This is a genomic window from Acetitomaculum ruminis DSM 5522, from assembly GCF_900112085.1.
Classification (GTDB): Bacteria; Bacillota; Clostridia; order Lachnospirales; family Lachnospiraceae; genus Acetitomaculum; species Acetitomaculum ruminis.
Genome location: NZ_FOJY01000010.1, coordinates 1 through 115,343, shown reverse-complemented (window position 1 = coordinate 115,343; position 115,343 = coordinate 1). Strand labels below are relative to the sequence as shown.

At 34.1% G+C, this 115,343-nt stretch carries 94 protein-coding genes, 1 pseudogene and 1 other annotated feature (1 of these 96 running past the window's edge); of the genes and pseudogenes, 25 read left to right on the top strand and 70 right to left on the bottom strand.

Going from position 1 to position 115,343, the window contains the following annotated elements; genetic code table 11:
* The 4 genes from BM153_RS08155 to BM153_RS08140 all read left to right on the top strand — a co-directional run.
* A protein-coding gene (locus BM153_RS08155) for an L-lactate dehydrogenase (protein ID WP_092872568.1) crosses the window boundary here: on the top strand, positions 1–61 show its 3' portion. Its footprint begins 887 nt before the window's first position; only the last 61 of its 948 coding nucleotides appear in the window; the start codon falls outside the window, past its left edge; its stop codon occupies positions 59–61.
* 106 nt (positions 62–167) lie between these two features.
* The gene (locus BM153_RS08150; protein ID WP_242949097.1) at positions 168–1,226 is read left to right on the top strand and encodes an ABC transporter substrate-binding protein; all 1,059 of its coding nucleotides are present in this window, start codon (positions 168–170) and stop codon (positions 1,224–1,226) included.
* Between the two features lie 43 nt (positions 1,227–1,269).
* Positions 1,270–2,154, top strand: coding sequence for an ABC transporter permease (locus BM153_RS08145; RefSeq protein ID WP_092872566.1), 885 nt, complete (start codon positions 1,270–1,272; stop codon positions 2,152–2,154).
* Between the two features lie 11 nt (positions 2,155–2,165).
* Positions 2,166–2,963 carry an ABC transporter ATP-binding protein gene (locus BM153_RS08140; protein ID WP_092872564.1) on the top strand — a complete coding sequence of 266 codons (798 nt, stop codon included), beginning with the start codon at positions 2,166–2,168 and terminating at the stop codon, positions 2,961–2,963.
* Between the two features lie 69 nt (positions 2,964–3,032).
* On the opposite strand, the gene BM153_RS08135 is transcribed toward BM153_RS08140, so the two are convergent.
* On the bottom strand, positions 3,033–5,582 hold the full coding sequence (locus tag BM153_RS08135; RefSeq protein ID WP_242949096.1) for a glycoside hydrolase family 3 protein: 2,550 nt from the start codon (positions 5,580–5,582) through the stop codon (positions 3,033–3,035).
* 291 nt (positions 5,583–5,873) lie between these two features.
* Here BM153_RS08135 and BM153_RS08130 point away from each other — a divergent pair, with 291 nt between their 5' ends.
* The 10 genes from BM153_RS08130 to trpD all read left to right on the top strand — a co-directional run bounded on the left by BM153_RS08130 (position 5,874) and on the right by trpD (position 14,667).
* Positions 5,874–6,146, top strand: a complete 273-nt coding sequence (locus tag BM153_RS08130) for a PqqD family protein (RefSeq protein WP_092872562.1) — start codon at positions 5,874–5,876, stop codon at positions 6,144–6,146.
* A gap of 93 nt (positions 6,147–6,239) precedes the next feature.
* Positions 6,240–6,926 carry a response regulator transcription factor gene (locus tag BM153_RS08125; protein WP_092872560.1) on the top strand — a complete coding sequence of 229 codons (687 nt, stop codon included), beginning with the start codon at positions 6,240–6,242 and terminating at the stop codon, positions 6,924–6,926.
* Between the two features lie 6 nt (positions 6,927–6,932).
* Entirely contained in the window at positions 6,933–7,742 is an 810-nt protein-coding gene (locus BM153_RS08120; protein WP_092872558.1) for a sensor histidine kinase, read from the top strand.
* A gap of 129 nt (positions 7,743–7,871) precedes the next feature.
* Positions 7,872–8,197: a binding site (T-box leader), on the top strand.
* A 48-nt stretch (positions 8,198–8,245) separates the two neighbouring features.
* Positions 8,246–9,649 carry an anthranilate synthase component I gene (trpE, locus tag BM153_RS08110; protein WP_092872554.1) on the top strand — a complete coding sequence of 468 codons (1,404 nt, stop codon included), beginning with the start codon at positions 8,246–8,248 and terminating at the stop codon, positions 9,647–9,649.
* Positions 9,646–10,215 carry an anthranilate synthase component II gene (locus BM153_RS08105; RefSeq protein WP_092872552.1) on the top strand — a complete coding sequence of 190 codons (570 nt, stop codon included), beginning with the start codon at positions 9,646–9,648 and terminating at the stop codon, positions 10,213–10,215. Before trpE ends, BM153_RS08105 begins: the two co-directional genes overlap by 4 nt.
* A 20-nt stretch (positions 10,216–10,235) precedes the next feature.
* Positions 10,236–11,027 carry an indole-3-glycerol phosphate synthase TrpC gene (gene trpC / locus BM153_RS08100; RefSeq protein WP_092872550.1) on the top strand — a complete coding sequence of 264 codons (792 nt, stop codon included), beginning with the start codon at positions 10,236–10,238 and terminating at the stop codon, positions 11,025–11,027.
* Between the two features lie 2 nt (positions 11,028–11,029).
* Positions 11,030–11,632 carry a phosphoribosylanthranilate isomerase gene (locus BM153_RS08095; RefSeq protein WP_092872548.1) on the top strand — a complete coding sequence of 201 codons (603 nt, stop codon included), beginning with the start codon at positions 11,030–11,032 and terminating at the stop codon, positions 11,630–11,632.
* Positions 11,625–12,821, top strand: coding sequence for a tryptophan synthase subunit beta (gene trpB / locus BM153_RS08090; RefSeq protein WP_092872546.1), 1,197 nt, complete (start codon positions 11,625–11,627; stop codon positions 12,819–12,821). The genes BM153_RS08095 and trpB overlap by 8 nt, the downstream gene beginning before the upstream one ends.
* Before the next feature lie 12 nt (positions 12,822–12,833).
* Positions 12,834–13,631 (top strand): tryptophan synthase subunit alpha, encoded by a 798-nt coding sequence (trpA, locus tag BM153_RS08085; protein ID WP_092872544.1) that lies wholly within the window; start codon positions 12,834–12,836, stop codon positions 13,629–13,631.
* Positions 13,632–13,644: 13 nt separating this feature from the next.
* Complete coding sequence (gene trpD / locus BM153_RS08080; protein WP_092872542.1) at positions 13,645–14,667, top strand: anthranilate phosphoribosyltransferase; 1,023 nt, start codon at positions 13,645–13,647, stop codon at positions 14,665–14,667.
* Between the two features lie 376 nt (positions 14,668–15,043).
* On the opposite strand, the gene BM153_RS08075 is transcribed toward trpD, so the two are convergent.
* The 11 genes from BM153_RS08075 to BM153_RS14130 all read right to left on the bottom strand — a co-directional run bounded on the left by BM153_RS08075 (position 15,044) and on the right by BM153_RS14130 (position 30,729).
* Entirely contained in the window at positions 15,044–15,481 is a 438-nt protein-coding gene (locus BM153_RS08075; protein ID WP_143088287.1) for a hypothetical protein, read from the bottom strand.
* Positions 15,482–15,699: 218 nt separating this feature from the next.
* Positions 15,700–16,227, bottom strand: coding sequence for a hypothetical protein (locus tag BM153_RS08070; protein WP_092872538.1), 528 nt, complete (start codon positions 16,225–16,227; stop codon positions 15,700–15,702).
* Positions 16,228–16,599: 372 nt separating this feature from the next.
* Positions 16,600–17,673 (bottom strand): hypothetical protein, encoded by a 1,074-nt coding sequence (locus BM153_RS08065; RefSeq protein ID WP_092872536.1) that lies wholly within the window; start codon positions 17,671–17,673, stop codon positions 16,600–16,602.
* Positions 17,674–18,582: 909 nt separating this feature from the next.
* On the bottom strand, positions 18,583–20,484 hold the full coding sequence (locus BM153_RS13980; protein WP_242949095.1) for a flagellin N-terminal helical domain-containing protein: 1,902 nt from the start codon (positions 20,482–20,484) through the stop codon (positions 18,583–18,585).
* A 407-nt stretch (positions 20,485–20,891) separates the two neighbouring features.
* Complete coding sequence (locus tag BM153_RS14135; protein WP_278278331.1) at positions 20,892–22,787, bottom strand: flagellin N-terminal helical domain-containing protein; 1,896 nt, start codon at positions 22,785–22,787, stop codon at positions 20,892–20,894.
* A 742-nt stretch (positions 22,788–23,529) separates the two neighbouring features.
* Positions 23,530–23,871 carry a hypothetical protein gene (locus BM153_RS08030; RefSeq protein ID WP_092872530.1) on the bottom strand — a complete coding sequence of 114 codons (342 nt, stop codon included), beginning with the start codon at positions 23,869–23,871 and terminating at the stop codon, positions 23,530–23,532.
* A 275-nt stretch (positions 23,872–24,146) separates the two neighbouring features.
* Positions 24,147–24,716, bottom strand: coding sequence for a hypothetical protein (locus BM153_RS08025; RefSeq protein WP_092872528.1), 570 nt, complete (start codon positions 24,714–24,716; stop codon positions 24,147–24,149).
* 175 nt (positions 24,717–24,891) lie between these two features.
* On the bottom strand, positions 24,892–26,250 hold the full coding sequence (locus tag BM153_RS08020; protein ID WP_092872526.1) for a CatB-related O-acetyltransferase: 1,359 nt from the start codon (positions 26,248–26,250) through the stop codon (positions 24,892–24,894).
* A gap of 15 nt (positions 26,251–26,265) precedes the next feature.
* Positions 26,266–27,414, bottom strand: a complete 1,149-nt coding sequence (locus BM153_RS08015; protein WP_092872524.1) for a glycosyltransferase family protein — start codon at positions 27,412–27,414, stop codon at positions 26,266–26,268.
* 12 nt (positions 27,415–27,426) lie between these two features.
* Positions 27,427–28,626: a glycosyltransferase family protein gene (locus BM153_RS08010; RefSeq protein WP_177205616.1), complete on the bottom strand. Its 1,200-nt coding sequence runs from the start codon at positions 28,624–28,626 to the stop codon at positions 27,427–27,429.
* A 213-nt stretch (positions 28,627–28,839) separates the two neighbouring features.
* A complete protein-coding gene (locus tag BM153_RS14130) occupies positions 28,840–30,729 on the bottom strand; it encodes a flagellin N-terminal helical domain-containing protein (RefSeq protein WP_278278330.1) in 1,890 nt (629 codons plus the stop codon).
* 755 nt (positions 30,730–31,484) lie between these two features.
* Here BM153_RS14130 and BM153_RS07995 point away from each other — a divergent pair.
* Both BM153_RS07995 and BM153_RS07990 read left to right on the top strand, forming a co-directional pair.
* A complete protein-coding gene (locus tag BM153_RS07995; RefSeq protein ID WP_092872520.1) occupies positions 31,485–31,727 on the top strand; it encodes a type II toxin-antitoxin system Phd/YefM family antitoxin in 243 nt (80 codons plus the stop codon).
* Positions 31,711–32,118 (top strand): type II toxin-antitoxin system VapC family toxin, encoded by a 408-nt coding sequence (locus tag BM153_RS07990; protein WP_092872518.1) that lies wholly within the window; start codon positions 31,711–31,713, stop codon positions 32,116–32,118. The genes BM153_RS07995 and BM153_RS07990 overlap by 17 nt, the downstream gene beginning before the upstream one ends.
* Positions 32,119–32,173: 55 nt before the next feature.
* On the opposite strand, the gene BM153_RS07985 is transcribed toward BM153_RS07990, so the two are convergent.
* The 6 genes from BM153_RS07985 to BM153_RS07960 all read right to left on the bottom strand — a co-directional run bounded on the left by BM153_RS07985 (position 32,174) and on the right by BM153_RS07960 (position 40,870).
* Positions 32,174–33,016 (bottom strand): hypothetical protein, encoded by an 843-nt coding sequence (locus BM153_RS07985; protein ID WP_092872516.1) that lies wholly within the window; start codon positions 33,014–33,016, stop codon positions 32,174–32,176.
* A 286-nt stretch (positions 33,017–33,302) separates the two neighbouring features.
* Positions 33,303–33,518, bottom strand: coding sequence for a CopG family antitoxin (locus BM153_RS07980; protein ID WP_092872515.1), 216 nt, complete (start codon positions 33,516–33,518; stop codon positions 33,303–33,305).
* 6 nt (positions 33,519–33,524) lie between these two features.
* Positions 33,525–33,821: a BrnT family toxin gene (locus BM153_RS07975; protein WP_092872513.1), complete on the bottom strand. Its 297-nt coding sequence runs from the start codon at positions 33,819–33,821 to the stop codon at positions 33,525–33,527.
* Between the two features lie 514 nt (positions 33,822–34,335).
* Positions 34,336–35,325: a uroporphyrinogen decarboxylase family protein gene (locus BM153_RS07970; RefSeq protein WP_092872511.1), complete on the bottom strand. Its 990-nt coding sequence runs from the start codon at positions 35,323–35,325 to the stop codon at positions 34,336–34,338.
* A 347-nt stretch (positions 35,326–35,672) separates the two neighbouring features.
* Positions 35,673–39,158 carry a pyruvate carboxylase gene (locus tag BM153_RS07965; protein WP_092872509.1) on the bottom strand — a complete coding sequence of 1,162 codons (3,486 nt, stop codon included), beginning with the start codon at positions 39,156–39,158 and terminating at the stop codon, positions 35,673–35,675.
* Positions 39,159–39,448: 290 nt separating this feature from the next.
* Positions 39,449–40,870, bottom strand: a complete 1,422-nt coding sequence (locus BM153_RS07960; RefSeq protein WP_092872507.1) for a L,D-transpeptidase family protein — start codon at positions 40,868–40,870, stop codon at positions 39,449–39,451.
* Positions 40,871–41,039: 169 nt separating this feature from the next.
* On the opposite strand from BM153_RS07960, the gene BM153_RS07955 reads away from it, so the two are divergent.
* Positions 41,040–41,681, top strand: coding sequence for a ribonuclease H1 domain-containing protein (locus BM153_RS07955; protein ID WP_092872505.1), 642 nt, complete (start codon positions 41,040–41,042; stop codon positions 41,679–41,681).
* An 81-nt stretch (positions 41,682–41,762) separates the two neighbouring features.
* On the opposite strand, the gene BM153_RS07950 is transcribed toward BM153_RS07955, so the two are convergent.
* From BM153_RS07950 to BM153_RS07940, 3 genes are all read right to left on the bottom strand, one after another.
* A complete protein-coding gene (locus BM153_RS07950) occupies positions 41,763–42,020 on the bottom strand; it encodes a hypothetical protein (RefSeq protein ID WP_092872503.1) in 258 nt (85 codons plus the stop codon).
* A 204-nt stretch (positions 42,021–42,224) separates the two neighbouring features.
* Entirely contained in the window at positions 42,225–43,076 is an 852-nt protein-coding gene (locus tag BM153_RS07945) for a patatin-like phospholipase family protein (protein ID WP_092872501.1), read from the bottom strand.
* A gap of 31 nt (positions 43,077–43,107) precedes the next feature.
* Positions 43,108–44,142 carry a response regulator gene (locus BM153_RS07940; protein ID WP_092872499.1) on the bottom strand — a complete coding sequence of 345 codons (1,035 nt, stop codon included), beginning with the start codon at positions 44,140–44,142 and terminating at the stop codon, positions 43,108–43,110.
* 146 nt (positions 44,143–44,288) lie between these two features.
* On the opposite strand from BM153_RS07940, the gene BM153_RS07935 reads away from it, so the two are divergent.
* Positions 44,289–45,125 (top strand): response regulator, encoded by an 837-nt coding sequence (locus BM153_RS07935; protein ID WP_092872497.1) that lies wholly within the window; start codon positions 44,289–44,291, stop codon positions 45,123–45,125.
* 88 nt (positions 45,126–45,213) lie between these two features.
* Here the strand turns inward: BM153_RS07935 and BM153_RS07930 are convergent, their stop codons facing one another.
* Positions 45,214–45,702, bottom strand: coding sequence for a phosphatase PAP2 family protein (locus BM153_RS07930; protein ID WP_092872495.1), 489 nt, complete (start codon positions 45,700–45,702; stop codon positions 45,214–45,216).
* A gap of 88 nt (positions 45,703–45,790) precedes the next feature.
* Positions 45,791–47,545, bottom strand: a complete 1,755-nt coding sequence (gene pyk / locus BM153_RS07925) for a pyruvate kinase (protein WP_092872493.1) — start codon at positions 47,543–47,545, stop codon at positions 45,791–45,793.
* Between the two features lie 239 nt (positions 47,546–47,784).
* Between pyk and arcC the strand changes: the two genes are divergently transcribed.
* The gene (gene arcC, locus BM153_RS07920; RefSeq protein WP_092872491.1) at positions 47,785–48,735 is read left to right on the top strand and encodes a carbamate kinase; all 951 of its coding nucleotides are present in this window, start codon (positions 47,785–47,787) and stop codon (positions 48,733–48,735) included.
* Between the two features lie 61 nt (positions 48,736–48,796).
* On the opposite strand, the gene BM153_RS07915 is transcribed toward arcC, so the two are convergent.
* The 34 genes from BM153_RS07915 to BM153_RS07750 all read right to left on the bottom strand — a co-directional run bounded on the left by BM153_RS07915 (position 48,797) and on the right by BM153_RS07750 (position 95,836).
* Entirely contained in the window at positions 48,797–55,015 is a 6,219-nt protein-coding gene (locus tag BM153_RS07915) for an Ig-like domain-containing protein (RefSeq protein ID WP_092872488.1), read from the bottom strand.
* A gap of 526 nt (positions 55,016–55,541) precedes the next feature.
* Positions 55,542–56,003 carry a signal peptidase II gene (gene lspA, locus BM153_RS07910; RefSeq protein WP_177205615.1) on the bottom strand — a complete coding sequence of 154 codons (462 nt, stop codon included), beginning with the start codon at positions 56,001–56,003 and terminating at the stop codon, positions 55,542–55,544.
* A complete protein-coding gene (clpX, locus tag BM153_RS07905) occupies positions 56,000–57,403 on the bottom strand; it encodes an ATP-dependent Clp protease ATP-binding subunit ClpX (protein WP_092872485.1) in 1,404 nt (467 codons plus the stop codon). Before clpX ends, lspA begins: the two co-directional genes overlap by 4 nt.
* A 161-nt stretch (positions 57,404–57,564) precedes the next feature.
* Entirely contained in the window at positions 57,565–59,292 is a 1,728-nt protein-coding gene (locus BM153_RS07900) for a S1C family serine protease (protein WP_092872483.1), read from the bottom strand.
* Positions 59,293–59,425: 133 nt separating this feature from the next.
* A complete protein-coding gene (locus BM153_RS07895; protein ID WP_092872481.1) occupies positions 59,426–60,346 on the bottom strand; it encodes a glycosyltransferase family 2 protein in 921 nt (306 codons plus the stop codon).
* Positions 60,347–60,358: 12 nt separating this feature from the next.
* Entirely contained in the window at positions 60,359–61,582 is a 1,224-nt protein-coding gene (locus BM153_RS07890) for an LCP family protein (protein WP_092872479.1), read from the bottom strand.
* 67 nt (positions 61,583–61,649) lie between these two features.
* Positions 61,650–63,062: an undecaprenyl-phosphate glucose phosphotransferase gene (locus BM153_RS07885; RefSeq protein WP_092872477.1), complete on the bottom strand. Its 1,413-nt coding sequence runs from the start codon at positions 63,060–63,062 to the stop codon at positions 61,650–61,652.
* A 106-nt stretch (positions 63,063–63,168) separates the two neighbouring features.
* On the bottom strand, positions 63,169–64,131 hold the full coding sequence (locus BM153_RS07880) for a glycosyltransferase family 2 protein (RefSeq protein ID WP_092872475.1): 963 nt from the start codon (positions 64,129–64,131) through the stop codon (positions 63,169–63,171).
* Positions 64,128–65,786: a glycosyltransferase family 2 protein gene (locus tag BM153_RS07875; protein ID WP_092872473.1), complete on the bottom strand. Its 1,659-nt coding sequence runs from the start codon at positions 65,784–65,786 to the stop codon at positions 64,128–64,130. The genes BM153_RS07880 and BM153_RS07875 overlap by 4 nt, the downstream gene beginning before the upstream one ends.
* 1 nt (position 65,787) lies before the next feature.
* Positions 65,788–66,636 carry a dTDP-4-dehydrorhamnose reductase gene (gene rfbD, locus BM153_RS07870; protein WP_092872471.1) on the bottom strand — a complete coding sequence of 283 codons (849 nt, stop codon included), beginning with the start codon at positions 66,634–66,636 and terminating at the stop codon, positions 65,788–65,790.
* A 2-nt stretch (positions 66,637–66,638) separates the two neighbouring features.
* Complete coding sequence (locus tag BM153_RS07865; protein WP_092872469.1) at positions 66,639–66,902, bottom strand: HPr family phosphocarrier protein; 264 nt, start codon at positions 66,900–66,902, stop codon at positions 66,639–66,641.
* A 62-nt stretch (positions 66,903–66,964) separates the two neighbouring features.
* Positions 66,965–68,308: a CdaR family protein gene (locus BM153_RS07860; RefSeq protein WP_092872467.1), complete on the bottom strand. Its 1,344-nt coding sequence runs from the start codon at positions 68,306–68,308 to the stop codon at positions 66,965–66,967.
* Positions 68,286–69,176, bottom strand: a complete 891-nt coding sequence (gene cdaA, locus BM153_RS07855) for a diadenylate cyclase CdaA (RefSeq protein ID WP_092872466.1) — start codon at positions 69,174–69,176, stop codon at positions 68,286–68,288. Before cdaA ends, BM153_RS07860 begins: the two co-directional genes overlap by 23 nt.
* Positions 69,177–69,190: 14 nt before the next feature.
* Positions 69,191–70,207 carry a hypothetical protein gene (locus tag BM153_RS07850; RefSeq protein ID WP_092872464.1) on the bottom strand — a complete coding sequence of 339 codons (1,017 nt, stop codon included), beginning with the start codon at positions 70,205–70,207 and terminating at the stop codon, positions 69,191–69,193.
* Positions 70,208–70,257: 50 nt separating this feature from the next.
* Entirely contained in the window at positions 70,258–70,653 is a 396-nt protein-coding gene (locus BM153_RS07845) for a hypothetical protein (protein ID WP_092872462.1), read from the bottom strand.
* A 176-nt stretch (positions 70,654–70,829) separates the two neighbouring features.
* Positions 70,830–71,240, bottom strand: a complete 411-nt coding sequence (locus BM153_RS07840; protein WP_092872460.1) for a flagellar protein — start codon at positions 71,238–71,240, stop codon at positions 70,830–70,832.
* A gap of 16 nt (positions 71,241–71,256) precedes the next feature.
* Complete coding sequence (locus tag BM153_RS07835) at positions 71,257–71,937, bottom strand: ComF family protein (protein ID WP_278278332.1); 681 nt, start codon at positions 71,935–71,937, stop codon at positions 71,257–71,259.
* 86 nt (positions 71,938–72,023) lie between these two features.
* On the bottom strand, positions 72,024–74,267 hold the full coding sequence (recD2, locus tag BM153_RS07830) for an SF1B family DNA helicase RecD2 (RefSeq protein WP_092872456.1): 2,244 nt from the start codon (positions 74,265–74,267) through the stop codon (positions 72,024–72,026).
* A complete protein-coding gene (locus tag BM153_RS07825; protein ID WP_092872454.1) occupies positions 74,257–74,598 on the bottom strand; it encodes a rod-binding protein in 342 nt (113 codons plus the stop codon). The genes recD2 and BM153_RS07825 overlap by 11 nt, the downstream gene beginning before the upstream one ends.
* An 11-nt stretch (positions 74,599–74,609) precedes the next feature.
* Positions 74,610–75,425: a flagellar hook-basal body protein gene (locus tag BM153_RS07820; protein ID WP_092872452.1), complete on the bottom strand. Its 816-nt coding sequence runs from the start codon at positions 75,423–75,425 to the stop codon at positions 74,610–74,612.
* Between the two features lie 83 nt (positions 75,426–75,508).
* The gene (locus tag BM153_RS07815; protein WP_092872450.1) at positions 75,509–76,324 is read right to left on the bottom strand and encodes a flagellar hook-basal body protein; all 816 of its coding nucleotides are present in this window, start codon (positions 76,322–76,324) and stop codon (positions 75,509–75,511) included.
* Between the two features lie 43 nt (positions 76,325–76,367).
* On the bottom strand, positions 76,368–77,372 hold the full coding sequence (gene mreB, locus BM153_RS07810) for a rod shape-determining protein (protein WP_092872448.1): 1,005 nt from the start codon (positions 77,370–77,372) through the stop codon (positions 76,368–76,370).
* 630 nt (positions 77,373–78,002) lie between these two features.
* A complete protein-coding gene (locus BM153_RS07805; RefSeq protein WP_092872446.1) occupies positions 78,003–78,584 on the bottom strand; it encodes a histidine phosphatase family protein in 582 nt (193 codons plus the stop codon).
* Positions 78,585–81,437: an excinuclease ABC subunit UvrA gene (uvrA, locus tag BM153_RS07800; protein ID WP_092872444.1), complete on the bottom strand. Its 2,853-nt coding sequence runs from the start codon at positions 81,435–81,437 to the stop codon at positions 78,585–78,587.
* A gap of 33 nt (positions 81,438–81,470) precedes the next feature.
* Positions 81,471–83,477 carry an excinuclease ABC subunit UvrB gene (gene uvrB, locus BM153_RS07795; protein ID WP_092872442.1) on the bottom strand — a complete coding sequence of 669 codons (2,007 nt, stop codon included), beginning with the start codon at positions 83,475–83,477 and terminating at the stop codon, positions 81,471–81,473.
* 186 nt (positions 83,478–83,663) lie between these two features.
* On the bottom strand, positions 83,664–84,986 hold the full coding sequence (locus BM153_RS07790; protein ID WP_092872440.1) for a sensor histidine kinase: 1,323 nt from the start codon (positions 84,984–84,986) through the stop codon (positions 83,664–83,666).
* Between the two features lie 8 nt (positions 84,987–84,994).
* The gene (locus BM153_RS07785) at positions 84,995–85,717 is read right to left on the bottom strand and encodes a response regulator transcription factor (protein WP_092872438.1); all 723 of its coding nucleotides are present in this window, start codon (positions 85,715–85,717) and stop codon (positions 84,995–84,997) included.
* Positions 85,718–85,891: 174 nt separating this feature from the next.
* The gene (locus BM153_RS07780; RefSeq protein ID WP_092872436.1) at positions 85,892–86,422 is read right to left on the bottom strand and encodes a UBA domain-containing protein; all 531 of its coding nucleotides are present in this window, start codon (positions 86,420–86,422) and stop codon (positions 85,892–85,894) included.
* Between the two features lie 117 nt (positions 86,423–86,539).
* Positions 86,540–88,921 carry a hybrid sensor histidine kinase/response regulator gene (locus tag BM153_RS07775; protein ID WP_092872434.1) on the bottom strand — a complete coding sequence of 794 codons (2,382 nt, stop codon included), beginning with the start codon at positions 88,919–88,921 and terminating at the stop codon, positions 86,540–86,542.
* Positions 88,922–89,191: 270 nt separating this feature from the next.
* Positions 89,192–90,418, bottom strand: a complete 1,227-nt coding sequence (locus BM153_RS07770; protein ID WP_092872432.1) for a fibronectin type III domain-containing protein — start codon at positions 90,416–90,418, stop codon at positions 89,192–89,194.
* 376 nt (positions 90,419–90,794) lie between these two features.
* On the bottom strand, positions 90,795–91,676 hold the full coding sequence (locus tag BM153_RS07765) for a 4Fe-4S binding protein (RefSeq protein ID WP_242949094.1): 882 nt from the start codon (positions 91,674–91,676) through the stop codon (positions 90,795–90,797).
* A 2-nt stretch (positions 91,677–91,678) separates the two neighbouring features.
* Positions 91,679–92,107 carry an FMN-binding protein gene (locus BM153_RS07760; RefSeq protein ID WP_092872430.1) on the bottom strand — a complete coding sequence of 143 codons (429 nt, stop codon included), beginning with the start codon at positions 92,105–92,107 and terminating at the stop codon, positions 91,679–91,681.
* A gap of 23 nt (positions 92,108–92,130) precedes the next feature.
* Positions 92,131–94,701 carry an FMN-binding protein gene (locus tag BM153_RS07755; RefSeq protein ID WP_092872428.1) on the bottom strand — a complete coding sequence of 857 codons (2,571 nt, stop codon included), beginning with the start codon at positions 94,699–94,701 and terminating at the stop codon, positions 92,131–92,133.
* Positions 94,702–94,741: 40 nt separating this feature from the next.
* Positions 94,742–95,836 carry an FAD:protein FMN transferase gene (locus BM153_RS07750; protein WP_092872426.1) on the bottom strand — a complete coding sequence of 365 codons (1,095 nt, stop codon included), beginning with the start codon at positions 95,834–95,836 and terminating at the stop codon, positions 94,742–94,744.
* A 439-nt stretch (positions 95,837–96,275) separates the two neighbouring features.
* Between BM153_RS07750 and rpiB the strand changes: the two genes are divergently transcribed.
* Genes rpiB through BM153_RS07735 form a run of 3 tightly spaced genes read left to right on the top strand, consistent with a single transcriptional unit; the run spans position 96,276 to position 98,893 of the window.
* A complete protein-coding gene (gene rpiB / locus BM153_RS07745; RefSeq protein WP_092872424.1) occupies positions 96,276–96,728 on the top strand; it encodes a ribose 5-phosphate isomerase B in 453 nt (150 codons plus the stop codon).
* 14 nt (positions 96,729–96,742) lie between these two features.
* Positions 96,743–97,603, top strand: a complete 861-nt coding sequence (locus tag BM153_RS07740) for a class I SAM-dependent methyltransferase (RefSeq protein WP_092872422.1) — start codon at positions 96,743–96,745, stop codon at positions 97,601–97,603.
* A gap of 15 nt (positions 97,604–97,618) precedes the next feature.
* Entirely contained in the window at positions 97,619–98,893 is a 1,275-nt protein-coding gene (locus BM153_RS07735) for a chloride channel protein (protein ID WP_092872420.1), read from the top strand.
* Between the two features lie 75 nt (positions 98,894–98,968).
* On the opposite strand, the gene BM153_RS07730 is transcribed toward BM153_RS07735, so the two are convergent.
* Complete coding sequence (locus tag BM153_RS07730; protein ID WP_092872418.1) at positions 98,969–100,102, bottom strand: PLP-dependent transferase; 1,134 nt, start codon at positions 100,100–100,102, stop codon at positions 98,969–98,971.
* A gap of 386 nt (positions 100,103–100,488) precedes the next feature.
* On the opposite strand from BM153_RS07730, the gene BM153_RS07725 reads away from it, so the two are divergent.
* On the top strand, positions 100,489–100,863 hold the full coding sequence (locus tag BM153_RS07725) for a metal-dependent transcriptional regulator (RefSeq protein ID WP_092872416.1): 375 nt from the start codon (positions 100,489–100,491) through the stop codon (positions 100,861–100,863).
* A gap of 91 nt (positions 100,864–100,954) precedes the next feature.
* Here the strand turns inward: BM153_RS07725 and BM153_RS07720 are convergent, their stop codons facing one another.
* The 4 genes from BM153_RS07720 to cbiQ all read right to left on the bottom strand — a co-directional run bounded on the left by BM153_RS07720 (position 100,955) and on the right by cbiQ (position 106,521).
* The gene (locus tag BM153_RS07720; RefSeq protein WP_177205614.1) at positions 100,955–102,544 is read right to left on the bottom strand and encodes an O-antigen ligase family protein; all 1,590 of its coding nucleotides are present in this window, start codon (positions 102,542–102,544) and stop codon (positions 100,955–100,957) included.
* A gap of 184 nt (positions 102,545–102,728) precedes the next feature.
* Positions 102,729–104,459 (bottom strand): methyl-accepting chemotaxis protein, encoded by a 1,731-nt coding sequence (locus BM153_RS07715; protein ID WP_092872412.1) that lies wholly within the window; start codon positions 104,457–104,459, stop codon positions 102,729–102,731.
* Between the two features lie 232 nt (positions 104,460–104,691).
* Positions 104,692–105,513: an energy-coupling factor ABC transporter ATP-binding protein gene (locus BM153_RS07710; protein ID WP_092872410.1), complete on the bottom strand. Its 822-nt coding sequence runs from the start codon at positions 105,511–105,513 to the stop codon at positions 104,692–104,694.
* A gap of 54 nt (positions 105,514–105,567) precedes the next feature.
* Positions 105,568–106,521, bottom strand: a complete 954-nt coding sequence (cbiQ, locus tag BM153_RS07705; protein ID WP_092872408.1) for a cobalt ECF transporter T component CbiQ — start codon at positions 106,519–106,521, stop codon at positions 105,568–105,570.
* Between the two features lie 518 nt (positions 106,522–107,039).
* On the opposite strand from cbiQ, the gene BM153_RS07700 reads away from it, so the two are divergent.
* Positions 107,040–107,555: a flavin reductase gene (locus tag BM153_RS07700; RefSeq protein WP_092872406.1), complete on the top strand. Its 516-nt coding sequence runs from the start codon at positions 107,040–107,042 to the stop codon at positions 107,553–107,555.
* Between the two features lie 70 nt (positions 107,556–107,625).
* Here the strand turns inward: BM153_RS07700 and BM153_RS07695 are convergent, their stop codons facing one another.
* Positions 107,626–108,774: an iron-containing alcohol dehydrogenase gene (locus BM153_RS07695; RefSeq protein ID WP_092872404.1), complete on the bottom strand. Its 1,149-nt coding sequence runs from the start codon at positions 108,772–108,774 to the stop codon at positions 107,626–107,628.
* Between the two features lie 221 nt (positions 108,775–108,995).
* Between BM153_RS07695 and BM153_RS07690 the strand changes: the two genes are divergently transcribed.
* Positions 108,996–110,237 carry a PucR family transcriptional regulator gene (locus BM153_RS07690; RefSeq protein ID WP_092872402.1) on the top strand — a complete coding sequence of 414 codons (1,242 nt, stop codon included), beginning with the start codon at positions 108,996–108,998 and terminating at the stop codon, positions 110,235–110,237.
* Between the two features lie 51 nt (positions 110,238–110,288).
* Here BM153_RS07690 and BM153_RS07685 read toward each other — a convergent pair whose 3' ends face one another.
* The 7 genes and pseudogenes from BM153_RS07685 to BM153_RS14280 all read right to left on the bottom strand — a co-directional run.
* Positions 110,289–110,921, bottom strand: coding sequence for a DUF3786 domain-containing protein (locus tag BM153_RS07685; RefSeq protein WP_092872400.1), 633 nt, complete (start codon positions 110,919–110,921; stop codon positions 110,289–110,291).
* Positions 110,922–111,250: 329 nt separating this feature from the next.
* A complete protein-coding gene (locus BM153_RS07680; RefSeq protein ID WP_092872398.1) occupies positions 111,251–111,949 on the bottom strand; it encodes a TetR/AcrR family transcriptional regulator in 699 nt (232 codons plus the stop codon).
* A gap of 105 nt (positions 111,950–112,054) precedes the next feature.
* A complete protein-coding gene (locus BM153_RS07675; protein ID WP_092872395.1) occupies positions 112,055–112,417 on the bottom strand; it encodes a response regulator in 363 nt (120 codons plus the stop codon).
* Between the two features lie 9 nt (positions 112,418–112,426).
* Positions 112,427–112,660: a hypothetical protein gene (locus BM153_RS07670; RefSeq protein ID WP_092872393.1), complete on the bottom strand. Its 234-nt coding sequence runs from the start codon at positions 112,658–112,660 to the stop codon at positions 112,427–112,429.
* Positions 112,661–112,760: 100 nt separating this feature from the next.
* Positions 112,761–113,603 (bottom strand): DegV family protein, encoded by an 843-nt coding sequence (locus tag BM153_RS07665; RefSeq protein WP_092872391.1) that lies wholly within the window; start codon positions 113,601–113,603, stop codon positions 112,761–112,763.
* A 130-nt stretch (positions 113,604–113,733) separates the two neighbouring features.
* Positions 113,734–114,897 carry a transglutaminase domain-containing protein gene (locus BM153_RS07660; protein WP_092872389.1) on the bottom strand — a complete coding sequence of 388 codons (1,164 nt, stop codon included), beginning with the start codon at positions 114,895–114,897 and terminating at the stop codon, positions 113,734–113,736.
* Positions 114,898–115,064: 167 nt separating this feature from the next.
* A pseudogene (locus tag BM153_RS14280) lies at positions 115,065–115,343 on the bottom strand (group II intron reverse transcriptase/maturase); the annotation flags it as partial.

Here is a 115,343-nt window from a genome sequence, read left to right as displayed (position 1 = left end):
ACAAATGGCACATACTTGTAATGTCATTAAATCCTACATAGAAGACGCTAAAAAAGTTTGATAAATGCCTTCTTTAAAATTGACTTTTTCACTTTAATGCTTTAAACTATGTTAGTGTACTGCTTATAAAATAAGCAATTAAAAACGAAAGGGAAGGTACTTTATTTATGAAAAAATTTAGTAAAAAAATCATTGCAGGGCTTAGTGTTATCGCCCTTACCGGATCATTTTTAATGGGATGTTCTCAGTCAGACTCGCAAAAAAAAGACACATCCGATTCAAAGGCTCAATCATCAAGCCAAAGCGATTCCAAAAAAGAATATAATATAGGTGTATTACAGCTTGTACAGCATGAAGCATTAGATGCTGCAACCGAAGGTTTCAGTGATGCTTTAAATGAACTTGGAAAAGAAAATAACATTACTTTTAATATTGATGTTCAAAATGCATCAGGAGATTCTGCAAACTGTACAACAATTGCAAACCAGTTTGTTTCAGACAAAGTTGACCTTATTATGGCAAATGCTACTGCTTCACTTCAGGCAGCTGCTACTGCTACCGTAACTGCTCAGACACCTGTTATCGGAACCTCCATTACAGATTTTGGAACAGCCCTTGGAATAGACATGGGTTCAACAGATGCTACTGGTATTAATGTTTCAGGTTCTAACGACCTTGCACCATTAGATGTACAGGCAGAGCAGATTATGACTTTATTCCCGGATACAAAAAAGGTAGGATGTCTTTATTGCTCAGCAGAAGCTAATTCTCAGTTCCAGGTTGACGGTGTAAAGGAGACTCTTAATGAAAAATATCCTGATGTGGAGGTAACCTATTTCACATTCTCAGATACAAATGATGTTCAGGCAGTAGCTAAAAAAGCCGCTTCAGAATCAGATGTTTTATACATTCCAACAGATAATACAGCCGCTTCAAACGGAGCAGTTATAAGTGCAGCCTGTGAAGAAGCAAAAACACCTATTATCTGCGGTGAAGAAGGATTGTTTAAAAGCACCAATGGAACAGCCACCTACTCAATCTCCTTCTATCAAATCGGACACAAGGCAGGAGAAATGGCTTATGACGTTTTAGTTAATGGTGAAGATATTTCTAAAATGAATATATATCAGTCAGATGAACTTGTAGCTTACTACAACAAAGATATGGCTGAAAAATACAATGCCAAAATTCCTGATGATTACGAAGCTTATGACTTTGAATCATAAAATAAATAAATATAGAAATTTGGAAAAGAGGTTTTAACAAGAAATGATATCCTTTATTAACGCATTCCCTGGCGCAATTGGTCAGGGGCTAATATGGGGAATAATGGCCATTGGAGTTTATATTACCTTCAGGGTACTGGATTTGGCAGATCTCACAGTAGACGGAACATTGGCAACAGGGGGAGCAACTTTAGTTACGGCAATGACAGCAGGCTTAAATGTATATGTAGCCTTATTACTTGCCTTTTTGGCAGGCTGTCTTGCAGGATTGGTAACAGGCTTTTTACATACCAGACTTAGTATACCGGCCATCCTTGCCGGAATACTTACCCAGCTGGCATTATATTCCATTAATCTTAGAATAATGGGAAAAGCCAACCAGCCTTTGTCAATATACCAGTTTGATTTACTTGTAAGTATTACATCAATACAAAAAGCTATCATTATTACATTAATTACCGTAGCCGTAATAATAGGAATTCTTTACTGGTTTTTTGGAACTGAAATAGGGGATTCCATAAGAGCAACAGGAAATAATGCTAATATGGCAAGAGCAAATGGTATTGATGTAAATGCCGCAAAAATCAAGGGACTTGTCCTATCTAACGGCCTTGTAGCCTTATCAGGAGGACTTTTAGCCCAATACCAGGGATTTTCCGATATAAATATGGGCAGGGGTGCCATAGTTATCGGTTTGGCAGCTGTTATAATCGGTGAAGTTATCTTTGGAAATTTATTTAAAAACTTCGCCTTAAGACTTACGGCTGTTGCCATAGGGGGCGTTATCTACTATCTGGTAATGCAATTTGTTATCAGCTTAGGCTTAAACACAGACGACTTAAAGCTTTTAACCGCTGTAATCGTTGCTGTATTTTTAGGTATTCCGAACCTGAAAAAACATTTCGATGAAAACCGGGTTAAGATGTAAGGAGGATTATCATGCTTGAAATAAAAAATGTATACAAAACTTTTAATCCTCATACAATTAATGAAAAAAAGGCCTTAATAGACCTTAATCTTAAGTTAAATGAAGGGGATTTTGTAACCGTTATCGGCGGAAACGGAGCCGGAAAATCAACCATGCTAAATATGATTGCAGGAGTATATCCTGTAGATTCCGGTTCAATAATAATTGATGGTGAAAATGTTACCAGACTTGTAGAACATAAAAGAGCAAAATACATAGGAAGAGTTTTTCAAGATCCCTTAAACGGCACCTGCGCAGATATGCAAATTATTGAAAACCTTGCAATAGCAGCCCGCCGCGGTAAAAAAAGGAATCTTAAAAACGGAGTAAACAAGTCAGAAAAAGAAGAATACAAAGAGCTTTTGGCAATGTTAGATCTTGGACTTGAAAGTCGCCTGTTTTCAAAAGTTGGTCTTTTATCAGGAGGACAAAGACAGGCTATCACCCTTTTAATGGCCACCTTAAAAAAACCAAAGATATTGCTTTTAGATGAGCATACGGCAGCCCTGGATCCAAAAACTGCAAAAAAGGTTCTTGAACTTACTGAGAAAGTAGTGTATGATAATAATCTGACAACCATTATGATTACTCATAATATGAAAGATGCCATTGCAATCGGTAATCGTCTTATTATGATGAATGATGGACACATTATTTATGATGTATCCGGAAAAGAGAAAAAATCCCTGACAACAGCGGATTTACTTGATAAATTTAAAATCGGTTCAGGCGAAGAATTAGACAATGACAGAATTCTTTTAGCCAATTAAAAAAGCCTATCAATTTTATAACTTCCAAATAGAAGCTGACCACTTTTTCACAGGTCAGCTTCTTTTCTTTTATTCCATAGTTTTTAAAACAATTCTTAAAATATTTAATGTATTAAACTGTAAATCGGCTTTGGTAATTTTAAAACCGTCTATTTCCTTATTGTTTTTAACTGCATCAATTATATCTTCTACATTTTTTTCACATCCCGGCATCTGTAAATCATTTCCTGCAAATATACAGCCTGTAGAAGCAGATATAGGATATTTGGGCTTATATTGGCCTGATTGAAACGGCATATTTTGTGAGGTAAACCAATCAGTCATTACCATTCCCTCAAATCCCCATTCATCTCTTGCTGCTGACTGAATAAGGTCATAATAATTAGCAGTGTGAATGCCGTTTAGCAGATTATAGGAAGTCATGATTGACAAAGGTTGTGACTCTTTTACTGCTATTTCAAATCCCTTTAAATAGATTTCTCTAAGGGCTCTTTCACTTATATGGGCATTGACAAAATATCTGTTATCCTCCTGATTATTTGCGGCAAAATGCTTAATTGTAGTGCCTTTACCCTTGTGTTTTTGAACACCTCTTGTAATTGCTGCTGCCATTTTACCGGAAATCAAGGGATCTTCTGAAAAATACTCAAAATTTCTTCCACACAAAGGATTTCTGTGAATATTTAAGGCAGGGGCAAGCCATAAATCAACATTAAACTGCTCCATTTCCCTTCCTACCAAATCTCCTGCTTCTTCTAAAAGTTTCGTATTCCAGGACTGGGCAAGGCCCCAGCCGATTGGAATTGAAGTGCAATATTGATAATAATCCACAGTTTCACTTTCAGGAATACTATCATCAAACGGATTAACGGTATCGGAAAAAATCTCTCCTCCTTTAATGAGTTTACCATTTTTATCCGTTTTAAAATGAGGCTGTAAACGAAGTCCCGCAGGTCCGTCTGCCATAATTATATTTTTTATGCCCCGGCTTTCTTTACAAATTAATGAGCTGTCTCCTGCTGCCCCGGGTACAAAATGGGATGCATCTCCTATAATGCTTCCTTTCTCTGCCCTAAAACTTCCAACGCATAAATTAGCCATTTCTTCAACAGATAATTGAGCCACCAATTCCTCTAAAGATGCCTTTTTATCTAAAACATCTCTGGCAGTGATTACTTCCTTTTTATCAGTTTTTAATTCCTTCCTTTCCTCTTGATATTCAGCCTTTTTAGCCACAATATCAGAAGGGTCAATTAAAATTTTTTTAATTCTTGCCGGAATTTTAATATCAGGCTTATCCACAGGAATTATTTCTTCCAGCTCCATATCCACATCAAACAGATTCTTTAAAAGCTCTGTCTTAACAGGAATTGCAAGATTAAATAAAGCTACGGCTTTTAAATTATCACTGGAATTTCCCACAAGTAAGGTATAATCTCCTGCTTCCATTAGCCAGGCAGCATCCTGCATACTATAAGAAGCCATATCCCTTAAATCAAATTCTATTTCTAAAAGCTCTTCCTCTTTTGGCTCTAAAAGTCCTGACTTTTTAAAGGCAATAAGCTCTTTAAAAGGTTTATCAAGCTTTCCAAGTGGCGCAGAATAATAAACCTCTACAACCTCTTTACCGGCATATTTATCACCGATATTTTTTACATTAACTAAAAGAGTTGCCTTTGTTTTCTTTAATTTTATTCCTTTAACCTTTATGTCAAACTCAGTATAGGATAAGCCGTATCCAAAAGGATAAAGAGGCTTTTTTAAGAAGCTGTCAAAGTATCTGTAGCCTAAATAAATCCCATCTTCATATACTTCCTCATATACACTTTCATTATGAGAAAAATTCATGGAAGAAGGATAATCATAATAATCATAGGCCCAGGTATCAGTAGTTTTTCCACAAGGAGTAGATTCTCCTGTTAAAACCTCCACTAAAGCTTCTCCCCCTGTACTTCCAAGCTGAGTCATTAACAAAAGGGCACTTATACCTTCAATTTCCTTAAAAAATGAAAGATCCATTACGGCACCAATATTTAATATAACTATAACATTTTTATAATTTTTAATAAGCCTTGCAATATTTATCTTTTCCTGTTCAAAAAGCAAATAATCCCCCGGCTTACAAAAACGGTCAAACCCCTCTCCCGAAATCCTCGAAAGAACATAAATGGCTGTTTTAGATTCATGATCTATATCATCACCCTTTATGGGAATAGGTTCAGGTTCCTTAAAAGGATGGTCAAAAACCACTGCCGTAAGAGGCATGTTGTTTTTTATCGCTTCTTCCTTAATCATTTTATTATAAAGACTTTTATTGTATTCAACATTTTCTTCCTGCCTGTTTAGCCAGTTACCTGTATTAATCTCAAAGCCTGCCGTAATAAGGCCATCTTCTATAGAAATAATATTTCTGGAATTAACCTCTCCTGAACCGGTTCCCCCTGTAACAGTCCTTCTGGCACCATTTCCATAAAGAGCCACTTTTCCAGGTTTAAGAGGTAATATACCGTTATTTTCAAGTAAAACCATACATTCATGGGCAATTTCCCCAGCTTTAAAAATATGTTTTATCTCTCTTTGTTCAATATCCGGACCCTTAGAAGCAAATATTTCTGACAAAATTGTCCCCTCCTTATAAATCACCCTTGAAAACAAAAAACTTCCCAAATTACATGTACTGATAAATATTATTGGTAACCTACAATAAATTCTTATTTTATCGTTATATTTATAATTACAATATTTACATCGGATAAAAATAAGCTTTTTTGATAATGATAATAATACTTTCATAGTTTTTTAGCTGTGACACTTGTATTACAATGCTTTTTTATAGTAAAATTAAAAACAGAGAAAAGATTTGTAAAATAATTATGTAAATTGGCAAAAAAGCCTAAGGAGTATAGGAATATGGAAAACAGTACAAAGGTAAAACTTGTAAAACAGATAGAAGTAGCTACTTTAAATGACGAAAAAGCAATGGTTGATTTTGAAACCGGAAATTATTATCTTCTAAAAGGCTCTGCCACAGATATATGGGATTTTATCCAAACCGAAACTACCATTGGGGAAATCATTGATAAGCTTCTTGAAATTTATGATGTAAATCCTGAAGAATGCAAGGCTTCAGTAGTCGATTTTCTTGAAGAGCTTAAGTCTAAGGGACTTATTGAACTTAGTTAACTATCCTTAAAGAGCTTTCCCTTAAGAAGGCTCTTTTTACATTATAAGCTTTAGACTTTTTATCTGTTTTTTAATCTAACAGGAGATGAAAATATGTCTGAAAAAAAATTATTGTTCGTAGATGATGATCTAGAAGTTCTTAAAATAAATAAAAAATACTTTGAAACAGAAGGTTTTAAGGTAAAAGTAACAAATTCAGCAAAAGAAGCTAAAAAAATTGTAACAAACTTTTCTCCCGACCTTATTGTATTAGACGTAATGATGCCTGATATTGACGGTTTTGGAATATGTAAAGCTCTTAGAAAAATTACTAAAGTTCCAATTTTGTTTCTGTCAGGAAAAATAGATGAAGAAGCTAAAATAAAGGGGTTTAGTCTTGGGGGAGATGATTATCTTGAAAAACCTTGCTCTCTTTTGGAATTAAAAGCCAGAATAATTGCAAATATCAGAAGAAGTCAGACTTATGACAACAATTCTTCCATAAAAAATTTCGGAAACCTTTCCATAGATGAAAAATCCCATAAAGTATCCTGGATGGATGAAGAAATATCCCTCTCTAAAAGAGAATACCAGCTTTTGTCATTTTTCTTAGAAAAGGAAGGGGACATAGTCACTTTTGAAGATATAGGAAAGGAAATGTTTGGAATGTATTCTGAGGATGACAGGCGAGTGGTTATGGTGCAGGTATCCAGACTTCGTAAAAAATTAAATGCCTATGCCAAAGATAACGAGTTAATTGAAACCATCTGGTCTAAAGGTTATAAATTCAGTGCAAGGTGAAATTTAATGAATAATGAAAACAAAACTTTTAAAAAACCTTTAATTTCCCAGGTTGACGACCTGACCTTACGATTATTAGAGGCCAATAAAAAAATAAAAGAAGAAGAAAAAGAAAGACTTAGGATGTTATCAGATATAGCGCACGATTTAAGAGCTCCGGTAAATGCCTTTAGAAGCAGCCTTGATTACATAATTTCCATGAGAAGTAAAAATTCTTTAAGCGATGAAGAGCTGGATTCACTTTTGGAAATGATGGATAAACGGACTTTAGGACTTCAAAAACTTATTTCTGATTTATATTTTCTTCTAACCTTAGAGCAGCAGGCAAAGGATATTTATCATTTTGAGGAAATTGATTTAGGCTGTTTTCTTGAGGAGTACTTTTTTGATATAGAAAGTCGGGATGAATTTAAAGATAGAGAGTTATCCTTAAATATACCCCAAAATTTAAATTGCAGGGTAAAAATTGACATGGATAAAATGGTTCGGGCTTTGGATAATCTTTTTTACAATGCTCTAAAATACTCATCTGCTGGGGCAAAGATTTTTCTTAAACTGGAGGAAAATTCAGAAAGCTTTGTAATCTTTAGCATAAACGATACTGGCATAGGTATTGAAAAATGCTATCTGGATAAGATTTTTGAGCACTCTTTTCAAGTATCAAAAGCCAGAACTCCCGATAGCAAAACCGGAAGTGGCTTAGGTCTTACCATTGTAAAAACCATCATTGAAACCCATTCGGGGAAAATCTGGTGCGAAAGTAATCCTAGAAAGGGATCAAGCTTTTTTATACGGTTAAATAAAGCAACACATTAATGGTCCGATTACATTTTTGTAATTGGACTATTTTCTTTTTTATTTAAATTTTTTAGAAAATATAAAAATTGGGGTTGACACATCTATAAAGGCGATGTTATAGTTGTAATAGATTAATTTGATAAAGTATTAAAGTCTTTGAGCAAAAATAGTACCTTTTAGATGAAGTTTTCAGAGAGTCTGCGTTTGGTGTGAGCAGATAGCGACGCTTTTAGGGAATGGGTTTGTTAGACGCAAAGCGAAAAGTTGTCTTAGTAGCGGATGCCGTGTCCTCACGTTACAGGGGTAGAATATCAGGTTTTAAGAATATTAAAGCCTCGTATTTGAATAGAGGTTATGATAAGCGGTGGCGATTTTCCGGTTTCGGGAAGTTGTCTTTTTTTATAAATATTTTTACTAAAAGTAATGTGAATCATAATGAAAATGGGTGGCACCACGATAATATCGTCCCTGGGATTATAAATCCCGGGGACTTTTTTAATATTTTTAAGAAGGAGTAAAAAATGAGAAGATTAAGACTGTACAAAAAAACAATCAGCATAGTTGATGAACTATCCATTGACATGTACGAAGCCCTGGTAGGGGAAGACAAAGGCTTTTTGCTGGAAAGCTATGATAAAAACTACGACAGATACACCTTTATGGGGGCAAATCCCGAGGAAATAATCCGCTCTGAGAAAAACTCCTTAATAATAGAAAATTCAAAGGGAGAAAAAATCGTAAAAGAGGGAAATCCTTTAGAACTTCTAAAAGAGTATTATTCGGACTTTGAAATATTATCCGATGACAACTCTCCTTTTAAGGGCGGCCTTGTAGGAAGTCTTGGATATGACTATATAAGATATTTTGAGAAACTTCCCAAAGAAAATCCGGACGAAATCGGTATTGATACCATTCAAATGATGCTAATGAAAAACTTTGTGGTAATTGACCATGTAGCGGAAACCTTAAGTGCCATTGTCCTTGATGAAGATAATGAAGAAGGCAAAAAAAGAGCCTTGAAACTGGCTGAACAAATGACACAAAAATGTAGAACAGCTCCAAAAAATAAAGAAAAAAAATTTGTAAGAGATGGAAAAATAATACATAAATCCGACAGCTTAACAGATTATAGCCAAAAGGTGGATAAAATAAAGGAATACATAAAAGAAGGTCATGTTTTTCAAACAGTCCTCTCCCAGAGATGGACCATACAAAGCAAACAAAAGGGCTTTGACCTTTATAAAAAATTAAGAGAAGTAAACCCTTCTCCTTACCTTTATTACTTTAACTTCGGTGACTTTGAGCTCATCGGCTCCTCACCGGAAATGTTAGTAAAACTCCAGGATAAAAAAGTCTATACCTGTCCTATAGCAGGAACAAGACCAAGAGGAAAAAATGAAGAAGAAGATGAAATGTTAAAAAAAGAACTTCTTGATGATGAAAAAGAAAAGGCAGAACATGCCATGCTGGTGGATTTATCAAGAAATGATATGGGAAAAATATCAGAATTTGGCAGCGTAAAAGTCACAAGATTTATGGAAGTGCAAAACTATTCTCATGTAATGCACATTTGCTCCATGGTAGAGGGAAGAAAAATAATTTCCTGCCACCCTCTTGACCTAGTAGGCTCATTTCTTCCGGCAGGAACCTTGTCCGGAGCCCCAAAAATCAGGGCTATGGAAATTATTGAGGAACTGGAAAATTCTAAAAGAGGACTTTACGGAGGAGCTACGGGACATATTGATTTTTCGGGAAATATGGACTTTTGCATAACAATAAGAAGCATGATAAAAAAAGCTGATAAGGTATATCTTCAAGCCGGAGCCGGAATCGTTGCAGATTCCATTGGCGAAAACGAATATAAGGAATGCTGTAATAAGGTAATGGCACTGGCAAAAACACTGGTGGAGGAAGAAAACTTATGATTTTACTTATAGATAATTACGATTCATTTACCTACAACCTGTATCAATATGTAGGCACATTTACAAGGGACATAAAAGTTATCAGAAATGACAAAATAAGCATTGAAGAAATAAGAAATGAGATGCCGGAAAAAATAATACTCTCTCCAGGGCCAAAAAGTCCTAAAGAAGCAGGAATTTGCCTAAGAGTGGTAAAGGAATTTTACGATAAAATCCCAATTCTTGGCATATGTCTGGGACATCAATGCATTGGGGAAGCCTTAGGGGGGACAATTACCTATGCAAAAGAAATATTTCACGGAAAGCAGTCTCTTATAAAACATAATAAAGAAGGCATATTTTCAGGGATTGAAAGTCCTATAAAAGTTGCCAGATACCACTCTCTTGCTGTTTCAAAAGAAGGTCTGCCGGATTTTTTTGAAATAATGGCACAAACAGATGACGGGGAAATTATGGCAATGAGGCATAAAAATTATCCTTGCGTGGGACTTCAGTTTCATCCAGAGTCTATATTTACAGAACACGGAAAACGGCTGCTTGAAAACTTTGTAAACGGAAATATCTAGTAGAAAGAAAAGGTAAAAAAATGATATTAGACAAAATAGTTGAGGACAAAAAGTTACGGCTAATAGAACATAAAAAAACAACCTCTTTAGAGGAAGTAAAAAAGTGCTCTTATGAAAAATTAAAAGAAGAAAAAGAAAATCCTAAAAAGGAAAGCTTTTATGAGGCAATGACAAAAACGGGACTATCCATTATAGGAGAATTTAAACAGGCATCTCCTTCCCTTGGAAATATAAAAAATAACTTAAGCCTTGAAGAAAGAATAAATCAATATTCAAAAGGGGTAGATGCCATAAGCACTCTTACAGAAGAGGATCATTTTAACGGAAATATTGAACATTTCAAACAAATCCGACAAATGACTACAATTCCCATGTTAAGAAAGGACTTTATGATTGATGAATATCAGTTTTATGAAGCCAAGGCCATAGGGGCAGATGCCATACTTCTTATTGCGGCAATTCTTGAAAAAGAGGAAATGAAAGCCTTTTATGAACTTACTAAAGAACTTAAAATGGATGCCCTTATTGAAGTTCACAATGAAGAAGAAATAGAAAAAGCCCTTTATTGCGATGGGAAAATAATCGGAGTAAATAACAGGGATTTAAGAGATTTTTCCATAAAATTAGAAACCACAAAACGCCTAAAAAAATACATTCCAAAGGATAAATGCTTTATCTCAGAAAGCGGAATAAATACTGACAAAGATATTGAATTTCTTAAAAATATAGGGATTGATGGCTGCCTTATAGGAAAAGCCTTTATGGAAAGTGACGCACCTTATGAGCTTTCTAAAAAATGGAAGGAGCTTTAAAAATGACCGGGATAAAGATATGCGGTTTGACCTGCTTAGAAGATGCCAATACCTTAAATAAAACAAGACCTGATTATGCCGGCTTTGTTTTTTATGAAAAAAGCAAAAGAAACTTAAGTTATTTAAAGGCAAAAGAAATAATGAACAGTCTTTATTTTGACATAAAAAAGGTTGCAGTGGTGGTGTCTCCCAATGTAAAAGAACTGAAAATAATAGAAGAAATGGGATTTGATATTTTACAAATTCATGGAGAATGTCCAAAAGAAATCTTTGAAAAAGCCGAGATTCCCATCTGGCTTGCCACAAATATTAATAAAGAAATTCCTGAAATTAAAGACCATGAAAAAATCGCGGGATACCTCTTTGACGGGGCAAAATATGGTGGTGGAAAGCCTTTTGACTGGGAAATTGCCAAAAAAATCAGAGAAAAGATAAAAGAAAAAAGATTTATATTGGCCGGAGGCTTAGACGAGGAAAATGTAAATATTGCAATAAATACCTTGCATCCAGATATAGTAGATGTTTCAAGCTCTGTGGAGAAAGAGACAAAAAAAGACGAGAAAAAAGTCCTAAAATTCGTAAGAAAGGTGAGAGAAAATGGATAATAACAAAACATATTATGGAGAATTCGGAGGAAGATTCGTATCAGAATCATTAATGAATACCTTAAAAGAAATTGATGAAGCCTTTGAAAAAGCAATAAAAGATGAAAGCTTTTTAAAAGAATATCATTACTACTTAAAAGATTATGTGGGAAGGGAAACTCCCCTATACTTTGCAAAAAGATTAAGCGAAAAATATAACACAAAAATTTATCTTAAAAGAGAGGACTTAAATCATACAGGTGCCCATAAAATAAACAATGTTTTAGGACAGATACTTCTGGCAAAGAAAATGGGTAAAAAAAGAGTAATTGCAGAAACCGGAGCCGGTCAGCACGGAGTAGCAACTGCTACAGCGGCAGCACTTTTTAACATGGAATGCAAGGTATTTATGGGAAAAGAGGACATAATAAGACAAGCTCCAAATGTAATGAGAATGGAAATGCTTGGAGCTGAGGTGGTATCAGTGGAATCCGGTTCAAACACCTTAAAAGATGCCACAAATGAGGCCATAAGATATTGGAGTAAAACCGCTGAAGACACCTTTTACATTATAGGTTCTGCAGTAGGACCTTATCCATATCCAAAAATGGTAAAGGAATTTCAATCCTGCATTAGCCGTGAGGCAAAAGCTCAGCATCTAAAGGCAGAAGGAAGAAATCCTGATGTGGTAATGGCCTGTGTGGGAGGAGGTTCAAACTCCATAGGAATGTTTGCGGAATTTATTGATGAAAAAGATGTAGAGCTAATCGGGGTGGAGGCTGCCGGAAAAGGCATTGATACAGATGAGCATGCTTGCGTTTTATCCATTGATACTTCAAAACTCGGGACTCTTCATGGAATGAAATCCTATCTTTTACAGGATGAAAATGGAAATATAAAACTTGCCCACAGCATCTCCGCAGGCCTTGATTATCCGGGGGTAGGGCCTGAACATAGTTTCCTTCGAGATTCAAAAAGGGCTACCTATGTAGGAATAACAGATAAAGAAGCCATGGAGGCTTTAAAGGAGCTTACCCGATTAGAAGGCATAATCCCTGCTATAGAAAGTGCTCATGCCATAGCCTATGGTATAAAAAAAGCAAAAGAAATGAATAAAAATCAGTCAATGATAATATGTCTTTCCGGACGAGGAGACAAAGACTTAAATACAATTACCGATTATTTTGCAGGAAAGGGATATTTGAATTAGGAGGAAAAAATAATGTCAAACAGAATAGAAGAAAAAATTAAAGAGCTTAACAATAAAGGGGAAAAAGCCTTTATTACCTACATTACGGCAGGTCTTCCTGATATGAAGGTCACAAAAAAGCTAATAAAAGCAAAAGAAATGGCAGGAATAGACATTATAGAGTTGGGAATTCCCTTCTCCGATCCTACTGCTGACGGTCCTGTAATACAGCAAGCCTCCTATGAAGCACTTTTAGCCGGGGCTGATATAAATAAAACCTTTACATTAGTGGAGGAATTAAGGAAAGAAAATGTCATAGTTCCCATTATATTTATGCTTTATTACAATACTATCCTTTCCATGGGCATAGAAAAATTTATAGAAAAATGCAACAAAAGTGGGGTTGACGGATTAATCATTCCGGATCTTCCCTTTGAGGAACAGGGGAAAATAAATGCGGCTTTAGCTAAAAATGATGAAACCATATTGATACAACTAATATCCCCATTATCAGAAGATAGAATTCCAATGATAACAGAAAATGCCAGAGGCTTTATTTACCTGGTTTCTTCCATGGGAGTTACAGGTCAAAGTGCCAACTTTCATAAAGAAATAGTAAATTATATCAAAAAGGTTAAAAAAGCCTCAAAAATACCGGTAATGATGGGCTTTGGAATAAGAACACCAAAGGATTTGGAAAATGTATCAGACATAATTGACGGGGCAATCGTAGGAAGTCACTTTATAAATATTCTAAGAGAAAGTGATTTTAATATAAATGTTGCCACAGAATATATTAAGGATTTTAAGTATCAGATTAATCATATGTAAAGGAGGAAGAATAATGATTAAAGAAGCCATAGTAAAAATAGTAGACAAAGAAGATTTAAGTTATGATGAGGCATATGCAGTTATGGAGGAAATCATGACGGGACAGACTTCTCTCACCCAGAATGCTGCATATCTGGCGGCCTTATCCACAAAAAGCACAAAGGCTGAAACCATAGATGAGATAACCGGAAGTGCTGCCGCAATGAGAAAGCAGGCTTTACAGGTTTATGATGGTGGCATGGATACCTTTGAAATCGTAGGAACCGGTGGAGATAATGCAAAAAGTTTTAATATCTCCACCACTTCTGCCTTTGTAATCGCAGCAGGAGGAATCAAAGTTTCAAAACATGGAAACAGAGCGGCTTCTTCAAAAAGCGGTACTGCTGACTGCCTTGAAGCATTAGGTATAAATATAAATTTAGAGCCGGAAAAATGCACCGAACTTCTTAAAGAAACCGGCTTTTGCTTCTTCTTTGCCCAAAAATATCACTCTTCTATGAAATATGTGGGGGCAATAAGAAAGGAACTGGGAATCCGTACCGTATTTAACATTTTAGGCCCTCTTACAAATCCTATTCATCCTAAAAAAATACTTTTAGGAGTATATGATGAACATCTGGTAGAGCCCCTTGCCCATGTTTTATACAAATTAGGGGTAGAAAAAGGCATGGTAGTATATGGAAGGGATAAATTAGATGAAATATCTCCATCTGATGAAAGCTATGTTTGCGAATTTAACAATGGTGATTTTAAAGCTTATACCATAAAACCGGAGGATTTCGGCCTTACAAGGGGTAAAAAGGAAGATATCGTAGGGGGAGACCCTCAGGAAAATGCCGCTATTACAAAGGATATTCTTTTGGGAAAAGAAAAAGGGACAAGAAGGAATGCGGTGCTTTTAAACGCCGGAGCCGCCCTTTATGTAGGAGAAAAAGCAGGAAACATTTTGGAAGGAATAATGCTTGCAGAAAAATTAATTGATGATGGAACAGCCTATAAGAAGCTCGAAGAGGTAATAAAGGCCACTAATGCATAAAAATATAAATTGTCGTTTTTGTCTGAATTTTAAACAAATAGAAGGGGGTTTTACACCCCCTTTTTTACTGGTTTAGCTTAAATTTCTTCTATTTATCTTATTCCGCAAAATCTATGTAATTTTTCATTGTTACTATTTTTACCTGCATGAGGCACTTTATTTTGTAATTGCTTTCTAATTCCTTCTTCTTTGTTTGAGATACCATATCTTTTGATAGAAGGGTTGAAAGCATTGATATTAGCCTGTTTTTTTGAATTTGTTTTTTGTCTGTTAAGTTAATAAATATAAAAGTTATTAAATCAAATTCTTTTATATTCCATTAAATCTATGTTGTTTTATTTGTTACTATATTTTTCCTATAATAGGTTTTTATTTACTATTTAGTTTTGCCTGTTTGAGATTTTTTATTCATGGCTTTTAATCGTGCTATTTCATCTCTTAACATGCGGATTTCTCTATCTTTCTTATTTATTAACCTTTTGGAGCGATCTTCCATCGCTTTGGAACGTTCTTCTATCGCTTTGGAGCGTTCTCTTTCTTTCGCTATTCCTTCTTCTACCAATAAATCGCTTAAATTACACATTGTCGCCACTGCTCCTTCCAATTCCTTTGTCATTTTTATTTTATAATTGCTTTCTAATTCCTTCTTCTTTGTTTGAGGTGCCATATCTTTTGACAGAAGGGTTGAAAGCATTGATATTAGCCTGTTTTTTGAATTTGTTTTTTTGTCTGTTAAGTTAATAAATATTGAAGTTAGTAAATCAAATCTCCCTTTAGCTACATTTTTTTCATGGCTATTGTCATTGTAAAGCACTTTTGGGGAAATGCTATATTCGACTATTGTATCGGATACTTTTTCCTTATTTGCATTTCTAATGGGTGAAGTAAAGCGGACATTCGGAATCCGCTTCGCTACTTCCTCATGAACGCAGTGGCACTTTGTGCCACCTGTCAGAAGGGGCTTTAACCCCTTCTGACACTAGTAAGCTTATACCCCCGCTTAAAGCTTACGCTTTTGAAGCGGGGGATTGCTTACACTGCGTTCATACAAATCCATATGGAATAAACCTTTTTTACCCCATCGTAATTTGATCCGTCATATTCATGATCCATCTGTTCTGATATTAATCTGGAACAATATACTATACTTCTTGTTACCAAATCATATCCGGGGTAAAAATTTTTTTGAGCTTCCAAATTAATATAAATCTTTTGCCTCTCACCTTTTATTGTGCGTACTGTAAATACAATATCAAAATTCATTTTCCCTTCCCCGGGAATGTTACTTTCTGTATTTAATCCAAATATTTTTTCTGATTGATAAGCTTTGCTTTTTTCTTTCCTATTTTCATCTTTTGAAAATGTATTTTTTAGATTATCATTTGAGGGTCTTACACTTATTAAATCTGTTTTTACTTCACCTTCTATTGCTTTTTTAGCCTCTTCGATACTATAATCCTTAAATTCTTTTATTGTATTAATTAGAATAAAAGCTAAAATTTCCTTGTTGCTCAATAGTCTTTTAACATTAGCATCGTACCTGACTTTTAGTTCTGACAAAGAAAGTTCCTTGTCAATATAACTATTATCTTTTTTGTCATTTATCTCCTTTCAAAAATTATAACATAGATATTTGTGGAATAACCATAAGAAAATATGGCTTTAAGAAATTTTCACGAAGGGCATTTTATCATCTTTTCCCAGAATTTGCAAGAATATTGAGGTAAGCGTTCTTACATGAACTTAATTGATTGGGATAATTATGGTATTACTATATCAGAAGTAAGAAAGAAAAAAGGTAAAGGGAATTTTTTACATTTCCTTTACCTTTTATTGCTTAAATTTCTTCTATGTATCCACAAAAATCCATGTAATTTTTCATTGAAATTATTATTTGCCTGCAAGAGGCATTTTATTTTTTCTTTTTCCTTTCTAAGATTTTTTGTTCATAGCTTTTAATCTTGCTATTTCATCTCTTAACATGCGAATTTCTCTATCTTTTTTATTCATCAGTTTTTTAGAGCGTTCTTCTATCATTCTTGAACGTTCCTCTATCATTCTTGAGTGCTCTTCTATTTTTTTTGAACGTTCTCTTTCCTCTTTTATTGCATCTTCAACTATTAAATCGCTTAAATTGCACATTTTTGCCACTGCTCCTTCCAATTCCTTTGTCATTTTTATATTGTAATTGCTTTCTAATTCCTTCTTTTTTGTTTGGGACGGCATATCTTTTGATAAGAGTGTTGAAAGCATTGCTATTAGTCTGTTTTTTGAATTCGTTTCTTTATCCGTTAAATTAATAAATATAGATGTCAATAAATCAAATCTTCCCTTAGCTACATTTTCTTCATCCCTATTGTCATTGTAACGTACCTTTGGGGAAATACTGTATTCAACTATTGTATCGGATACTTTTTCCTTATTTGCATTTCTAATAGGGGAATTCATACAAATCCATATGGAATAAACCTTTTTTACCCCATCGTAATTTGAGCCATCATATTCATAATCCATCTGTTCTGATATTAATCTGGAACAATAGACTATACTTCTTGTTACCAAGTCATATCCTAGATAAAAATCTTTTTGGGCTTCTAAATTAATATAAATCTTTTGCCTTTCACCCTTTATTGTGCGTACCGTAAATACAATATCAAAATTCATTCTCCCTTCTCCGGGAATTTTGCTTTCTGTATTTAATCCAAATATTTTTTCTGATTGATAAGCTTTTTTCTGATATTCTTTCCCTTTTTCATCCTTTAAAAAAGCGTTTTTAAGATTTTCTTTGGAGGGTCTGACACTTATTAAATCTGTTTTTACGTCACCTTCAATTGCTTTTTTAGCCTCTTTAATACTATAATCCTTAAATTCCTTAATTGTATTAATTAGAATGAAAGCTAAAATTTCCTTGTCGCTTAATAGTCTTTTAACATTGGCATCGTATTGTGCCTTAAGATCTGCCAAAGAAAGTTCTTTATCAATATAACTATTATCCTTATTAGTCATTTATCTCCTTTCTAAAAATTATAACATAGATATTTGTGGAATAACCATAAGAAAATATGGCTTTAAGAAATTTTCACGAAGGGTATTTTAGCATCTTTTCCCACATTTTGCAATAAAAGGGTCAGCCGTAAAGGAGAAGTGCGGTTTATAATTTTATTTTGCAGGGACATTTGATATGATTTATTAATTTTCGTAAAAATGGACAATGTTTAAACCCCACAGGGAAATCCTGTGGGGTTTACATATGCTCAATCCAAGTATTATGAACGCTAATACTGTGAATCTATCGTGTTTAGTTCTGGTTAAGTTTTTTATCCTGGCTAGCATCCTTACACCGGATGTGCCTGGTGCTCACATTTTTTCTTATCATGCTCAGAGCTTTCCTTAGTCTAGCGCACTCCTGCTTGCGTTTTTTTACACTTGCAGTGCTTTTTCCTAGCTGAGTTCTCTCCTGATTACGCTTTTTTCTAAGTTTTTTCTGTACCTTTAGCTTCAATTTTCCTTAGTTTAGCGCACTCCTGCTTGCGTTTTTTTCGCTTGCAGTGCATTTCCCTGCTGAGTCCTCTCCTGATTACGCTTTTTTCTAAGTTTTTTCTACAATTTACTTTTTTTCCTTAGTTTAGCGCACTCCTGCTTATGCTTTTTTCGCTTGCAGTGCATTTCCCTGCTGAGTCCTCTCCTGATTGCGCTTTTTTCTAAGTTTTTTCTACAATTTACTTTTTTTTTCCTTAGTTTAGCGCACTCCTGCTTATGCTTTTTTCGCTTGCAGTGCATTTCCCTGCTGAGTCCTCTCCTGATTACGCTTTTTTCTAAGAAGTTTTGACGCTTTCCCTTATCCTCCTTAAAGGATTGAGAGGGCGAAGATCCTGATGTCAGGCGCTCTGATGCTTAAGTTTAAGCGTAAAAACATTAACCAAGGATTGATAAAACTCCCTGTGTTGACTGATTAGCCTGAGCAAGCATTGACTGACCTGCCTGAGCAAGAATATTATTCTTTGAATAAGTAACCATTTCTTCAGCCATATCTGTATCACGAATAGCAGATTCAGCGGATGTTGTATTTTCAACGATGTTATCAAGGTTTGCTATTGTATGCTCAAGTCTGTTTTGAATAGCACCAAGACTGGATCTTTGAGCAGATACTTTCTTAAGAGCTTCTGATATAGTATCGATAGCCTTTGTAGCACTCTCTTCTGTAGAAAGATCTACTGCTATTCCCTTGGAATCCCTGATACCTAAGGTGGTAGCATCCATAGCATCGATGGAAACTGAAATCTTATTAGTAGATGCTGAGTCAGCTCCTACATGGAAGTTAAGGTCTAAAGCATCCTTAGAAGATGTAGTCTTTAATTCTTCTGAAGGTTTTTTCTTGGTAATCTTAAGCATAAGACTCATATCGGTGGATGTTGCAGCAGTAGCTATAGCATAAGTCTTAGGTACATCATATACTGATGAAGCAGCATCTGTACCATCTACTACTACGCTGGCAGAATCAGCTGAGAGCAAACCACTATTACCTGTAGTTACTTCGGATACATTATCTGCTGTAGTAATATCTGAATTAAGTGACAGCAATACACTACTAGATAAAGCACTTGTAACAACCGTTTCTTGTGTGACAACATTAAATGTTGTAGTAACACCATTAATTGAGCTAACACCTGATACAGATCTTTTTTGTGCCTGATAATTTACATAAGCACTTACTTCATAATCTACCCCTAACAACTTCTGTAATTCGCCAAAGTTCTTAAAGGTGTTAGCTTTTCTAGTACCATCTGGTTCATTTGTGGAATCATAAGTATAAGTTTTTCCATCTATGGTGACTGTAGCTCCATCTGTAAGCTTAGAAATATCAAGAGTATAAGCATCACCCTCAGCTTTATCGGTTCTAAAGGCTGGAGGAGTACCAGCTACACCTGTAGTTTTTCCTATAGCATCAGGATTTTTCATAACAGTCTTTAATTTTGCCTCACCACCTTGATCATCTGACCAAAACTCTACTGCTGTAAGCTGGAAAGCAGAAGCCCCATTAGATAATTCCTGCATATCATAGTAATCTGCATCGGATTCAAGAATAAGTCTTCCGTCTTCTCCTGTAGAAGCATCAAAGATTTCTTTTAAATCTTCATCTTCATTAATAGCTTTTGCTATATTGGCAGCTGTTTCATTATCATCTTCACCTATTATGAAGCTAATTTTTTTGGATTGGCTTTCACCAAGCTTATCAGTATAGGTTATTGTTACACTATCTTCAGTGCCTTTACCTAATGTAGAACTGATTATACCTGTATAAATATTTCCTCTAGCCTCTGTAAAGCTTGATTCGATTACTTTTCCTGCTTTTGTAGCAGCTGAAATTTCTGTTCCGGTGGTTTTAGTAACAGTTTCTCCTACACCTTTAAGAAGATAGGTTTCATTGAATTTTGTAGTTTCAGCTACACGGTCGATTTCTGTAGTTAACTGTTTAATCTCGTCCTGGATAGCTGTACGGTCATCTTCTGAGTTTGTGCCGTTTGCTGACTGAACTGCAAGTTCATTCATTCTTTGAAGCATCGCGGTAACTTCTGAAAGAGCACCCTCAGCTGTCTGTACACAAGAGATACCGTCCTGAGCATTGTCTGAAGCCCTGCTAAGACCTCTGATCTGTTTTCTCATTTTTTCGGAAATTGAGAGACCTGCTGCATCATCTGCTGCACGGTTAATCTTATAACCTGAAGAAAGTCTTTCTGTGGATTTTCCCTGTGCATTTGTTGTGATACCTAGCATACGATTTGCGTTCATTGCTTGTAAATTGTGTTGTACTACCATAATATTTTCCTCCTTGAATATGGTCTGTGACCCGATATGTGAAGGTCACAATTTAGTTTTTCATCGATATTCATCCGTGAATAACGATATTGTTACAAAAGTGTTAATTTAATTACAGAAACATCTCTTCTCTGTTAAAAAATGTTTCTTTGTTTTTACACTAGATATATCGGGGGATTTTTTCTGGTACTTAAGAACCAGCAGTGATATGTTAATAAAAAAAAATATTTTCTTTTAAATTAACCTTAAATAAATAAAGTTTATTACTAATTTCCTAAATTTATTGTAAAAATCATCCGCTAAAAAAAACCTGTACCCCCGAAAGGATACAGGCCTTTTACAATTTATCTAGCAATGAATCGTAACATTGTGTTTTGCACTGCTTGAGCTCATTACTCTTTTAAATATTATCCAAGTATTGATAATACACCCTGTGTTGACTGATTTGCCTGTGCAAGCATTGACTGACCAGCCTGAGCAAGAATGTTATTCTTTGAGTACTGAACCATTTCTTCAGCCATATCTGTATCACGGATTGCAGATTCAGCTGATGTGGTATTTTCAACGATGTTGTCTAAGTTAGCTATTGTATGCTCAAGTCTGTTCTGGATAGCACCAAGACTAGATCTTTGTGATGAAACTTTCTTAAGAGCTTCTGCGATTGTATCTATAGCCTTTGTAGCACCTTCTTCTGTAGAAAGGTCAACTGCCTTACCTTTAGCATCTCTAACTCCTAAGGTAGTAGCATCCATAGCATCGATAGAAACAGAAATCTTATTTGTATCTGATGAGTCAGCTCCAACATGGAAGTTAAGTTCTAATGCATCTTTAGAAGATGATGTCTTTAATTCTTCTGATGGAGTCTTCTTTGTAATCTTAAGCATAAGACTCATATCATTTGAATCAGCAGTTGCTGTAGCAGTAGCAAATGTCTTAACAGCTGGTTTTGCATCTCCTGCTTTATCTGTATAAGTACCAGTAAGAACATCATTTCCTTCACTAGCACCACCAGAAGCACCTGCTGAAACAGCTGTAAGTACAAGTGTTACATTTGTTGCAAGTGTATTAGTAACAACAGTATCTTCTGTAACCTTACCATAAGAGTAGGTATCAACTGCGTTAGTATTTGCAGCTGCGCCTGTTGCTGTAGCTGTACCTATAGAAGACTTTGTTCCTTTATAAGCCATAGAAGCACTTACATCATAATCATTTCCTAAAAGTTTTTGTAAATCTGCAACAGAACCAAAAGTATTTGCCTTTCTAGCACCAGTTTGAGGAGTATTTCCTGAATCAAAAGTATAGGTTTTTCCATCAATAGTAACTGTAGCTCCATCTGTAAGCTTAGAAATATCTAAAGTATAAGAATCTCCTTCAGCCTTAACTTCGTCAAAAGCATTCTTTACAGCATTTGTTGTTGATGTACCTATATCAGATGGTTGTGTCATTGTTGTCTTTAAGCTAGCTTCAGTAGCTTCATCATTTGAACCAAAGGAAACACCTGTAAGTTTATAAGCAGAAGCACCATTGGATAATTCCTGCATATCATAGTAATTAGCATCTGATTCAAGAACAAGTCTTCCATCTTCTGCTGTAGAAGCATCAAAGATATCCTTTAAGTCATCACTTTCATTAATAGCTTTAGCTATATTTGCAGCTGTCTCATTATCATCCTCACCTACTGTAAAGGTAACTTTAGCTTCCTGAGTTTCTCCTAACTTATCTGTGTAAGTAAGAGTAATTGTATCCTCTGTTCCCTTACCAAGTGTAGAGTGAATGATACCTGTGTACTTATTTCCGGTAGCTTCTTTCATGCTAGATTCAATAACTTTACCAGCTTTTGTAGCTGCAGAAATTTCTGTTCCACTAGTCTTTGTGGTAGAATCTCCTACACCTTTAAGAAGATATGTTTCATTGAATTTTGTAGTTTCAGCTACACGGTCGATTTCTGTAGTTAACTGGTTGATTTCATCCTGGATAGCTGTACGGTCATCTTCTGAGTTTGTTCCGTTTGCTGACTGAACTGCTAATTCATTCATTCTTTGAAGCATTGAGGTAACTTCTGAAAGAGCACCCTCAGCTGTCTGTACACAAGAGATACCGTCTTGAGCATTATCCGAAGCCCTGCTAAGACCTCTGATTTGTTTTCTCATTTTTTCTGAGATTGAAAGTCCTGCTGCGTCATCTGCTGCACGGTTAATCTTATAACCTGAAGAAAGTCTTTCTGTGGATTTTCCCTGTGCTGTTGTTGTGATGCCAAGCATACGGTTTGCATTCATCGCCTGTAAATTGTGTTGTACTACCATAATCTTATCCTCCTTGAATTGTATGGTTTGTGACTCTTATTTTTTTCCTTTAATTTTTCTTAGAATCACATTTTTGTTTTTCACCCCGTCTCATCCTTAAAACAGGGTAAAGGTTCTTTTATCAAAATGGTTTTTCTTAATTACATAACTTATATCGTACTTTGGTACCGGGGTACTTAGGTACTATTTATTAATAAAGTATAAATTAAAAATTTTTTATATTAAGTAAATATAAAAATATCCCTTAAATACAATATATTTATATCATAATATACCTTTATTACGCAATTAACGCCTTGTTGAAATAATGTTATTATAGTAGTTTTGAGTAATATTAATCACAAAAAAACTTTTTTCAAAAGGGAAAAATTTTTTTCAAAAAAACTTAAGGGATATGGTTTTTATACGACAAAGGCTATTTCTTGGGGCTTTTAGACAAGCTTTTGTACCAAAAAAAGGCTTATGGCTTTTTAAAAAGTTTTTTTAAGACATATTTTTGTTACCGAAAAAAATGGGGAGTTTATATATATGAGACAAATTAGGTAGGATTTCCATCTGTTTTAATGAAGCTATAAAAGAGGGATAAAAAAAGCTCCTTTTGATATATATCCTTTTTAGCTTATGAAAATCAAAAAGGATATTTCAAAAGGAACCATTTTAAGCTTCTATATCTTTTATATATTCCAGCAAATCTATGTTGTTTTTTACTGTTACTATATCTTTCCTATAATAGATTTTTATCTTACTCTTTTGTTATTCCTGTTTGAGATTTTTTGTTTAAGGCTTTTAATCTTGCTATTTCATCTCTTAACATGCGAATTTCTCTATCTTTTTTGTTAATCATTTTTTTTGAACGTTCTCTTTCCTCTTTTATTGCATCTTCAACTATTAAATCGCTTAAATTACACATTTTCGCCACTGCTCCTTCCAATTCTTTTGTCATTTTTATATTGTAATTGCTTTCTAATTCCTTCTTTTTTGTTTGGGACGGCATATCTTTTGATAAGAGTGTTGAAAGCATTGCTATAGTTCTGTTTTTTGAACTCGTTTCTTTATCCGTCAAATTAATAAATATTGATGTCAATAAATCAAATCTTCCCTTAGCTACATTTTCTTCATCCCTATTGTCATTGTAAAGTACTTTCGGGGAAATGCTGTATTCAACTATTGTATCGGATACTTTTTCCTTATTTGCATTTCTAATGGGTGAAGTAAAGCGGACATTCGGAATCCGCTTCGCTACTTCCTCATGAACGCAGTGGCACTTTGTGCCACCTGTCAGAAGGGGCTTTAACCCCTTCTGACACTAGTAAGCTTATACCCCCGCTTAAAGCTTACGCTTTTGAAGCGGGGGATTGCTTACACTGCGTTCATACAAATCCAAATGGAATAAACCTTCTTCACCCCATCATAATTTGATCCGTCATATTCATGATTCATCTGTTCTGATATTAATCTGGAACAATAGACTATACTTCTTGTTACCAAGTCATATCCTGGATAAAAATCTTTTTGGGCTTCTAAATTAATATAAATCTTTTGCCTTTCACCTTTTATTGTGCGTACCGTAAATACAATATCAAAATTCATTTTCCCTTCTCCGGGAATTTTGCTTTCTGTATTTAATCCAAATATTTTTTCTGATTGATAAACATTCTTATTTTCTTTCCCTTTTTCATCCTCTGAAAATATCCTTTTTAAATTTTCTTTGGAGGGTCTGACACTTATTAAATCTGTTTTTACGTCACCTTCAATTGCTTTTTTAGCCTCTTTAATACTATAATCCTTAAATTCTTTAATAGTATTAATAAGAATGAATGCTAAAATTTCTTTGTCGCTTAACAATCTTTTTACATAAGTGTCATATTGAGCTTTTAAATCTGCCAAAGAAAGTTCTTTATCAATATAACTATTATCCTTATTAGTCATTTATTTCCTTTCTAAAAATTATAACATAGATATTTGTGGAATAACCATAAGAAAATATGGCTTTAAGAAATTTTCACGAAAAGTATTTTAGCACCTTTTTCCTTCATTTGCAAGATAAGAAGATACTTTTCCAAAATTTGTAAAAAGAGCCGGCAACTGTACCGACTCTAAAAAATTATTCTCCTATTCTTATCATAAAGCTTTCTAGATGAAAATCTCCCTCTGTCTCTCCTGTGATTTCATCATTAAACTTAATATCTAGCCAGCCTTTTCCTTGAATATGGGCTCTATAAGTTAGCCATACCTTATCAGCATCACTTCCTTCAAGTTTTACCTGAATCGCCTGAATATAATTAACGATATTATCACTGCCACAAACTTGTCCTGCTGGAGCATAATCAGTCCAACCACTATCATGTAAGTACAATCTATAGGAAAGTTTTAAATCATAATCGCTTTCTAAGTCTACTTTTATGGCAGAAAGCCTGTTTTCTTCTCCCACATTTTTACAAGGTACCCCGTTTTTTACAGGTTTATTCCAGCCAAGATGACCGTCTAAAGTGTCTCCATATACACTTACACTTAAATTTATCTTAGAAAAATCAATTCTTTTTTCCAGTCTTTCCTTTAGATAGACATTTTTATAAAAATCATATAATTCATCTATTTTTTCACTTTGTAAAAGGGGGATGGCATCGTAAATGGATTCATAATCCCAATCCCACCATTTCATTTCAAGAAGCTTTTCTATCCTGTCATCATCAAATCTTTTTCTAATAACTTTAGCAGGGGCTCCTCCTACCATGGTATAGGGCTCTACATCCTTGGTAACTACACTTCCTGCTGCTACTATGGCACCATCTCCTATATTTACATTTGACATAACAGTTACATTTTGAGCAAGCCATACATCATTTCCTATAATAATTGGTCCCTTTGAAATGGGCTGTCCTTTAATATAATCAAAATCCTTACTAAATCGTACATTAAATGGAAAGGTAGAATTATACTGTGGAGAATGACCTCCCCCTACCAAGGGTGAAAAACCATGAGCTATGGAACAAAATCTACCTATACGCATCTTACAATCAGGAGTCTCAGAAGCATAAAAACCATTTTTTGCCCCATAGGTAAAGTCTCCAAATTCTTCATCCAGTTCCTCTTGATAATTATAACTTGCATTCCAAAATTCCTGAAGACAGCGCATCTTATCCTTCTTTTCTAAAAGGCTATATGCTTCCGACATATCCATTAACTTTTCTTCTGGTGCTCCTGCCTTTATAAGTCGTCTTCTCATTAGTTTTGAAGGAGGGCCGCTTACCAGCATAACAACTACTTCATACTTATCCCAAGGAATTCGCCTGCCATAGGCTTCCCTTTCAGCACAAACTTGCTTTACTATTTTTAATTTTCTAAAATCATCTACTCCTGCGTTTAAAGCCGCCAATGTTACTTCATAATCTTTTGTCTTATTAAAATACTTGGTAGCCACTAAAGCAGTATTATAGGATCCTACTATTACAATTTCTTTCATAAATCTATCCCACCTCTATATCATTTTTATTAGTTGTTTTATTCTTATGTCATAGGTATGACCTTCTTTTATTTTCTGGTAGACCCTGTCTCCCAATGCATCCTTTTTATCATAGTCATAATCCTTTTTTATCTTATCCATAATATCTCTTATACCAGTGACTCTGTCTAGTACAAAGAGGTCTTTTTCATCCTCAAAATATTCCTCCATATCCTTTATCTTTGGAGTTATCATAAAGCCTCCTCTTGAAAGAATTTCAAAAAAGAGAGGATCCATACCATGTATATAATATCTGTTTGGCAAGTGCATATTTATGTCAGTACTTGCTATTATATCTCCTATTTCTTCATCCTTAGGATATGGATAGACAGGGTATTTTATCTTTTCTTCTGCCTGTTGACCATTAAAGACAGATACCGTTCCCGGGAAGTCTCTGAAAAAGAGCTCCTGCTCCTGTCTTATTACTTGTGGAAATATCTCAAACCAAGTATAGATTTCATCTATATTTAATATAACATCCGGCGGCACTCTTATAGGGTCATATTTTAAGAGTTCTTCCCTTACCTGAGGAATTATGGAATTTGAAACTATTTCCCTGCCATGAATAACCCTTTGGGTATGAACCAAGCCGTCTAAATAGCCTTTACAAGGTAAAGAAACTTTTAAAAGCTGATAGAAAGGGCTGGTGGTTTTCATCTTAGGATACCAGCCTATAAAGCTTACTTCGTATTCTGCAAAGTTTAAACTTCTTTCAGCCTTGTAGGCTGCTGCCGGCATAAAGTAGGCCTGTTCTACTCCTCTTTGTTTTAGCCAGTCTACCCAGAAACTATCTGCCACAAATATGCAGTTACATTTATTTGTTATACTGTTTCTAAACATATCAAGATTTGGAAGCTCTACTATCCAAGAGATGTAGATACATCCTATCATTTGGCAAAAGGAGGAAAGCTCGTGAAAATATCCCACGCTAAAAACAAAGTCAAAGTCCCTTTGAACCAGTCTTTCTGCGATTTCCTTCCTTTGTCTTTCTCTTAATACATTAAAGCTTTCATGTCTTACTTCCCTAGGTAATATGTAGCTATCTGAATCAGGAAGTTCTTTTTTTATGAGTTCTTCAATATGCTTTGAAAGCCTTGTATCCTCTCTAAAATATAAACACTTCATAAAATCCTCCCATTATAAACCGCTTATTTTAAAAATCTTTGTTAATTGATTTTTGTAATTTAAAACATCTCTCATTTTCTTATAACCGTTCATGGCTATTTCTTCTCTTTCCTTGTCATGTTTTAAATAAAAATCAGCTTTTTCCAAAGCATCTTCTATGGAGTAATAAACTACCATATCCACTCCGTCTTCTAATTCCGTAAACAAATCATGCTGATAGTTGGTCATTAAAAATCCGTGACATGCCATTACGTCTAAGCATCTTTGTGGGATGGCAGACTGAATGGAGCGAACGGTGATATTTAAGTTTATTTTTGAACATGGGAAGAGTTTTGGCATTTCTTCCTTATAATCAAGAGGTCCTGCAAATATTACATTTTCTAAAGGGTCGATTTTTTTATCAAAGCCAAATAGTTTTACTCCGTGATTTCTTGAAAGAAGGCTAAGTAGAAGTATTCTTTCCCTGCTGGTTACAGCTCTCATAAGGAAGTTTTCTAACATGGCATAGGAGTAGATTCCTCCTTCTTCTCCCTTATTTCTTGGAGAATTTTTTACATGTTCTTCAAATTCCGGATTTTTATCTATTAAAAAATATGCAAAATCTTCTGACATTAATTCCCTAAGAAGATTTGCATCATAGGTATTCATTTGAATATTTATCAGGGCATCCACATAGGCTGACTTATAGGAATTAAGGCTTTCTAAAGCTTCGGCGATTTCTGTTCTATACAGCTGACCTACAAAGGATATTTCAGAATTTAGCCTTAATTTTTCCTGGGGAGTTATTTTAAATTTATTCATTTCTTTAACATCCACAGCCAGGTTCATATGATAGACATGGGGAACATCTCTTTTTTTGTGCTCCTCAACTTCATAGGAATCAAACAAAAAGATTCTGTTGGTATCATAAAAATGGGTAGCCGGGTCGCCTCCCAAGGACGGGGAGTCGTAGCTCCAGCATATATATAAAATCCCTGTATGATATGCAATCTGAGACAAGAAGTCTATATAATTAATGGAAAAAAGAGCATCATAGCCTTCTTCGAAGATATGTTTTTCTGTCTGAGCTATAAATGCCTGTAATACTTCTTCTTTTTTCATCTCTTTTACACCCATGTAGTGAACTATATTGTACTCAATGCCCATTTCATCAAGAGCTTTGTATATATATTCATGGGTTAGGGAATTCCATTGATATATCAATAATTTCATAAGCATTCTCCTGTTATTTTTTGTTTTTGAAAATTTTAAAAAAATATTGCCATATTCATACATCGGCCACTTTTGGTAAAAATATGAATACATCAATAAATTTTTTATTAAAAAAACCCTGCACCAAAAACAGATGCAGGGTTTTATGTCTTGTAAACCGGTTTGGTGAAATTACTAAACTAAAAGCTTTTGTTTTTTGTTTATACTCTATTTCTATCCAAGTAAGGTTGTTACACCCTGTGTTGACTGGTTTGCCTGAGCAAGCATTGACTGACCTGCCTGAGCAAGAATATTGTTCTTTGAGTATTGAACCATTTCTTCAGCCATATCTGTATCACGAATTGCAGATTCAGCTGCTGTGGTATTTTCAACAATATTGTCAAGGTTTGCGATGGTATGCTCAAGTCTGTTTTGAGCTGCACCAAGTGCTGATCTTTGGGCAGATACTACCTTTAAGGCTGCCGCTATGGTATCTATTGACTTGGTTGCGCTTTCCTCTGTAGATAGGTCAATGGAATTTCCATCCTTATCCCTGATTCCTATAGTGGAAGCATCCATGGCATCTATCTTAACGGTTATCTTATTGGTATCCGCTGAGTCGGCACCTACATGGAAGCGTAATTCCAATGGTTCCTTGGAAGCTGTGGTTTTGCTTTCCTCGGATTGTTTCTTTCTGGTGATCTTAATGCTAAAGCTCATGTCGCTGGTTTCAGTATAGTCAGTGTCCGCTACAATAAGTGTTCTTGGAACCATCTTTGTATCAGTACTAATATCAGCACCAGTAGAAAGACCTGCCTGACCTTCTGATGCACCAGGTGAGAGAGTTATTAATGTATCCGGTACCAATTTTAAACCATCAGTTGCGACTGCATTTGTAGGTATAGTAGCTGTAGCTATAGCTGTCTCTGACACAATATCATAAGTTGTATTTACACCATTAATACTCTTTGCTCCTGCTGTAGAATATTTCTTTCCTACAAATCCTACTACACCGCTTACATCATAAGCTCCACCTAATAATGCCTGTAATTCTTCAATATTTTTAAAAGTGTTGGCCTTAGTACCATCAGAATTTTTTGAATCAAAGGTATAGGTTACTCCATCTATAGTAACTGTTGAACCATCTTTAAGCTTTGTAAAATCTATGGAATAAGTATCACCCTTAGCGTCTGTTTTATAAAAGCATTCTTTATTATCTGCGTGTGTGGCTTCTTTATTTGTAACACCTGACTTTGGATTATACATTAAGGTCTTTAATTTATCTTCTCCACCTTCATTACTTGAGCCAAAGGTTACATCTACAAGCTGATAAGCACTTGCTCCGTTTGATAATTCCTGAAGTTCATAGTAATTTCTCTTTGACTCAAGGAAAAGTCTTCCGTCTTCTCCTGTGGTAGCATTAAAGATGATATTTAAATCTTCATCTTCATTAACTGCCTTTGCTATATTGGCAGCTGTTTCATTATCATCTTCTCCAATAGTAAATTCTATCTTTGCTGTCTGAGATTCACCTAATTTATCTGTATAGGTTATTTCAAAGGTATCTAATGTTCCCTTACCAAGAGTAGATGAGATTATACCTTCATATTTATTTCCAGTGGCATTTTCTAATGTAGATGGAATAACTTTCCCTGCCTTTGTAGCGCCGGAAATCTGGCCACCTGATGTGGTATATTTTGAATCTCCTACACCTTTTAAGAGGTAGGTTTCATTAAATTTAGTGGTTTCAGCTATACGGTCGATTTCTGTTGTAAGCTGTTTAATTTCGTCCTGGATAGCTGTTCTATCGTCTTCTGAGTTTGTTCCATTTGCAGACTGAATTGCCAGTTCGTTCATTCTTTGAAGCATAGCGGTTACTTCTGAAAGTGCACCCTCAGCTGTCTGTACGCAGGAAATACCGTCCTGAGCGTTGTCAGAAGCCCTTGTAAGACCTCTTATCTGTTTTCTCATTTTTTCGGAAATTGAAAGTCCTGCTGCGTCATCAGCTGCGCGGTTGATTCTGTAACCTGAAGAAAGTTTCTCTGTTGACTTGCCTTGTGCATCTGTTGTGATGCCAAGCATACGATTAGCGTTCATTGCCTGCAGATTGTGCTGTACTACCATAATATTATCCTCCTTGAATGCTATGGCAGGCGGTTTTTACCACCTTTTGTTTTTATTACCAGTCATCCTTGCATGGTAATAATAAACTTTTTACTTTTACTTTTTTACTTTTGTTTTTTCCACTTATCCGGTACGGTTTTAAATCTGGTTTGGATGTACCTTTTAATAAGCTTCTTTTAATCTCAAACCTGCTGACTCATTTACAGATTTTCGATTGTTAATAGATTCACTGGTTTTTTAATTTTACTTAAATTTTTGGGTTCTTATTGGTTAACCTTTGGGTTTTTCTTAAGTTTATTAGACTTTTTGTCTTTTGGTTTCTAACTTTTTTACTATTTGGTTTTCTTACTTTTACTTATTACATCGCTAGCAAAGTATATTATCACTCCCAAACTCTTAAACAAAACTTTCATTTCTTTCATCAAACACAGCTTCATCTGTTACAACTTATACATCGGTGGGATTATTTGCCCTCTTAACCCCCCTATTTAAAATTAATTTATTATTTTAATAAAATTTTTAGTACATAAGTACCAAAAATAAGGCGATTTTTGGGGTTTTTATGTTAATTATATAGATTTTTTTCATTTGTTTTAGAAAGTTTATTGTTATTTATTTTTAGCGGGATATATAGGACTTTTTTCTCATATTGGTGAATTTTGTGTGTTGTGGGGAAGCTTTCCAATTTTCATAGGTTTACTTTTGTCTAATTTTTGTTATAATTAAATTAGCCAATTTGAAAGGAGGCTATTATTATGATAGAAAAAGTAGCTACTGCTACCGAAATGAAAAATCACTTTGGAAAATATCTTCAGATGGTTATAAATGGAAACGAAGTTATTATAACGAAAAATGGTCAGGAAGTTGGAAGACTTATTCCGAAAGAAAAAACTGTATCTTATCTTACAGATGCACTTACAGGCATACTAAAAGGGGATTACGATTATGATAATATCAGAGAGGAAGCTTTAAAAGAAAAATATGAAATTACTGATTGATGCAAATATTATACTGGATGTCCTTCAAAAAAGAGAGCCACACTATAAATATTCAGCAATCATATGGAAGCTTTGTGAAAGTAAAAAAGCAATGGGCTATGTTTCCATTTTAACATTTATGAACATTGTTTACATTCTTAGAAAAGAACTATCGCCAGAAAAAATAGACTCTATATATAAGGAATTGTCTTTGATATTTAATTTCGAAGATTTAACCCATGAAGATGTGAAAAATGCTCTTACACTGAATTTAAAGGACTTTGAAGATGCAATTCAAATTCAAACTGCTTCAAAGGTTGGAGTAGACTTTATTATCACAAGAAATGTAAAAGACTTTGTGAAAAGTCCAATCCCAGCATATACTCCAATAGAATTGATACAGCGATTATAATTTAATATTTTAATGAAATAATGAGGGGCTGTCTGTAGAGCGCCCCTCATTATTTCTATGCCTCTTTATTTTCCACAATCGCTAAAGCTTCTATCAATATCTGATACTCTCTTTTTGCTATTACCTCCAGGATATTGTTTTGCAAAAGTTCTTCAAAGCGATCGAGTTTTTGCTCTAGTTTAGAATATTTTATGTTTTCCTGTTTTTGATCTGTTGTATAAAAGTCATTTACATATTTTAAGGCAGTTTCGTAAAGGGGATATTTTACTTTGATTCCTTCTAAATCAAGGGCTTTTCTTTCCGGTCTTTTTACCCAGACATCCCCTTCGCCGTAATATTTCCATTCATTGTAGAATAAATTTAAAACTGCTTTTTGTAAAAGAGCTTTTGAAGGTGCAAATACCTGATATTTTCCCTTATTATCTATCAGTTCTTCTCCTTCTTTTTGGGAATAGAAAAAGTCTTCTAAGTAGGTTTTGTAACCCCAGATTTTCATCTGTTTATTTTCTTCCAAAGACCAGACATTATAGGCGTTTTTTCCAACGCTACCTATAATAAACAGTGGTTTTTTATTATTTATTTTTGCTGTTTTTTTTGCAGCTTCTGATTCACTTTGGATTAGTTCTTCTACTTTTTGCATCTCCGACTCTATGGAATCTTTGTTTATTACTTCTGAGCCGTCCATTGGTATAAATTCTGTCTTAAAAATGAACTGACTGCCACTTATCTTTTCGCTGCGAAAGCCCTTTATGGCACTCCATTCCTTTTTTTGAGTATCCCAAAGAATTAATGGACAGTTTTCGTCTATATAGTCAGTATCAAATCCATTTTCTTCCATGGTTTTATTTACTTCTTCCAAAAAATCCCCAATTTCTTCCAAACCTCTTATTACTATCATTTTTTCTGCCCCCTCTTTTTATCTTTATTATTTACCTTAATTGATGTTTTTGTGTACATATTTTATACAATTTAATCTGTAAAACGGACATTCTTAATCCGCCTTGCTACTTCCTCATGTACTCAAAATTTTCAACAAATTTTTTTAACGGATATTTTTAAATGTCCAACCCACCTTACTAAATCAAATTATAACATTTAGACAATTATCTTGCCATACTTCATGCGTTTTTGGGAGTTTTTTTGCATTAAAAAGAGCCCCTTATAAAAGAAGCTCTATTTGATATTTAACTCCAAGTCATATTTAGTTTCCTATGGTTTTGTACACAATCACTCAAATATAAATTAATAAGTGTTTGATAAGGTATCCCGGTACTCTCTGCCTGACTTTTGAAGTAGTCAATAACGCTCGTTTCAATATTTATTGTTATTGTTTTCTTTAATCTTTTAACATAAGGATTTGGTCTTGGATTTAATTTAGCAATATCATAATTATCCCTCATAATCTTTCACCCCCATCCATTGTACTCATTATAATAGTATTGCTCACTTTTAGTTGCTTTTCTTGCTGATATTAATCTAATAATATCGCCATCCCTATAACAATGGCTCACAATACATAGTTTAGCAGTCTCAGAATATCCAATAATCAAAAATCTACTTTCGTCTTTTGAATGTTCAGGATCATCAAACAGTACTGCATTAACATCATAAAATACAGTTGTTGCTTCTTCAAAAGACAACTTATGCTTAACCTTATTAATCTCGTTCTTGTTCTCATCCCATTCAAATTTTATTTCTTCCATATTTACATTATAAATACCTTATATGTATAAATCAATAAAAATATTGTTAATTTTTAAAATCTACTCCCTTTCATTTTCCATAATGGCTATAATCTCAAGCATACGGTGATATCCCCTTTTTATTATTATTCCGTCTATATCAAGGGATTTTCTTTCTGCTCTTTTTGCCCATGCACCATCCTCGCTATAATAATTCCATTCATTGTAGAATATATTTAGAACTGCTTTTTGGAAGAATTTTTACATTAAAAAGAGCCCCTTGTAAAAGAAGCTCTTATATTGGGAATTATTTTTATTTTTTGGAAAACTCTTTATATTTTTTATCATGACAAATCACCTGGGTTTGTGATTTGTTTTTTACATTTTTAACATTATTTTTTATCTTTTTATTACAGGCTGGTTTTGGGAAAGGTTAGCCTGTTTTTTCTCCCTATGGAAAAATATATTTATACGAAAAATTTTAATCAACTGTATATTTTCTCATATACCAGAAACAGGTATTACTTCAGATTCCTTATGCATTGGTTTTTGAGAAGAATTTTTGTGAATAGGATTTAAATTCGTCCTGAATCCAGCCATTTTTTTGTAAAATTACAGGATCGGAGAAATCTCCTATTACTCCACCCATAAAGCCCATGCCTCCAAGTGGAAGGTAAGTATCACACCATTTTCTTACTTCTTCTCTAAGCATTTCTTCCGTAACATCAAGTCTTGCAACAGGTCCTGAAGAATCCCATGCACCATTTATGGCAAGTTTGTTTCCATATTTTTTCTTAATGGCAACTATATCGTTAGAAAGTTGGGCAGGATCCCATCCGGTGATTCCTATATCAACCCATCCCTCAATTAAGTCCATACATTGTCCGCAACAATGAATCTGTACAGGAATTCCTCTGTCGATAAAGGCTCTTGCATATCTTTTTATGGACGGCATGAATATTTCATCATAGGATTCCTTGGAAATAAATGGTGCTCTTTCTGTACAAACATCATCCGGAAGCCACATCATATCCGGTTTGTAGTAATCAATCATTTTTTCTGCCACCATTACATAAAAATCCGTAATGTATTCCATCATTGCCTTTGCCTCTTCCGGCTCTTCAAAGATGGCACAAAGTCCTTCGGTAAATCCCATGAAGTTTATAAGACATTGGAAAAAGCCCGGTATAAAGTTTGCAACTACAGGATTATTTTCTCTGTCTAAATGTTCGCAATCTTTTTTTGCCATTGCTTCCCAGTCCACATCTGATAAATCCGGATTTTTTACGATGTCTCTCCATTTTGTGAGATCATCCATGAGAAATTTTCCCGGAATAGGAATAAATCCTCCACCTGATTCAGGTGATACTTCGTATTCCACTCCGTAAAAGTCAAATCCGCTCATGTCAGGATTTCTGTCCTTAAAGAGTACTGACGGGCCTACCATCCAGGTAAAATCAAACTGTGGACAGTAAGCAGTTTCTTCTCCATGCATAAAACGCATGTAGTTCTCTTTCTGTGTCATTATCTATTACCTCCCTAATTTTCCGGTCTTATATCCCCTCTCATTTCATAAGACCTGTACATGTAATTAATTATCCCTTTTTGTAACCCCTTACAAAAATAAGCTGATTTATCAGCATTCTTAGAGGATAAATGGTTATATTTACATGAATGTTATATTTTTTACATAAAATTATTTTAAAAAATCATTAAATTCAGGTCAACGAACAACATATAATATTTTTTTGTATTTTTTTTATTTACTTGGTGCAAAATGCACCAATTTTTTATTTTTTCAGATTTCATCAAAAAGTCCCCCACAAAATTTTGCGGGGGACTATAAATAAAATCCTATATGGAAACTACTTTTTAGTTTTCTTCTTTTGCCTCTTCTTCATCTTCATCGATGATAAAGGAAATAAGTAAATCGTCCTGACTTACTTTATCGCCCTGGGCAACATAAATCTTGTCAACAGTACCGTTTACACGGGAAACAACAGTTGTTTCAAGTTTCATAGCTTCTACTGTAAGAAGTGGCATATTAACTGTAACCTTATCGCCTTCTTTAACCTTAACAGCTCCCACTGTACCAGGAATTGTGGAACCAAGATGTGCAGGATTGTTTTTATCTGCTTTAAGTTTTCTATCTGACTTAACTTCAAGGTTCTTATCAAGTATCTTGATAGCTCTAACCATTCCGTCAACATCAAATCTAAGGGTTACATAGCCTTCTTTATCAGCTTTTCCTCTTCCAAGATATTTAATGATAATATCTTTTCCGTCAAATACTTTAAGAGTTGTTTCTTCACCTTCACGAAGTCCGAAGAAGTAAACATGACTTTCAAGTCTTTGTACATCGTTGTAATGCTCTACATGGTCTAAGTATTCCTCATATACCTTCGGATACATTGCATAACTGATAACCTTTTCATCAACATGATTCTGGTCACAGCCTGTAAGATCATATTTTTCATAAAGCATTTTTTCAATGGCCTTAAGGTCAACAGGCTCAAGAAGTTTACCAGGTCTTTCGGTAAGTGGCTCCTGTCCTTTAAGAACGATCTTTTGAAGTTCCTTAGGGAATCCACCTTCAGGCTGTCCCATAAGTCCCATAAAGTACTCAACTACAGATGCAGGATAGGATAAATCTTTTCCAACTTCTAAGATATTGTCTTGTGTAAGTCCGTTTTTGAACATGAAGATTGCAAAGTCACCAACTGCCTTTGAAGAAGGTGTAACCTTTACGATATTTCCAAGAAGATTGTTTGCCTGTCTGTATAATTCTTTGATTCCATTGAAGTCATCAGCAGAACCGATTTCTTTAACCTGAGCTAAAAGGTTTGAATACTGTCCACCAGGAATTTCATATTTATAAATTTCTGCTGCCGGTGAAACCATATTACTTTCAAAGCCTTTGTAAACTCTACGCTGTCTTTCATAATACTGGCTTAACTCTGTAATATCATCCATATTAAGTCCGGTGTCGCGTTTTGTTCCCTTTAAGGCTTCAACTACTGCGTTCATTGATGGCTGGCTTGTCAATGAGGACATTGATTCTACTGCCAAATCCACGATATCCACTCCTGCCTCAGCTGCCATAAGTACTGTACTTACGCCGTTTCCTGTGGAGTCATGAGTATGAAGATGGATAGGAATATGAAGCTCTTTCTTAAGTTCTGTAATAAGCTCTTTTGCAGCATATGGTTTAAGAAGTCCTGCCATATCCTTAATTGCAAAGATATGACATCCCAAAGCTTCAAGTTCTTTTGCCTTTTTGATGTAATATTCTGTTGTATATTTTACTTCGTCAGGGCTTGTAATGTCTCCGGTATAGCAAATTGAACCTTCAACGATTTTTCCTGTCTTTAATGCCTCTTCAATAGGCATTTTCATGTTTTCAATCCAGTTTAAACTATCGAAAATACGGAATACATCCACACCGTTCTTTCCTGATAATCTAATAAATTCTTTAACTACATTATCCGGATAGTTTGAGTAACCAACGGCATTTGATGCACGAAGTAACATCTGGATAAGGGTATTAGGCATTCTCTTTCTTAAAAGTTCAAGTCTTTGCCATGGTGACTCTTTTAAGAATCTGTAGGCAGTATCAAAAGTAGCACCGCCCCATGCTTCCTCTGAGAATCCGTTTTCCAAAAACTGGTTTGTAGCGATGGCACATCCTGCAAGGTCTTTAGTTCTCATACGAGTTGCAATAAGTGACTGATGTGCATCACGCATTGATGTATCTGTTACATATAATTTATCTTCTTTAAGAATTTTCTGACAAAATCCTTCAGCTCCTAATTTAAGGAACTCGTCTCTTGCACCATAAATCTTTCTTTCCGGATCATATTTTGGTAATTTTCTGTCTTCGTAGAAGGCCTTTGGTGTAGGATTCTCATTGACAATTTTATTACCAATGAAGTTCATAAGCTGTCCTGCACGGTCATTATCACCGGTGAAATCAAATAATGACGGAGTTTCTTCGATGAATGTTGTATGACATTTTCCGGACTTAAACACAGGATTATTAATTAATTTCATAATAAATGCCATGTTTGTCTTTACGCCACGAACACGCATTTCTCTTAAGGCTCTTGTACATTTTGCTATTGTACCTTCAAAAGTTCTGTCAAAAGCAATAACCTTTACAAGAAGGCTGTCATAGTATGGCAAAATCTCTGCTCCGGTAAATGCAGTACCACCATCAAGTCTGATTCCGTTTCCGGCACCTGAACGATACTGGTTGATAGTACCTGTATCAGGAAGGAAATTGTTAGCAGGATCTTCAGTAGTAACACGAGCCTGTAATGAATAGCCGTTGCAATGAATATCATCCTGGGATTTGATGTTGATTTCATCGGAATCAAGGGTGTATCCTTCAGCTACCAATATCTGAGCCTGAACCAGGTCAATTCCTGTAATCATTTCTGATACTGTATGCTCAACCTGAATTCTGGTATTCATTTCGATAAAGTACGGATTATTATCTGAATCTATTAAGAATTCGCAGGTACCTACACTGTTGTAACCCACTTCTTTACAAAGTCTTACAGATGCGTCAAATATCTCTTTTCTAGTTTTTTCCGGAATTGTAAAGGCCGGAGCAAACTCTATAACTTTTTGATGTCTTCTTTGAACTGAACAGTCTCTGTCGAAAAGATGTACGACATTTCCATGTTTATCTCCCAAAACCTGTACTTCTATATGTTTTGGTCCTTTTAAGTATTTCTCTATAAAAATAAGGTCATCTCCGAAGGCTTTCTTTGATTCTTCTCTTGCCTCCTGAAATTCCTTAGGCATTTCTTCTTTATTGTTAATGATACGCATTCCGCGTCCACCACCACCGTTGGAAGCTTTAAGCATTACAGGGTATCCAATCATATCAGCTACTCTGATTGCTTCGTCAATATCCTTAATAGCATGTTCTACGCCCGGTATAATCGGAACATTGGCTTTTTCTGCCATTTTCTTTGACGAAATCTTATCTCCTAAAGCATACATTATTTCTTTATCCGGTCCGATAAAGGTTATTCCATTTTCCTCACACGCACGCACTAATGCAGGGTTTTCTGATAAGAAACCATATCCTGGATGAATAGCATCAACCTGTCTCATTTTTGCAATTTTAATAATGTTTTCGATATCCAGATATGCATCAAGAGGTCCTTTTTGCGGATCCAACTGATAAGCCTCATCGGCTTTACTTCTGAACATAGAGTATCTGTCCTCTTTAGAGTAAATACCAATGCTGGTGATGCCTAATTCCGCACATGCTCTGTATACACGGATGGCTATCTCACCTCGATTGGCGACCAATACCCTCTTAAACTTCTTAACTTCCTGGCTCATTTCTAGCTCCTTTCGTTCTCTGATACTTTTCATTACTAAAGTATAGTGCACTTTTTTTTATTTTGCAATAAAAAAACTCATACAACTTAAGTTTTTATAGTAAAAAAAACACAAATATTAACATTTTTCAAAAGAAAAATTTGTTAATATTTGCGTTTATCAGGTTTTTTTTAAATGCTATTTTTCGTTTTCTTTCATAATTTTTCGTTTGGTACCAATTAACTTAAGTTTTTTGACTTTACTTTATATTTTTTCAATAATTTTTAGATTTTTATAATATTCTTTAGAAATCACTTATATAATATCACAGCATAACCTTTTGTGACATACTGAAATGCTTTTTTTGCATCTGATAAGGACATATTTATGCAGCCATGGGAACCATGGGTTAAATATCTGTTTCCCCCAAAGGAAGTTTGCCAGGTTGCATCGTGAAGTCCTATATCCTCGTTAAAAGGCATCCAATAGGCAACTTTTGTATCATAGTTTTGTCCTACTAATCTGGCATCTCTTTCCGTATAAGTCACTGCATATATTCCCGGGGGAGTGGCATGACCATTTCCCGGTTTTCCTGATACTATATCGCAGCTTAAAACTTCCTGTCCCTTAGAATATATCCATAAATGCTGTTTTGTAAGATTTATTTCCACATAAGAATCTCCCCAGTCTTTATCGCTGTAATTATCTGCTGTCTGATAATACTCCGGGGTTCTTTCCTTTGTTTCTCCGGTTTTTATATCTTTAATAAGACCTTCTGTTTCTGCAGGAACATTCATCCACCAGCCATAATCTCCCTGGGATAAGGTTTTGGTTTCACCGTCTCTTGAGGTAAAGGTTCTTGTGGTAAAGATTGTATCATAATTGTTACTAAGTCCCTTTACATATTCTTTAACGGCATCGGAATTTATCTGTACATCAAGATTTTCATCAGCATAAATCCACTGGCTGATTAATGAGCAATCGACTACTTCTTTTGCGCTTCCAAAGCTGTAGCTTATTTGTGAAGACACATATTTATTCATGGTAGCTGCTGCTTCTTTTGTTTTGTCTGAATCTTTTGTATAATTTGGTGCTTTATAAAGGCCTTTTTTATCAAGGTCAATATTGGTTTCAAGATTTAACAATGCATCTTTTACGGCTTCATCAAAGCTTTCTCTTACTAATTCATTTCCTATATCCTCTTTGACAATTTCATATCCGTCTTTACTTGAATATTCAGAAATATGAGCATCTACAGGAGCAGATACTTTTTGGGGATCAAAAGCTTCAAGACTATCAATCACTTTTGACAAGGCACCTTCATCGTAGCTTATCTGAAGGGGTACTTCATTTTCGTTTTTCTTAAAAATACTAATTATCCAGGAAAAAGAATTTTGAGATTTAATAAGATTATCAAGAGTATTATCAAAGGATACACTTAAGTTTATGTCTTTTCCTTTAATTTCTTCTGACAATTCTTTTCTTTCTTTAAGGGTTAAAACATAATTATTTACCTCATCTGTAATGATTTCTTTTACCTGAGGGGCACTTTTACCCATTACATTTTTTCCATTAATCTTTATCCCCGGCAAAAAATGATTTTTAAAAAACAAAGCGCCGGCAAAATAGATGATTAATAATAAAATAAAAATTGTTCCGGTAATAATGATACCTTTTTTTTGTTTTGTGGAAACATTAGTTTTTGAAACCTTATTAACATTTTCATTTAGCATTTTTACTTACTTCCCATCTAAAATATTAATATTCTTAAATGGAGTTTTGCCTGTTGGACAAACCCACAATTTAAACTATAAACTACTTCAAAATGTTTGTAAAGAATACAATATTCTGACATAATGAAAGGAATAGAAAATTATATTTTTTTTAAGGAAAGGCAGATATATGGCAAAAAAATACTATGCTGTAAAAAAGGGCAGAAAACCGGGGATTTATGAAAGCTGGGACCAGTGTCAAAAACAGATAAAAGGTTTTAGTCAGGCCTCTTTTAAAGGTTTTTTAACCTATGAAGATGCTTTAAAATTTATGGGAGATGCTTTATCAGATAATACTTTGAAATCAGAAAATAAAGATACTTTAGAAAATAGTTCTCCACTGGAAAAATGTAATGAGCAGTTGGCAATTGCCTATGTGGATGGAAGCTACAGGGATGACACAAAGGAATTTTCCTACGGTGCTGTTATTTTTCATGATAAAAAAGAAATTCATTTAAATGCAAAATTTAATGACCCTTCTCTTGTTTTAATGAGAAATGTGGCAGGAGAAATCCATGGTTCCATGGCGGCTATGGACTATGCCCTTAAAAAGGGCTGTAAATTTCTTGAGATTTTCCATGATTATGAAGGAATCGCCAAGTGGTGCACAGGCCAGTGGCAGACTAAAAAGGAAGGAACCATTAGGTATAAGGCTTTTTACGATAAGGTTAAGGATAAACTTGATATCCGCTTTGTTAAGGTTAAGGGACACTCTAATGACAGGTATAATGACCTGGCAGATAAGCTTGCAAAGTCTGCTCTTGGAATTTGACTTATTATAAGACACGAAAAAAGGGATTGAAAACAATCCCTTTTTTCTAGGTAACCCGTCAAAAAAAATACAAACTATCAACTAATCATCTTCTTCAATATTCTTTTGAGCTACACCGCCTGTAACTGCCACTAACATTGCTATAACTGCCACAACTGCTACAAGTACTGCAATGAATATTACTACAGAAAGGAATATGGTTAAGAAGTTTTCATCTGTAAACTCACCACTTCCTGCTGCGTAAGTATTGATTCCAAACACTAATGCTGTTGTAAACATACATACTAATGCCAAAAGAGCTTTTAAATTTTTCTTAATAAATTTTGTAACCTGTTTCATTCTCGTCCACCCTTTTCTAAAAAAACTCGTTCTTTGTGATAATTAAATCTAATCTGTGACTATTATAACACAATTTCAGTAAATACAATAGAAAATGTTTATATTAACTTAATTTTTGTATATTTTACATTAATAAGCTTTTTTTCTTTTGTATCTTACTCATAAAGTACTTCTATGGGATTATTACAAAAGTATAAATTATCTTTACTCTGCTATATATTCCCGGATTTTTGATATTTTTGACATGGCATCCTTATAGCCAAGCTCATACAAATCCGCCAGTTTTCCCACATCTTTTTCTGTCCTTGATACATCAAAATGTTTTGAAGGTGCTACAACAAAGGCCATTCCTTTTCTTTCAAGGCTTTCTATTTTTTCTAAAGTTTTGTTGTATCTTTTGTATCTTAAGGCAGAAGTTTTAACAAATTCCGGATATTTTCTGTATTTTAGTTTTATAATATTTTGCATTTTTGAAGGGCTTTTTTTGTAATCTCTTGGTCTTGTAAGAACCACTATATTCTTTTCATAGCCCCATTTTACAGCTCTCATTACAGGAATACTGTCTGCTATGCCACCGTCTAAATATTCATTATCTCCGATTTTTACATTATTTGAAACCATGGGCAAAGATGCCGAAGCCCTTATTACATCTATATCCTTATCTAAATCCTTTACCCTTAGATATTCCGGCTTTCCGCTTTCTAGGTTTGTCACCACTGCGAACATTTTTGTAGGGGAATTTTTAAAGGTTTCATAATCAAAGGGTTCTATTGTATGCGGCAATTCATCATAACAAAAATCCTTTGGAAATAAATCTCCTGTTGTTAAAAAAGATGTGAAACTCATATATCTTGGATCATTGGTGTATTTTAATATAATGTCCTTTTGTCTTCCAATCTGTTTTGACAGATAATTAACTCCGTTTACAGCCCCTGCAGAAACGCCCACCAGGGTATCTGCAACTATTTTATGAAGCATCAGACAGTCTAAAACACCTGCCGTGTAGATGCCTCTCATCCCCCCGCCTTCCAGTACCAGTGAAAATTTTTCCCTCATTAATGTCTCCTTTCCCAGGTAAAAGAATTTATTACAATAAGACATTCTCCCCTGTCTTATATAGTCCGGTTAAAATAGCTGCTGCCGCGTCATAGTCAAACTGCTTTATAAAGCCTAAAGCCTGACGACATTTTTCCTTGGTAGATATATCAAGGTTATATTGTAATAAATTTACCATAACCTTTGCTGCCGCCTCATCTTCAAAGTCCTCTATATATTGCAGGCAGTCTTTCACCTGATTTTCCACAAACCCTTCTTTTACTTCTTTTATTTTTTTTATTTCCTTTTTTGTATCTTTTTGAGCCTCTTTCCTATTCTCAAAATATTTATTTATCTCTTTTGACACTTCCATAAGCATGTGCTCAAGATGCTCATAATTAACTTTTATATAGTGATAATCCTCATTAGAACCTGCTGTTTCATGACGCTCAAATTCGTTGCCAAGCTCCATGGCTCCTATATTCCAGGCGGAACTTTTTAAGGCATGTACTTTAATAATATAATTTTCCATGTCATCTGTTTTTATATAATATCTTAAATCCCTGATTGCCTGTTTTGAACTTTCTCCAAAGGTTTCTAAAATTTTTATGTATATTTTTCCGTTCATTCCGGCATTATCAAGACCTTTCCCAGTATTTATTCCTTCTATCTTAGGCAAATCCGCTTTTTTATCATTAAATATCTTGTCTACCGCCTTTTTTATCCCGTATTTTTCCAATATGGCAGAAAGTGCCTCCGGCTCCACCGGTTTTTTTAAAAATCCTTCAAATCCCAGTTCTTTTATGTCATCTTCTTCTGTGGCTGAGGTAAGATATACAGGTGTTTTAGAGTTGTCATTTGGAAGTTCTTTTATTTTTTTATAACATTCAATTCCACTTTCTTCAGGCATTAATTTATCCAGAAAAATAAGGTCAACTACTTCCTTTAGGAGAAGTTGTCTTGCTTCTTTTCCTGAAAGGGCTGTAAGTATATCAGCACTGTAGGATTGCAAAAGTCCCCTTAAAACTATAAGGTTTACTTTGCTGTCATCTACTACCAGTATTTTTGAACGATTTATGCTTTCCAATTATCTCACTTCCTTTCCCGTCAATTTTGTGACAATCATGTCAGGTTATCTATTATTTCGGATTATTTAATCTTTTGTATATTTTTTTATCCTACAATTTATGTTATCATATTTTAAATATTACTTACAAGTTGGAGTGATTTTTTATGAAAAAAAAAGTATTATTTATCGGTTCGTCCTATCTGGTTACTCAAAACATCCAGAAGGCACTTTCAAAATCATATGATGTTATGATGGTGCAATTGGGAATCACAGTTTTTGATAAGATTAAAAATTCATTTAAGCCTGACGCTGTATTATTATACCTTGAACCAAATGTCAGACAATTCAGTAAAATTTTTTTTGACTATATATGTTCAGAGGAATTATCGGAGGCTTGTGTTGTTGTTATTGCCTCTGACCAGGAATGGGAGGACTTTTCCTCTGGATATGAAGATTTGGAAAGGACTGTTAAGATTTACTACAGACCAATATCAACAGATAGGATTTGTCATATAATTGATAAAGAATCTAAAAGATTCAGCGTACTTATAGCAGATGATGATGTTAATTTTTTAGTTAGCATTAAAGAGTTTTTAAAGGACTATTATAAGGTTTATGCTGTTAACAACGGCAGAAATGCAATTGATTTTGTTTCAAAAATCTATCCTGATGCAATAGTTGTGGATATTAATATGGGGGGGGCCCTTTCCGGAATCGATGTGGTAGCCGAAATCAGGCGTAATGAAAATTTAAAAAGTCTTCCGGTTTATTTTTTGACAGGAAAGCAGGATAAAAATACTGTTTTAAAATGTATGAATTATCACCCTGTAGGATATTTGATTAAACCCATATCCCAGCCTGATTTGTTAAAGGAATTGTCTAAATCTTTGGCACATTTTGATGAAAATGACAACTTAAAACCAAATTTGGAAATGAAACCTTTTTCTTTTGATTCTTTAAATATGGGACTTATGGAAAATACCCTGGAAGAAGAGGAATAGAGAGTAAATTTTTATTATTTTATTTTTGTGATTACATTTTAAATTAAAAAGGACCTCCGATTAATTTCGAAGATCCTTGTTTTTTGCCTTAAATTAAAAATATAAGACTTCCAAATACAATTCCACTTAAGGCTCCTGCCAGTACATCTTTTGTAAAATGAACCCCTCCAATAACTCTTACATAGGCTAATAATATACCGTCTATTATTAACAATATTCCCACAATTAAACAATAATCCAAAAAGACCGTAGCTATAACAAATACTGAAAATACATGTCTGCTGGGAAAGGAATGTCCTTTTGTATTTTTATCAATTATTGGTTTTATGCCTAAGAGCTCATAAGGTCTTGGAGCATTTATTTTTTTTCTGATTATTGTAATTATTAAAAATGATATGCCGGGAATCACTATAAATTTTATCAGCATAAATCTGTTATAAATGGCAAGATACAATATAGCTGAAAGATAAGCACCATAAACTATTGCCGTAAGTATTTTGTTTATTACTATTATGGCCTTTTTTAAACCCGGTTTGTTTATTATGTAATTGTATTTTTTTAAATATTCTTCGTTCATTATTTTTCACCTACTTTAAAAGAACCTGTTTATCATATCAACAACAGGTTCTTTTGTACATAGGTAATTTGACTAAATTATTTAAAAATTATTCGTTTATTACTATTCCTTTTTGGGCATCTACTTCAACCACTGAACCTGTTTTAAGGATTTTTGTGGCATTTGTGGCTCCTATTATTACAGGAATATCCAGGGTAAGTCCCACTGTAGCCGCATGGGAGGTTGAACTTTTATCCTCCGTAATTATTGCTGAGGCTTCTTTTATCTGTTTAATTATTGAGTTATTTGTTACAGGAACTACCAATACATCACCTTTTTGGAATTTGTCAGGAACATCTTTGATATTTGAACAAACGCAAAGTCTTCCCCTTCCCTTTAATTCAGATACTCCAATACCCTTTATCAGAACATGCCCTGCCACATGAACTTTTACCAGGTTGGTGGTTCCTGATACCCCCAGAGGTATGCCTGCAGTTATTACCACAAGTTCTCCAACATCTATTAATCCCAATTCTTCACACAAATCCACTGATTGATCAAACATGTGGTCTGTATTTCTTTCATCTTCTACTTTTATAAGTAATGGAGTAACTCCCCAGCAAATATTCAGCTTTCTCCAGGCTTCTTCACTGGTGGTACAACCTATTATCGGACAACTAGGTCTGTATTTTGAAATCATTCTTGCAGTAAATCCTGATTTTGTAACTGTTATTATGGCTGCTACTCCTAGGTCGTGAGCCGTCATACAGGAAGCATGGGAAATAGCCCCTGTAATATCACTTAAAGTTTCCGGCTTTCTTTGTCTGAAGCGTTGCTCATAATTTATGTCTTGTTCTGTTCTTTTTGCAATTCTTACCATGGTTTTTAAGGCCTGAACAGGATAACTTCCGGAGGCTGTTTCACCGGAGAGCATTATAGCACTTGTTCCGTCATAAATAGCATTGGCAACATCCGTAGCTTCTGCTCTTGTAGGACGAGGATTTTTCATCATGGAATCAAGCATCTGGGTTGCTGTTATTACTATTTTGCCCTGAGTATAGGTCTTTTTTATCATTACCTTTTGAAGTGCCGGAACATCTTCTAAAGGTATTTCAACACCCATATCCCCACGGGCTACCATTATTCCGTCTGCTGCCTGGATAATTTCATCTATATTATCAACGCCCTGCTGATTTTCGATTTTTGCGATAATTGCAATATCTTTGCGACCGTGTTCTTTTAATATACTTCTTATATCGTAAATATCAGCCGCTGTTCTGGTGAAGGAGGCTGCTATAAAATCAAAGCCGGTTTCGATACCGAAAACTATATCATCATGATCTTTCTGGCTGATATAAGGCATATTTAATTCTACATTTGGTACATTTACACCTTTTCTATCTGAGACAGGACCACCGTTTACTACTACGCATTGTATATCATCATCGTCTATTGAGGTAATCTTTAATTCTATAAGACCATCATCCAATAATATTGTTCCACCTACTTCTACATCTTTTGGCAGATCCTTATAGGAAACAGTTACTATATCTTTTGTTCCCTCGACTTCCCTGGTGGTTAATGTGAAATTTTGTCCTTCGTCTAACTGAATTTTTCCTTCCGCAAAGGTTCCTATTCTTATTTCAGGGCCTTTTGTATCCAGTAATGCCGCTACAGGCTTTCCACATTTTTTTCTGATAGAGTCAAGTCTGTCATAAACCTCTTTCATATATTCATGGGTTCCATGGGAAAAATTGAATCTGGCAACATCCATTCCGGATTCAACCAGTTGAGTCATTACTTCTTCGCTTGCCGATGCTGGTCCCAGTGTACATATTACCTTGGTTTTTCTTATACTCCTCATGTACCTATTACCTCCTGTAAATTATATAAATTAACTGAATGTTTTGTTTTCCGAATTATATTTCGGATGTTTACTAAAATTTTTTTATTGTTATGGAAATTTTCCTATGATATGATTATAGAATCAATAAAAATATCTTTAGCTTTTACGATAATTAATTTGTCTAAAAAAGATTTAATTTTCATAATTTTTATTTTAAAAAGCAAATTGCTTTAATAACTTAATCAAGAGGTTTTTATATGGAGAGAAAAAAAATTGTTATTGCTTTAGGACATGATGCCCTGGGAACTACCCTGCCTGAACAGCAAGAGGCAGCAAAAAAAACTGCTGCTACCATTGTTGACCTGGTGGAGGAGGGGTATGCTATTGCCATTACCCACAGTAACGGGCCACAGGTTGGTATGATTCACACTGCCATGTCTGAGTTTTATCGATTATATCCTGATTATACCCCTACACCAATGGCTATCTGTTCTGCCATGAGTCAGGGATACATTGGATATGACCTTGAAAATGCCATTAGAAGTGAACTTTTAGGAAGGGGCATTATGAAAAATGTTTCCACTTTGCTTACTCAGGTGGTGGTAGACACCTACGATGATGCCTTTTTTTCACCAATTAAGCTCATAGGAAGAAATATGACTGAGGAAGAAGCTTTGGTGGAAGAGAAAAAAGGAAATTATGTTTCTAAGCAGGAGGATGGAAGCTTTAGAAGAATTGTGGCAGCCCCAAAGCCTGTTGATATTGTGGAAAAGGATGCCATTAAGGCCTTACTTGATGCAGACCAGATTGTTATCTGCTGCGGCGGAGGCGGTATTCCGGTTCTTAAACAGGGACATACCTATAAGGGAGCCAGTGCGGTTATTGAAAAGGATGCCGCTGCTGCCAAACTTGCCCATGTTATAGATGCCGATGTTCTTCTTATCCTTACCAAAGCTGATAAGGTTTATAAGAATTTTGGAAAAGATAACCAGACTGCCATTGATTTTATCACCACAGATAAAACAAAAGAACTGATTGAAAACCACGAATTTGATAAAGCTACCATTTTACCAAAACTTGAGGCAGCCATTGATTTTATCGGAGATAATGACACAAAAGCAACTATTATCACCACCCAGTCCAAGGCTAAAGAAGCCCTTAAGAAAAAGGACGGAACCTGGATTACAAAAAAAGAATTGAATATTTAATTTTAAGATGCAAAAAGGTCTGTCGCCCTTGATTTTTCAAGGTGACAGACCTGATTTTATTTTATTTCTTTTTTGATTTTTTTACAGTTACTTTTAAAACCTTTGAAAAGCCGCTATCATAATTAATTCCATTATAGGTATAATGGGCTTTTATTTTGTAATAATAGGTTTTATTCCACTTTGTTGTCTTATCTGTGTAACTAAGGCTTTTGGCAGTAAGATCTTTAACTTTGACAAATTTTTTATTGTCAGTTGAGCGGTAAATAGTGTAACTTTTTGCATCTTTTGCCTTTTTCCACTTAAGCAGTACTTTTCCCTTTGAATTAACTGATGATTTAATTTTTGAAAGGGAGCCAATGCTTGTTGTGGCTGTAGCTGTTGGAAGATAATTTCCATAGTAATTATCCCTTATTGGGCATATTGTATAGGTATAAGTGGTATTTGGTATAAGACCTGAATCAACATATTTGGTGGTATTACCTGTATTTGAGCTTATTACATAATATCCAGTGTCCTCATAGTCTTTTCCAATCTTTCTTTTTATACAATATCCTGTAGCTCCGGCAACCTTTGTCCAGCTTAGGCTTATGGAAGTTGCTGAAGTCCTTTTTGCCTTTATTTTATCTACTGTTTTTAAACTTGAATAACAATACACCTGTTTTTCATCTGAATAAACAGTCTTTTTCTTAACAGTCTTATAAGAACGGAATTTGTAATATCCGGAATTTCTAAAATTGAGTTTTTTATCCAGATATGAGGATTTTTTCGTCCTTGTAAGAACCTTATATGGTCCACCCCAGGTGGAGCTAAAGGAAATTTCTGTTCCGGTGGCATCTGCATTTTTATTAAATTTTATAAGTGTTCCTTTTCCGTTATAGCAGGTGCTTATATCATAAGGATAGCTAAATCCCGTAGTAGCCTGATAATAGCTATAGGAAAAATCACTGATGTAATCTTTTTTCTTTATGGTTTTATAAGCTTTTACCTTGTAATAATAAGAGGTATCTTTTTTCAGTCCTTTTCTTAAATAATAAGGATTTTTAGTTTTGGCAATTTTTTTATAAGTTCCATCATAGCTTTTTGCCTCATAAATTATGTAACCTGTGATATCCTTTAAAGGATTGATTCTTATGTAAAGCTGTTTGCTTCCTGCCACCTCTATTGTATTTATATACGGTGCAGTAACAATAAGTTTACTATTCATAACTTTACCAAAGTTACCATAGATTTTTTTATTATTTAGATTTACATATGCTCTTACTTTGTAATAATACGTTTTTCCCAGACTTACAGCTGTATCTGCATAATAAGTACTGTTTCCGTCAAATATTTTCTTGTATTTTCCTTTTTTAGAGGTTGCACGGTATAACTCATATCCATTAACACTGTTTACTGAATACCAGCTAACACTTAACTTATGCATATCATATTGACTTATATTTAAGTACTGGGATACTCCAACAACACATTTTGCTGATATTATTGAAGAAAAATTAGTATAAAGGTATGTACCATAACTTGATTCATAACCTCTGATTTTGTAAAAATATTTATTTCCCAGTTTTACATCTGAGTCAGTATAGTTTTTTGCTGACACACGGCTTAAAAGTTCATATTTTCCGTTCTTTGAAGTAGCACGGTATATTTCATAATTTGATATAGACTTTAATGCACTCCAGTTTAAATTTATCTGATTTGTCAGACATTCTGACTTTAAGCCTTTTGGCGCAGTTTTGTTTATTGATTTTGAATTTATTACAATTTCATCATAAGTTGCATCATCCACGCTTGCCTTTATTGTGGCCTGTCCGCTTCCTTTAAAGGTTATTTTTCCGGTTTGATTTACCGAAACCACCTTTTCATTTGAGCTTTCCCAATTTAGTTTTACATCAGCATTTGCCGGTGTAACCCCATATTTTAACTGAACACTCTTTTCCTTATACTGACTGTAATCATAGCTTAAGGCAGGAGCATCATTTTCTATGGAAATGGAAGTTACCTCTTTTGCCATTGTCTGAACTAAAAGGTCATAGGTATTATCACCCTGAGCAATTTCGTTTTCAGTAGTAACTTTTATTACATATAACTTTTGCTGTCCCGGTGTTACTTCCATGCTGCTTCTGTCTATACTAAAGGATATCAGATTTGAATTTTCCTTTGTAACTGACTCAAGATTCTTTTGATAGAATAATTTTCCATCAATTGAGTCTTCATAAACAGATAAGGTAGCATTTGCCGGTATCTGAGTTAAATTGTTGATTGTTGCATAAACATCTATTTCATTGTTTATATAACATTCTTCCACATCTAATGACAGGTCAGGATAGCCTAAAGTTATTTCTTTTACATTATTTGAACTGTCCATGTCTTCTTCATTAACCAGCTCAAATCTGTAATTTGTCAGTTCTTCATCCTGAGATCTTTCAAAATTAAATTCAATTTCTTTTGTTTCTCCTACTGCAAGAGTATCAGAAATCTCAACCTCTTTTTCATCATAGGTTCTTTGGTTTTTAATTTTAATTAAAAATCCCTTTGAAGGTATAGCACCCTGGTTTGTAACTATTAATGATGCTTTTTGAGCATTATTTTCTAAATCATTATCGCTGGCACTAACACCCTCTAAAACAAGGTCATTTCCTTCAAAAGCTGTCTGATATCTAAGCTGAAGATTATCAGTTGAAGCTTTTTCATAGGCAGTATAAAGGAAAAATTTGCCGTCTGTAGTGTCAAAGTTTTCAAGATTTCCTGAAATATTTGTACATTTTGAAACTGTGCCTTGTCCAAGCTTATATTTATAAATACTTGTGGAGTCTATTACAGTATCATCATACTCATCCTGATTTTGAGATGCATTTGCCTGTGTGAACAATACATATTTTTCATTATTGTCTTTTATTACTTTAAATGTACTGCTTCCTACACCTACACTTTCTGTTGCTTTTGTTTTTAAGTCATAGGAATAAATTGTCCCAGCTGCGCTGTAATAAGCCTTATCATCAACAATCTGCGGATTTAGGTATTTAATATATTCTGCACTATCTAATTCTTCATTGTTATTCTGGCTTTTGGCATCTGTAAGGGCTGTTACTTTTTTATCTGAAACCTGATAAAGATTTATATCATCTGTAGTAGACAGGTTTCCGTCAGAATCTGCGCTAAATATGATTTTTAAGTTTCCGTTTACATATTTTGCATCTGAAGTAAGTACATAGGTATCCACCAAAGCATATTCAGTTTCTTTTGAAAAAGCATTACCATTTAAACTGGAATATACAAATTTTGAACTACCGGCAGGATTTAATACATCTCCATTTGAATTTTCTAACCAGAGAACTGTCAATGTATTTCCATTTGACAATATTTCCGGAATACCGTCATAGGCTTCGTTATTTGTAACATATTTCTGGTCTATAAATTTACTTGAATTATTATCAAATTTTGCAAAGGCTATTTCTATATTTTTTGCCATATTTTTGATTTCTTCTTCAGTGGTTTCAGAAATCTTTTCTTGTTGGGAAATATCACTTTCTTCCTTGTCTGAAATATCTTTATCCCTTTGCCATACAAGATATATTTCATTATTAATTAACTTAAGTTGTCCATTGTAGTCTGAAATTCCCTCTTTTTCCCAGACTTCCTCTGGATTTGACCAGGAAGTTCCGTCAAATATGGAATACATCATGGAAACCTTATTATATGAGGCTGACTGGAATACCATGATTTTTTTGTCTGTTCCAGGTATATCAAGAAGTTCTGCCTTACTGGAATTTAAAACATAATTTTCTAATACTTCTTCTGATATTTCGCCCCCTTCTTTTGCGTTTATGGCATTATTCCACTCAGTTTTAGCATTGGAATATTTTGAAAGGTCTTCTTTGGTATATTCATTATAATCATTTGGATTTATTCCAAGAGCCTGATACACTGACTCATCTGTCACATCATCCAAAAGATCGGCTTTTCCAACTTCTCCGTAACTTTTATCGCAAATTGTCCAATTACCCTTTGCAATTTCTTTCTTTGCGCTAAATACGAATAGCAATGAAGCTTTTAAGGACATACTTCCGGTAGCCGTTACTTTTATGTGTTTATTGGCTGGGTCCCATTCTATAGGCAAGGATACTTTTCCTTCTGCACCTACTGAAAGTGCACCATTTATTCCTGCTCCTCCTCCTACTGTTCCTGAAGGAGTAAAGGTTATTGGAGTATTTAGCTGTATTTCTTTTGAGTCTGTAAGAATTCTTTGAATCTGGGCAGCCAGTTCTAACTGGAAACCTACTCCTACCTCAAAATATACAGGTACAGGGCCAACTATAAACTGCTGATTGTAGGAATAATTAAATCCTACGCCACCAAGAATTTTTCCTGATGTGAGTTTAAAGCTTCCTCCTTCATAGATACCCTCCATGTATCCTGCAACTTTAAATTTAGGAGAACCCCAGCCTTTTTTTAGGGTAAAGGCTCCGGATTTTGCCCCCATTTGCTTACAAAGAGATTCTAATTTTTCAAGTCTTTGGGCCGTTTTTGCCAAATCATCTATTTTCTTCTCATAGTCTTTCCAGGCAGCTTCCCCAAATTTCATATCTGAATCAAATCCAACAGCTACTTTTACTTTATTATCTGTAATGGTAATGGTAACTGGAAGACCTCCGATTCCTAAGCTCATGGTAGTTCCCCCAAGAACCGGAATTTTAGAGGAAATTGTAAAACTTGCTCCCATACCAAAGCCGTATTCATCACTTTTAGACTGTTCTAAAAACTTAAACTCCGTAGCGGCTTTCATAAAAATTCCGGTTTTATAGCTTTGGGACTGACTGTCGTCTGTACATACCACCTTTAAAAATATAGGAGATTCTGCTGAAAATGTTTCTCCAGGTTTTATTTTTCCCTTTGTGGAAGTTAATTCCAGAATTTTATTTGTAGCCTGATACAATACAAATTTCTTTAATTTTTTACTGCCTAAATTTATTGATGAAAAATCGTAGGAATATTCTGATTTTGTATCTTTCTCATCAAAGTAAACACGGGTAGTTAAAATATTATAATCTTTATTATCTTTTGTGATAATGGCCTTATCTATGGTTATAGTGTCTACATTCTTTTTTCCACTTATATATAATGGAGTAATTTTTCCTTTTTTAAGATTAATAGTTACATTTTTTGATGGAAATCCTTTAACATCAACTTTTGCTGAATAATTACCATCGTCTTTTGAAAACAATGCTACACCAATTTTGTCTGTAACTGCCTTTGTTCCGTCTGATAGGGTGATTGTGGCATTAGAATATCCTTTTTTAGTTGTATAATCTCCCAGGAAAACTCCCGCTTTATTTGAAGGAATTTCATAATCCAGAAGGGATTTTGAAGGTACTTTCCCACCTGTAGCAAGTTTCATACAATATAAGAAAAGGTCATCATATACTTTTTTAGCAAAAAGTCCGTAGCCGTTTCTTTCTCCCCTGTCATAGTTATGCTCCCAGGTAAGACCTGATGCTATAACTGTTCCTGAACCGATTTTGTATTCAATAAGGGTTGGTTTATTATTTGAATTGTTTAAGATTATTTTCGTACCTTCAGGCAAAGATGATTTATTAAAATATATGTGTGAACAATAATTATTGTACAGGTCTTTGTCTGTTATTCCGTTATAATCTGATAAGGCAGCTGTAACTATAGGATGAGTTTTGTCAGCTACTTTATTACGATAGTCGTTTTCATTTGCCTTTGTTACTCCTCCCGGCAAATCTTCTACAAGCTTTCCATTGGCCCATCCGGCATCACAGGCTCCAAAGCATACTACTCCACCTTTTTTAATATAGGTTTCCAACTTTGCTCTTACCTTTGTATAGGCTGTATAGGTTGAATAGCTTTGATCGTTTGAAAATACTACTATTGAATAAGAGCTTAAATCTTTTTTTGCTGCCTGGGCAGGTGTAAGAAGCTGGTATTTTACAACTGATGAAAGTACAGTTTTGTTTGCAGTAGAGTTCCATGGAGTGTTTTCCTGAATTAAAAGAGCTTTTTTATCAGGATAAAGACTTGCTCCACCATTTAAAACTTCGTCATCTGCTTCTACATCAGGTTCTATATCATAGCCCTGATAAACCGAGGATTCCGGATCGTTAATTAAAGGATCCTCTTCATTTAGATTATTTGTGCTTTCTTCTTTAGGGTTTTCTAAAGATTTTTCTTTTGAATCTGCTGCTAATGCCTGACCCGGAAAAAGGGTGAACAAAAGTACAATAGCCAGATTTAGACATAGCCATCTCTTTAATCTCATTTTAACTCCTTTCGTTTTCAAACGAAATTCACGAAATAATACAATTCAGGAAGTTAAAATGAAAATTTATATAATTTGGGTATTTTTTAATTTTTCTTTTAATTATCCGGTTAGAATTAATAATATTTAGCTATTTCGTCTGATGTTAGTTTTTTTTTATCTTTTTTTCCACATACGCTTTTTATGCGCACTTTTTATCATTCTACCAAAAATATTTACTGTTAACAATACGAGAAATCCATGTACTTTCATTAAAAATATTTATTTAACAGGTTGTTTTAAACCAGGTATAAATAAAGAAATTCCTAATTTGCTATGTTTTTGTAAAGCGGACATTCGGAATCCGCTTCGCTACTTCCTCATGAACGCAGTGGCACTTTGTGCCACCTGTCAGAAGGGGCTTTAACCCCTTCTGACACTAGTAAGCTTATACCCCCGCTTAAAGCTTACGCTTTTGAAGCGGGGGATTGCTTACACTGCGTTCAAGAAAAAAAGACTATCACCTAAGCAATAGTCTTTTTCACTTTTATTTATGATGATTAAAACAATTAAGCAAATCTCTTATAATATAAATTATGGCTCCAAAGATAATACATAAATCGGATATATTAAATATTAATCTTTTCAATATACCTTTTTTCACATTGAAATTCAGGTAATCTACTACATGTCCTTTTTTTATCCTGTCTAAAAGATTACTAATAGCCCCTCCGATTATTAAGGAAAAAGCCAGGGATTTAAGCCGGTCATTTCTTTCTTTAAAAAGCCTGAAAGCACAAACTAATGTAGTAACAAAGGAGATTTTGGCTACCAGTTTTGGATTTTTATTTAATAAATTCGCCGCTGCCCCCTTGTTGTAATACTTTGTTATTATGATTTTTCCATTAAGAGCCTGTTTTTTTTTATCTAAATTTATATGCCTGTCCACATATTCCTTTAAAATATAATCTGCTATTACAATTCCAAATATTATGCCTATTATTATCAATTGACAGCTCCTCTGTTTATTATTACCGGACCTCCGGTATTTTCCACATATTCCCTGGTAATTATTACTTTACCAATATTGTCATCCTTTGGGATTTCAAACATTATATCCAGCATAAATTCTTCTATTATGGCACGAAGGGCTCTGGCTCCCATTTTCTTTTCAAGGGCCTTTTTAGAGATTGCCTTTAAGGCATCCTCTTCAAATTCAAGTCCTACCTCGTCCATTTCAAGAAGTTTTTTGTATTGTTTGATAATTGCATTTTTTGGCTCTTTTAATATCTGAACCATCATTTCTTCTGTAAGGGCATCTAAAGTATATATTACAGGAAGTCGGCCTAAAAACTCCGGAATCATTCCAAAATTTCTCAGGTCTTTTACGGTTACCTGTCTTAAAAGGTTTTCTTCGTTATCATATTTGTCTTTTAAATCTGCCTGAAATCCCATGGAAGATTGCTTGTTTAAACGCTCTTTTATAATGTCTTCAAGTCCCGGGAAAGCTCCTCCACAAATAAACAGTATATCTTTTGTGTTTACTGTTGTAAGAGGTGCCATGGCATTTTTAGAGCTGGCTCCTACAGGAACTTCTATTTCACTTCCTTCTAAAAGTTTTAACATACCCTGCTGAACGGACTCACCACTGACATCTCTTTGATTTGTATTTTTTTTCTTAGCAATTTTATCAATTTCATCAATAAAGATAATTCCCTGTTCTGCCTTTTCCACATCATTATCAGCTGCCGCTAAAAGCTTGGAAACAACGCTTTCTATATCATCTCCTATATAGCCGGCCTCAGTAAGAGAGGTAGCATCTGTGATGGCAAGGGGCACATCTAAAAGTTTTGCCAGGGTCTTTACAAGATAAGTCTTTCCACTTCCTGTAGGTCCTATCATAAGCATATTTGATTTTTCTATATCTACATCTATGTTTTTTTCGCCATTGGCTACTCGCTTATAGTGGTTGTAAACCGCTACAGAAATAACTTTTTTGGCATGTTCCTGACCTATAACATATTCATCAAGGCTTTCCTTTATTTTATGAGGCTTTGGAACCTGTTTTATATCAAATCTCGGCTTGATTTTTTCATTTTCTTTTTTCTTTTTTATTTTTTGACGCTTTGAAACCGGATTTATCAGGTCGTTTATACCGAAAAATCCCATATTAGGCATATCCTTTAATAAAGCATCATAATTTAAACTTCCGGAATTCATGCTGTCAAAAGTTTTTTGCATACAATCCTGGCAAATACATATATTATTAGGAATGTGAACCATCTTACCGGCTTTACTCTCCGGTCGTCTACATATATAGCATATTTCTTCGTATTCATCTTCCTTTTTATCTTCTTGTTTATCTTCATCTAAAATGAAATCTTCCTCTAAATCTTTATTACCCGACATTATTTACCTCTTTCTACTTTCACAATAAATCTTATATAAATATAATCATATTTTTGCATATAAGAATACTTTTTACAAGTTAAATCTCCAAAAGGGAATTAACAATGCATTAGCACTACTAATTCCCTTAAAAATCATTTATGAATAATTTTTCTTATATATTATTGTTTTTCACTGGACTCTGAATATTTACCAAGAGTAACTTTTACAGTCTTTTGCTGATAATATCCATTTTTTGAAACCAATACATCAAGTTTTACTTCATCACCGGATTTGCATTTTGCAATTACCTCTTTTAATTCGGACATGGTAGTTATTTCTTTTCCATCAATTCCAACTATGATATCTCCTTTTGAAATACCTGCCTTATCTGCTGCCTGTCCTTCTACAACATTGGCAACATATATTCCTTCCGGCATGCTATATTGACTTGCCATGCTTTCATTTATATCTATTCCGGAAATACCAAGATATGCCTGTCCTTCTTTTAAACTGTTATCTGATGTTGTATTTTTTCCTTCATTTTTAATTATTTCATCAATTATAGGTTTTGCAGTATCCATTGGAATTGCATATCCCATGCCTTCTACCTGTGTTGAAGAATACTTGGCTGAATTAATACCGATTAATTTTCCATCTTCATCAAGTAAAGCTCCACCGCTATTTCCAGGATTTATGGCTGCGTCTGTCTGAATAAGCTTATTGGTAATGTTTTCTACAGTTACTTCTCTATCTAGGGCACTTATTATACCTGTAGTAACTGACTGCCCATAACCTAAGGCATTTCCAATGGCAATGGCTTTTTCACCTACTTTTAAGTCTGAAGAACTTCCAATGGTTGCCACTGAAATTTTCTTTAATGTGGATGAGGATAAATCACTCTTTTTTACGGAAACCACTGCAAGGTCATTATCTGAATCGGTTCCCACTACTGTTACTTCTGCGTTGGTATCATCTACAAAGGTAGCTGAAATTGAAGTTGCCCCTGATACTACATGGTTGTTGGTTACTATATAATATTTTTCATCAGTTTCTTTAATAATTACTCCGGAACCAACTGAAAGTGCCTCATCTGAACCTCCAAAGAAGTTGTTAGCTGACTGCTCGGTGCAGGAAATAGCCACTACTGAAGGCATAACCTTGTCTACTATTGCTGAAACATCTGAAAAAGATGTATTTTGTGTAACAACGCTTTCATCTGAGGTTATAACAGCACTTGTAGATGTGGCATCATCATTTGTTGAACCTGTTGAAGAAGACTGCTCATTAGAAGTAGTACTTTTGGCAAGATACCTTGCGCCTTCAAAACTTCCTGCAAAAACAAGTGCGAATATTGCTACATATGCACCTATTTTTAAAACTATCTTTCCTCCTTTTCCAAGCTTAAATGGTTTCTTTGGCGGTTTTGGAGAAGAAGGATTTTCTTCGCCATAGTTTCTGCCATAGGTATAATAATTTGTATTGGCATTTTGTCCCTGTGTCATGTCAGGATTTTGTCCGTAATTGTAATTTTCCTGATTTGGATTTGTATTATAGCTGCCCTGGGACTGGTTATTCATATTTGTATTATAGCTACCCTGGGATTGATTATTCACATTTGTATAATATTGGTTTTGATTACTGTTAGTTCCTGCCTGGTCGTTATTTATATAAAACTGACTATATTTTTCATGATTAGGAACTGTTTCTTTTTCAATATTTACAGGATTTACATTGTTATTAGCATCATCATTAACAATGTTTTCACCGGTATTTTGAGTATTGGCATCATTTAACTGGTTTTGCGGGGAATCTTTAAGTACAAAATTTACTCTTCCTTCTTCATTAGAAAGAGTTGTTGTTACTTCTTTATTTTCCTGTCCGTTTTTTAATTCATTTTCATCATGCATTTTATTTTACCTCCATTATTTATTAGAGTGTTTGTTTCCTTGTCAATGTAGGTACATGATAACAAGCTTTTGTGTATAAACTGTGTCTGAAATGTGCCATAAAGTGAATTGTTAATGTGCAATTTTTGTCTTTTTAAGTGAAATATTTTTTATCTGTGGAACAGATTTGGCAGAGTTTTTTGGGAAGTTTTTTATATATTTTTCCTGCCTTATATCCAACATATTTCATACCGCTATGATAGATTAATGCTATTAACAGATGAGGCTTTCCTTTTTTAAGAAGATATTTCATGGTGGATAAAACCATTTTTACACCTTCCCCTTCTGACTTTAGATTAGCAAAAATCTCAGGATGATCGGCATGGGTAACTCCAATGTCAAAATTTCTGTGAAACTGTTGGATACCTGTATAATTATGAGAATGTATTACCTTTGCATCGGCATTATAATATATTGCCCCACCGGCATTTATAATTTTGTTGGCAAAAATCATATCCTCTGCAAATATTGCATTTTGTGGAAATCCACCTAATCTGTCATATATTTTTTTCCTGTAAGCAGCACAGACATTGGAACAAAATATTGTCTTTATACCATATTTTTCAAAATCATCTTTTGTTCTTACATGAGATTTATCAGGATAATTAAATGACCGGGTGTATTTTTCTATAAGGCGACAGTCTTTTCTAGGAAGCTGTCTTGCATATACTGCCCATACTCTACCGTCACTAAAAGGTTTTATCATATTTTCCACAAGATATTTATCCATGCAAATTGCATCCTGAGTCATGCAAATTACAATATCCCCCTCTGACATTTTAACGGCCATGTCCCTGGTTTTTCCATGGTCAAATTCTTCCTTTTTTATATGTTTTACATATATCTTATCTGACAGGGACTCGATTGATTTGTCCCAGTATTTTTCCTCTGTATTAATTAAAATATACCTATTAACAGCATATGACTGCCCCAAAAGAGCAGCCATAGTTTCTTTAAATTCTTTATTCGCTTTGTAAACAGGTATAATGATGTCTACTTTTAAATCATTATTCATTATTTTTTACCCTTAATTTGTACCTTCTGTACTTCCTTCGGAAGTTGTATCTTCAGTAGAAGTTGTATTTGCCGGTGTTTCTCTTTCTGTAGCTGAATTTGCAGAAGCTGTATTACTTTCTTCAGAAGCACCTACACCTTCTGTTACATTTGCATCTTCTCTGGAATATCCTGTAGCAGTAACAATTTCACCATCAATTTTTCTGACTGTTTCAGATACTGAATACTGACTGTCCGGATAAAGAAATGCATGAAGCTCTTCAACATTTTCCACTAAGCCTAAAGGAATTACACAATCTCCCGGACCACTTACTTTCTTTGTTTTCTTTTCAAACGGAAATCCTGTAGTTGCTTCAACTTTGAAATTAGTAAGGTTTGTGGCAAGGCCTAAAATTTCTGTTGCGGAAAGGCTTGTTGCTACTTGTGGAAGTACTGTATCCACAATACTGTTTAAAGTACCAAGATTTGCTGATTTAGCAGCTTCTACCATTTTTTCAAGAACAATTCTTTGTCTTTCTGTTCTCTTATAATCTGTAGAATATTTATCATTGGTATCATAACGAATTCTTGCATAGGATACTGCATGAAGTCCATCTAAATGTACAAGTCCTGTCTCCATTATTGCAGGAGTATCAAGTCCTGTAATTTGAGAGGTTTCTACTGCATATCCGTTTATATAATTTCTTTCACTTTCTGTGATTTCAACATCTATTCCTCCTAAAAGGTCAATAGTGTTTGCTACGGCTGAAAAGTCTACAGCAACAAAATCATCTACATCTAAATCAAGATTTATGTTTAACATACTGTTTGCTTCTGTAGGACCGCCATAAGAATAAGCCCAGCTGGCTTTCGCGTATTCTAATTCATCATCATCTGTTGTAGCTGTATATAAATATGTATCCCTGAATACAGATGCTACTCTAACAGCCTTTGTTTTATTGTTTATGCTGGCAATCATTATACAGTCGCTTCGATTACCTTCACCTAAGTCTCCAGCGGATCTTGAGTCTAATCCATATAGAGCAATGGTTGTATAATCCTTTGAGCTTTCATCTGTAAGGTCTTCATTTTTTTTGACTTCTTCTTTCTTGTATTCAACTGTTCCTAATTTATTATACTTGGAAACCAAAAAAACTCCCGCTAGCAAAAACAACAAAGCAACCACTTCAACAGCAATTATTATTCTGCGCCTTTTTCTTTTTAACTGCTTCCTACTTAATTTCTTTTTTTCTGACATAGTATTTCCTTTCACCACCAAATTATTTTTTATACTAAGTATTTTGTTAAAAATAAAATATCACATACTAGTAAGCATTTTTATTAACAAATCCTTTAAATATTGTTAAGAATAATATTTTGAAGTCCAAACCAAGGGTCCAATTTTCAATGTAATACAAATCATGTTCGATTCGTTTTATTATGGAGGTGTCTCCCCTAAAGCCGTTTACCTGTGCCCAACCTGTCATTCCGGGACGAACCTGATGTTTTATCATATATCTAGGTATTTCTTCCCTGAATTTTTCAACAAATAAAGGTCTTTCAGGTCTTGGCCCCACCAGACTCATTTCTCCCTTTAATACATTTATTATCTGGGGCAGTTCATCTATACTGGTTTTTCTAATGAATTTGCCTATTGGAGTAACCCGGGGGTCATTTTTCACAGTCCAGGCTTTCTTTTCTTCTTTTTCAGGCTGTACTTCCATGGATCTGAACTTATACATTTTAAAAGGTCTGTTTCTAAGTCCTACCCTTTCTTGTTTGTATATTAATGGTCCCTTGGAAGTAGTCTTTATTAAAATGGCTGTAATAAGCATCACCGGCGAAAAAACTATCAGACTGGCCAGAGCGCCTACTATATCCATAACTCTTTTTATAAATTGATTAAAGCCGATACTCAATGGTATGTGCCTGATATTTATTACAGGAAGTCCCAATAAATCTTCAGTGTATGGCTTTGTTGGAATAATCTTGTTGTAATCCGGTATAAACTTTGTATGAAGGCCGGATTTTTCACACATGGCAACTATGGATTCCAACTTATCATATTGTTTTATGCTTAATGTTATGGCTATTTCATTAAGATGTGCACTATTGCTTTTAAGAATATAGACAAGGTTGTCTATCCTTCCAAGAACTTTTATTCCTTTGTAAACAAGACCACTTTCTATATCATCATCAAGAACCCCTCTTATGATATAACCCCATTGGGGGTTTGCCTGTATTCTGTCTATGTATTCCTCTGCTGCCCTACTGTATCCTATTAGAAGTATGTATTTTATGTTTTTTCCGTCACGACGCATTTTCTTTAAAACTTCTCTGAATACATTTCTGGCGAAAGTATCCAAAAATACGTTAAAGCAGAAAAACTGTACTAACATGTATCTCGAAAAGTCAAGCTGCCTGATTCCATATAGTACTACTATAAATACTAAAATACCAACTATATTTGCCTTTAAGATATTTGCAAATTCTTGTCGTCTGCCTCTTATATTTGAATGATTATCATATAAATCAAAGGCATAATATAAAAGTAAATATCCGGGCAATATAAAAACCAACGCAAAAAAATAAGTCTGCATTGGCAGTCTACCTATCGATATATTGGCGAAACTTAATTTAAATTTTAAATAATAAGCGCAAGCGTAGGAAAATGCTATTATTATCGCATCTACAAACAAGTGAATCCTGTTAAAAACTTTCTGGCTATCCTCTACCAAAATTCCACCCTATTTAACCCTTACTAGTTTCCTATTTTTCATAAACATTTTTATAATACTATAGAAATGTTTAATTGGCAACAAAAAGCATATTTAAAATAATCAATTAACCTGCAATTCTTCTTATTATATTAACATATAATTCCAATTGAATTTTTAAGTAATTCTTTATATTTTTTGAAGAAAAAGGAAATTTTTTCTTTTTTTTACATAATCCTATGCCTTCTATGGTTCCCTTAAGACATGATTTTAAAAAGCCAAGCTTTGTATAAAAGATTAGCTTAATAAAATAACCGGTAAACAAAAGGGGCATATTTATTATGTATTGTAAAAAAGGCATGTTTTTATATGCGGTATAAATATTATTTCTAACAGAATATCTGATTTTGAAATCGTTATATTTTGAGCCGCTGCTAGCTGAGCCTACATGAAGCACTTTTGCCTTTAAGGCAAGGGTGTTTTTGTATCCTAAAATCTTTGCACGATAGCCTATATCCACATCTTCTAAATAACAAAAATGTTCTTCGTCAAAATACCCTGTTTTTTCCATCAATTCTTTATTATAAATAACTGCCCCACCACAAGAGGAAAATATCTTTTTACCGTTTTTAAGTTTCATTTCATTAATATTTTTTCCTTTTTCTCTGGCAAAAGCCCAGCCTAAAGCGTTGTAATAGTCTCCTGCATCATCAATTATTTCTTTTTCCTGATAGGAAAGCATTAAAGCCTGGGATGAAAATATTTTTTTTGAGCGTCTTATTTCATTTAATAATTCCCTTACAAATCTTTTAAAGACTATTGTATCGTTATTAAGTAATATAACATATTTTGTTTTTGAGGCTTTTATTCCTTCATTTACAGCCCTGGCAAAGCCATAATTTTCTTTTAATTTTAAAAGCTTTACTTTTGGAAACTCTTTTTCTATTATTTCTCTACTATTGTCTGTTGAACCGTTATCCACTACTATGGTGTGAAATTCTTTAAACTCCTGCTTTTCAAGAGATTTCAGACAATCAGCAATATATTTTTCTCCATTGTAATTTGGTACTACAACTGTCACCTGTGTCATACATAACCTCCAAGACGATGATCCCAGTTTTTTAAGGAAAGATTTTTATTATAATAAGGGTCTCCATCCTTAATGTAATCCATCCATCTGTCTTCCATAAATATTGTTTCATGTAAAAATCTGTTTCTGTCTTTAAAACTTATATCAAGTCCCCTGGTTTTTGATTCGTAATGAAATCCTTCTACAGAAGGCTCACAGATGTTGAAATATCCGGCTTTCACAAGTTTCAGACAAAAATCCACATCATTAAAGGCTACTGCAAGTTTTTCTTCAAAACCTTTTACTTCATTAAATTTTTTTCGAGATACCATAAGACAGGCTGCGGTAACAGCACTTACATTTGAAGTAAATATTGCCTTGTTTAAATATGTAGCTTCATCTTTTTCATAACCTTGAAAAGCATGTCCTGCCACACCGGCTTTGGTCATTATTACTCCGTCATGCTGAATGGTATTATCGGGATAATATAATCTTGCTCCCACAGCACCGCTTTTTTCCTTTTGGGCATGACCTAAAAGCCTTTCTATCCAGTCTTTTGTTATAAGTTCCACATCATTATTTAAAAAGATGAGATATTCACCTCTTGATTTTCTGACGGCATAATTATTAATAGCTGAATAATTAAAGGCTTTTTTCCATCTGATAAGTCTTATTTTTTCTCTGTCTTTAATCCTCTTATAGTAATCAAAGGTCTGCTTTTTCTCACTGTTGTTTTCCACTATAATTATTTCTATATTTTCATAAGTAGACTTTCTAATGGAGGAAAGGCATTTTTCAAGCATATCCGGATGGTCTTTGTTAGGGATTATAATTGATACCAGTGGATTACCTTCTATTTCGTATTTTATATTGTAAAACCCTTTATAATCAGAAGGCTTTACATTAACATTTTTTCCGATTCTTTTAAAATGTTCCTCTAAGGCTTTTATTTCTGCCTTTTCATCTATATACCTGATATAACTGTGATAAATCATATTAGGAAGATGTCCTACCTCTTTCATTCCTTCTTTTTCAAATATTCTTAAATTTAATTCGTAGGATTCCGGTATGTGTCCACAATCATCAATTATTTCCATTAACAAATCTGTTCTTAATACAATGGAATTTTGTATATAATTGGTGCAATTTAGCAAATCAGGACTGTATGCAATTTTAAAATAGGGATTTAAATGATGCATTTTATTGTCTTTGATTTTGTAATGGTCATTGTCGGTATAAACTGCCTTAATGGGGTTTTTCTGTAAAAAATCTGCCACTTCCATAAGAAAGTCTTTACCTAAAATATCTCCGGTTTCAACAATGAGACAATACTGACCCTTTATTTTTTTCTTTAAATCATCATCATCTGCATACAAAATATCAAAGTTTTTATATCTTTGCCTAAGAATAGAGGAAACTGTTGTATCCAACAGTTCCTCTTTATATTTATAATCATTTTTTATGAGAATATTAAAAGCTATGCTTTCAGAAACTTCTATTTTCTCTCTTTTTTTTCTATTTTTTTTGTACCACTTTTCGTAATCTAAGGGAATACTGTTTTCAAATTTATCACGAAACATCCTTACAAACTCTGTAGTGCCATAAAATCTGTAATATCTCATGGCCTTCCAGATTTTATCGTAAGAAAGATATTTAAGATATCTGGTAAATTCCATACTAATTTTCCTCTAAATACTCTTTTATTGCATCTTTCCAATGTGCATAGGTGTGATTGGTTGTAAGTTTAAACATATAATTTTCCAAAACTGAATACTCCGGACGCTTTACCGGTGATGGGTATTGGTCTGAGGTTATATGATTAACTTTTGTATTTTTTGATTTTAATCTAAATATTTCTTGTGTAAATTCTGCCCAGTTACAGCTTCCTTCACAGGTACCATGAAATGTTCCATAATTATCCGTGTCAATAAGGGCTGCTATTGAAAGAGCCAGTTCTTTAGCACTGGTAGGTGAACCTGTCTGGTCACATACTACACTTACTTCATCATGGCTTTCACTAAGCTTAAGCATGGTTTTTACAAAGTTTTTTCCATCTCCATAAAGCCATGCGGTTCTGACTATAAAATGTTTTTTTGCAAATTCTTTTACAAAATTCTCCCCTGCAAGCTTGGTTTTTCCATACATTCCCTGAGGATTTACCTGGTCAAATTCTGTATAGGGATTACTTCTTAATTTTCCATCAAAAACATAATCCGTTGAAACATGCATAAGTTTTGCATCAACCTCAGTAGCAGCAATGCTTAAATTTCTAGGGCCCAAAGCATTTGCCTTATAAGCTGCATCTATTTCTGTTTCACAGGCATCAACGGCTGTAAAGGCAGCACAATTTATAATAACATCAGGTTTTTCACTCTTTATTCTTTCCATAACTTCATCTATATTGGAAATATCAAGATCACCCATATCTGTATTTACCAGCTGGTAATCGGTATTTTGTGAATATAAGTTGTTGATAGCCTTTCCTAACTGACCGTTACAGCCTGTAATAAATAATTTTTTTGCCATTTTTATTCTCCTAATCCGTTTTCAACTAAGTTTATAATGGTTTCTAAAGCCTTTTCTTCATCTTCTCCTTCACAAACCAGTTCAATCTCATCCCCGCTTTTTACACAAGCTCCCAATACACTTAAAACACTTTTTGCATTGGCATGATAGGTTTTATGAATAAATGAAATTTTGGATTTAAATTCCTGGGATTTTTCACACAACATCCCTGCCGGCCTTAAGTGCAATCCTGTGGGATTTTTTACTATTACCTTCTGACTAACCATTTTTCTCTCCTCTTTCCGCTTTTCCCCAAATAAGCAGTTAAATACTTTCTTATTAACTTTTATCAACCAGTGCTTGTTTTACTGTCACTCTCAGTCTTGTTTTCACTGTTTTGAGTAGTGTCTTTTTTTTCGGTGGAAGTTTTATCATCGCTTTCTGTGTCTGAATTTTCTGTTGCCTTTGATAACACTATGGTAGTGGTTATGGGACTGGTTTTTATATCATCCGGACACTCAAAGTTTATTTCCACCTCGTAAGTTCCTTCTTCTTTAAATTCAGAAAGATCCACACTGGCTTTAATATCATCAGAATTTACCACTAAAACATCATCGTTGTTTATCTGTAACACAACATTAATGTTATCTGATGAAAATTCAGCATGTAAAGAGCTGTCTAAATTTTTTAACTGGATATCTTTTGTGGCCAAAGATACTCTGGCGGTTCGTTTTGATTTTATCTCAACCGTAACTGCAACATTACTGCTTTCCATGTCTGAAATAGTCGCTCCGGCAGGAAGATATTGAGTAAGATCAATAACCGTGGTTACATCATCCGTGGCAGATGAAAGATCAATGGCATCGGAAGGTATTACTATCTCTTTCAGTTCTTTCATAACATCTGCCGTACCACTTATCTCAACCATGCTTGGTTCCAGTGTAACATCACCGACTTCATATCCGTCTAATATATTGGAAGAAGGTGTATATGATATTTTCACCTTTTTATTTTCCAGTATTTCCACCAAGGTATGTACTGTGGAAACATCAAAACTTATATTTTCACTGTTAATCTGATTTCCTGCGGCATCTAATGCATAAGGTGTAAGCTGATAATCAAGACTTGAGGAAGCTCCACTTACTTCAATGTCAATAACAACTTTTGATATGGTATCTACAACTGATTCTGCACCTGATACCGTCAGGGTATTAGGAGAAAGGGTAATATCACCAACTCCATATCCTGTTTCTACAGTTCCTACTACATTAGTATTAACAGGAAACTGCTTTTTTTCCAGTTCTTCTATATTTACTTTGAGATTATTGGTTTTTTGCGTAATTTCTGATATCTGCTTGGCATATCTGGTGGCCGTGACATTAATGGGAACGATATTCAATGAAAGATTTATCTCGCTCATATCCGCACTGGCATAAAAATCACTATAGGAAAGAGAATCCAATACGCTCCTTTTAGCCTTTACCACAATAGTTACATAATTACTTTCATCAAGTACTTCATATACTTCACCATTTTCCGTAATGGTTTCACTGTTTAAAATCTCTACAGGAATATTTGCAAAGGTTCTTGTAGAAACGGGATCGTTTAAATTTAATACAATAAGCCAAAGAAGTATAGCAGATGCAACTGATAATATTTTTAAGCCTATGTTATTTGTCAGTTTTTTCAGCATTCCATGACCTTCCTTTCAATATCATACGCTTTTTTCTTCTATTTTCATCAACTACTCTGCTTTGAAAGCTTGAAAGCTTAGCTTTTAATGATTCCATGTCAATTTTTCCATATAAAATCCCGTCTTCTGCTATGGAAACCATACCGGTCTCTTCTGAAACCACAATCGTTATGGAATCGCTGACTTCGCTGACTCCTAAAGCTGCCCTATGTCTTGTTCCCAGTGACTTGCTGATTTCAAGATTGTCTGACAAAGGCAGATAACAGGTAGCAGAAACAATTCTGTCTTCTCTGACTATAATGGCTCCGTCATGTAAAGGTGTATTATGCTCAAAGATATTAAGCAATAACTGGCTTGATATGGCTGAATCAATTTCTATTCCGGTTCTAACGAATTCATCTAGCTGTGTATCCTTTTCGACAACTATCAAGGCACCTGTTTTAACTTTGGCCATTTCAAAAACTGCCTTTGCTATCTCATTTTTTGTCTTGTCAGAAAATCTTTTTTCTCCCAGTTTAATAGTATCTATGTTAAAAATAGAGGTAATAAAATTTTTCCTTCCCAATCTTTCAAGGGCCTGTCTTAACTCTGGCTGAAAAACCACCACTATAGCTATAATACCTACATTTAAGGTCTTTTCCCCCAGCCATAGAATGGTCTCCATCTTAAATAAAGCTGCAATAGAAATAAATACAACTACAACTCCAATTCCCTTTAAAAGATTCCATGCTCTGGTTTTTTTTACAAAAAGAAGAACCTGATATAAAAGAAATGATATAATCAATATTTCAATTACGTCTGTAACTGTTACCTTTGGAAGTGCAAGCAGGTTGCCTACACGCATTATAAGGTTTTCGAGATTCCCCATTTATTTCCTTCCTTTTAATTTTTATAATGTTCATCCATTGCCTGTCTGATAATTTCTTCGTACTCTTTGTTTTCATCGAAATCTGCTATTTCTCCCGCAGATTTTTCCCTGGAATTAATGGTTTTTACTTTCTTATCAGGAGCTGCAAGTTTCTTCTTTGAAACTGCTTTTACATAATAGTAGTAATTGTCATCTTCAAATTCTACATGCTCAACTCTAGAATAGTCTCCCGAATAATTAAAAAATAAAACCGCAAATCCTAAAATCAATGCTGAAATATTGCCTATGGCAAGAGATACAATATCTATGTCAACATTTACCAGTACCCCTCCAAGTAAAGGGCCTATTAAAAGAACAAGAATACCTGCAACTATGGCTATGGTCCATGCATTGTCAAGAAAGCTTTTCCTGATAAGATATACAATAAGTGTGCATAACACAAAAGTTATCATCATTACAAGCATTGTCTTATTTTCAAAAATCTGGTTAGCGATATAACCTATCTTTTCAATCATTGAGTCATCATGAACATTCTGGATAGTGGTGGCATTTTTAGAAATGTAATTTAAAACATAATAAATTATCACTCCGCTCCCTACCGGAAGAATGCTTAGACTACTGCCTAAAAGTCCCATTATTACAGGTACCGCCATTCCTATCTTTATATTCATAAGTACAACGGTTAAAACTGCCACATAGAGCTCTTTTCTGTTAAATCTTGCACATACTAACCATAATAAAAGTATTAAAAGAGCCGGAACAATGGCAATCTCCTTTGAAAAAGCGATAAGGTTTACTATAACCAGTCCGTAAAGAGTTAAAGCCATGAAATCCTGGGGAAGAAAAGCGCAAATAAATGCAAAAAACAGTGCCACTATTATATTATTTACCTTTTCAAAATATCCAAGATTCATATTAATAAGCATTAATGCCGCAAATGTAAGTATAAATTTAAAAATCGGCACTAAAATAAATTTGTACTTGGCATAAAAATCATTGACGTATGTCTTAAAAATCAAGCTTGATTCCAATAAACGCCCCTCCATTCGAATAATTTGTGTTAGTCATTTCCAGACTACAACTATTCCTTTGCTTTATAGCTGTCAGCAAGTTTTTTCAGACATTTTTGATATCTTGATGACATTCTTGTAGCTTCCTGATATCTGTCAGATGCAATTTTGTAAGTTACAATCTCACAAACAATAAGAAACAGAAAATAGAGCATAATAACAGCTATACCGCCTCCTGTTATAAGGGATATATCAAAATTATCAAATATATACTCCATTTTACAAAGGAAAAATAGAAGAAGCGCAATGCCAAAGGCAAAAACAGAAAAAATGAAGGTAAATATCATGTTCAATCCTATATAATCTCTTCGCCTGTATTCACAAACAGCAAGACTTTCTTTTCCTTCTTTGTTTTGTTCAATAGCCTCCATGGAAACCATAAGTCTCACCTTGTTTTTGTTTATCATTACACCCTCCGTAAGATGCACTTTTTTAAGTACATTAATATTTAATCATTTGGATTATATTATATCATAACAATAAGTTAAATAAAAGTAATATAAGCCACAACCATAAATATTATATCATCTATTTACAGCTGTAGCTTATATTTTTAATCATTTTTATAAAGAAAAATGAATTTTTATCTATTTAAGAATCTCATGGCATCTCTTGTAGATGTCATCTTCTTTCTGTCCTTCTTTGGTGCATCCGGTTTTGCAATTGCAGCATTAAGACCATTTTTCATTTCATCCTTACAGTTTTTACAATATCTTCCTGTAAGAATCTTAGCACCACAGTTTTCACATTCCAAAGCAACCGGCGAATCTTTATCAAAGGATAATCTTTCTTCTCTGACCCACTGCTTAATCTGGTTTACAGATACATCACATTCTTCTGCGATTACTGCCAATTCGGATTTAGGTTTCTTCCTAATGTAATCTCTTACTTCGTGAAATTTATCTTCTAATTGTTTAATGCAGGCCGGGCATAATCTCGGACCACTTACATAGTTAAATAATTTTCCACAGGTTTTACAATTTTTTACTTCCATAATAGTTACCTCCATTTTATATGTTACCAATACAGATTGATAAACAAAATATCTTCTTTATTCCAAATTTTTTTAGTGCCTGGGATGCTTCATCCATAGTTGCACCGGTAGTGTATATGTCATCTAGCAAAAGTACCCTGGTATAATAACATGCTTCATCATATACCTCAAATGCTGATTTCATATTTTTTCTGCGTTCCAGATAATTTAACTCTTTTTGAGCAATAGTTTTTTTATTTCTGAACAGTAAGTCATTTCTGACAGGAATCGACAGTTTCTTTCCCAGCCCAAAAGCGATTTTTTCTGTCTGGTTAAAACCTCGTTTTCTTCGTCTGTCTTCATGAACAGGGATAGGTATAATAACATCTACCCTTAAGCTTTCTATCCACCTGCCATACAAATTCATTACTTCATATATATAGAAATCGGCAAAAAATCTCTGATTTTTATACTTATATTTATATATTGATTCTCTGACGGCCCCCTTATAGGTAAAAACAGCCTTTTGCTGAATAAATTCGTGATTATATTTTTTACAATCACTACAATACTCTTCATCTGAAGAAATTAATTGTTTACCGCATTTTTTGCAAACCGGTTCTTCAACATATTCAATTTCTCTTTTGCAGTTTTTACACACATAAAGTTCATTTTCCAAAACTTTTCCACACATGGTACAGGTTTTGGGGAATAAAATGTTCTTTAAAATTTCACAACTTCCTTTCTATCCTAACAAATGATTCTTTATAATCTGACAAATTTTTCTAAAACATTAATAAATAATCAATTAAAATTTTCTATTGATTTTATCTCTGTTATTCTATCCTTTAAACCGCTGTATCTATGTTTTTCACTGACATTATCTACCATGTCGTAAAAAACATTTTCATCTCCCACTAAAATTACACAGCGTTTTGCCCTGGTTATGGCAGTATAAATCAAATTTCTGTTCATAAGCATCCTGGGTCCGTTTAATAATGGTATAATTACCGCCGGATACTCACTTCCCTGGGATTTGTGAATAGTTATAGCATAAGCATGTTCTATTTCATTAAGGTTTTTAAAACTATAGGATACTTCTTTTTTATCATCAAACTCTATAAGCATCTCTCCTGCGAATTCGTTGATTTCCTTTATAATTCCCATATCACCGTTAAAAATCCCCATGCCTGATTCCACCGGGATATTGTATTTACCTTTTATCTCCCACTCCAGCTGATAATTATTTTTTATCTGCATCACCTTATCACCTTCTCTGAAGATTTTACCGTTATATTCTTTTTGTTTTTTATTATCTTCAAGAGGATTAAGGTATTCTTGCAAGACCTGGTTTAATCTGTCCACTCCCAAAACACCCTTTCTCATAGGGGATAATATCTGTATGTCAAAGGGCTCTGCCTCTACATATTTTGGCAATTTGTTTAGTAAAAGCTGAAGCATTACACTTATTATTACATCGGCATTGTATCTTTTTAAGAAAAAGAAATCCTTGCTTTTATTATCAAGAACTATTTCCTCTGACTCGTTTATTTTATGAGCATTTATGACAATATCACTTTCCATCGCCTGTCTGAATATCTTTTTTAAGGTAATTACTTTAAAGGCTTTTGAAGCAATTAAATCTTTTAGTACGCTTCCAGGACCCACAGAAGGAAGCTGGTTTGCATCTCCTGTAAATATCAGCCTTGTGCCTTTGGCTGTTGCCTTTAAAATTGCATTCATAAGGGGAATATCCACCATGGACATCTCATCTATTATTATTACATCTGCCTCTATCGGATATTCTTCATTCCTGCCAAAATTCTCCCTGCTGGCATTGTCTTCTATTCCTCCTGATAATTCCAGCATTCTGTGTATGGTTTTTGCCTCTTTTTTCGTGGCTTCATTCATTCTTTTAGCTGCCCTGCCTGTAGGTGCCGCCAAAACTATATCAAGGCTCATTCTTTCAAAGCAACCTATTATGGTATTTATAGTGGTGGTTTTTCCTGTTCCAGGGCCGCCGGTTATTATTAATACCTCGTAGGAAAATGCCGCCTCAACTGCTGCAAGTTGATCCTCGTCAAGGACAATATCTGACTCTTTTTGTGCATATTCTATTATCTTTTTCATCTGCTTTTTGTCTATGTCATAATTGGCATTTAAAGCCAGCAAATTGGAAGCTATGGCCTGTTCCATGTGATAATATTTTGAAAGAAATACTGCCTGGTCTTCATCAAATGTTTTTATTATTACTTTTCTGTCTATGGCAAGGTCCATTATGCATCTTTCTATTTCTTCCCCCAAAACCCCCAATATTTCCTCAGCCTTTGAGACAAGTAGTGTTTTTGGTAAACAGGTATGTCCATCCAGACTTGCCAAAGATAAGGTATATATCAATCCGCTTCTTATCCTGTAATCTGAGTCTGTTTTTATGCCTGATTTTTTAGCAATTTCATCTACCGTCCTAAAACCCACACCTGATATGTCATCAGCTATTTTATAAGGGTTTTCTTTTATTATTTTGTATATGCCATCCTGGTATTTGTCGTAGATTTTTGTAGCAAGATTCATGGATATGCCATATTCTCCCAAAAAAATCATGGCTCTTCTTAATCCGAAACGCTCACAAAACTGACTTGAGATATCTGCCGCCATTCTGTTACTGATTCCCTTAACTTTTGCCAGACACTCCGGTTCTTCTTCTAAGATTCTTAAGGTATCTTCCTTAAATTTATCCACTATTCTTTTGGCAAGAGTGGGCCCGATGCCTTTTACAGCTCCTGAGCCTAAGTATTTCAAAAGGGCTGTTTCAGTGGCGGGTACTGCAATTTCATAAGAATCCATTCTAAACTGATCACCATATATCTGATGCTTTATGTATTCTCCTTTTGCAATAATATACTCTCCCTCACTGATATAGGAAAAACAGCCGACCAATGTCGACTGTTCATCATTATCATCTAAAATTTTACAAACAGTATATCCGTTCTCATCATTTCTGAAAACTATATGTTCTATATATCCACTTATTGAATTATTATACGTCATAATTTCTTTTCATTTGCTGATAAAGGGTCTGTGCCAGTCCAAGACTGTTTTGTTTTGCTGCAAGGTTTGAGTATTCTTTAATCAGACTATCCTTTGAATAGTCATACAGTGATGATGCATATGTGGAAGTTTCTTCACTTCTTGGAATACTTTTTTCCATTTCTTTAAAAATCTGCTCCAAAAAATAAGCTTCAAACCCTCTGCATGCACCCATTAGCTCATCGTCTTTAGACTTTGACAAATCCTTTGATAAAGTGTTTGACAAAGAAGTATTGGAGGCGTTTTCTATAGTGTTTGTTACATTACCTAATAAACTGCTTATTGAGTCCATTTAAATACCTCCTATCTTCTAAGATTATTTGCTGTATTTAACATATCATCTGCTGCCTGAATAGCTTTTGAGTTCATCTCATAAGCTCTTTGGGCAACTATAAGATTTACCATTTCGTCAGCTACCTGAACATTGGAATTTTCGAGATAGCCCTGTTTTATGGAACTTATAATAAGTCCCGGTGTTGTAGCTTCGTTCATGGCTTCTCCCGAAGCATCTGTTACTTCATATATAGTTCCCGGTAATTTCTTTAATCCTGCCGGATTACTAAACTGGAAAAGACCGATTTGTATATTTAAATCTGTAATACTGCCATCATTATTTTTCAGATAAAATGAACCGTCCCTGTCAGCAACCAATGCGCTGGATTTCATATCTGCCGGAAAACTTATTATATTTCCCTGAGTGTCAAGTACAGGATGTCCATCTGAATCGGTAAGAAGCATCCCCTGATTTCCCACTGCAAGTCCAAAGTTTCCATTTCTGGTATAATAAGTTTCTCCATTCTCGCCTCTTATTGCAAAGAATCCTCTTCCTTCAATAGCAAATGCAGTATCATTTTCTGAGTCGATTAAAGAACCCTGGGTAAAATAGGATGTTATGGACGCAGTCCTTGAGCCTAACCCCACCTGGGCATCAATTGGCTTTCTGGCGCCGTTTGCAGTAGTAGTTGGCGATTGTATGGTTTGATATAAAAGTGATTTAAACTCTGCTTTTTCTGTTTTATATCCTACTGTATTAACATTAGCTATATTATTTGATATTGTATCTACATTTGTCTGCTGTGAAATCATTCCTGATGCTGCAGACCAAAGTGCTCTCATCATAAATACCACCTCCTGGCTTTGAATAAAAAGAATTATTCAAGGCTTAACTATTTCAACTTACTTTTCATATTATCATCTTGTTATTATAATGCTCCAACTGAATTAACAGCTTTATCAAGGGTCTCGTCAATGGTGGTTATTACCTTTTGATTTGTTTCATAGGCTCTTGTAAGCTGAATCATATCTACCATTTCAGAAACAACATTAATATTTGATCTTTCCAGATTTCCCTGATCAATTCTGGCATTGGAATCGATAACTGTAGCACCTGCCACCGGCTGATACATATTTTCTCCGTATTTTTCCAGATAATTATAATCAGCAAAATCTATAAGTCCAATAGTTCCAACAAGATTTCCATTTTGATAAATTTCTCCCGATGATTCTATGGTTGTATCTAAAGCCGTATCAAGACGAATAGCCCCTTGTGGAATGCCATTTACAACATTTCCATTAGAAGAAAGCGCTGCATCACGGTTTAGTACGAAATCACCGTCTTTTGTAACCAAATAACCTTCTTTTGTAAGTGTGAACGCACCGTCACGGGTGTATTTAATTGATGACTGTCCTGCTTTGTTTGTAAAGGACACAGCAAAAAATCCATTTCCATCTATAGCTAAATCATAGGTATTGTCCGTAACTTCATAAGCTCCCTGAGAATAATCTCTATAGGTCTGACCTATCTTTGTTCCCAGACTGATATCTCCAATACCTTTAGCCAGATTATAATCAGATGAATCCTTTATCTTAACGGCAAGAACCTCATCAAAAGCAATTTGAGTGGTTCCCTCCTTTTTAAAACCTGTAGTATCTGCATTAGCCAGATTATTGGTTAATACATCCATTTTTTTCATCTGATAAATCATTCCGGTGTATGCTGTATATAGTCCCTTTACCATATGCCGTTCTCCCTTTAAATCAAAGACTTGTTAAAATCTGTTTTTATTTTCTTTCTTCATGGGCTCCGCCGCCGAATAAGAATTCAACGCACTTACCTGTTCCAATTGCAACACAAGTCATAGGATCATCAGCTGTTATGGTATTAATACCTGTTTTTGATTCTATTAATTCTTCCAAACCTCTAAGTAAAGCTCCACCACCGGTTAGAACAATTCCTCTGTCTGCAACATCTGCTGCAAGTTCCGGAGGTGTTTTTTCCAATACACTATGAACAGATTCAACAATCTGTAATGTGGATTCTCTTAAAGCTTCCTCTGTCTCTTCTGAACTAACAGTAACAGTTTTCGGAAGTCCTGTGACAAGATTACGTCCTCTTACATCTAATGTATCGGCTTCTGCGCGTGGAAAACAAGACCCAATTTTAATTTTAATATTTTCTGCGGTTCTTTCACCTATAAGGAGATTATGTTTTTTACGCATATAACGAACTATAGCCTCATCAAAATCGTCTCCTGCTATCTTTATAGAGGTGCTGACTACTGTACCTCCAAGAGATATAACTGCAATATCTGTAGTACCTCCACCTATATCTACAATCATATTTCCACAAGGTTTTACTATATCAATACCTGCTCCTATGGCAGCTGCTATAGGCTCTTCTATAATCATTACCTCTCTGGCTCCTGCCTGGTAGGTAGCATCCTCAACTGCTTTCTTTTCTACTTCAGTAACTCCACTTGGTACGCATACACTGATACGCGGCTTTCTAAAGCTTCTTTTTCCTACTGCTTTTTGAATAAAATGTCTTAACATTTTTTCAGTAACAGTATAGTCAGAAATAACTCCCTGACGAAGTGGTCTTACCGCTACTATATTTCCCGGAGTTCTACCAAGCATAAGTCTTGCTTCTTCTCCAATAGCTCTTATCTTATTCGTGTCTCTGTCAAAGGCTACTACTGAGGGTTCTTTTAATACTACGCCCTTGCCTTTTATATAAACTAAAATACTCGCTGTACCTAAATCGATTCCAATATCCGGTGCTAACATTTTGTTCCCCTTTCTGGACACCGGGAATAATATATTTCCCGTTTCTTCTTATTATGTATTTTATTTTTTCCAATTGATAAAAAGCCTGTTTTTTGTCGGGCTTTTCAGGTCAATTAGCTTTTTTAGACCTGCTTTTTTATATAAATCTTCATAAAGAGTCTATAATACATAATTATATACAAATCTTAAATAATTTTAAAGTTTTTTTTAATCTTTATCAAAAATGATTATGTCTTTGCCACATTTCCCTGATTTTTTGTTACTTGTGCAGATTTGGCACCTTATCAGGTTCATTCTGTACTTTTTATATTTTTTTTATTTTTTCGACATATTTATATCATTATTACCATTTATATTGTAGGAGTACTAGCTAGCAAGCTAATATAGTTTTTCATAACTCAGCAAGTTAGGCACGTAGGTGTCTAGCTTGCACTCCCCAAAGATTATCCGCGTAAGCGGTTTTTTTTTGTATAAAAATCATTTTTTACGAAGTAACTTACTTACCGATAATCCTATATAATTTAGTGATATAAAATTAAATTATCCGGGGATCCTTACTTTATTTTGCTCACTTAGTTTATACTTATAATAAATGCTCTAAACTTATGGCCTAAGTTTAGAGCATTTTTGTTACTTTTCTTTGTAAGATTTTAAGAAGTCATGCTTTCCCTTTTTAGATGAATAAACCCTTATTTCACAATTTTTTGGCTTTGGACGCCATTTTATTTTATTTTTTTTATCTTCCAGATATCCGCATAAGGCTCTTATTATCCCGCCATGGCAAACGACTAGAACATTGTCATATTCCTTTTTTTCCAGTTCTTTTAAAAAAGAATGACTTCTTTTAACCATGGAAGAAACCGTCTCAACAGTATCCGGAGCAGGAAATATTTCAGGTAATGCCCAATATAAAGTCATGGCTACTCCCATTTTATGATAATTTTTCAAATCATATTTTCCAAAGTCCGTCTCAATAATCCTGTCATCTACAATGATATCCTTTATATCTACATTTCCAATAATGGAAGCTGTAAGGAGTGCTCTTTTTAAAGGACTGGCATAAACTGCATCAAACTTTATATCTCCTATAAGTTTTCTGGCTTTTTTAGCCTGGTTTATGCCGGTTTCATTTAAAGGTTCATCCACCCTTCCCTGCATAAGTTCTTTCTTATTCAGATTGGTTTGTCCGTGTCTGCATATCCAGATTTTCAATTATTTTCTACCTGCCTTTTTTAAAATCTTATCTATAAAGTATCCTGTATAGGACTTTTTAACTTTAGAAACTTCTTCCGGAGTACCCTTTGCTATTACACATCCTCCACCGTCACCGCCTTCAGGTCCCATGTCTATAATGTAGTCGGCATTTTTTATAACATCAAGATTGTGTTCTATTACTACTACGGTATTTCCCTGTTGGGTAAGTCTTTGTAGTATGGTTACAAGTTTGTTTACATCATCAAAATGTAAGCCGGTAGTAGGCTCATCCAGAATGTAAATTGTATTTCCGGTACTTCTTTTACTTAACTCGCTGGCCAACTTAATTCTTTGGGCTTCACCACCTGAAAGCTGGGTGGAAGGCTGCCCTAATTTTATGTAGGAAAGTCCTACATCGTAAAGAGTCTGTATCTTTCTATGTAACAGCGGAACATTTTCAAAGAATTTCAAAGCTTCTTCCACTGTCATGTCAAGGACATCATAAATGCTTTTACCCTTGTATTTTACTTCTAAGGTCTCCCTGTTATAGCGTTTTCCATGGCATACCTCACAAGGAACATATACATCAGGCAAAAAATGCATTTCTATCTTTATAATACCGTCTCCACTGCAGGCCTCACATCGTCCACCCTTCACATTAAAACTAAATCTTCCTTTTCCGTATCCTCTTGATTTTGCATCAACTGTCTGGGCAAAGAGATTTCTAATGGTATCAAACACTCCGGTGTAAGTAGCAGGATTGGAACGGGGAGTTCTTCCAATAGGTGACTGGTCTATGTTTATTACTTTGTCAAGCTGTTCTATTCCTTCTATTTCTTTGTGATTTCCCGGTATATATCTTGACCTGTTAAGTTTTTTAGCTAAAGATTTATACAATATTTCATTAATTAAAGAGCTTTTTCCAGAGCCGGAAACCCCTGTTACACAGGTAAAAACCTTTAAAGGAATATCCACATCTATATCTTTAAGATTATTTTCCTTAGCACCTTTTATTTTTAACCATCCATTAGGAATTCTTCTTGTTTCAGGAATAGGTACAAAGAGTTTTCCACTTAAATAAGCACCTGTAATGGAATCAGGATTTTCCATGATTTCATAAGCAGTTCCCTGAGCCACTAGTTTTCCACCATGAGAACCTGCTCCCGGGCCTATATCTATAATATTGTCCGCTGCAAACATGGTATCTTCATCATGTTCCACCACAATAAGGGTATTTCCCAAATCCTTAAGGGATTTTAAGGTATTTAAAAGCTTTTCATTATCCCTTTGGTGAAGGCCTATACTTGGTTCGTCGAGAATATATACCACTCCCACAAGACCTGATCCAATCTGGGTTGCAAGTCTTATACGCTGGGCTTCTCCTCCTGATAGGGTTCCTGTGGCTCTTGAAAGAGAAAGATAATCCAGTCCCACATCCAAAAGGAATTTTATTCTGGCTTTTATTTCTTTTAAAATTTGTTCACCGATAAAAAGCTGCTGTTTAGTAAGCTTTAAATCATTCAAAAATTCATAGAGATTATTAACAGATAATTCTGTCATTTCATAAATATTTTTATCCGCTATTGTAACAGCCAGAGACTCTTTTTTTAAACGCTGTCCGTTACAGCATTTACAAGGAGTAATTCGCATATAAGTCTCATACTCCTGCTTAGTGGCATCAGAAGCAGTTTCCCTGTATCTTCTGTTGACATTTGCAATAAGCCCCTCAAAGGCTATGTCATATACTCCCTGGCCTCTCTGTCCCTTATAATGTACCTCAACTTTTTTTCCGTTTGTTCCATAGATAAGTATGTCATGAATATCCTTTGGATAATCCTTAAAAGGAGTTTCAAGACTAAAACCATATTCATCAGACAAGGCTTTCAAAGTACTATAGGTATAGCTTTTTTTATCATTACAAGACTGCCATCCAAGAACAACAATGCAGCCCTCCATAATACTTAAGGATTTGTCCGGAATCATAAGATCTTCATCAAATTCCATCTTATAACCTAAGCCATAACACTCAGGGCAAGCCCCGAAGGGATTATTAAAGGAAAAGCTTCTTGGTTCTACTTCGTCAATGCTTATACCACAGTCATTGCAGGCAAAATTTTGACTAAAGTTTATAGCTTCTTTTCCTATGACATCCACAATAGCCATGCCGCCTGATAATTTCAAGGCATTTTCCAAAGAATCCGTAAGACGCTTTTCCAGGCCTTCTTTTATAACAAGTCTGTCTATTACTATCTCAATATTATGTTTTTTGTTTTTATCCAGAGTTATTTCTTCACTTAGTTCATACATGTCCCCATCTGCCATGACTCTGACATAACCACTTTTTTTCGCCTGTTCTAAAAGCTTAACATGGGTACCTTTTCTTCCTCTGACAACAGGAGATAAAACCTGAATTTTGGTCCTTTCGGGAAGTGCCATAACCTGGTCTACCATTTCATCAACTGTCTGCTTTTTAATTTCTTTTTTGCATTTTGGACAATGGGGTATACCGATTCTTGCATATAAAAGTCTTAAATAATCATAGATTTCAGTAACTGTCCCTACTGTAGATCGGGGATTTCTGTTTGTGGACTTCTGGTCAATGGAAACCGCCGGCGAAAGACCTTCTATTTTTTCAACATCCGGTTTTTCCATTCTTCCAAGAAACATTCTGGCGTAGGAAGAAAGGGATTCCATATATCTTCTTTGGCCTTCTGCATAAACCGTGTCAAAAGCCAAAGAAGACTTTCCGGAACCGCTAAGACCTGTCAGCACAACAAATTCATCCCTTGGTATATCCACATCTATATTTTTAAGATTATGCTCTTTTGCCCCTTTTATTTTTATAAATCTTCTTTTATCTCTTTCTATCATTTTCTCTTTCCTGTCAAATAATCTGAATATTTTTTATTTTTCCTTTTCACAATCCAAAAGATTTTTCTTAAGTTCTATCATCTTATCCCTAAGCATAGCGGCATTTTCAAAATCCAGATTAGCTGCTGCTTTTTTCATCTGTTTTTCAATGTCTTTAATCAATTTCTTAAGTTCGTCTGCATCCATACTTTCAGGATCCTTTTTAAATTTGTATTCCTCTTTTGCAACTTTTTTGGAGATACTAATTAAATCCCTTACGGATTTTTTAATGGTGGTCGGTGTGATACCATGAGCATCATTATAGGCTTTTTGAAGCTTCCTACGGCGTTTGGTTTCATCAATGGCTGCTTTCATGGAGTCAGTAATTGTATCGGCATACATGATAACATGCCCTTCACTGTTTCTTGCAGCTCTTCCAACTGTCTGTATAAGTGAAGTCTCGGAACGAAGAAATCCTTCTTTATCAGCATCCAAAATAATAACCAGGGTAATTTCCGGAATATCAAGACCTTCTCTAAGTAAATTTATACCCACCAATACATCAAAAACATCCAGTCGCATATCCCTTATTATCTCGGCTCTTTCAAGGGTATCTATATCAGAATGCAGATATTTTACCCTGATTCCTGCCTCTGTCAGGTAATCCGTTAAATCTTCTGCCATTTTTTTGGTAAGAGTGGTTATAAGTATTTTATTGTGTTTTGCTGTTTCTTTATTTATCTCCCCTAAAAGGTCATCAATCTGTCCTTTTACAGGTCTTACATCTATATCCGGATCCAGTAAACCTGTAGGGCGAATAATCTGCTCGGCTCTTAAAAGCTCATGTTCTTTTTCGTATTTTGAAGGAGTTGCGGAAACAAAAAGCATCTGGTCGATTTTTCCTTCAAATTCTTCAAAATTCAAAGGTCTGTTATCAAGAGCCGAAGGAAGCCTGAAACCAAAATCTACCAGAGTAGTTTTTCTGGAGCGGTCACCGGCATACATTCCCCCTACCTGAGGGATTGTTATGTGGGATTCATCCACTATAATAAGAAAATCATCCGGAAAATAGTCGATAAGAGTAGCAGGCGGCTGGCCTTTTTTCATACCGGTAAGATGTCTGGAGTAATTTTCTATTCCGGAGCAAAAGCCGGTTTCCTTAAGCATTTCCATATCAAAGTTTGTGCGTTCTGCAATTCTTTGAGCCTCAATTAATTTATCCTCTGATTTAAAAAATCTAACCTGTTCCTCCATCTCTTTTTCTATTTCTACTACTGCCTTGTTTATCTTTTCCTGTTCTACAACATAGTGGGAGGCAGGGAATATGGCAACATGGGTTAAAAGACATTTAATCTCCCCTGTAAGTACATCAATCTGGGTTATTTTTTCGATTTCATCTCCGAAAAATTCTATTCTGTAGGCAGTTTCAGAATAATTGGCAGGAATAATCTCCACAACATCTCCCCTTACTCTGAAGGTTCCACGAGAAAAATCCATATCACTTCTGGTATATTGAATGTCTACCAGTTTTTTTATAACATCATCTCTGTCAATAATCATGCCGGGACGAAGTGATACCATCATTTTTTCGTAGTCTATAGGTGAACCTAGGCCATAAATACAAGAAACACTGGAAATAATGATAACATCTTTTCTTTCTATAAGGGAAGCCGTGGCTGAAAGCCTTAATTTATCTATTTCTTCGTTAATGGAAGAATCCTTTGCAATGTAAGTATCAGTAGAGGGTACATAGGCTTCCGGCTGATAATAATCATAATAAGAGACAAAGTATTCAACTGCATTTTCAGGGAAAAACTCTTTAAATTCCGAATAAAGCTGACCTGCCAGAGTTTTATTATGAGAAATAATAAGTGTAGGCTTTTGAATCTGCTCTATAATATTAGCCATAGTAAAGGTCTTTCCGGAACCTGTAACCCCCAAAAGAGTCTGAAACTGATTTCCTTCTTTAAACCCCCTTACCAGTTCTTCAATAGCTCTTGGCTGGTCCCCTGTAGGTTTATAAGAAGAATGAAGTTTAAACTTTTTATCTTCAAACTGCAAAACAAATACCTCCTGTATATATAAGCTGACTCAAAGAATGAAATTTTCATAATTGTCTGTATTATTTAAAAATAACCCTTTCCCAATTAAGAAAGGGTTTAACAGTTAAATGTATGTTCGTCTGACAAAACAATGATATCATATTGATTAAGCAAAGTCAAACATCAGTTTGCTTTTATAACATCATTAAAAAACTATTTTTATTCTTGTTCCAAGTCCTTCTCTTGAAAGAATTTCAAAATGTCCTTTATGCTTGTCAATTATCCATTTTGCAATGGAAAGTCCCAGTCCCGTTCCGGAATAATTTCTTGCTTCATCAGACCTGAAAAATCTTTCAAACATGTGCTCCACATCATTTTCTGCCATACCGATTCCGGAATCCTGAACCATTATATAGGTGTTATTTTCCTCGTCATTTCCCAAGGCAAATATAATTTCGTCACCTTTATTTGTATATTTGGCAGCATTATCCGTAAGTATTCTTACCGCCTGCTTAAGCATGGTAGGGTCGGCTTTTATTGTATATTCCTCCTTTGGCTTAAAATAATGATAAATATGTTCCTCATCAATAAGAACCGATTCTTCATATATTTCTTCCATCAGATTATTTAAAGACATTTCTTCAAAATTAAGCCTGTTTCTTCCGCTATCTCCCCTTGCCAGAAATAACAGCTGCTCAACTAAAGTTTTCATATGCTTAGATTCATGCTTTATGGCATTTATAGACTCATCAAGAACACTTTCATCCTCTTTGCCCCACCTGTCAAGCATATTTACATAACCTTCGATAACGGCTATAGGAGTTCTAAGCTCGTGAGAAGCATCATTTACAAATCTCGCCTGCTGCTTGTAGCTGTCTCTCATTCTAATAAGAAGATTGTTCATAGCTGCCTCTATTCCTTCTAAATCTTCATCATGAAATGATATTTCATCTGAATCTGTCGGCTTAATATTTGCAATTGCCTCCTCAATTTTCTGGTATTTTTCATCTGAAAAAGTAAGTTTTGATATTTCATCAATTTTTAATGCCATTTCATTTATAGGTTTAAGAATATTTCTGATTTTTTTGCCTTCTTTGTTAAATCCCAAAAGAGCCAGAATAAGCTGTATTATAAAAATACCTAAAACCACTGATGCCAGAAAAAAGACCGGATAATACAGGTAAGTTGCATAGATTATTTTTCCCTTAAAATCCTTTACATAATATACCAGATTAGAAATTGAAAATTCTTTTGAATTATCAGTCTTTTTAAAGCTCTTAACATCAATACTTTCAAGGGGATTATCATATTCTTTTACGGATTTTTCAACCAGAACAACCCCCCTTTTTAAATTATCAAAACCCCCCTTGTTTTTCATTAATTCCTGGTTGGCAAGCCATAAGCCCAAAATAATAAAGAAAAACAGTATATCTGTAAAAAGATACATAAAAAATCTTTTAAATGCCCAATGCCTGTGCAGTCTGCCAACAATGGAGCGCATTTTTTTATCTCCGCTTTTATTAGTCATAATCTTTCCTAACTTCCTGATTTGATAACATAACCCACACCTCTTACGGTGTGAATCATTTTTACACCAAAAGTTTCATCTATCTTGCTTCTTAAAAACCTTATATACACATCCACAACATTGGTTTCGCCAATATAGTCGTAGCCACAGACCTTTTCTAAAAGAGTATCTCTTGACAAAACAATATCCATATTTTCAAGAAGGGTTTTTAACATCATAAATTCCCTATTGGTAAGTGTGATTTCCTGGCCGTCAAATTTTACTTCGTGTTTTTTTTCGTTTAAAACCAGTTTATCCCATAAAAGTTCCCCATCATCTTTAGCAGTTTCTTCTATTTTATTAGTATTATGTAATTTTCCATAGAGTTTTAAAACAACTCTTATTCTTGCCAATAATTCTTCTATGGCAAAGGGTTTTGTAATATAATCTGCTGCCCCTGCGTCAAGACCTGTAACCTTGTCCATAACCGCATCCCTGGCAGTTAAAAGGATAACCGGTGGCAGGCTTCCTTCAGGCTTATCATGCTGGACGCGTCTTAAAACCTCTAATCCATTTAATCCGGGAAGCATTATATCAAGAAGAATAAGATCATAATCATTTTCCATTATCAAAGAATATGCACTTCTCCCGTCAAAAGTCTTGGTTACGATATAGGATTCGTGCATAAGCTCCAGTTCTATAAATCTTGCAAGTTTTTCCTCATCTTCTACTATTAAAATATGATATTGCATTTTACACTCCTTTATTATTTTATGTCTTTCTTCTTTCTTTTTTTAAGATAATAAAGAAAAAACATCCCTTATAGTTTCTTAAGATATCTTTTTCTATCTTAAAAAGCAAGCCTATAAGGGATATTTTAACCTTCATCCGGTACTTAACAGATATTTTTTTCAAAAATTTCTAAATTAAAGTTTGTTGTATTCGTCTTTAACTTTGTCAGCTATATCATTAGCCTTTCCCATTACTTCATTAACCTTTTCAAGATCTTCCTTTCCCACAAATGAATAGTGGCAGTCAAAGAATAATGAAATAACCATGATTAAAAATATTAAGTGCCATCCAAATAACAAAGCTACTGCAAAAAGCCAAACCGGCACTTTAAGAATTTCTTCTCCATGACGGGTAACTTCAAGAAAGTTTTCCTTACCAAATTTACATATTTTTCTAAATAATCTTCCCATTTTACATCCTACACCTTCACTTGCTCTTCTGTTTTGATATTCGATTTTTTCTTTAACATCCCAGTATTCGTCATGTTTATTAAAGTCTGTGGTGTAGCTTTCTTTTTTAGGGCCTTTGGCTTTTCCTTCCTTTTCAAGAAAAACCATGGCATCTAAAATATCCCAATTGCATTGTTCCAAAGCTGCCTTAGCTTCTTCATAGGTTACATTTGCTCTTTCTCTTAATTTTTCAACTTTTTCAAACTGTTCCATCATACATACCTCTTTCTTTTTTAAAATTTTGTTTTCGTGTTGTTGATGGATATATAATAGCAATGCTTTCTAAAAGCATCTTTTAAGGAAGATTAAAATCAGATTAAAAAACAAATTTTTTTAAAGATGTTTTTTTAACTTTTCCAAAAGCTTATTAATGTCTATTGGTTTTCCCAAATGATCATTCATACCGGCTTTAATACATTTTTCCACATCTTTATCATATGCATCTGCTGTCATGGCAATTATTGGAATATTTTTAATATCTTTTCTTTTAAAATATCTGATGGCCTTAGTGGCCTCAAATCCGTTCATTACAGGCATCCTAAGATCCATTAAAACCAAATCATAGTAGCCTTCTTTGGAATTTTCCAAAATTTCCACACCCTCTTTTCCATTATTGGCAGAAGTAACATGCATACCGTTTTTTTTCAGCATAATTGTGGCAATTTCAGCATTAATAGGATTGTCTTCACATAAAAGTATTCTTTTTCCAAAAAGTATTTTTACTCTATTATCAACTTTTGATTCTTTATGAGCTTCAATGGTTTTTGAGGATATTTTCATAGGATACTCAATTGTAAACTTCGTTCCCTTTTCTAATTTGCTTTCTACTTTTATAGAACCTTTTTGTAGCTGTACAAGTTTTTTTACAATGGAAAGACCTAGACCGGATCCACCTATAGTAGCGGTTTTCCCGGTTCTTTCCTGGGTATAAGGTTCAAATATATTTGGCAAAAATTCCTTTGAAATACCCACGCCATTATCTATGATTTCTATGTGGCTTTTTAACATATCCCTCTCTTTTTCATAAAAAAACCTAAAGATTATTTTTCCACCATCCTCTGTAAATTTAACGGAATTGGACAAAACATTCAAGATGATTTTTTCAAATCTTAAAACATCTAAAATCACACAGTTTTCCTCAAATTTTTCATTATGTTCAAAAACAAATTCAATATTTTTTGACTCCATCTGAGGCATAATGGTATTGATTATTCCATCAAGCACCTCTTTTAAATCGGCATCAACAGGCTTAAAATCTTCTGTTCCCCTTTCTATCTTTGAAAAATCCAAAGTATCATTAATAAGCCTTAAAAGATTTTCTCCAGATCTTTTTATTTTCACTATATAATCCTTTAAAACATCTGGATTCTCCTCCTCTAAAGCAAGCTGGGTATAACCGATGATTCCATTTAAAGGAGTTCTCATGTCATGACTGACATTGGAAATAAAATCCGTTTTCATCTGTGTAGCCTTTTTAGCCTGACTTAGAGCGTTTTTTAATTCTTCCTCATGTTTTTTTTCTTCTATAAAAGCTGAAGTAATATCAGAACCGATAATTAATAAAATATTTCGTTTTTTATCAAGATAACTGTATTGTATCTGTTTTTTAAACAATTGTCCGTCTTTAATAATGGTAAAGGTAAATAAATATTTTCCAAATTTATTTAAATGTTCTGTTACTTTTTCAACACTAATTTCTTTTTTGACTCTGATTGCATCTTCAGAAACCGGTTCAAAATACTCCAAACATTTATTTATATCTTCTCCTTGTAAAACATCTTCCTTTACAACCTCTTCAAAATCCTTGCTTTTTATTTTGTATTCCAAAGTAGAGGATACACAGTCAAGGATTGCTACATAATCAAATGCTTCGTTAGAAATGTGTTTTAAAATATTATCCGTTATTTTCTTGTCATTTGTATCCTCAATATAGATATATGCACTTACTTCATCATTAAAGACTTTTCTTTGAAGATTTATGAAAATAGTCACCCATCTTATCATTTTATTGGCATTTTCTATGTGAAAATTAAATAACACCTCCGTTTGACCGGATTCAAATTTCCTTAAAAGATATTCTTCACATAATACTCTTTTGGCAACTTCTGTTTCATCCTTGTAATAAATCATGTTTCGAATACTTTCTAAAAATTCCGTAACTGAAGTGGTTTTAATATTATCTTCAAGATACTTATTTGAAAAATGACCTTCTTCACATTCATTCTTAGTAAGATTAAGGCAATATTTTAACATGGAGCTTGGATTTATATCCATACTGGTTAAAATATTGTTCAATTTAAAATTCTTTTTTATTTCAGAAGTAATATTTACACTAAAACCGTAGGACATTGAAGGATTTCCATCCATATCCAAAACGGTGTAATAGGTAACTCTCTTGCAGATTCTTTCACCTACAAGCTCCTTATTAAGCCAGAGAACCCTGCTTGTCATTTCCTTGCCTTCAAAAATATCATCATACAGCTCCAAAAAAGCTTCTCTGGAATCTTTATCAATATAGTCTAAAATGGAATAGGGTACATCTTCTATTATTTTACCCATATGTAAAACTTCGTTAGCACTACAATAGTCGAAATCGTCTATATAAATAGTAAAATAATGAGGATCATATCTCCAGGTGACAATACCACTTTTTTCTGCAATCAGTTCAAAAAATTTACCCTTTATCTCTTGATTTCTTAACAATGTTTTCATCATACATCATCCTTGTTTTTATCCCTTTTTAACAATTAACCCATCTATTTTCTTCTTATACATCAAAAGTTCTATCCAATAACATAATTCATTCTACCTCCTATTAAATTTGTAATAATATTCTTTTTTTGCCTTAAAAAAATTCATTCTTTTTTATTATATCATATTTATTTATAGTTAATACAATAATATGACAGAAAATTCCCCGGCAATTTCTTTATCTGAAATAAACCGGGGAATTAAAACTATGTTAATCTTCTTATCCTAGTTTTTCTATTTTGAAGCTTTTACCTTTACAACACTTGAATAAGCAGAATATACTTTCTTCTTATTAACAGTTGTATAGCTTCTTACCTTAACACTATAAGTAGTTCCTTTAGTAAGATTTGTTAAAGTAACTGAATTTGTATTTTTCTTAATTACTACCGTTTTTGTTACTTTCTCTTTTACTTTTTTAGTTTTGCCTTTTACTTTTTTCGTTTTAGTTACCTGATATTCGTAAGTAACTTCATATCCTGATGCACTATTGTTTTTAACAAAGGTTACATTTATTTTTTTGCCCTTAAGAGCCTTTGCTTTTACAGATGTAACTTTAGAAAGCACTGTAACTGATTTTGAATCAGATGTTGAAGCTTGATAATTACTGTTTTTCGGATTAGCTATTACTCTTACCTTTACAGTTCCATTGGCATTTTTAATTGTATAAGAAGTCTTACTTGTTGTAGTAACATTAGACCATTTTTTACCCTTATATTGCTGTATTGTATAATTGTTAGCATTTGTTACAGCCTTGTAACTAACCTGTATATTATTATTTACTGCTTTTAAGTTTACACTTGCCTTTTTAAGACTTGCTTTTGTAATCTTAAATGAAACGCTCTTACTTCCGGTGTAATTTCCTTTACCTTTAATTGTAACAGTAGCTGTACCGGCATTGGTGTTGTTCTTATAACTGAGAGTATAATCTATATCCTCTACTAACTCGATTTCATTTCCATTTTCATTTTCATAACATATATACTCAAATTCAGGCTTTATAGCTTTTCCTGTATATGTATATGTAGATTTTTCTAATTCATATGCCAAATCTAAATCACTTAAATTGGCTGCAACTATTTCAAAACTTGATGTAACATCACCCTGGTAATCTCCGATACCTGATACAGTAACTGTGGCTGTTCCAACTTCTACATTATCCTCATAGGTAACATCATAATCTTCACCTAAGGCTAATTCTCTATCATCTTCATCAGCTGTTAAATCTGAATTACTATACAAAACCATTACATCCGGAGTAATTTCATCACCGTTATAGGTATAGGTAACACCATAATCGGCATACCATCCCTCATATTTCATCAAAAATACCTCTGTATTTCCATCATTCAATTCAAAATACTCTGATGCCCACACACCTGCAGGTACACATGTAAGGGACAAAACCATTGCCATAAATAAAGCAGCTTTTGACTTAATTTTTTTCAAAATATTTTTGTTCATATTATTTCACTCGCCTTTCTAAAAAATATTTTCCGCAATCTGTTGAATGTAATATATCACAATTTTTGGTACAATGGTACTATATTTCATATAAAATCTGTTTTTTTATACTTTTTAAGTTTATATTTAGACTTTGTTTAAATTTGTAAAGCGGACATTCGGAATCCGCTTCGCTACTTCCTCATGAACGCAGTTGCACTTTGTGCCACCTGTCAGAAGGGGCTTTAACCCCTTCTGACACTAGTAAGCTTATACCCCCACTTAAAGCTTACGCTTTTAAAGCGGGGAATTGCTTACACTGCGTTCAAACAAAAGAACCAATTACATTACCTTAAAGTAAAATAACTGGTTCCAAATTATACTTATTTAATTTTAATCAGATGCCTGCTGCCATTAACAAGGCCATTAAAACCGCTGCTCTCGAAATCAGCCACCACAATTCATTGCCCTTAATAAAAGGTATCAGGCTTTTTATATTTGACTTTGGACAAATGTTGACGCATTTTTGACATTGAATGCAGCCTGCATTAACATTTTTTTCTTTAATATCACTTATTTCAAGATCTATAGGGCATTTTTTTAAACACGCCTTACAACCCTTCCTGCAATTTTGTCTATCTCTTAAAAGAGCAGTTACAGGCATAGCCGGAAGCAGTGAAAATACGGCTCCCATAGGACAAATAAATCTGCAAAAAAATCTTTCTTGCAATATCATCCCAATTATTATTAAAACAAGTAGTATAATTCCTAAAATATAGGCTTTAAGCTTAAAATTCCCGGCAGTTATCATTGAAAAAACATCCCAGGGACTATAGCCTCTTAGATTATCATATAGTTTTAAAAAACATAATGCACAAATTGCTATTAATATGACATATTTTAAATAATCCAATGCTTTTCTTATTTTTAAAGGTATCTGTGGAAGTTTTATTTTTATTTTTTTTGATACGAACTGTCCAATTTCATATAAGTAATCTCCAAAACTTCCAAATGCACAGGCATATCCGCAAAAAAATCTTCCAAAAACTACTGTGTAGGCACAAAGGGCAATAAGCGCCAGTAAAAATGAGGTTATTTCCAGCTTTTGTCCTGCACCGAGACTGTTAAAAATGTATTTTACTCCGGAAAAAGCAGATGTAAAAGCTGATGGCATGGTTACAAAAAATACTATCTGAATTATAAATCTTATTATTTTAGCTTTCTTTTTTTTCAGTTTTTTTAAAAAATTTCCCTTTGGATTTTTGATACTGCTATCCAAAATTACACCGCCTTACTTAGAGCATCTTTAGTCGCTTCTATAATACCCGTTGAACTAAAGGTGGCCCCACTTATAGTATCTACATCTGCAGATTGAGCTTCATAAATGTCTGATATTACATCACTTGCCATATTGTAGTAGGCATCATCTTCATTATCATGGGATAATACATTGATTTTTGAAATTTTTCCCTTTTTAATTACAACCTCTACTACTATATCTCCTCCAAAACCGCTTCCTTTTCCCTGATAATTTCCATCAGTATAGGAAGATTTTGATGAATTTTCTTTTTCAATAGCTTCTATTTTTGCCTTAATCTTAGCTGCTTTTACTTCATAATTTGCATAATATCCTCCAACAATATTGTTATATACCAGCAAAATCACTACAACCAAAATCAGATTGCTAAGTTTTATAAAAAACGATTTCATTATCTATCCTTTCAATATGATTATCAATTATTGTTCCCAGCCTGACTTAAGGCAGTAAAAATTCCTTCTATTAAAGCATTTGAAGAATAACTTGCACCTGAAACTATATCTATATCTCCCTCTTTAAGACCTGATATATCTTTAAAGTTTAAAAGATTTTCCTTTATACCCTCTAAGGCTGCATATAAATAAGCATCATTATCTTCTTCAAATATCTCATGTCCCCCTTCATACAAATCGCCATAGGCTTCAAGCTTTGTAATTCTATCACTTTCTATGGTTACCTTTAAATGTATCATGTAATCAAACTGGTCAAGCTTGTCCTTACAAATGACTGTAACATCATAACTTCCGTCTTTATAAACGCTTTCTTTTTCTTCCTGTGGCGGATTTTTAGCCAAAGTTAAAGCTTCATTTATGGCATTTATTACTCCGTTTGAACTGTAGGTTGCACCACTTACCACATCTACTTTTGTAGATTGAGCGCTTATTACTGCATTAGGAATTTTGGGCCAAACTTTGTTAAAGTACCTTTTTGTCTCCTGTCCCATGGAAATAAGATTGATTTTTGAAATTTTTCCACCAGCTATTTCTACACTAACCTGAATTTTGGCTGACTTGCTGTATCCTGTTGCACTACCTTCATACACTCCGTCATAGTAGGTTTCAGTTTCTTCTATAGGTTTTTCAGGTTCGTCAGGCTCATCAGGTTCATCAGGAACTTTAATTCCATTTACAGAATTTTCCAAAGCTTTTTTTACAGCCTCAATGATTCCATTGGAACTAAGGGTAGCACCACTTACCGTATCAACTTCAGCTTTCTGCTTTTCAATCATGTTATCTACGATTTTCCAGGCCTTATCAAAGAATAATTTTGTATCACCACCATTACTTACAAGATTTATGGCTGATATTTTATTATTTTCTATAATAACTCTTACTGTTATCTGACCGTTTTTATTGTAACCTGTCCCTTTTCCCTCGTAAGTACCGTTTTGGTAAACTACATCTGAAGGTGGATTATCCGGTTCATCAGGTTTGTCCGGTTTGTTATCATCATCGTCATCATCATTTTTGTTAATTCTTGCTTTTTTTAGGGCATCTTTTACTGCATTTATAATTCCGTTTGAACTATAGGTTGCTCCACTTACCACATCTACTTTTGTGCTTTGAGATTTTATAATTTCATTTATTACAGCTTTTGCCTTAGAAAAATATTCCGGTGTTTCTTCTGATGAATCAGTAACTTTTATCTTTTTAATAAGATGATTTTTAACTAACACGGATACACTTACATTTCCACCAAAGCCCTTTGCACTTCCTTCATAGGTTCCATCTTTGTAGGTGTAGTCATCATCATCTATATCAGGATCATCCGGTTTGTCTGGTTTATCCGGCTTATCCGGTTTTTCTGGTTTGTCCGGTTTATTATCATCATCGTCATTATCGTTTTTATTGATTCTTGCCTTTTTTAAGGCATCTTTTACTGCATTTATAATTCCGTTTGAACTATAGGTTGCTCCACTTACCACATCTACTTTTATGCTTTGAGACTTTATAATTTCATCTGTAACAGTCTTTGCTTTTTCAAAATATTCCGGCGTTTCATGGGAACAATCCGTAATATTAATTTTATTTATAAGATGATTTTTAACTACCACAGACACACTAACTGCTCCACCAAAGCCCTGGGCGCTTCCGGCATAAGTTCCGTCTTTGTAGGTATAGTCCTTGTCGTCGTCGTCATTATCCTTGGAATTATTATTCTGATTATTATTGTCAGAATTTTCTCCATTATTATCAATAACACCGCCATCTACAGCAGCCTGTGAAAGAGCATCTCTTACTGCCTCAATAAGTCCCTTTGAGCTAAAGGTTGCTCCGCTTACTGTATCAACATTAGTGGTCTGATTTGAAATAATATTATTAAGAAGGCTTTTTGCTTTATTAAAATAAGCATCATCATCCTGATAACTGATTATTTCTATATTGGAAATCTTCCCTTCAAGAATGGTCACTAAAACTTTTGTGGTTCCTCTAAAACCTTTTCCGCTTCCATAATAGCTACCATCCTTATAAGCTGCTGCCTCAGCCACCTTTTCAACACTGGCAGTAGCTGTAACTGCTCCTGCTGCAACCTGGCTTCCCTTTTCTCCTGTAAGAGCATTTTTTGTGGCATCAATGATACCATTGGAACTATAGGTGGCACCACTTACCACATCTACATCAAAGGACTGTGCCAAAATCATTTCATCTATAACTTTTTTTGCCCTGTTAAAAAATGCATCATCATCTGCATAACTTTTAATATTTATGGCTGTTATACTTTTATCCTTTACATCTACTGATACTGCTACTTCTCCCTTATAGCCGGTAGCTGTCCCTTCATAGGTTCCATCTTCCAAATCAAAATTTCCTTTTGTAAGACTTAATTTTTCCACTTTACCACCATCTTCTTCTTTGGTGGTTTCTGCCAATACCTTTGGTATGTCCGGAAGTTTAGGCGCTTTCCAGTTATATACCGTAACTGCGGCACAAGTTGCCAGGATAAAAGCCGGAAACAGTTGCAGGATAAGTTTAATCCTATCTTTCATTTTTTCTTACTCCTTTCTTAATATTATTCCCAAATCAGTTTTAATCTGCTTTTATAACATTTATCTCAAAGTCAGAGGTAAAAGCATCCGCTATGGGCTCTGTTACATATAGTTTTTTGTCATCTGTAAAAAGAACCATATCAAAGTCATTTTTATGTTCTTTCCAAAATTCTATTCCCTTATCAAGTCCCATTATAAATACGGAAGTTGAAAGTCCGTCTGCCAAAGTGCCATCCCTGCTGATAATGCTGACAGATGTCAGCCCTGAATTGGCAGGGTATCCCGTAGCCGGATCAATGATATGGTGATAAACTACACCGTCTTTTTCAAAGTATCTTTCGTATCCTCCGGAGGTTATTACCGCTGTATCTGCTGCTTCTAATACTCCAAGATAGCTTCCGTCCTTTGAAGGATTTTCTATTCCAACCCTCCAGTTACTTCCGTCTGTCTTTTTTCCGCATAAATGAACATTTCCTCCAAGGCTTACCAGTCCGCTTTCCACACCGTCTTCCTTAAAAATCTGCATAATCCTTCCTGAGGTATAACCCTTTGCAATACCTCCCAGGTCAATTTCCATGTTTTCTTTTGCAAAACTTAATGTATTGCTTTCAGAATCAAAGTTAATAGAGGAAGCATCCACCAGATTCAAAAGATTATTTAAAGTATCTTTATCCGGTACTTTAAAGTCTTTTGTTGGAAATCCCCATTCACACATTACGGGATAAATGGATATATCAAATATATGATTTGTCATTTTATATAATTCCAGCGAATAATTTAATAAATATGCCGTATCGTCAGAGACTACTCCTTTGCTGTTTTTATTTATCTTTGCAATTTCGCTGTCATCACTGCCTGTGGAAAGAAGCTTGTCAAGGCGTTCTATCTCCTTTGCGGCATCATCAACGGCCTTTTTTGCATTTTTACCATATGCGGTAACTGTCATATAGGTATCCATTGCAAAAATTTCCTGACTAACCGGCTGGGTATCATTTTCATTTGAATCATCATTTTGGGATTTGTTTACATTATCAGATACACTTCCCTCAGAATTTTTTTCTTTTTGACCATTTAAAGAGCATCCGCTTACTGTAAGACATACTAAAATAATTAAAAGGTATAATAATTTTTTCATTTTTCCCTGTTTCCTCCATACTATGTAAAAGACCTTTGCTTTCCATTTAAGGCCAGCTTTTTCTTTAAAAAATCTTTTATGTCTGTCCTATTACTTTAGACACATTACCTATTATATACGCAAAACACAAACAAATCAAAAACTATTTACAAAATCTGCAAAGGGGATTGCAAATATCTTAGACATAGCTCCTAAAATGCACCCTAGGTGTTTTTGGAAACGATTAGTCACCTCTAACCAGTCTGATATTAACATCTTTCTAACGAACATGTCAATGAAAGGCTTATATTGCTTATTGATAATATTAATCAGTTTTTTAAAGATGTTTTTTTCTATTATTTTTATGTTAAAAATAAAAAGCTTGTTTTATAATGTTCTTATCTATGTTATAATGCTTTGTCAACTGTTTTTAAAATTAATTTAAGAAAGGACGTTTTTCATGAAAATAGGTTTTGGCTGTGATCATGCAGCAGTAGAATTAAAAGATGAGCTATTAAAATATATGTCTGAGAAAGGATACGAATGTGTTGATTTCGGTTCAAAAAATCCGGAAGAAAAAGTTGATTATCCTTTAAAAGGTCAAGAAGTGGCAGAAAGCCTTATTGCCGGAGAAATCGATAAAGCAGTTTTAATATGCGGAACTGGAATAGGTATTTCTCTTTCAGCAAATAAGGTACCGGGTATCCGTGCAGCAGTCTGTTCCGAACCTTATTCTGCAAGATTAAGCGTAGAGCACAACAATGCAAATATTATTGCCATGGGTGCAAGAGTTGTGGGAAATGAACTGGCAAAAAGCATTCTGGACGCATTTTTCTCAGCCAGTTTTCAGGGTGGCCGTCATGAAAGACGCGTAAATCTTATAACTGATATTGAAAAAAAATATAATAAATAATCTTGGAGGAGAATATGTGGATTGCCAATGAATGGAAGGATTATGAAATTCTTGACACCGGTAATGGTGAAAAACTGGAACGCTGGGGAGATTATTTTCTTGTAAGACCTGATCCACAGGTAATCTGGAACACTCCACGGAATAATAAATTATGGAAAAAACCAAATGCTCATTATCACAGAAGCAAAAAAGGCGGCGGAGAATGGGAATTTTTTGACCTGCCTAAGCAGTGGAGCATTAATTATAAAGACCTTACCTTTAATTTAAAACCTTTCAGCTTTAAACATACAGGTCTCTTTCCTGAACAGGCCTGTAACTGGGACTGGTTTAGTAATCTCATTAAAAATGCAAACCGTCCCATAAAAGTTTTAAACCTCTTTGCCTATACTGGAGGAGCTACTTTAGCCGCTGCCAAAGCCGGTGCAAAAACTACTCATGTAGATGCTTCAAAAGGTATGGTAACCTGGGCAAAAGAAAATGCTTTATCATCAGATATACCAGAAGAAAATACCCGTTGGCTGGTAGATGATTGCATAAAATTTGTCCAAAGAGAAATAAGACGAGGAAACACCTATGACGGAATAATCATGGATCCGCCATCTTACGGTAGGGGTCCAAAAGGCGAAATATGGAAAATCGAGGATGCCATTCATCCCCTTATTGCCGATTGTGCAAAACTTTTAAGTCCAAATCCCCTGTTTTTCCTTATAAATTCCTATACCACAGGTTTATCCCCATCGGTTATGGCCTATATGGCCTCCATTGAGCTAAAAAATTATAATATACATGTGGCATCTGAAGAAATAGGTTTGCCGGTTAAGGAAAGTAATCTTTATCTTCCCTGCGGTGCTTCATGTCGCGTAACCTTTAGTTAGAAAGGACAAAGCTTTATGGAAGTAAAATTAAAAGACTTTTACAAAACATTAAAAATTAATTCTTATATTGTAATAAAATGGCTTCTCATATCTCTTCTTTCAGGAGGGATATGTGGCCTTGTGGGGCTTGCTTTTTTTTATTCTCTTAAATTTGTTACTGAATTAAGAACTCTTAAGCCCTATTTGATTTTTTCCCTTCCTTTTTTAGGACTTTTAATTGTATTTTTTTACAAGGCTACAAAAGTACAAAAACCCAGGGGAACCAATCTCATACTTGATTCATTACATTCCAATGAGGAAATCCCCTTAAAAATGGCACCTTTAATATTTGTTTCTACCGTTCTGACTCATCTTGGTGGAGGTTCTGCCGGCAGAGAAGGAGCAGCATTACAATTAGGAGGAAGCATAGGCGCCGGTATCGGAAGGTTTTTAAAGCTTACTGATGATGATATAAAAATTGTTACAATGTCCGGAATGAGTGCCTTATTTACAGCACTTTTTGGAACCCCTCTTACTGCTTCTGTTTTCAGTATTGAGGTGTGCTCCGTAGGTACATTTTATTATACTGCTTTTTTTCCCTGTATTATTGCTTCTTTAACAGCATTTCATATTACTAATTTTTTCTCCATTAATTATGGTTCATATATGGTAGAAAAGCTTTTTGAAATAAAATATTCAGATTATTTTAAACTAGGGATTTTAATAATACTTTGCAGTTTTGTAAGTATGCTTTTTATAATTATTCTTCACAAAGTTTCAGAACTATTCCAAAAATATTTCAATGATTTTTACTTAAGAATATTTATTGGTGGATGCATAGTTGTGGCCTTTACCATAGTCTATGGAAATTTTGACTATAACGGTGCAGGTATGGATATGGTTAAAAGAGCTCTTAGTAATGATATGCCTTCATATGCCTTTCTTTTAAAAATTATCCTTACCTCCATAACCATCGGAAGTGGTTTTAAAGGCGGTGAAATCGTACCGTCCTTTTTTATAGGGGCAACCTTTGGTAATTTTATAGCCGGACTTTTAGGATTTAATATTGCATTAGGTGCTCAGCTTGGACTTGTTAGTATCTTTGTGGGAGTGGTTAATTGTCCCCTTTCAGGAATTATTTTAGGAGTTGAACTTTTCGGAAGTCAAAATATTTTACTTTTTGCCCTGGCAGCCGCTGTAAGTTATATTTTATCAGGATATTACAGCCTCTATTCCAGTCAAAAAATCATTTACACAAAACTTCCAAAACATAAAGCCAAAGCAAATTTTAAACAAAAACGGCTTAAATAAAGCCTGACATTAAATGAGCACATAGGACTTTACCCATGTGCTCATCTTTTATGAATACTTAAATTAATATTCTATCTATATCGCCCCAAGTAAGGCTAGTTCAATATCTGTAAGAACATCATCTACATTTCCTGTTCCGCAGTACAAACCTAAAAGTCTGCCTTCATACTCTTCTTTGGCAACTGCTGTAAGGTAATATCCTGCTGAAAGATTATTCTCATCAGTATTGATTATTTTCAAATTCTCAATAAATTTTTCCGGGTTTACCTTTGCATCTAACTCAAATGTAAATACCTCACCAAATCCTCTTGCCTGCTTAAGCTGAATCCAATATCCCTTAGATGACTGATCACCAGGATAGTAAACTTTTTTGATAAGTTCATTTTTCATCAACTTTCCACAAATTCCTGCCGCGTTCTTGCAACGAGTATCGATCCTGCTTTTCATTGACTTAAGACCCTGAAGAATAACAAAAGCCTCAACTTCTCCCATGTCCCCATCGCTAATCTTTTTAACTGTCTTAAGTTTAATTCCAACATCCGGATCTTCAACTACAACTATCGAGCCTTCCACATTACCGGCATCCACTATATTAAGACCTGAAAAATACATCACTATGTCTGCTCCGTTAAGGAGAGGCTTTTGCATATGTGGTGTCATAAGAGTGTTATCAACAATAACCTTACTCTTACTTAGATGCGCAACTTTTGCGATTTCCTCGATATCTGCTACTTTCATCAGTGGCAATGAAGGTGTTTCAATAAAGAAAGCTGCAACCTTTCCTTTGTAAGCTTTACAAGCTAATACCTTTCTGACTTCAATCATATTTGAAATATCAATTGAAATATGATTCAAACGGTATATTGCAAATATATCCATAAGCATCTTATAATTCCAACTGGACATCGTCGTAGGAATAACGACTATGTCTCCACTGTTGAATAAAGAAAATGTCGCCGCCATTGCCTTATATGCATTAAGAAAAGTCAGTGCTGTTACCCCATAATCATAAGAGGCCATTTTCTTTGCCAGCGCCTTCGCCGAAAGATTTCCGGAAGACTGTACATTAGACCTTTTTCTATCGGGAATCATTCGCTTAAACACAGAAGTCCTGTAAATAGGCAAACCTAGAATGTCCGGTGCCATAGCGTTATTTCCGGTAGTCAAAGTTGCTTCATACGTCCCCTCTGACTGTTCTTCTTTCCTCATACCGTCTCACTCCCTTTCTTAGTAAAATAATAAAATCTAACAATCTGTTAATTAACCTATTTTATTGCCCTCTCACCAATCCCTCCTTCCAAGTCTTTGTTTTCCAAACCGATTTTTATAAATATTACTTTTAATTTAATATTATTATAACAATTGTTTAAAAAAAATTATTGAGTCAAGCGTATTTTACAATTATTTTGAATATTTGGCACTTTTGACGATTTTCCCCCGATATTTATAAAATATATATAAATTTCATTATGTTTTTTTGTAAAAGATGAATTCATCATTATTAAACTGGAATTATTGTATGCAATATGCTATAATGACTTTTAAACTTTTGAATGTAAATTAAACAAATTTTAAATGAATGTGAGGGACATTTTATGCAAATTCACGAATCTGGGGAAGATTACCTCGAAACTATACTTATACTTTCCAAAAAATTAGGAAATGTACGCTCTATTGATATTGCCCACGAAATGAATTATAAAAAATCCAGTATATCAGTAGCTATTAAAAATCTCAGATTAAACGGTCTGGTAAAGATGGATGACAATAATTTCATTACTTTAACCGAAGACGGATTAAAAATTGCCGAGCGAATTTACGAAAGACATCAGATTCTTACTTCCTGGCTTGTACAATTAGGAGTGGAAAGAGAGATTGCTGCAGAAGATGCCTGTAAAATAGAACACGATTTAAGTAATGACAGCTTTGAAGCCATTAAAAATCTTTATCTTCAATCAATAATAAAATAATTTTTTAAGGGTCTTCGTTTTAGGTTTTTATTTTTAATCTTTATTATTTCTATCGTGTAAGTATGCTAAGCAGTGAGTCTCTTCTAACCTGTCATTTAACCTCTCTTATTTTTGCTTCAGCAATTGCCAATAATAAAAACAAAAGTGGTTCAATATATATATGGGTATTATTTATAATTCCCTGGGATAAAAAAGCTGCTGTAGTAACCAAAGCTCCTGCCACCAAAAAATCTTTCTTTCTGTTTTTAGCAAATCTGATAATAGCTGAAATAAAAATTCCAAAATAACTTATTATTCCAAAAATTCCCAATGTAACAAGATATTGTAAAAACTCATTATGAGCATCAATAAGCCTTCCGCTTTTGAAAGTGTATACTGACTCTTCCAAAAACTCCACCAAAGCATATCTAAAGCCTGCTGGTCCGTATCCAAAAATTTTATTGATAAAAGGCATGGCAAGAAATGTCTTTAGTGCGATGTTCCATATTCTTCCTCTGCTACTGCCAAAACTTTCATCAAAATAAATATAGTTTGCCAGTGTTCCAAAAACTTCTTTACATTCTGCCTTGCTTTCGTATTTGGATGATACATAAATCATTAACCCTATTAAAAAGGCTATTGAAATAAAAGCTGCTATCCAGACAATTATTCTTAAAACCTTAAATTTTCCTATATCAATTTCTTTCTTTTTCATTATAGTAAAGAAAACCGCCATTAATAAGAAAAACACTGTTGCAAGAGCCAGAATCCATACATTGTTAATTAAAAACTCAGTAATTCCTTCTGCCTTCCAGGCATATTCTTCTCTTACATTCCTTAAATATTTCATTACTATATGAACAGCAAAAAAACTTAAGAAAATATAGCAATAACCTATTAAGCTTTTATAATTGTCAAACACAAAACATAAAGAAACCAATGCAATAATAAAAATTGCGATATAAGCACTATCACACATTGCAGCCACTACCGCTGCAAAGGAAATTAGAAGATATATCCATGATATAATCCGTAACAGTTTTTTTGGTGATTTAAAAATATAAAACATTGAAACCGGCCACAAAAGAATTATATATCCCGCCAGACAATCCCTGTTTCCAAGAGTTGAAATAAGCTGGCTTTCCTTCGGCATTGTCACAAACATATCAAGGGGGTCAAAGCCTAGATGATTTGCAATGGCTATAAGAGATATAAAAACCGCTGCAAGAAAGGTTAAAATCATGAGCAAATCAATGTCTTTAAGATATCTTGAATATAAAAAATATGAAACACCACATATCATCAGAGCAAGATAGCCTATTCTTCTGCCATCCACACCCCAGAAAGTGTTGTATTTATTTGGATTTATCAAAAAGGAAATCGTCGTTGCAAACATAAATACTATAATAAACTTATCGATAATAGATAAATCCTTTAGATAGTCTTTAAGCTTCTTATCCTGAAGTTTTCTTATAGAAAACAGATAAGATATTATTACAATTCCACAAAAAAGAATAGCCCCTATTGAAACATAGTCAAAAGCTGCTGCTTTAGCATGTAAAATATCATTATATCTATCATGAAACAGGATTGGAAAAACCACCGTAACAAAAACTCCATACAAAAATACAACTTCATTTAATAGTTGCTCCTGCCAGCTTATATCTGTTTTTTTATCAAGGTTTCCTCTCATTTCTCCCATCCTCTCTAATCCTATTTTTAAAACCATTTGCATGTATAATATTACACATTATTAAACATTACATCAATCTAATATTTTAATATTATGTATTATTAATTAAAAAAATACTGTACAGGCCTTACCCCATACAGTATTTTCTCATCAATGATAATAAATCTAACATTTAAAATCCGCTTTTTTATTCTTATTTAAGAACAAGCTTTGAAAGTACATTTTCAAGCTGCTCTGCCTCAATTTGTAATTTATCGCTGGAATCCCTGGCTTCCGCACTAACACTGGTGTTTTCCTGGATAGAGGCTGCTAAATTAGTTGTGGTGTAGCTTACTGATCTAAGTTCTTCTGCCTGAGCCTCACTGGAGGTTGCATATTGATTTATGTTTTCGCCAATATTCTCAGCAAATTCCACAAACTCATTAATAAGTTCTCCAACAGCCGCAACTCTCTCATTTCCGTTTACAACAGATTCCTCATTTCCTTCAATAAGATCCTGAGTTTCTTTAACTGCATCAGCTGACTGGGTTGCCAAAATTCCAATCTGGTTTGCAACCACAACAAAACCTTTTCCTGATTCACCTGCTCTTGCTGCCTCAATGGAAGCATTTAAAGCAAGAAGCTTTGTCTGGGTAGCAATGCTGTTTACTGTTTCAATGATTTCACCGATAGCCTTAGATTTTGCATTAATATCGGACATAGCTTCTGTAAGTCTTTCGATACCCTGCTTGCTTTCTTCGATTTTTGAAACATAATCTCTTGTATACTCATTCAGTTTAGCGGCTGACTGTGCATTTTCGGTAATCTTATCAGAAACTTCATTTACCATGGCTGAAAGCTCTTCCACAGAAGCTGACTGAATTTCACTTTGCTGAGCAATAGTTGAAGAAACGGTATTTACTGTTCTGGCAGCATCTGTAATGGTAGCTGAAGAATTCTGGATTACAAGGATAAGTTCGTTTATAGATTGAACAATTCTTACAATTGATAATTTTACTTCCTCAAAATCTCCCTGGAAATCTTCTTCAATGGAAACATCAAATCTGTTATTAGCCATTTTATCAAGGACATCTGATTCGATTTTGCAATAGTTTTCAATACTTTGAACACTTTTTCTAATAGCTTTTGCAATTTCTCCAAACTCATTTTCTGATTTGTAATCAAGTCCGATTTCAAAATTACCCTGCTCTAACTGGTTAAGGGCATTTGATATTTCTCCAACAGGAGTATTTATAGCATATGAAAGTATTCTGTTTCTCTTTCTGTTTACATAATATGTGACAAATAATAAAAACAAAAATATAGCAACAGAAATATTTGAAAGGATTATGGCAGTATTGGTATATCCTCTGGCTGATTTATCCAGTTCTTCAATAATGATACTTACATTATCTGACATGGTATCGTAAATAGGACTAAGTTCTGTAACAGTAAGTTCATATAATTTTTCAAGTTTTCCGGCATATTCTTCAGATACCATTTTTTCTTTTATGGCATCATTTCCTTTATAAACTTCGTGGATAGCCTGAATTGCATTAATAATATTTTCATTATTCTTATGCATTTTTTCAAGATTATCAAGCTCTTCAAAACCTGTTTTTAAAGCGCTTTCACCAGCTTCAGCATATTTTGCTCCTTCTTCAGGTGTTGCAGCACTTAAGGATTTATATACATTTTTTTCAAATTCTTTGATGGAAACATTTAAATTAAGTGATTTTTCAAGACTTAACAAAGATTCATCTCTTAGTCGCATTATCATTCTTTCATTAACAACTATTGCAAAAATAGCAACTACAGACATTATAATTGAAAGATAACACATAATGTTAAAAGTATCTGAAATAATTTTTTTAACTTTAATGTCTTTGTACTTTTCAAATTCTTTTTGGTGCTTTGAAATTAATGCTGTCTCCTTTTTACTCATTTTTAATTATACCTCACATTCTTTCTCACAATGGATCAGCCGATCCGTTTTCCTAGTACTTTAGTCGTATTTTCCACAAGTAATTATACTAGCATTAATATAAAAAATAAATAAAAAATGTGAGGTAAATTCATTTTTTTTTGCAAGTTTAGGCATCTATATTTTTGTGTATTTGTCAATCCCCGACAAATAGACAGACTATTAAGTGTGTCTTTTATTATTTTCCAGAATATTATAGTATTTTTCTGAACTCTTCTACACTTTTTGGATATGCATCTTTATTACTGATTATATTTTTCTCCAAAAGACTCTCATAGACATCCAACATTATTGGTCTTTTAAGACTTGCCTCCTTTAAAATAGCATCATTTCTAAAAATGTTTAAAGGAGTATCGTCTGCTATTATTTTTCCATGGGAAAAAACTATTGCCCTGTCTGCCCATCTATAGGCAAAATCCACATCATGGGTAGATATCAACAAAGTTTTTCCTTCATTTCCCAATTTACCCAATACTTCCTCTAACATAGCAGCATTTAAGGGATCCAGTGCTGCTGTAGGCTCATCAAAAACTATTATTTCCGGTTTCATGGCGATAATATCAGCTATACTTACTCTCTTTTTTTCTCCGCCGCTTAAGTAGTGAGGCGGTCTGTTTTTAAAATCAGAAATATTCATGTAAGCCAGTGCCTCTTCGACTCTTTCAATAACCTCTGCTTTTGGAAGCTTTAGATTCATAGGGCCAAAGGATACTTCAGCCATTACTGTAGATGCAATAATCTGATTGTCAGCATCCTGAAATACTATACCTATATATTTTCTTAATTCATTGAGATTTTTCTTTGTAATCATGGTTCCTCTGTGATATATCGCTCCTGAGGTGGGACTGATTACACCATTTATGTTTAGAAAGAAGGTGGATTTTCCCGCTCCGTTTGAGCCAATAACAGCTATTTTTTCACCTTCATTTATTTTAAGATTTATGCCGTTAAGGGCCATCTTTTCTTCATTATATTTATAACAGAGGTCTTTTACCTCTAAAATTGGTTCTGACATAATATCCTCCTTATTAATTATAAGAAAAACTGTTCTAATTGATTTATTTTGCTTTTAAAATTTTATTCCAAAATTCAACAGTCCAAATTTTGTTGTTGCCCAAAGTAAAACCATAAAAACTACATAGGTAACACCTAAGATAATGTGTTTTGATTTTAAAGGTTTATCCTCCTCCAAAAATAATAATTCTCCGGTGTAACCCCTGGCGCATAGTGCATCATAGTAGGAATTTGCCTTTTTTAAGGATACAATAAGCAAATTACTTGCAGTACCGGAAAAAGACCTTAAGGCTGTCTTGTAGTCCACATAACCCAGTCTTGATTCTGCTGAATTTTTCATTTTGTTATGAGTTTCCATAATTACAAATATATATCTGTAAATCATACTCATTAATTCTACTAAAAGCTTTGGAACTTTAGCTTTTCTTAATACTGAGATAATTTCTCCCGATGGTGTGGAAAGTGACATCATATATAAAGATGATACTGCCGCAAATGCTTTGAGCATAATCGCCGCCATGGAAATAAATTGCTCTTTTGATGTGTAAATATAAAACCAGTAACAGTTTAAATTGTATTGGCCTATTGGTTTAAAGGAAAAATTTACGGCTATGGTTATACTTCCCACAATAATAAATACAAGGGGAATAGTCATCAGGTTAAAGTATTCATGAAAGGGTATTTTTCCACGACTGATTGTAAGATAACCCATGGTTATGAGAACAAACATGGAAACACTGATGGAATCAAAACCTACACATAAAAACAAAACCAGAATAGAAAATCCCACCTTAAATCCGGGATTCCAATCCCTTATTTTTGATATGTAAGCATAGTAGTCGATGGAAAAAACTCCACTTTTATGGTCGTGACCTATTTTATGCTTGTGTTTTTTGTTATGGGAATGATCATGATTTTGTTCTTCCTGAGATTTTTCCTTGGTCCAGGAAATTATGCATAAGACAATAAAGGTAGCTGCTAAAAGCAGTACCAACGGATAAAGATACATTTTCTTCTCCCTCCTGATATGAAAATAAACAGCCACACAAATCAATGTGACACAATTAAATTAATAAAGTTAAAGCATGTTAATATATGATAAAACATAGGTTTTTTCCTGTCAATTTTTTTGAGGCATTTTCGAAAATATTCCCATAGTAAACATTATTTTTTATTATTTTTTTATTGTTTTTTTGACTATTCCAACATTACTTTTTATATATCTCTTTATTTTTTTATTTTAATTAGTTTAAAGCGGACATTCGGAATCCGCTTCGCTACTTCCTCATGAACGCAGTGGCACTTTGTGCCACCTGTCAGAAGGGGCTTTAACCCCTTCTGACACTAGTAAGCTTATACCCCCGCTTAAAGCTTACGCTTTTGAAGCGGGGGATTGCTTACACTGCGTTCAAAATATAAATGATTTTTCAAAAATTATCTGTAAAAATAATGAGCAAATTAACGATAATTATATTGTAGCTTTGAAGAAGTTTATTTTTTGAAATAGAAAGGATATCAGGTGATATAATGCACACTTTTCAACCTTTTCCTGATGATTTATTCAGCTTTAATCCCTTTGTAAGAATCGGACAAGATGGCATAGTTATCGCTTCAGGAAATGAAGAAAAAGCAAATGTAATGACTGCCAGCTGGGGCGGTATAGGTGTAATGTGGGGAAAAAATGCTGCTACAATATATGTCAGAAAATCAAGATATACTAAAGAGTTTATAGATAACGGTGATTCATTTTCTATAACTTTTTTGGATCCTAAATATAAGACTATTTTAAAATATTTTGGTTCTGTTTCAGGTAGAGATGAGGATAAAATGTCCGTTGCCTCTTTGAATTACAATTACAAATATTCTATACCTTTTGTTGATGAGGGAAATATAGTTCTCTTATGTAAAAAAATGGCTACCGTGCCTATAGACTTTGATTATATCCATGATAAATCGTTCATAGATAAATGGTATTCAGGAAATTATACTAATGATGTTCATACTATGTATATAGGAGAAATAATTGAAATTTTAGCAAGATAATTTTTAATTTAAGAATAATCCCCTGCCTAAATTAATGGCAGGGGAAACTTATGGGTATTTTTATTAATAATTATTTATATAATTCGCAAACTTCTGCCATGAGTCTTTCTACATCACCTTCAGCTGGTTTAATGATTCCGAAATTAGCCATGGCTTCTTTTTTAACATAATCACAGCATTTCATGATTTCTTCTTTTGTATGTCCAAGTTCTTCCCAGGTTGGCACTCCCACATATTTCATAAATTCTCTAAATGCTGTTGCAACTTTCTTTCCGATTACTACAGGATCATCTGAATAAATCTTAACTCCAAGAATTTCTCCTACTTTTTTACATTTTTCGGCATAACCTGGAGCCATAAACTCTATAACTACAGGAGTTGCAAGGGCGCATCCGATTCCATGAGGGATATGATAGGTTGCTCCCATTGCATGAGCCATTGCATGACCGATATGCACAGTAGAATCTGCAAATGCCTTTCCTGCAAAATTTGATGCAATTGCAAGATTTTCTCTTGCTTCAAGATTGTCTTTTTCTTTTAATGCGATAGGAAGATATTTAACTATTCTTTCCATGGCATCATATGCTAAAAGATCTGAATGTGGATTTGGAACCAATGCTGAACTTAAGCTTTCTGAAGCATGTGAAAAAGCATCTAATGCAGTATATCTTGTAATTTCCTCATTGATATCAAGAGTAAGTTCAGGGTCTACGATAGAAATATTTGGAAAAGCAAGAAGTCCTGTTTTGTAGTGGGTTTTTGTATTTGTAATAACAGCAATCATTGTGCTTTCACTACCTGTTCCTGAAGTTGTAGGTACCATTACTATAGTAAGAGCCTTGTTAGGAGCAGGTGGATTATTCAATAATGTTTCAAGGTCATTTCCACAAGCAACCAAAGCCACCCCTTTTGCTGTATCAAGAGTACTTCCTCCGCCAATACCTATAACAGTATCTGCACCCATTTCCTTCGCAAGGTCTGCACCTTTTTGTACTGAATAATCAGGCGCATCCATCTCTACTTCATTATAAAATTTATATTCGATATTTGCTTTTTTAAGACTGTCTGCTGCTTTATCACCAAAACCTCTTTTTTCCACATTAGGATCGATAACTATTAATGCTTTTTTCACTCCTGATTGTGCACAGGATTCACCTAAAGTTGTAATTGCCCCCGGTCCATATGTAACAGGGCAAAGCTGTCCGTATTTACTTATCATCTTATTCGCCTTTCTAATAAATTATTGTAATATTTTGCAATTTTTGATACATTATTTATATCATTGATTATAGAAAAAAATTAAATAATTAATATGTTTATATACTAACACCTTATTGCTTATTTTTTTTTGTGAAATTTTGAAAATTTTCTTCCGGAATTATCTATATTTTACATGACTGTTTTTGATGATATTTACATTTATTTTTTAGAGGAATTACTATGGATAAAAATATAGAAATATTATTTGATTTAATTGCAAAAGGCGCATCTGTTGATACTTTATTAAACGAAGGATTCAGGGTTCTTGGAAATCCCCTTCTTATATTGGATATTTCTCTTGCCTTTGTAACTCATGCAGGTAATGATGTTATTACTGATGAACCAGTCTGGGAATGGATATTAGAAAAAGGTTATGTTACAGAGGAGTATGTTAAATCAGTTATGGGCGCTGAGCAGGGAAATGAAGGCTATACACCTTTTACCACTTCCATGACAGAGGTCATTTGGCAAAATGCCCTGCTTCATCACAGACAGGCAGTTATTCGTCTTATTAATAACGGGGAACCGGTAGCCTATTTAAAACTGTTAGAATATAATAAACCTATTACAAAAGAAGATGAAAAATATTTTATTATGTTAGGCAGATTCGTAGCCATTGCCTTTGGCTCCCACGAAAATGCACCAAAGCTTCATTTTAAGGAACCGGTAATAGAGTCATTTTTTGCCTCCCTTCTTACAAGACGACTTACAGATGAAGAAACCATAACTCAAAGACAATTATCTTTTAATATTGTTCTGGATAAATATTTACATGTAATATGTGTGGAATTTTCGCCGACTATTATTAATAATTCCGATAAAATATTTCATATTAAAAACCGCATAAAGAATTATTTTAATAAAGATGTAGCTATGCTTTACGAAAACCGTCTTGTTATTTTATATGACAGTTTTGAAGAAGACCCCTTTGATGAGAACATGCTGGCAAGACTTGAGGAGTTTTCAGCGACTTATGGTATCAGATTTGGAATAAGTATGAGTTTTGACAAGCTTTATAAATTTTATGAGTATTATAATCAGGCAGCAGAAACTTTTAACATTGCCAATAAAAGCCTTGATAAAAACTCTGTTTTAAGATATGAAAAACTTATAGTTACCCATATGATTTTAGAGTTTCAAGAGCATGGAAAACTTATGAATCTTGTACATCCCAAAATTAGAAAGCTTGCAGAAAGCGACAATAAAAAAGATAGTTTACTTCTTCAAACCCTTTTTGCCTATATTAACTGTTCCCAGGATATTACTACCGCTTCAGCACTTTTAAATGTACATTACAATACACTAAAATACCGCCTGAAAAAACTGGAACAGATTACCGGTTTTGATTTTACAAAACCTGATGTTTTATTTTCCATATTATTATCTGAAAGAGTTTTGAAAATCATAAATTTACCATTATAGAAAAAAAGCGTTAAACTTTCCTTTAAGTCTAACGCTTATTTTTTTTGGTTTTTATAATCCTGCTGCTTCTATTAACTTTTTAACACCTTCTGAAGCCAAAAGAACAACGGTTTCCGCATGGGTAAACTGAGTAATGTTTTTATCAAATAAAATATTTGCATTTGCAGGATATTCATCATCCCCGTCCCAGAATATAAATTCAATCTGTACACATCTGAAAACATCTGCAATAAAACCTGCATCTCCATGCTTTGTTCTTATAAATCCAAGTTTTTCTCCTGCTTTTATAAACTCTGATAAATGTCCGGAAAAAGTCTTTGATAAAAGTTCAATAACTGTTTTTTGGAAGGCTCCGTCAAAGATTCCTGCTCCTTCCACCTGTCTGAAGGGAATCCATTCCTTTGCATTAATAGGATTTTCCTTTGCATAATATAAAAGATGATATATAGCCATCTGGGTTTCAAAACTTTGATTAGCCTCATTTGTAACAGCATTTGTAATTATTCCGCTTGTCTTATCAATATAATATGGAATTCCAAAATATACTATTTCAAGATGATCCTCTTTTATTCCGTCATCCATATTAAGATTTTTCATCATTTTTTCATAATCCCAGGTGAGAAATTTTTTTCTCCAAAGTTCGCATACTTCAAGATAATTGTCCGGTGTTTTCATTACATCCATTTTTCCTATACCTCTCTTTCATCCACGCAAAAATATAACTCATTTATTATAGCAAAAATTACCGGAAAAATTAACAAGAAAAAAACGCAGCCCCCGACTGCGCTTTTAAGAATTAAGTTTGTAACTAGCAACTTACTTCGATGCGGAAAGGAAACGCATCACTTTAGCATTTTACTCTCTTATAATCCATCCATAGTTTTTTCTAACTCAGCACTTAGACCTTTCGGTCTCGACTTCTTAGGTATTGTACTAGTTTTCTTTCACCTTGTGACACAAAATGCACAATTTGCATATTTTTTGCATATTTGGCACTTTTTTACTTATTTTCATCATACAGTTTGTAAATCATTTGCTTTTAATATTTTTTTATCCGGTGAAATTCCAAAGATTTTTTCCATATTTTTTTCAATGAGAAAACTACATTCTAAAGAAGCCTGTTTTCTTTGGGAATTTTCCTTATCCATATACATTTCTAACATCCCCTTAACAATAAGAGGATTTGAAATACTAAAATACCTGGCATCCTCTTCTGACAAAAATCCTTTATTTACAGCCCGTTTAAGCATTATGTAATCTCTTTCTATAATGTCGCTGTTAAATAACATTGTGTAAAAATAATCCGGAATACTAAAACTTACCTTTAAGGGAAAAAGTTCAATGTATTCTGAAAGAGCATCAGAAAAAGAAGCATTAAACTGTCCCCACATCAGTCGATAATAAAGATCCGGCCTTTCAAAGGCGTATTTGATGAAGATTTTCCAGCCTTTTAGGTACTGCTTCAGCAAATCCTTTTCACTTTCCATTAATTTTCCGTAGTCTGTGATATAATTTTCGAAAAAATGGATGGAAGCTAAAACTATCAGGTATTCCATATTATCAAAATGTCTGTATAAGGCTGCAGGAGAACATCCTACCTCCTTTGCCACGGCTCTGACTGTTATATTGGAAGCTTTCTTGTTTTTTAACATCTGATTTGTGACCAAAACCAGTTTTCTTCTGGTTTCTTTTCCTTTTTCATATACTGCCATATTTTTATATCCCCTTTAAAAAAATCAAACCAAGAAAAAAGAGATACAGTGCCAAACAACCGTATCTCTTTTTTTATTGTTGCACGACTTACTTAAATGCGTGGCTTAACCAAGTACTTTCTGGATAGATTCTAATACTCTATCCGCCTGGAACGGTTTTACTATAAAATCTTTTGCCCCGGACTGAATTGCTTCAATTACCATTGCCTGCTGTCCCATAGCTGAACACATAATAATACTTGCATCAGGATTTGACTCACGAATCTTTTTAAGAGCCTGAATACCGTCCATTTCAGGCATTGTGATATCCATTAATACCAAATCCGGTTTTAATTCTGAATACAAAGAAACAGCCTCTTTTCCATTTGCGGCTTCTCCAACTACCTCGTATCCATTTTTGGTAAGAATATCCTTAATCATCATTCTCATGAATGCTGCGTCATCGCTTACTAAAACTCTTTTACCCATCGTTACCTCCTAGTCTAATGAAGAAAGATAATCAGTTATTGCATCAAGATTTATGTCTGTTGCAACCACCTCTTTCGAAGAAGAAGCTGTAGTGTAAACTGAGTAACCAACCCAACCCACAAGCATAAATAAAACTAAGCAAGTTAAAGCTATTTCTATTCTTAAGCGAATTTTTTCCTTCTTCATAGTTTTTGCTCTGTTTGCTTTTTCCTTTTTATATTTATCGACTTTTTCCTGACTCATTTTTAGACTCCTTCTGAATAATATATGTAATATAATAATCTTTTTTCTATTTTACCATGATTGATAAAAAAATGTTAGAAAAAATTTACATTTTGTATTATTATGCAACAACAATTATTCCCCCGTCACTTGCATACAAACTGCTTACTCCCCTGGTGTCTAATAAAACAACTGATTTAAAATTAGTTTTTTCCAAGATAAGTTTCTTAACAAATTCTGCCATGGATTTATTATTGCAATGACTGATGGCAAGGATTTTGTCTTGTGTATTTTCAGTTCTTTTAACCAGCTCATCTGCCAGTTTTGCCAGCGCTTTTTTCATTCCCCTTGCCTGACCTAACTGAATAATATTTCCATCATCATCTGACCCCATTAAAGGCTTAATATTTAACCTGCTTACCACAAAAGCCTTTAAATTACTAAGTCTTCCGTTTTTCCTAAGAGCCTCTAATGATTCCAGGACAAAATATGTATTAATTTCATCTCTATATGCTTCGGCAATTTCTATAACTTTTTTATAATCATATCCTGCTTCTTCGCATTCTGCTATTTTAAGTGCAATTAAAGTCTCTCCTATGGAAGCTGATTTTGAGTCAATTACATGAATTTGTTTTTCATTTCCATTTTCTTCCTCGAAAAGCTTCACAGCCACTCTTGCGCTGTTATAAGAACCGCTAAGCTGGGCTGAAAGGGTAATAACATATATTCTTTTAGCATCACAATCATAAAGCTTAGCATATGTTTCCGGTGAAGGACAGGCTGATTTCGGGCAATTAGGGCTTTGAGCAACCCTTTTTAAAAAATCCGCCTGGTCAAAAGTTTCATCATCAACAATATGATAATTATCAATATCTATTGACAATGGTGCCGATTTAAAAATTCCAGTTTTTTGTAAGTCTTCCGGTATCTCCCCACAACTATCTACCACAATTCTGTATTCCATATTACTTCCTCTTTTAAAAAATTTTATCCCATATGGTCATAGCAACCACAACCTTACAATGTAGTTTTAAATACTACAAATATTTAATTATAGTATCATATTTAAAAGTTTTTGAAAAGTAACAAATCTGTCATTTTAAAAAAACATTTAAGATATTATAAGTGCTGTCTTTAAAGAAATATACTCTTTGATTAACTCCATCACATTCAAATATTTTTTCATTGTCAAATAGTGAATAAAGGGCTTTATTATACTCTTCATCATCACCAAGTTTTATTGAGATATATCCCTCTCCCCGGTTATAGGCATCAGATATGGCCTTAAGTATAGCTTCTTCATCATACAATTCGTAATAATTTCCGCTAACACGATAATAATCCCATTTTGTAGAGTTACATTCCGGTAATATAAGCTTATCATCTATCACATGATCCTTTAACAATTCCTTACTTGTCATGCACATATATTTATAATTTACATATTCACTGTTTTCTTTAAATATTTCAGTGTTTCCCCAGGTTGAATCCATATAATAATATTCATCCTCTATCTTAATAAGATTCCAGGCATGGGCATTATCTTTGGATTGTCCCGAAACAATTACACTTTCCACTCCTAACATATTTAAAAGGTACTGACTTGCCTTACTATAGCCCTGGCAAACGCTTTCTTTATATAAAAATACGCTTAATATGGTTTGATTCAACCGTGCCTCTTTATTGTAGTTTATATTTTCCACCATATAGTCATAAACATATTTTACCTTTTCATAATCTGATGCATCTGGCAAAATCCCGGAAAGAATCGCCTCGGCTTCCTCTTCTACCTGCTCTTTTACCTCTTGTGCCTCTTCATTGTCCATAATATAAATCGGACTTACCTCAAGCTTTGTTACGGTACTTCCTATGGAATAGGTAGTAATATTATAACTACTGGTGTAAAAAATCTCTGGATAATCTTTTAGAACAAACTCAAAAACTTTGGAAATCACATTTTCATCCTTTGTGGATACCTCTATGCCGGCACCGTAATTTTGCAGGGTGTATAGTATCTCGTCATAAACTGTTTTTTCTTCTTTTGAAAGACATTCATAGGCATATTTTCCCTTTGATACACTTTTGATTTCAACTTTCTTTTTTTCATGTATTGCATTTGAAATGTTTTCTGTTACATTATCCGCAAATTTGTTAAATAATACAGAAGTGGATATAAAGTAAACTGCAACCATAATAAAGAAAAAATTTATTAAAAAAATAATGATACATCTTTTTCTTCTTCTGCTGTTTTTTGCCATATTTTGTAAGAGTTTTTCCTTCCATTTTCTTATAATAATATTCTACAATTTTTATTGACTTTTTACTATTTTTTTTAGCCAATTAGTTGGATTTTAATCGAGTAGGAGGGAGTGATTAGCTCCCGTCCTCTCACAGCACCGTACGTACCGTTCGGTATACGGCGCTTTCAATAGTTGACGTGCACAGACTGATAGGCTGTGGATAAATCATAGAAGCCACTGTTTATCAACCTTTCTTTTGTCCTTGCCATATTTACTGCAACGGTATGCGTCGTGAACCAATGGCCTCTTCGGCTGTTACCAGCCTGCCATGCTAAGTCCCCGGGTACGCCCATCTTAATCAGATTACGTACCTTTGTCTTGGGCTTCTTCCATTGTTTCCATATACTCATACGTATTCTGTGATAGAGCCATCCATTGATTTCGTCTATATTGTTCTTCATGCT

What these genes read in the sequence shown, in the direction of transcription:
- BM153_RS07760 (WP_092872430.1), bottom strand. Translation starts at nt 92,107, where the DNA reads ATGAAATCGTTTTTTATAAAACTTAGCAATCTGATTTTGGTTGTAGTG.
- BM153_RS07980 (WP_092872515.1), bottom strand. Translation starts at nt 33,518, where the DNA reads ATGAGGGATAATTATGATATTGCTAAATTAAATCCAAGACCAAATCCT.
- BM153_RS07735 (WP_092872420.1), top strand. Translation starts at nt 97,619, where the DNA reads ATGGAAGTAAAATTAAAAGACTTTTACAAAACATTAAAAATTAATTCT.
- trpC (WP_092872550.1), top strand. Translation starts at nt 10,236, where the DNA reads ATGATATTAGACAAAATAGTTGAGGACAAAAAGTTACGGCTAATAGAA.
- BM153_RS07815 (WP_092872450.1), bottom strand. Translation starts at nt 76,324, where the DNA reads ATGGTAAAGGGACTATATACAGCATACACCGGAATGATTTATCAGATG.
- BM153_RS07785 (WP_092872438.1), bottom strand. Translation starts at nt 85,717, where the DNA reads ATGCAATATCATATTTTAATAGTAGAAGATGAGGAAAAACTTGCAAGA.
- BM153_RS07935 (WP_092872497.1), top strand. Translation starts at nt 44,289, where the DNA reads ATGAAAAAAAAAGTATTATTTATCGGTTCGTCCTATCTGGTTACTCAA.
- BM153_RS08140 (WP_092872564.1), top strand. Translation starts at nt 2,166, where the DNA reads ATGCTTGAAATAAAAAATGTATACAAAACTTTTAATCCTCATACAATT.
- BM153_RS07840 (WP_092872460.1), bottom strand. Translation starts at nt 71,240, where the DNA reads ATGGAAGTAAAAAATTGTAAAACCTGTGGAAAATTATTTAACTATGTA.
- BM153_RS07740 (WP_092872422.1), top strand. Translation starts at nt 96,743, where the DNA reads ATGTGGATTGCCAATGAATGGAAGGATTATGAAATTCTTGACACCGGT.
- BM153_RS07990 (WP_092872518.1), top strand. Translation starts at nt 31,711, where the DNA reads ATGAAATTACTGATTGATGCAAATATTATACTGGATGTCCTTCAAAAA.
- BM153_RS07890 (WP_092872479.1), bottom strand. Translation starts at nt 61,582, where the DNA reads ATGTCAGAAAAAAAGAAATTAAGTAGGAAGCAGTTAAAAAGAAAAAGG.
- BM153_RS07860 (WP_092872467.1), bottom strand. Translation starts at nt 68,308, where the DNA reads ATGCTGAAAAAACTGACAAATAACATAGGCTTAAAAATATTATCAGTT.
- BM153_RS07930 (WP_092872495.1), bottom strand. Translation starts at nt 45,702, where the DNA reads ATGAACGAAGAATATTTAAAAAAATACAATTACATAATAAACAAACCG.
- BM153_RS07730 (WP_092872418.1), bottom strand. Translation starts at nt 100,102, where the DNA reads ATGAGGAAAGAAGAACAGTCAGAGGGGACGTATGAAGCAACTTTGACT.
- BM153_RS07970 (WP_092872511.1), bottom strand. Translation starts at nt 35,325, where the DNA reads ATGACACAGAAAGAGAACTACATGCGTTTTATGCATGGAGAAGAAACT.
- rfbD (WP_092872471.1), bottom strand. Translation starts at nt 66,636, where the DNA reads ATGGCAAAAAAATTATTTATTACAGGCTGTAACGGTCAGTTAGGAAAG.
- BM153_RS08145 (WP_092872566.1), top strand. Translation starts at nt 1,270, where the DNA reads ATGATATCCTTTATTAACGCATTCCCTGGCGCAATTGGTCAGGGGCTA.
- BM153_RS07945 (WP_092872501.1), bottom strand. Translation starts at nt 43,076, where the DNA reads ATGAGGGAAAAATTTTCACTGGTACTGGAAGGCGGGGGGATGAGAGGC.
- BM153_RS07755 (WP_092872428.1), bottom strand. Translation starts at nt 94,701, where the DNA reads ATGAAAGATAGGATTAAACTTATCCTGCAACTGTTTCCGGCTTTTATC.
- trpE (WP_092872554.1), top strand. Translation starts at nt 8,246, where the DNA reads ATGAGAAGATTAAGACTGTACAAAAAAACAATCAGCATAGTTGATGAA.
- BM153_RS07780 (WP_092872436.1), bottom strand. Translation starts at nt 86,422, where the DNA reads ATGATGGAACAGTTTGAAAAAGTTGAAAAATTAAGAGAAAGAGCAAAT.
- BM153_RS07775 (WP_092872434.1), bottom strand. Translation starts at nt 88,921, where the DNA reads ATGATGAAAACATTGTTAAGAAATCAAGAGATAAAGGGTAAATTTTTT.
- BM153_RS07790 (WP_092872440.1), bottom strand. Translation starts at nt 84,986, where the DNA reads ATGACTAATAAAAGCGGAGATAAAAAAATGCGCTCCATTGTTGGCAGA.
- BM153_RS07715 (WP_092872412.1), bottom strand. Translation starts at nt 104,459, where the DNA reads ATGAGTAAAAAGGAGACAGCATTAATTTCAAAGCACCAAAAAGAATTT.
- BM153_RS07820 (WP_092872452.1), bottom strand. Translation starts at nt 75,425, where the DNA reads ATGATGAGAGCACTTTGGTCTGCAGCATCAGGAATGATTTCACAGCAG.
- BM153_RS07880 (WP_092872475.1), bottom strand. Translation starts at nt 64,131, where the DNA reads ATGACACAGGTGACAGTTGTAGTACCAAATTACAATGGAGAAAAATAT.
- BM153_RS07915 (WP_092872488.1), bottom strand. Translation starts at nt 55,015, where the DNA reads ATGAGATTAAAGAGATGGCTATGTCTAAATCTGGCTATTGTACTTTTG.
- BM153_RS07965 (WP_092872509.1), bottom strand. Translation starts at nt 39,158, where the DNA reads ATGAGCCAGGAAGTTAAGAAGTTTAAGAGGGTATTGGTCGCCAATCGA.
- cbiQ (WP_092872408.1), bottom strand. Translation starts at nt 106,521, where the DNA reads ATGTATCTTTATCCGTTGGTACTGCTTTTAGCAGCTACCTTTATTGTC.
- BM153_RS08095 (WP_092872548.1), top strand. Translation starts at nt 11,030, where the DNA reads ATGACCGGGATAAAGATATGCGGTTTGACCTGCTTAGAAGATGCCAAT.
- BM153_RS14130 (WP_278278330.1), bottom strand. Translation starts at nt 30,729, where the DNA reads ATGGTAGTACAGCACAATCTGCAGGCAATGAACGCTAATCGTATGCTT.
- BM153_RS08120 (WP_092872558.1), top strand. Translation starts at nt 6,933, where the DNA reads ATGAATAATGAAAACAAAACTTTTAAAAAACCTTTAATTTCCCAGGTT.
- BM153_RS07750 (WP_092872426.1), bottom strand. Translation starts at nt 95,836, where the DNA reads ATGAAAAAATTATTATACCTTTTAATTATTTTAGTATGTCTTACAGTA.
- BM153_RS08065 (WP_092872536.1), bottom strand. Translation starts at nt 17,673, where the DNA reads ATGACTAATAAGGATAATAGTTATATTGATAAAGAACTTTCTTTGGCA.
- BM153_RS07680 (WP_092872398.1), bottom strand. Translation starts at nt 111,949, where the DNA reads ATGGCAGTATATGAAAAAGGAAAAGAAACCAGAAGAAAACTGGTTTTG.
- BM153_RS07995 (WP_092872520.1), top strand. Translation starts at nt 31,485, where the DNA reads ATGATAGAAAAAGTAGCTACTGCTACCGAAATGAAAAATCACTTTGGA.
- trpB (WP_092872546.1), top strand. Translation starts at nt 11,625, where the DNA reads ATGGATAATAACAAAACATATTATGGAGAATTCGGAGGAAGATTCGTA.
- BM153_RS07825 (WP_092872454.1), bottom strand. Translation starts at nt 74,598, where the DNA reads ATGGACTCAATAAGCAGTTTATTAGGTAATGTAACAAACACTATAGAA.
- BM153_RS07725 (WP_092872416.1), top strand. Translation starts at nt 100,489, where the DNA reads ATGCAAATTCACGAATCTGGGGAAGATTACCTCGAAACTATACTTATA.
- mreB (WP_092872448.1), bottom strand. Translation starts at nt 77,372, where the DNA reads ATGTTAGCACCGGATATTGGAATCGATTTAGGTACAGCGAGTATTTTA.
- BM153_RS07710 (WP_092872410.1), bottom strand. Translation starts at nt 105,513, where the DNA reads ATGTCAGAACCAATTTTAGAGGTAAAAGACCTCTGTTATAAATATAAT.
- BM153_RS07895 (WP_092872481.1), bottom strand. Translation starts at nt 60,346, where the DNA reads ATGAATAATGATTTAAAAGTAGACATCATTATACCTGTTTACAAAGCG.
- clpX (WP_092872485.1), bottom strand. Translation starts at nt 57,403, where the DNA reads ATGTCGGGTAATAAAGATTTAGAGGAAGATTTCATTTTAGATGAAGAT.
- BM153_RS07975 (WP_092872513.1), bottom strand. Translation starts at nt 33,821, where the DNA reads ATGGAAGAAATAAAATTTGAATGGGATGAGAACAAGAACGAGATTAAT.
- rpiB (WP_092872424.1), top strand. Translation starts at nt 96,276, where the DNA reads ATGAAAATAGGTTTTGGCTGTGATCATGCAGCAGTAGAATTAAAAGAT.
- recD2 (WP_092872456.1), bottom strand. Translation starts at nt 74,267, where the DNA reads ATGACGTATAATAATTCAATAAGTGGATATATAGAACATATAGTTTTC.
- BM153_RS07865 (WP_092872469.1), bottom strand. Translation starts at nt 66,902, where the DNA reads ATGGTTAGTCAGAAGGTAATAGTAAAAAATCCCACAGGATTGCACTTA.
- uvrA (WP_092872444.1), bottom strand. Translation starts at nt 81,437, where the DNA reads ATGATAGAAAGAGATAAAAGAAGATTTATAAAAATAAAAGGGGCAAAA.
- BM153_RS07950 (WP_092872503.1), bottom strand. Translation starts at nt 42,020, where the DNA reads ATGAAACAGGTTACAAAATTTATTAAGAAAAATTTAAAAGCTCTTTTG.
- pyk (WP_092872493.1), bottom strand. Translation starts at nt 47,545, where the DNA reads ATGAGGAGTATAAGAAAAACCAAGGTAATATGTACACTGGGACCAGCA.
- BM153_RS07690 (WP_092872402.1), top strand. Translation starts at nt 108,996, where the DNA reads ATGGATAAAAATATAGAAATATTATTTGATTTAATTGCAAAAGGCGCA.
- BM153_RS14135 (WP_278278331.1), bottom strand. Translation starts at nt 22,787, where the DNA reads ATGGTAGTACAACACAATTTACAGGCGATGAATGCAAACCGTATGCTT.
- BM153_RS08020 (WP_092872526.1), bottom strand. Translation starts at nt 26,250, where the DNA reads ATGAAAGAAATTGTAATAGTAGGATCCTATAATACTGCTTTAGTGGCT.
- BM153_RS07845 (WP_092872462.1), bottom strand. Translation starts at nt 70,653, where the DNA reads ATGATAAACAAAAACAAGGTGAGACTTATGGTTTCCATGGAGGCTATT.
- BM153_RS07665 (WP_092872391.1), bottom strand. Translation starts at nt 113,603, where the DNA reads ATGGAATACAGAATTGTGGTAGATAGTTGTGGGGAGATACCGGAAGAC.
- BM153_RS07770 (WP_092872432.1), bottom strand. Translation starts at nt 90,418, where the DNA reads ATGAACAAAAATATTTTGAAAAAAATTAAGTCAAAAGCTGCTTTATTT.
- BM153_RS07685 (WP_092872400.1), bottom strand. Translation starts at nt 110,921, where the DNA reads ATGGATGTAATGAAAACACCGGACAATTATCTTGAAGTATGCGAACTT.
- BM153_RS08125 (WP_092872560.1), top strand. Translation starts at nt 6,240, where the DNA reads ATGTCTGAAAAAAAATTATTGTTCGTAGATGATGATCTAGAAGTTCTT.
- BM153_RS13980 (WP_242949095.1), bottom strand. Translation starts at nt 20,484, where the DNA reads ATGGTAGTACAACACAATTTACAAGCAATGAACGCAAATCGTATGCTA.
- trpD (WP_092872542.1), top strand. Translation starts at nt 13,645, where the DNA reads ATGATTAAAGAAGCCATAGTAAAAATAGTAGACAAAGAAGATTTAAGT.
- BM153_RS07660 (WP_092872389.1), bottom strand. Translation starts at nt 114,897, where the DNA reads ATGGCAAAAAACAGCAGAAGAAGAAAAAGATGTATCATTATTTTTTTA.
- BM153_RS08015 (WP_092872524.1), bottom strand. Translation starts at nt 27,414, where the DNA reads ATGAAGTGTTTATATTTTAGAGAGGATACAAGGCTTTCAAAGCATATT.
- cdaA (WP_092872466.1), bottom strand. Translation starts at nt 69,176, where the DNA reads ATGGGGAATCTCGAAAACCTTATAATGCGTGTAGGCAACCTGCTTGCA.
- arcC (WP_092872491.1), top strand. Translation starts at nt 47,785, where the DNA reads ATGGAGAGAAAAAAAATTGTTATTGCTTTAGGACATGATGCCCTGGGA.
- BM153_RS08025 (WP_092872528.1), bottom strand. Translation starts at nt 24,716, where the DNA reads ATGACTAATAAGGATAATAGTTATATTGATAAAGAACTTTCTTTGGCA.
- BM153_RS07670 (WP_092872393.1), bottom strand. Translation starts at nt 112,660, where the DNA reads ATGAGTCAGGAAAAAGTCGATAAATATAAAAAGGAAAAAGCAAACAGA.
- BM153_RS07955 (WP_092872505.1), top strand. Translation starts at nt 41,040, where the DNA reads ATGGCAAAAAAATACTATGCTGTAAAAAAGGGCAGAAAACCGGGGATT.
- BM153_RS08150 (WP_242949097.1), top strand. Translation starts at nt 168, where the DNA reads ATGAAAAAATTTAGTAAAAAAATCATTGCAGGGCTTAGTGTTATCGCC.
- BM153_RS07720 (WP_177205614.1), bottom strand. Translation starts at nt 102,544, where the DNA reads ATGGGAGAAATGAGAGGAAACCTTGATAAAAAAACAGATATAAGCTGG.
- trpA (WP_092872544.1), top strand. Translation starts at nt 12,834, where the DNA reads ATGTCAAACAGAATAGAAGAAAAAATTAAAGAGCTTAACAATAAAGGG.
- BM153_RS07960 (WP_092872507.1), bottom strand. Translation starts at nt 40,870, where the DNA reads ATGCTAAATGAAAATGTTAATAAGGTTTCAAAAACTAATGTTTCCACA.
- BM153_RS07985 (WP_092872516.1), bottom strand. Translation starts at nt 33,016, where the DNA reads ATGATAGTAATAAGAGGTTTGGAAGAAATTGGGGATTTTTTGGAAGAA.
- BM153_RS07675 (WP_092872395.1), bottom strand. Translation starts at nt 112,417, where the DNA reads ATGGGTAAAAGAGTTTTAGTAAGCGATGACGCAGCATTCATGAGAATG.
- BM153_RS08010 (WP_177205616.1), bottom strand. Translation starts at nt 28,626, where the DNA reads ATGAAATTATTGATATATCAATGGAATTCCCTAACCCATGAATATATA.
- BM153_RS08130 (WP_092872562.1), top strand. Translation starts at nt 5,874, where the DNA reads ATGGAAAACAGTACAAAGGTAAAACTTGTAAAACAGATAGAAGTAGCT.
- BM153_RS07695 (WP_092872404.1), bottom strand. Translation starts at nt 108,774, where the DNA reads ATGATAAGTAAATACGGACAGCTTTGCCCTGTTACATATGGACCGGGG.
- BM153_RS07700 (WP_092872406.1), top strand. Translation starts at nt 107,040, where the DNA reads ATGCACACTTTTCAACCTTTTCCTGATGATTTATTCAGCTTTAATCCC.
- BM153_RS07875 (WP_092872473.1), bottom strand. Translation starts at nt 65,786, where the DNA reads ATGGAATTTACCAGATATCTTAAATATCTTTCTTACGATAAAATCTGG.
- BM153_RS07900 (WP_092872483.1), bottom strand. Translation starts at nt 59,292, where the DNA reads ATGCATGATGAAAATGAATTAAAAAACGGACAGGAAAATAAAGAAGTA.
- BM153_RS08105 (WP_092872552.1), top strand. Translation starts at nt 9,646, where the DNA reads ATGATTTTACTTATAGATAATTACGATTCATTTACCTACAACCTGTAT.